The following is a 115343-nucleotide window of genomic DNA, read 5'->3' as shown; positions in this document are numbered from 1 at the left end:
CATTATGCGATTGGCTTTAAAGAAATCTGGGATGTGCCGGCCGAACAGCATCATGCCGGTTTGGTGGTGCACTCTGCCGGTTGGCCGCTGAGCGACGCCAGCGGCGGTGGCTATCTGTATCATGCTGAAGGTCAGCAGGTCGTGGTCGGTTTAATTATTGACCTGAACTACAGCAACCCTTACCTGAATCCCTTTGAGGAGTTTCAGCGCTATAAGCAGCATCCGACTTTAAAACAGTATTTAAAAGGCGGCAAACGCGTGTCCTATGGTGCCCGCGCCATAGCCAAAGGTGGCCTGAACAGCCTGCCGAAAATGAGTTTTAATGGTGGTTTATTAATTGGCTGTGATGCCGGCACCCTGAACTTTGCCAAGATTAAAGGCAACCATACCGCAATGAAATCCGGCATGCTGGCTGCCGAAGTGGTAGCCCAAGCCTTATTGAGTGGCGATACCGGTGGTCAGGATCTGACCGGCTTTGCCAATGCCTTTGAAAACAGCTGGTTGTACGATGAGCTGTACCGCTCGCGTAATTTCGGCCCGGCGATCCATAAGTTCGGCACCTTCTGGGGCGGCGCCTTTAATACCCTGGATCAAAACTGGTTTGGTGGTCGCTTACCGCTGACCTTAAAAGACGAACAACACGATTATGCCCAGCTAAAACCGGCTGCCAGTTACAGCCCTATTGTTTATCCGAAGCCGGATAATCAAATCAGTTTCGATCGCTTAAGCTCGGTTTACCTGTCGAATACCAACCATGAAGAAGAACAACCCTGCCATCTGAAGCTGAAAGATGCCAGCATTCCGATCCAGGTGAACCTGGCTAAGTATGCAGAGCCGGCGCAGCGCTACTGTCCGGCTGGCGTGTATGAGATAGTTGAAGAGCAGGATAAAGGGCCGCGACTGCAGATCAATGCCCAAAACTGCATTCACTGTAAAACCTGTGATATTAAAGATCCGAGCCAGAATATTACCTGGGTGACACCAGAGGGCGGCGGCGGTCCTAACTATCCGAATATGTAAACTACCCCGATAGCTAAGTTCAGCACGGGCGCCAGCAGGCGCCCGTTTTATTTTATACCTGCTCAGTCTGTTGCCGGGTCAGACGCTCACTGATATCGGCGCTGGCAATAGCGCTAAAGGCACCCGACTGTAACATTTGCGCAACTTCGCGCTGCAGCCAATCACCGGCATTCAGAGCTTTAGCCTGCGGCCTCAGCATTAACCAACCCGCCTTGCCCTGGCTTTTCACCTGATACAGGGCTTTATCGGCCAGCGCCAGCGCCTGGGTCCAACTCCAGCCACTATTATCCGGTAACGGGTACTGCACCGCCCCCACTGAGCAACTAAGCTTAAACGGCAATTCCGAGGCAATGACCCAGGGTTCATCGGCCACTGCCTGCAGCAAGCGGTTTAAAAAGGCGATGGGGTCGTCCTGCTGCTCCTGAATAATTAAAAACTCCTCACCGCCCCAGCGGATCAGATGATCTGATTGCCTCAGCAGACGTTTTAACAGCGCCGCCATTTGCCGCAGTACCGCATCACCGGCCTGATGCCCCAACAGATCATTAACCTTTTTAAAATTGTCCAAATCCAGCAATACACACAACAGCGGCTTCTGCTGGCGGCGGGCGCGTGCCAGTATCGCCTCCTGTGTTTGCTGTAAATAGTGCCGGTTGTGCAAACCGGTGAGTGCATCGGTAACACTGAGCAGCTGTAAGCGCTGATTAAGCAGTTCCAACTGCTGGTTGGCGTTATTCAGCTCCCGGGTCCGTTCGCTGACCATCAGCTCTAGTTTAGACTGCTGTCTGGCCAAATGACTTAAACGGTAGCGATGCAATGCAAATAACCCACTTAACAACAGCAGCAGTAACACCACATAAAACCAATATTGTTCATACCAATGCGCCTGAATGCTGAAGGTCTGGCTGACTACCTCACTCCATTCGCCCTCACCGCGAAACCGCGCCTGAACTTCAAACGTCAGCTCGCCTGGCGGCAGATTGGTATAAAAGGCCTGGCGTCTGTCGCTGACTTCTGTCCAATCCTGTTCATAACCGAGTAAGCGGTAGCGGAAAATCAGGGTTCGCGGCCGGTAATAGGCCGGCGCAGTAAACTGGATTTCCAGATCGCGCTGGGCGGCGCCCAGCTTGATTGTCTGCCCTGAGGGGTAATACAGCTGCTCGGCGAGCAGTTGCTCAATCAGCACCTCAGGTACCGGACGTTGCTCCGTCAGTGCATCCAGTTCAATGGCCACCAGCCCGTTCAGGCTGGGCAGGTAGATCCCCCGCCGCCATTTGGCGCCTTTGCTGTTACCGGCACCATTACAACAACGTAAGCCGTCGACCCCGGCCTCAGGACCAATATCATCAATAATAATGCTGGCGACGAGCTCACCGCCGGTCAGCAGTTCTGAGGCCAGGCGATAGACGCCATTAAAGTTTGAAATCACTAAGCCTTTATCGGTTTCGGCCAGATAAATCACATCCGCATTGGGCAGTCCTTGCTGTGGCAGGATCTTCTGCCAGCCGCCCCGCGGGTCCTCGATGGCAAAGCCGTGCTGCAAGGTTCCCAGCACGATCCGGCCGTCACTCAGTTGTGTGATATAGCTGATATAAATATCGCTAAGCAACGGATCCTCGATGGCAGTCAATTGCTTACCATCCCAGACATAGGCACCGCGTGGCGTCCCCAGCCACAGCCGATCCTGACTGTCGCGCAGGATCACCCGAAAACGTGTCACCGGCAATCCAAGCTGCTCGGCCATAGATTCGGGCTCATTACTGCCCGGTAGCAGCCGGTACAGGCCATCAAAACTGGCGATCCAGATACTGCCGTCATTACGCTCTACGATACCGTTGATTTGAATATGATCCAGCGCCGGATAACGCTGTACCTGCTGGTAATCGGCACTGATACGGTTTAAGCCGCGGCGGGTGCCGGCCCACAAGGTGCCGTCCGCCTGTCGGTACAGTGAGTATACTACCGGGTGCGATAGCCGCTCTGGGGCAATTTTGCGCTCAAACCGCTGCCCATCAAAGCCAGCCAGGCCACCATTGTGGCCGACCAATAACTCATGCTCTGTGGGCCAGAGCGCCCAGACATAGGGATCTGAGCTGGCAGGATCAACCTGATAGTTAGTTGTAGCATCCGATCGAAAGCGCAGCAAGCCATGCGTTTTGCTACCAAACCACAACAAACCGTCCCGGCTTTGGTAGGCACTAACCAGCCAACCAATATTCGGCAGTTGCCGTAAATCAGTACGGGAAATGAGCTGATCACCATGGAACTGCAGCAGTTCATGATAGGTTGCCACCCACAGTTGTTGTTGCTGCCGGAACAGTAGCAACACCTCGTCCTGTACCTGATGTTGTGTCAGACTTACCTTACCATCAGCATAGCGCCACAAGCCTTGAGGGGTGGCGAGCAGAATGCCGTCACCATCAGTCAGCATCCGGGTAACTAACCAACCTGGCTCAGAGTGCTGATAACGCTCCTGCCAGCCCTGCTCAGTCCAGAGCGCCAAATAGCCCGGGCCAGCTATCCATAACTGCTCACCGTCAACCAACAAACTGGAAACCGGCCGCGGTGGCACTGCCAGTACACTCAGCTGCCCCTGCTCCAACAACAGTAGTTGCTCGGCGGCAATAAAGACCCGGCCAGAGGCTGTTTCGGCCATAGCCTCGACACTGCCGACACTTTGGCCATTTAGGGTGAGTTCGGCAAACTGCTGCTGACGGTAACGGATAAGTTTGTCAGAGCTGCCAATCAGTACGTCACCGCCAGCAGTGGTGTGCAGGGTGCGTAATAACGGATTGCGAAACAGCGGTGAATGGCTGGCATTAAATACCTGAAAACGGTTGCCATCAAAGCGGGCCAGCCCGCCTTCGGTTGCCAGCCACATATAGCCTTGCTGATCCTGGGTAATCGCCACGACCGACACCTGTGGCAGGCCATGTTCTGTATTCCAGATTCGCTGGTGTAGCTGAGAAAACGGTTTAACCTCGGTTCCGGCCTGTGCTGTCGAGCCGGCAAGCCATAACATCATGCCTGATAGCAACACCAAGAGTAGTTTCTGCCATAACTGCATCGCACAGACTCCGGATTTAGGGCAAGGCGCCGCCACGGGCCGCAATATAGAGTTGATACCAGTGGATCCGACTCAGGTCAAGCTGTTCTGCGCGCACCGCCGCAGCTAAGCGTGCCGGCTGACTGGTACCCAGCACCGGCTGGATCCTGACCGGATGCCGTAACAGCCACGCCAGCACTATCGCTTCCGGCGTACTCTGATACTCCGCAGCCAACTTCGCCACTAACTGACGCGTCGCCTGTTCAGCCGCGGTTTCATCGGCGCGGGCACTAAAATAGCGACCTTGAGCCAGGCTGCCCCAACTTTGCAGTTGAATTTGCTCGCGCTGGCAATATTCGACGGTACCATAGCCAAAATAACAGCCAGCGCCCTCCGGCATGCCGGTCAGCAGGCTTTCCTCCAGCCAGTGATGACGATATAAACTCATCTCCAGCTGATTAACCACTAATGGTACCGTCAGGCTGCGTTGTAACAGCTGCAGCTGCGGCCAGCCCATATTCGACACACCAAAGTGACGCACCTTACCTTGCTGTTGTAACTGCTCAAAAGCGGCAGCAATCTCGTCAGGCTCCATAAGCGGATCCGGCCGGTGCAACAGTAACAGATCGAGATAGTCAGTATTTAGCCGTTCAAGACTTTGCTCCACCGCGGCCAGAATAGCGGTTTTACTCAGATCGTAATGGCCGGGCTGTTGCGCATTGCCAAGTTTAATACCGCATTTTGACTGCAGTAATAATTGCTGCCGCTGCGCCGGAAAGGCTTGCAGATAGCGGCCAAATACCGCTTCCGCTTTGCCAAAGGTGTAGATATCAGCGTGGTCAAATAGGTTAATACCGCAGTCAAGCGCCGCTTCAATCAGTGCAAAAGCTTGCTGTTCGTCTTGCTGTGTTAGCGGGGTGGTATTCCAGCCACCGCCGAGCCCCATACAGCCCAGTACCAGGCGGCTGGCGCCAGGCAGGGTATGATTAATTGGTAATGTCATGCCAGTTCCCTGTTAGTTGCGCGTATTTTAGCCGTAACCTGACCGATAACCCAAGCGCTATTCGCAGCGCAGCGGCAAAACCTTGCTCTGCCGGGCGCCGCCCCTTACACTGTGCACCTTGCCAATCTATTAAGCCAATACCGAGAGCTATGTCTGAGCAGAGTCTTACCCGATTAAATAAATTTATCAGTGATACCGGTTATTGTTCACGGCGCGAGGCCGATGCCCTGATTGCCGCCGGCAAAGTCAGCGTCAATGACCAGATCGCGGGCATGGGGGTCAAGGTCGCGGCAACTGACAGGGTACTGGTTGAGGGTAAACCGCTAAAAGCCAAGCCGCAGCGCGTCTATATTGCCTATCACAAGCCGGTAGGCATAACCTGCACCACCGAGCGTAAAGTCGCCGGTAATATTGTCGATGCCTTAAAATATCCGGAGCGGATTTTCCCGATTGGCCGGCTGGATAAGCCCTCTGAAGGCCTGATTTTTCTGACCAACGACGGCGATATCGTCAATAAAATTCTGCGCGCCGGTAATGCACACGAAAAAGAGTACGTGGTCACGGTAAATAAACCTATTACTGAGCAATTTATTAAACGCATGAGCCAGGGCGTGCCCATTCTGGATACTGTTACCCTGCCCTGTAAAGTCAGGCAGGTGTCGCGTAATACCTTTAATATTATTCTGACTCAGGGCTTAAACCGGCAGATCCGGCGCATGGCTGAATTTCTCGGTTACGAAGTGGTAAAGCTAAAACGCACCCGTATTATGCACGTACGGCTGGCAGAGTTAAAAACCGGCCAGTGGCGCTTACTGGATAAATATGAGATTGCCGAGCTGGAGCAACTGCTGCAGGACTCCAGCAAAACACCACTACCACACACTAAAACGGACGATTTTGACGAGTAAGCCAACAATCAGGTCAGCAACACTCACCAATCGCTACAAATGATAATGATTATCATTGACTATCGCATTTAAAGATCATAGCATGCCGCTGTTTTTAACTAACAGGAGCCTGCTATGTTTACCCCTCGCCTTAGCCTGCTGGCCAGCGCTATTGCCGTTACCTTTAGCCCACTTACTCTGGCTGACCACGCAGCAGAAGCTGCAGCGATAGAAGTTATGGTCGTCAGTGGCAGTCGGATTGAACAACCGCTGCAGGATGTTGCGGGCAGTATTTCGATTCAAACGGCCGATGAGCTCGAACTACAACAAGTTAACGATTACAGTCAGTTATTCCGCTATGACCCTTCCATTCAGGTCACTGGTAGTGTTGGGGGCGCGCAGAACTTTTTGGTCCGGGGCATGGGCGGTAATCGGGTATTAATGATTAAGGATGGGATGCGCATTAACGAGGGTTATGGTGCTAACGGCCTGAACGATATTATTGGTCGTGGCTTTCTGGATACCTCTACGCTAAAACAAGTCGAAGTGGCCAAAGGGGCGAGCTCCTCGCTGTATGGGTCTGATGCACTTGCCGGTATAGTAGTATTTACAACAAAAGACCCGTTAGATTATCTGACAGAACAGGCCGAATTCGGTGGTAATGTCAGTCTTGGCTATGCTGATCTCTCCAGCCAATATCATGGCGGTACTACACTGGCCCAACGAATTGGTAACCACTTCAGCCACATGCTCAGTGGCACCTTGCGGCGGGGCGAAGAGCAACAAAACCATGCCAGCAATCTGGAGCCCTTTTCTATCGACTCAGATAGCATGCTTTACAAAGCTATTTACCAACTCAATAGCACTGACAGCTTAGGTTTTAGTATCGACTTTTACCAGCAGGATGCATCTGGCGATCGGGCTAATGGCCTACTCGCTTACTTCCGCAGCCTGGCCCAATTTGGTTATCAGATTGCGGCAGAATCGAATGAAAGTAACAAGAAAACTCAGGCATTACGCTTACATTACCGCTCTGAAGCCGATACGGCACTGTATAACTATTTAGATCTCAGTCTGTATAGCAACAAAAGCAAACAAACGGATTTGGAATATGCCAAGCTGGACATCAATGCCCCAAGATTTAATCTGTTTCAAATCCGCCATATGTGGCAAAACAATTTATATGAGCAAAATACCCAGGGCGTGTTGCTGAGCGCCGCTAAGACGCTAAATCCCCGGCACGCCCTGGCCTATGGGCTGGATCTTGAGAAAACCGATACTCAACGTAGCCAGTATGAATATCGTACCGCAGAGGGGGTAACGGAGCCGCTGCGGGATCTGCTGACCAATAAATTTCCGAAGAATGATATCGCCCGCTATGGCTTGTACCTGAACGATACCATCAAGCTGGCAGACGGCCGTTGGCGGCTAACGCCAGGCGTACGTTACGACCGCTTTGCGATGGATCCTAACGGCGCATTAAAGCTAGATGGTACCGCCTTTGAGAAAATCAGCGATGATAAGATCTCGTTAAACTTAGGTAGCTTGTATCAGTTGACCGACACGCTAAACCTTTACGCGCAGTATGGTCAGGGTTTTAAAGTACCCGCCTATGATCTGGCCTATATTGAACACGATTTACAACCAACCTCAACTTATCGCTACACACTGGTGCCGAATACCGATTTAAAGCCGGAGACCAGTCACACTTATGAGTTGGGTCTGCGCGGCCAGCTAAACCAGCTTAGCTTTAGCTCAGCAGTATTTTATAACCGCTTTACCGACTTCTTAGAAACCGCACTGATTGACAGCAAAACGGTACTAAACGCCCAAGGACAGTTTCAATATCAACACGATACCTTCCACTACCAAAACGTGGATAAAGTGACAATTAAAGGCGCGGAGTTAAGTCTGGATTATGCGATTAATGACCAGTGGAGTCTGCTGGCAGCGGTGTCCTATCAGGATGGCAAGAACGACCAAACCCAGGCCTACATTACCTCTATCAGTCCACTTTCAGGCAGTACCGGCATCAGTTTTGGCGGCGAAAAGCTGCAGTCTCAGCTGATGGCAAGCTGGGCAAAACGGATGACGAAAGTCAACGAAGGAGCCAGACAAAGTCCTGGTTTTGTCACGCTGGACTGGTTAAACAGCTATCAATTAACTGCTACCTGGCAGCTTAATCTGGCGGTTAATAACCTGCTGGATAAAGACTATGTGCGTTATAACAGCATTGCCGGTCATGCTGTAGACAGCGACTTACGCGCCTATACTCAGCCTGGGCGCAATATCAGTATAACGACCCGCTATACGTTTTAAGCCTCCAGCGCTGCAGCTTGTGGCAAGACAAAGCACTAAAACAACAGGCTGCCTGAGGGCAGCCTGTTTACTTGTAACAACACACTTAACACACCAACTGACAGTGACTCAGCTCTTTACTGAGATTTACTGAGATCATTTACCCATTAACTGCGCACAATAATCCACAGCAGGAAGCGCTGGCACAAACCAAATCAGATCTGCGATAGCCGATGCGGGTGTATCTGCCGTTATAGCTTGCGGCAAATAGTCTTTAGGATCGGTACTCTCTGCGACACTGACCATTAAGATACTGACCACAGGCTGCTCGCCTAGCCAGATCGGTATCCCAACATCTTTGCGTGCATGCTGAGCACCGGCAATCAGCACATTGACTTTGTCTGCTTGGCTATTGGCTAACATTTGTTTGGCCATCTGTTGATCACGACCAATTTGCATTCTGGCGGTGGGTTTCGCCCGTTCTGTCGTAAACATACCGCAATGGCTCTTTACCATTAATTCCGCCAAATAGTCGGTATGCGCCACCGAATGTTCCTTTACCGCGTCGGTATTTTGCCGTAGCGCTGTTTTCTCTGCATCACTTAAATCTGCCGCCACCAGCCGACTGGCCTGATCAAGCGCCAATTGCACTTGCCCTTGATAACGAGCAAAAGGCCAAGCCTTTTCAGGCCAGTTTAAGGCTTGAGGCGTGCTCAGTGTCCCCTGCTTTAACTGTGCATCTAAAGCCGGTTGTTGCGCGGTATTTAGCATTTCCATGGCGACAGCACCTAAGCGCTGCTCAGCGGCTAATTGCTGTAATACCCAAAGTTGTAACTGATGATGATCGGGATGATCATGCTGCTCGCCCAGCAATAACCAGGTGCCTGCCGGCAATTGCCTCAACAGCGTTTTAGGGGCAATCGGCTGGTTTGAATCAAGCTGAAACAGAGTGCCAACCAATGGATGCTGCTGACGCTCTGGGGCTTGCCATGTAGGCAGTGTAACACTGGCAGTACTGACCGCTTCTGCTGCTGGTGTTTGGCTGCAACCCGCCGTTGTCAGTAACATAAGGCCGCCCAGCATGCCTAACGAAAGGCGTGACAGGCTAAGCCGCACTCGACTGGGTCGCACTGGACTGGGGCGCGCCAGCTTAACACCAGATAATGAATTGAACATGTGTTGTTCCTCACAGTAATCACAATAATGAGCGTTGCAAAACGGCTGTCAGCATAGATTGCACAACATAATATTGCAAATAGGAATTATTACTATTACTATCCTCATAAATTTTCATTGTATCGGTATTAGCATGTTTAGCTCATTATTACGCTGTTTTCCTAAACTCTTACTAGGCGTGTGTTTACTCAGTCAGTTACCCCCTTATGCGCACGCCAATAACGATGTATCAACAAGTAATCCCCCTGCCAACGCCAAGATTGCCAGTGCTGGTGGTACGCTAACGGATATTATTTTTGCTTTAGGCGCTGGCGATCAGCTACTGGCGGTGGATACGTCCAGTACCAGCCCAGCGGCGGCGGCCAATAAAGCCAGTATTGGTTATTACCGCAGCTTATCGGCAGAGTCACTTATTGCCACTGGGGCAACCGAATTATGGGCGCTGGAAGGCACCGGCCCTGCCGCGACGCTAAGCCAACTGCGTAATACCGGCATCAAGGTAGAGCACTTTGCCAAACCGCGTGATTTAGCTGAACTCTATGAGTTTATTGGGTTGCTCGGCGCTAAATTGCAGAAAGAAGCGGCAGCCACGGCGCTAATTAACCAGATTAAACAGAGCTTACCCGTGCTGCCTGCCACCAAGACTGAAGTAAAACCTTTATCGGCTCTGTTTGTCCTGCAGGCCTCTAGCCGCGGGGTGATAGTTGCCGGTAGCGAAACCGTGCCAGATCTGTTGTTTCACTACAGCGCTATGCAAAATTTAGCCACGCATAATGGCTTTAAACCGATTTCTGCTGAGTTTTTGATGCTGCAACAACCCGATTTATTGGTCGTGCCGGAGCATGTGGCACAAAGTGCGGGTGGGCTTAACGCCTTTTGTCAGTTACCGGAATTACGGATGCTGGCTGCCGCCAAAGACTGCCGCGTATTGGTTATGGATTCCTTGCTGTCGATGGGCATGACCAGCCGCATTGGCGAGGCTATTCAGCAACTGTACCAGTTTGGCCAGCAAACGGCTTTAACGCCAGCAACAAGTCAGTCAAGGCTCGCTCAGCCCAGCGCAACGCGAGTTAACTTAAAGGACACGGCTGGCGTGAACTCAGGCACTGACACTGGTCTGCAAAAAACCGCAAAACACGCTTTAGGTCAATAATGCTACGTTTTCCGTTAATTATTACGCTGTTAGTGCTGGCTATTTTCGCTTGTGCTGTACTGGCACTGAGCAGTGGTGCGGTACTCACCGATTGGCGCCTAGCCTTTGCTTGGTGGTGGCCAGGTTTTAGTGAGGACTTTTCTGCACTGCAATTAAATGTGGTCACCGAATTACGCCTACCGCGCTTATTGTTAGGGTTGATAGTCGGTGCGGTATTGGCGCAGGCCGGCTGCGCCATGCAAACACTCTGTCGCAATCCTCTGGCCGATCCCTCATTAATCGGTATTGCCGCCGGCGCAGCGATGCTGGCGTTATTGGTGATTGCACTTGGCCCACAACTGGGACTAACCGGGCATTACTGGGTCAGTACCGCGGCATTTAGCGGCGCCTTAATCACGTCGTTACTGGTGTATCAGCTGTCCCGCAGCAGCAGTGGTGTTAACGTTGCTACCCTATTGCTTTGTGGCGTAGCCATTAATGCCTTAGCCGCCGCCGTCATAGGTTTACTCAGCTTTTATGCCTCGGACGATGCCTTGCGTTTAATGAGCTTTTGGCAGATGGGTTCACTTGCAGCCGTAACCTGGCAACCGCTGCCGCTGGCATTTCTTAGCTTGGGCTTATGCAGTGCTTTGCTCTGGTATCGGCGCAAAGCCCTTAATCTACTGTTGCTCGGCGAGCAGCAAGCCCGTTATTTAGGCGTAAATGTGCGGCGTTTAAAGCGCGAACTTATTGTGCTGGTGGCGCTGGGCGTCGGTGCCGCTGTGGCACTAACCGGGATTATCGGCTTTATTGGTTTGGTGATCCCCCATATCGCCCGCTTGTTAGTCGGTGCAGCCATTCCACGCCTGATGCCGGTTGCGATGTTACTGGGCGCACTGGTACTGGCACTCGCCGATTGGTTGGCGCGCATGGCCGTACCGCCGGCAGAATTGCCGATTGGCATTATTACTGCGTTACTGGGTGCGCCGTTCTTTATTTACCTTTTATTGCAACAAAAACAGAGGTTGTATGCTTAAAATACAACAGCTGTCGGTCAAACGAGGCAATAGCCTGGTTATTGAGGCGCTGAGCGCGGACTTTGCGCCGGGCCAATTTGTCGCCTTACTGGGCGAAAATGGTGCCGGTAAATCGACCTTATTAAGTGCGCTTTGCTTGGATCTGCCTTTTCAGGGACAGATCAGCTTGTTTGAGCAACCGCTTAATCAATGGTCGGCAGCAGCTTTAGCGCAACAACGGGCGGTATTAAGCCAGCAACCGATTTCACCAGCGGGCTTAACTGTGCAAGAGCTGGTTTGTTTAAGCCGTTTTGGCTATCAAGAAAGCACCGAGCAGTCGGCCGAGATTGCCCAAAAATGGCTGAAAAAGCTTAACCTTATTGATTTACAAGGGCGGGATCTAAGCAGATTGTCTGGTGGCCAATTACAACGTAGCCATATTGCTCGCTGTTTGGCGCAAGTAGATAACACACTAGCGACACCCAAATTGCTGCTGTTGGATGAACCCACCGCGGCTTTAGATGTGCACCAACAGCATCGCTGTTTACAGCAAATCAGTGCCTTTGCCAAAGCCGGTAACTTAGTGATCGCGGTGCTGCACGATTTAAATTTAGCGGCGCTCTACGCTGATCAGGTGCTGTTACTAGACCAAGGGCATATTCGAGCCCTTGGCACGCCAGAGCAGGTGCTGGCTGAACAACCGTTAACCGAGCTTTACCAAACCAAGATGCATGTTTGTCGCCACCCGCGGCTTGCCTGCCCGATGATTTTTTCCGAACCTCATACCGAATTACTCTAACCACACCGTTTTTCAGGAGTCATGATGCAAGAACGTATTAACGCCGCGAAAGCCGCCCGTCAGTTAGCACTGCAATGCCAAAGTGCGGTATTTTCCACCCTGTCCCATAAACTGCAAGGCGCTCCCTTTGGTTCTGTTTCAACAGTGATGCTGACCGATACCGGTGACGTGATCTTCTATGTCTCCGATATTGCCCAACATGCTCGCAATCTGGAGCACGATAACCGTTTAAGCATCACACTGTATCATCAGGCCAGTGCCGGCGATCAGAATACGGAAGCCCGCTTAACCTTAAATGGCCACGCGCAAAAACTCACATACGAGCAAGCGGCAGAGTACGAAGGGCGTTACTTTCGCTTATTTCCGGCTGCAGAGGCCTACAAGCAAGCCCATGATTTCTACTTTTGGAAAATGCCGGTAGAACACATCCGCTTTATCGGTGGTTTTGGCGAGATTTTCTGGCTAACCGAGCAAGAATGGCAACAGGCCGCGCCGGCCTGGCAAGCGCGGGATGAGCTGGCGATGGTCGTGCATATGAATGAAGATCATGCCGATGCCTGCGAGCTGATTACCCTGCAGCACAGTGGCCAGCGGGGTGTCGCCAGGATGCTGACTGTTTATCCGGATGGTTGCCATTTTATGCAGGCAGAACGGCTGTTCTTTGTGCCTTTTGCTGCGCCTTGCTTTACCGCGCAAGAGGTGCGTAAAGCCTTGGTACAATTAACCCAGCAAGCCAGACAAGTGGCAGCTTGAGTTCAAAAACGTCACCTAATAACCATGCTGCTCTTAGGGTGGCATGGTTGCCCGGTTTCTGCTTAATACTGAAACAAACGCAATATCCCCAAAAACTAAAAAAAACTTTGAGTGATTACTTTAAACGCCGACTGACGCTTGTTAAAACTTACTGGCCTTTCAGCCCTACTTTTGGCAGTAGATAGCTGCCATCACGATTTATCGTGCTGCAAAATTCAAACACCCATCCAGAGTAATATTGCTGATATTAACAACTTTACCTAAATCCGCCTGTTGCATTATTTAATTGATAATTTAAGGTAAAACAAGCCTGACATGGTGGTAAGTTCAGGTATAAGGTAGCAGATCAGGGGCACACCCAATTGTTGAGTAGGGTAATCCCTTGCAAACAAGAACAAGAATATCAACAAAAGGATCCTTTATGACCAGGTTTAAAAAGCTGTTAGGTGCAGCGTTTTTTTCCAGCTTAGTTAGCGTTTCAGCCCAGGCAGCCGTTGGCGGTTACCCGGTTGTGTTAGTTCATGGCTTTCAGCCGGATAATTTGGCAAGTCGCCCTAATGCCAATCAGGTGGCAGCCAATGGCCTGGCCTATTGGAGCGAGTTCTGGGCTAATCATGCCGAGATGCGGATAGACTGGCCGTCACAAGAGCGAATTACCGGTCGCATTGCCACCGACTATATCTGGCCGAAGCTACAGCAACTTTCGCGGCAGAATATCTGTAACCCTGGCTGTATTTTTGTTACCCACTCAACTGGCGACTTAGTAACACGCTATATTCTGGATAACCAGGCCCTGTGGCTACAAAACGCCGGCCTACGCCCGTTAAATATTGTAGCAACGCTGGATTTCGCCGGTGCCGGGGGTGGCTCAGAGCTGGCGGATTTAGCGGTGAATGTGGCCACGGGCAGCGGCTTATTTGACCGCACTTTGCAACTCGCTTTGTCGTTATGGCTGGGACAAATACCCAATGCGAATAATGTTGGAGTATTAAACGATTTACGCGTTAATACAGCGCGGCAACTTTCAGCATTTCCAGATAGCCGGGTGCCAAGGTTACGCTTTGTCGGTGCGGCTTCTGATTTCTTAGGGACAACCGGGCTGTTCTTACCAGGTACTGATGACGGTGTGGTAGCCAGTCATTCCAGCTGTGGGGCTTCCAGTGCTGGCAATTTTGAAAGTTGCTCCAGAGCTGTCGCCTTTGACGGTAAAATCACCAGCCAGAACCTTGGGGTGACTAATTTTATGCCGCTGCATTATCCGATGTTAATGAGCGATGCTTACAGTCACAACGCCGTGATCGGCCAGCAGCGAAAAGGCGATATTACCGTTGCCCGCAATAGCGTGAGCCTCACCACACAAAGTGCGGTGCGCTTTAGCAGTACCGATCAAACCCGAGGCTGGTGGATTTTTGCCTCGAGCTACCGAGTAGTCAATGGTTCAGAGCGGCATGCTATGTCACCTTTGGTTTATCAAGCAGTTCAATAACGGAAGTTTGGCTAAGCGATGAAAAAACGCCTTGGCTTTATTACAGCCCTCGTGATCCTTGGCTTGGTTGCAGTGCTTTGGCCTGCAGCTAAGCCCACTCATTCTGTCGATACGCCAGCGCGTAACGTTAGAATGGATGAGCAACAGCAAAGCTCAAACACGGCTGCGACACCCGCTGGCGCCCAGAGCATTTCCGTGACCGAGCATATCGCTGAGGCTTTGCCACAACAATTTGCATATATTGCAGCGGCTTATGAACAAGAGCTTAGCTACCCACCCTACTCGCGTCCATTAACCCGGGACGATGTACAATTGCTCACGCCAAATCAGTATGTGGTGCAGCAAGTGCCGTTAGAAAATGGCGCCCAAGCGGCCATTGTTTTGCCGCAATATCGCTTTATTTATCCCGAAGATATTGAGGTAGTGCTAACCGTGGCAGGTGTTGATGCCAGCCAGGTTACGGTTAGCCTGTATTCCGAAGACACCGGGCAAAGGTTAACCGAAAGCACCATGCAGGCTAACGAGCAAGGTTTCAGCACCATCCTCAGTGCAGAGCAGGATTGGCAAGGCGAATTAAGGCTTGAAGTTGCGTTTCGCGCCAATGGTCAGCCGCATCGCTTACAAACCGGTGTCGATTATCAACAACCGAGCGCGGAAATCATCGGTGTAAAAGATGGTTATGCTGAGGGCTCTGATTTAGTGATCCCACTGCAATTAGAAGTTAGTGCCGCCGGGACCTATCGCGTAAGGGCCAATCTGTTTAGCAGTAAGGGCGAGCCGCTGGCTCATTTAGTCAGCAGTGCCGATTTAGCCGAAGGCGAAGCCACACTGTTACTGCGCGCTTATAAAGCCGTATTGGCCGGTATAGAAGGCCCCTATTTATTGAATACCTTTACCGTCGAACGCCGTTCGCCCGCGCCAGGTGAGCGCAGCCGATTTGGCAAAAGTGTGCAAGCTGAATATCAGGTTGCATTTTATGGCTTAGGTTTGTTGTCAGACGAACCCTGGCGACCCGACGCCAGTGAGTTGCAGCGACTGGAGTTTTTAAAACTGATGGCTGAGGCGCAATAATAAGTTCTAAGTACTGCGACACAAGCCTTTTTCCCAATCTTTCCACACCGGCTGTAAGCCCCGCTGCTGCATTGCTTCGGCCACGGTAGCGGCAGAGCGCTGATCATCGGTGCTAAACTGCTCCAGACTAGCCGTTACATCGGCATAAGCGCCGGGGGCAGTACGGGAGCCGGCACTGATACTGGTAATGGCCAGCGGCACCACATGATCCCGAAAATGCGCCGATTCCCGGGTGGATAAACTGAGTTCAAGTTCAGGATCAAATAAGCGCCAGGCGCAGATCAGTTGTACCAATTGTTTATCGCTGATCAGGGTATCGGATTGATGTTGCTGTAACACCTGATCGGCCAAGCCACCGGCGCAAGGTCGCAGTCGTGGAAACGACATACTGTAGCGGCTGCGCCAATATTGCTGCTGCAGGTAACGCAGATGCAAAGCCAGATATAACGAGTCCAGCCGCCAATCGCCTAACCCTAGCAAAGCGCCAAGGCCTATTTTATCAACCCCGGCCTGCCCCAGTCGCTCTGGCGTTGCAAGGCGCCAGTCAAAATCCATTTTTTTCCCTTTTATATGGTGTTTGGCATAGCCGTGGCGATCATAGGTTTCCTGATACACCAACACGCCATCCAGTCCATACTGCCTGAGCTCAGCATAATCACGGCTGGCCAGCGGCTGCACCTCTAGCAGTACATAGCTAAAGTAGCGCTTTACCACCGGCAGCACCTGCTTAAAGTACGACAGCCCCACTTTTTTTTCATGCTCGCCGGCGACCAGTAATACCGTTGCAAAGCCCTGTGCCTTAATCGCCTGACATTCTTGCTCGACCTCAGCCAGAGTCAGGGTACGCCTTTTTAGCGCATTACTCATCGAGAAACCGCAATAACTGCAATCATTCGCGCATAAATTGGATAAATACAGCGGAATATAAAACTGCAGCGCATGGCCAAAACGCTGGCGGGTAAGCAGCTGTGCCTGGCTAGCCATCTGCGCTAAAAAAGGCGTTGCCGCCGGTGAAATTAACGCTGCAAAATCATCCAGATCACGGCGATTTTTCGCTAAAGCGCGCTGCACCGCAGCTGCATCGGCCTGCATAATTTTTTGTTGCCACTGCTGGCTATCTTGCCTGGCCAGCAGCAAACTAAAGCCGCAGGGCTCAAGCTGCAGCGCTTGCGCATCATTCGCCATGGTTGCATCGGCTAAGGCATTGCTTGTCATAGGCTCTCCAAAAAGGCCGTTAACGGGCTGCTGGCTACGGCTTGTTGCTGACGGGCAGCTAAACCAGCTTGCTGGGCTAACTCCCCGGCCTGGCACGCCAGTTTAAAGGCTTGCGCCATAGCAATAGGATCCGCTGCACTGGCAATGGCGGTATTAACTAATACCGCGGTAGCGCCTAACTCCAGCGCCTCGCTGGCATGACTTGGTGCACCAATACCGGCGTCAACTATTACTGGTACTCGGCTTTGCTCAACAATAATGCGCAAGAAATCGCGGGTTTGCAGGCCCTGATTTGAGCCAATGGGCGCGCCCAGTGGCATCACCGCTGCGCAGCCAACTTCTTCTAAACGTTTACACAGCACCGGATCGGCGCCGCAATACGGCAACACCACAAAGCCTTTGGCCACCAACAATTCAGCGGCTTTAAGCGTTTCAATGGGATCGGGCAATAAATAGCGCGGATCAGGGTGAATTTCTAATTTTAGCCAGTGCGTTTGCAGTGCTTCACGCGCCAGCTCAGCCACAAACACTGCTTCTTCGGCGGTGCAAGCACCAGAGGTATTTGGCAGTAGCTTAACGCCCAGTGCGCTAAGCACCGGTAAAATTTCATCCTGACGTGTCATCAAATCGACCCGCCTAAGCGCCATGGTGACCAGCTCGGTACCACTGGCTGCTAAACTTTGCTGCATTAAACCAGCACTTTGAAATTTACCGGTGCCGGTTAGTAAACGTGATTGAAAAGTGTGTCCTGCTATTTGATAGGCCATATTTACCCTCCAGCTATGGCAGTAAACAGCATAATCGTATCGCCATCGTTAAGCGGCTGAGTATCCCAGCAACTACACGGGATCACCTGCTGGTTAATGGCAACCGCGATACCGGGGCGTAGTTGTTGTTGCCCGGCCAAAAACTCTGCCACAGTGCAAGGCGGCGTTAATGAAAAAGGTTGTTGATTAAAATAAATCAGCATCGTGTTTGCTCTCTTTAATCGAATTAGGGCGAAAAAGGTCAGCTGTCGCCGGCGGCACAGATCGGACATGCCGGATCCTGTTGCAGCTTTAACTGACTACTCTGGCCGTGCAGACCATCAAAACAGTGCAAGCGGCCAAAGGACACATCGCCTATTTGCAAGAGGTGTTTAAGCGCCAGCAGCGCTTGCTGGCAGGCCACCATGCCAACTAATGGCCCCAAGATGCCGCTTTGTAAACAGCTGGGGCTATCCTGCCAATCGGGGTATAAGCATTGATAGCAGCCCTGCCCCAGCCAGGGTTGAAGCGCCAATAGCTGCCCCTGCCAACCACTGGCGGCACCGCTAATCAGCGGCACCTGCCGTAAATAACTGGCCTGATTAATCGCTAAGCGGCTGCTGGCGTTATCAGTGCAATCCAATACCAGATTAACCTCAGGTAACAGCGCCAGCAGATCAGACAAGGTTAAGCGTGCAGCCAGAGGGGTAATGACCAGCTCCGGGTTTTGCGCCTGTAACCGCGCTTTGGCAGCATCGACCTTTAACTGGCCAACCTCGGCACTGCTATACAATAATTGCCTGGGTAAATTGCTTAAGCTGACGCGATCATCATCGGCCAGCAGTAAATGCCCCACGCCAGCTCCGGCTAAATAGGACGCTACCACGCTGCCTAAACCGCCTAAACCAATAATCAACACCTTGCTATGCAACAATCGCAATTGCTGGCTCTCATCCATTTCCGGGAGCAGCAGTTGCGCGCTATAGCGCAGCTGCTGGGCTGGCGTTAGTCCAGGCATATGGCGTCTACCTCATCTTTTACATCGGCCGGCTTTTTGCTTACCGTCAAGGCTGACGCAGGCATCACTTGCTGAGCTTGCATCCTATTTTTAGCTTGCGCCAGGCACGCCATTAGCTGTTGGGTTGCCTGTTCAGGATCGGCTGCTTCGGTAATAGCCGTTACCACCGCAATACTATTTACCCCGGTAGCCGACACCGCCGCTACACGATCATGATTAATGCCGCCAATCGCTACCGTTGGATAAGGTGCTGCCAAGGGTACATACTGCGCCAGTCTGGCCACGCCTTGTGGCTGCGAGGGCATTTGCTTGGTTTTGGTTGGGAAAATATGCCCAAGCGCAATATAAGACGGCTGTAGCGCTTTGGCGCGTAGCAACTCGGCATAGCCATGGGTCGACACGCCCAGCCGGATCCCCGCTTGCTGTAAGGCAGGCAGATCGGCAGTAGCTAAATCTTCCTGCCCCAGATGCACGCCATAGGCGCCAAGCTGCAAGGCCAGCTGCCAGTGATCATTTATAAACAAGTGCGCCTGATACTGCTTAGCCAGTGCAATGGCTGCCGCGATTTCAGCGCTAAGCAGTTGCTGATCAGCTGTTTTAATTCGCAGTTGGATGATGTTAACCCCAAGCGGTAATAACCGCTTTAACCAGGCTACGGAATCAACCACCGGGTACAGCCCCATTTCCGGTTGCGCTAAAGATGCAAAAGCGGCGGATGGTGGCGTTAAATCCGCTAAGCTCGCCCCCTGATACAGCGCCTGTACCTGCGCCGTATTAAGCCAAAGTGGAAAATGTTCGACGGCAATAGGCAATGGCAAGTGGCTTAAGGTGCCGGCTCCCCGGCCAGTTGCATAGGCCGCCGCAAGAGCACGGTTAAGATAGGCTTTAGCCAGCACTATAGCATCATGTAGTGGATAATCCAGCGCCAGCGCACTGGCAATAGCACTAGATAAACTGCACCCAGTACCATGGTTATGCGGCGTTGTGATGCGCGGACTGGCCAGCCAGGCTTGCTCTGTCGCCGTCACCAGATAATCCAGTGCCAGATGTTGGCAGCCACTGGCATGACCGCCTTTAACCAAGACCGCGGCAACGCCCTGCGTTAACAATGTTTGGGCGGCAGCGAGGATTTGTGCTGGCGACGCCACAGGCAAGCCGGTTAAGGCGGCTAACTCGGGCAAATTAGGCGTGAGCAAACTGGCATAGCGGTAAAGTTCGGGTAAGCAAGTGCCGGGTTGCTGTTGTTCGGGCAATAAACTGTCACCGCAGCTGGCAATAAGTACCGGATCGATAATGATCGGTATCGTTTTGGGTAGAGTTGAGAACAACTCGGCCAGTTGCCGCTGTTGCGCCTGACTCGCAACCAAACCCACTTTAATCGCCACTGGCGGTAAATCGGCCAGTAAAGTTTGCCACTGCGCGGCCAGCATCTGTTCAGATACCAGCTCCACCCGCGCCACTTCTACCGAGCTTTGCGCCGTGATTGCAGTGATAAGGCTACAGCCATGCACACCAAAGGCGCGCATGGTCAGTAAATCCGCCTGAATGCCGGCACCGCCACCCGAGTCAGAGCCGGCAATAGACCAGACAATCGCTTTAGCTGCCGCGGTTTTATTGCCGCTCATCTTAGCCGCCTGCGGCATCAACTCAGAGTGTGGCTGCATAATCACGTACATCCTGAGTAATTTTCATTGAGCAGAACTTCGGGCCACACATTGAGCAAAAATGCGCGCTCTTGTTCGACGCTTGCGGTAAGGTTTCATCGTGATACTGACGGGCAGTTGCCGGATCCAGCGCCAGATTAAACTGATCTTCCCAGCGAAACTCAAAGCGCGCCTTCGACATCGCATTATCACGAATTTGTGCACCCGGATGCCCTTTGGCCAGATCCGCAGCATGGGCAGCTATTTTGTAGGCAATCAGCCCCTGTTTCACGTCCTCTTTATTGGGCAGGCCTAAATGCTCTTTCGGTGTCACGTAGCAGAGCATGGCGCAGCCAAACCAACCGATAAAGGCGGCGCCAATGCCCGAGGTGAAATGATCATAACCCGGAGCAATATCGGTCGTCAGTGGTCCCAGGGTGTAGAATGGCGCTTCATGGCAGTGTTTCAGCTGCTCATCCATATTCTGCTTAATCAAATGCATCGGCACATGGCCCGGGCCTTCAATCATCACCTGTACATCGTACTCCCAGGCGATTTTGGTCAGCTCTCCCAGGGTCGCCAGCTCAGAGAACTGCGCCTCATCGTTGGCGTCATAAATCGAGCCCGGGCGCAGGCCATCGCCTAACGACAGCGACACATCATAAGCAGCACAAATTTCGCAAATTTCCCGAAAATGCTCATATAAGAAATTTTCGCGCTGATGCGTTAAACACCACTTCGCCATGATCGAGCCACCTCGGGATACAATGCCGGTCAGGCGCTTGGCGGTCATTGGCACATAAGCCAATAACACCCCGGCATGAATAGTAAAATAATCAACGCCCTGTTCGGCTTGCTCTAACAGCGTATCGCGAAAAATCGGCCAGGTCAGATCTTCGGCCACGCCTTTGACTTTTTCCAGCGCCTGATAAATTGGCACTGTACCAATAGGTACCGGGCTATTGCGGATGATCCAGCTGCGGGTCTGATGAATATCGCGCCCGGTAGACAGATCCATTACCGTATCGGCGCCCCAGCGCGTGGCCCACACCAGCTTTTCCACCTCTTCTTCAATGCTGGAGGTGACGGCCGAGTTACCGATATTGGCGTTCACTTTTACCAGAAAGTTGCGGCCGATAATCATCGGTTCGGCTTCAGGGTGGTTAATATTGGCCGGAATAATGGCCCGGCCAGCGGCCACTTCGGCGCGGACAAACTCCGCTGTGATTTGCGCAGGCAAGGCCGCGGCATAGGGCTGCCCCGGATGTTGATGCGTTAACAAGGCACTTTTAACCTGATCGCGGCCCATATTCTCGCGAATGGCGATATATTCCATCTCCGGGGTGATAATACCGGCGCGGGCATAATGCAATTGCGTAACCCTTTTACCCGGCTTGGCTTTCAAAGGTTGCCGGTTTAACCGATGCGGCACTGGCGCTTCCAACTGTTGCTGCTGACTAAAACGCGAACTTAGCCCGTTCAGTTGTTCAGTATCCTGTCGCTCTAAAATCCACGGCAGGCGCAGCGGCGCTAAGCCATCTTCAACACTGATACTGGCGCCCGGATCGCCATAAGGGCCTGAGGTATCATATACCGGCACCGCTTCATTCGGCTCAGTAATGGGCGCCTCGGGCGTGCCACCAACCACCGTATCAGCCAGCATAATCTGGCGCATTGCCACCTGAATATCTGGCCGGCTGCCCGATAAATAAAGGCGCTTCGAATTGGGATAGGCCTCGCCTTGCAGCTGAGCAATAAAATCGCGTGCCGCCTGGCGCTGTGCGCGACGTGACGATATGCCCGACTCAACAAGGTTAGATGTCGCCTGAGTTGGGGCTGTTTGTGATTCTGGGGTAAATAATTCTGTGGTTGACATAGCAATCTCACCAAAAAGTTAAGGGAAAATGCTTGTCAGGAGTGTTGGATAGGATTAAGTGTCAGCAGCAAAATCAAACTGCTATTCAGCAGCTCTTGCGTTACTTATCAGATGACACAACTCAGAATAGAGATTTGTAAGCCTCGGTATTCGTCGCTGGTCAGCTGGTACATAATCACTACTTGTTCCCTTCGCAGGTATTAGCCTGATCAGGTTCAACGGATCCCGCAATGCGGTCTCAGCTTCAGGGCAATATCGCCCTGATGCACTCCGACAAGTTTGTATCTTGGTCTTGCCTTTTTAATTAACCATAAATTTACCGAAAAGAAAAGCCCGACTTGCGGCCAGGCCGGCAACAATACGCACCGGTTGGCTTCGCCGGCATAACCCCGTATCATGGCGGCGAATTTGGACAGAGTAAGAATCTATGCTGCAAAATAACCCGCTGTTAGCCCAGCTGAAACAGCAACTGCGTGAATCGCTGCCCGTTAAAGAGGGGGTGGTCAGAGCCACCGCCAAGAACTTTGGTTTTCTGGAAGTCAGTGATAAAGAAAGTCACTTTATCAGCCCGCCACTGATGAAAAAGCTGCTGCATGGCGATCGCATTACGGCTGTGATCCGTGAAACCGATGATAAAACGCAGGCCGAGCCGGAAGCGCTGTTAGAGAGTGGTCTGAGCCACTTTGTCGGTCGGGTAAAACGCTTTAAAAATCGTCTGCAAGTACTTCCCGACCTACCGTTATTTAAAGAGGCCTTAAAAGCCAAGGCGGTAAATGGCCTGGAAGATAAAGCACTCAGTGAAGGCGATTGGGTTAAAGCCAGCCTGGTGCAGCATGCCTTAAAAGACGAGCAGTTTCTGGTCGAGGTGACTGAGCTGATTGCCAAAGCCGACGATGCCAACGCGCCCTGGTTAGTGGTACTGGCCCGGCATAATTTACCTAAAGCCGCGCCTGAACTTAGCGGCGAATTAGCCCAGCTTGAGCTGGAACGCGCCGATCTTAGCGCCACGCCGTTTTTTACCATCGACAGCAGTAGCACCCAGGATATGGATGATGCCATTGCAATCAGCGAAACGGCCGAGGGCTGGTTATTGCAGGTGGCGGTCGCCGATCCGGATGCCTATATCCATGCTGGCTCAGCGCTGGATAGCATTGCCGCCGAGCGGCTATTTACGACCTATCTGCCAGGTCGCAATGTACCGATGTTACCACGGCAACTGGCCGACGAGCTCTGTTCATTGCACCCCGGCCAGTTGCGACCGGCACTGGTGTTACGCCTGCAGATCCTAAAAGATGGCAGCGTCGGCTCGGCGCCAGAGTTTCAGCTGGCCACCATTTGCTCACAGGCACGCTTTGATTATCAGCTGGTGTCTGATTATCTGAGCGGCACTGGTGACTGGCAACCTGACTCTGAAGTAATGGCCAGCCAACTGCATAGTCTCTGTGCGATGGCAAAAGCCCGCCAGCACTGGCGTAAAACCCATGCCATCGTTTTTCAGGATAAGCCGGACTACCGCTTTGCATTAAATGAGCAAGGTCAGGTGATCGCCATTCACGCCGAACACCGCCGTATTGCCAATGTGATGGTCGAAGAAGCGATGATCGCCGCCAACCAGGCTTGTGGCCGTTATCTGGCAGAGCAGCTGGGATTTGGTGTCTTTAATAGCCACAGCGGCTTTGAAAGCAGCAAACTTAACCCACTCAATGAGCTGCTAGCCAGCTTTGCTGCACCAGTGCAGGGTGAAGCGTTGACGCAACTCTCCGGGTTCTGTCAGCTGCGTCGCTGGCTGGATCAGCTACCCACGCCTTATCTGGATAACCGGATCCGCCGCTACCAGGCTTATGCCGGCGTCAGTATCACTCCGGCGCCGCACTTCGGCCTGGGCGCTGAACACTATGCCACCTGGACCTCGCCGATCCGTAAATACAGTGATTTGGTCAATCAGCGCTTACTCAAAGCCATACTGCTGCAACGCCCGGCAGAGGCGCCATCAGAAGAACTCGCCAAACGCCTGGCAGAGCAGCGCAAAATTCAGCGCCGGGCCGAGCGTGATATCGCCGACTGGCTATATTGCCAGTTTTTAAGCAGCGCCATCGACAGCGGCCAAACCTTTACCGGTGAAATTCAGGATATCAACCGCGCCGGGATCCGGCTACGGTTACTGGAAAACGGCGCTCAGGGCTTTATCGCCCTGGCCAGCATCAACGACGAGCAAAACCCGCTTACGGCTAACTGGGAAGAAGGCCGCTGCTATCAGGGTGATACAGTACGGTTTGAGCTGGGACAACAGGTACAGGTAAAAATCAGCGACATTAATCAGGAAACGCAAAGTATTAGTCTGACGTTAGTCTCGCCTGATCCACTCTAAGCAAAGTTACCTCTGCGTTAAGGTTCAGTAAAGATTCAGTTTCGCCGGTGCATTATGGCCGGCGATAGCTGCGTTGCAGTCCAAGGTACTTCTGGATTTTAAGTTCCCAAAACGCAGGCAAGGAGCTGAGTGTTGTTATTACGTATTTTAAATAGACTGGCATCCTGGCAACAGCAGGACACCGGTGCTGTTAATCTGGCAGGTATTGCCTGGCAGCCGCAACCACAAATGGCCGCCACTGTCGATCAGATCCTCGATACCCCGACATTGGACAATAATCAATTACAATGGGACAGACCTGAGGTACCAACCGCAGCAGGCTTATTATCAGCCAAAGCGGCTCATGTTATCGCCATTAAACCGCGCGGCGAGCATTTTGCGGCACAAGACCCCCATGCCAGACAAATTTATGCCTTATCCCGCCGCGGCGTAACCCTACCACATGGCCGGCGTAAGGGGTTCTGGGGTAAATTTTTACGCGGCCGCATGCGTGAAGTATCGCTGACACCACAGCAACTGACTGGTCGCTCGCTCTTACTGGGTGCCTATTACGACGACTGCAATAACTACTATCATTTCTGGGCTGACGTGATGGCCGACCTCTGGTTTGCTCAGCGTGCCGGCGTCGAGCTAGCGCAGCTTGATCACATCCTGCTGCCCTATAGTGGTTGTCGCTGGCAACAGCAAATACTGGAGCTATGTGGGATCGATTTAAACAAGGTCGTCCCCTTGTCAGCATACAGCCACCTGCGTTGTGCTGAATTGATCCTGCCGCTGCGCGCCAAAGGCAGTTACCGCACGCCGGTATGGCTTAATCATGCGTTACGTGAGCTAAGCCATTTTAATCCGGCAAAATCGGCACGACGTCGCTTATATATTGCCCGACTGGACGCCTCGAAACGTCAGTTAAGCAATGAAGCTGAGATCATCAGCCTGCTACAGCAGCATCATTTTGAGATTATCAGTTGCTCAGCATTCAATGTCGCAGAGCAACAGCAGCTGTTCAGCGAGGCCGCGGTGGTAATAGCACCACATGGCGCAGCCCTGACTAACCTGCTTTGGTGTGCTCCGGGTACCCGGATCCTGGAGTTTGTACCTGAAGGTCATCATAACCCGGGATTTCGGGATCTGGCGACCCTGGGTAAGCTGGACTATGCCGTCCTGCAAAGTTACCGGGCAGATCAGGAGAGTACGGCACTCCAACTGGAGCTGGCACCGTTACAACAATACCTGGCCGAATTGTAATCATCTGGTTAATTTAAGCGAAATATCTGGTGGTTTTTCATCGAAATGTCACCTTATTGGCTTAAGCTTGCTTTACACGCTAATCAGCATTGCAATCTCTTATGTTCGGATCATCAATTTTTATCTTTACCCTGGCGGCGGCCGAGTTAGGCCCCCGCCCCGGCTATTTAACCGACTTACTGCCTGAAGGTGACCTTAAACAGCAGCTTAGTGCCTGTTTACAGCAACCGGCGAAACGCCACCCCTTTTCAATTGGTCACCGCGGTGCACCCTTGCAGTTTCCTGAGCACAGCAAAGCCTCATACCTGGCGGCGATCCGCATGGGCGCCGGCATTGTGGAATGTGATGTCACCTTTACTGCGGATAAACAGTTGGTTTGCCGGCATGCGCAGTGTGACCTGCACCAGACGACGGATATCCTGCTGCGCCCAGAGCTGGCCGCTAAATGCAGCACACCTTTTACCCCGGCAAGCGACGGCCAAACCGCCAGTGCCAAATGTTGCACCTCTGATATCAGCCTCGCTGAATACAAAAGCCTTTGTGCAAAAATGGATGGTGTTAATCTTCAGGCTGATAACGTAACCGATTACCTGAACGGCAGCCCGGACTGGCGTACTACCCTGTATCAGCAATGCAGCGCGCCACTGACCCATCAGGAAAGTATCGCGCTGTTTCAGCAACACGGCGTAATGATGACGCCAGAGCTAAAAGCACCGGAAGTCGCTATGCCATATCAAGGCGACTACAGTCAGCAAGACTATGCTCAGCAACTGATTAACGAATATAAAGCAGCCGGCGTGAAACCTTCCGAAGTATGGCCGCAATCCTTTCAACTGGCGGATATCCGTTACTGGCTTAAACATGAACCGGAGTTTGCCAAACAAGCCGTGTTTCTGGATGATCGCGTTGACGCTGAGCACTATGATCCCGCGCATCCGGAACAACTCAGCCCAAGCTTTAGCGAGTTAAAGGCCGAGGGCCTGAATATCATAGCGCCACCGCTATGGGTGCTGGTTAGTGTCGAAAATGGCAAACTGGTCCCCTCCGCCTATGCCAAAGCAGCACGCGCCGCCGGCTTACAGCTCATTACCTGGTCATTGGAGCGCTCAGGCCCACTGGCTGCCGGTGGCGGCTGGTACTATCAATCTATCAGCAGCATTACCAGTGACGATAGCATGACATTGCAACTGCTCGACGTGCTGGCACAACAGGTCGGGGTGATTGGCGTGTTTTCAGATTGGCCTGCCACCACCACCTTTTATGCTAACTGCATGTTATAACATTGCATATTTAGTAAATATTTCATCAAACTGAAATTCAATTTAAACTTTTCTGTAACATTCCAGCGGCACACTTAGCCTCCGTCATACTGGGCTGACCAGTATGACGGAACCTATAACCATAAAGCGCTTCTGGAGAATACCGTGCGACATTTTAACGTCAATTTGCTCACCCTGGCGGTGATCAGCGCCCTCAGCTTTCAAGCCCTGGCCGACCAAACCACGACACAAGCAGCATCACAGGATGCCGGACTGGCCGATGAAAAAGCCGTAGAAGTGATTTCTGTATTGGGTAAGCGCGTTAGCTATGCCAATAACACTACGGATGAAAATATGAAGCTGTTACAGGCGCCAATTGGCAACGTAATGGATCTGATTAATAATTTACCCGGCATTAACGTTGGTCAGGGTGATGCCTTTGGTAGCGATGATTACACCACTACCATCAGCATGCGTGGCTTTGTCATTGACCGCGCCGACCAGCAACTGGGCATTACTATAGACGGTATCCCGAATGGCGGCTCGGCCTACGCAGGTGGTAGCAAAGCCAACCGCTATCTGGATGTTGAGAACACCCGTCTGGTTGAAGTTGGTCAGGGCAGCGCCGATATTGCGTCCGCCTCACTGGATGCCTTGGGCGGTACCCTAAACTTTGTCTCTGATAATCCACAAACCGAAGCCGGTGCCCGCTTTGCTTATACCAGCGGCAGCCATAATGCCCGTCGCTACTTTGCCCGCTATGATACAGGCCAGATCGGCAACACCACGGCCTATTTCAGCGTGTCAGACAGCTTTAATAATCGCTGGATGGGCACCGGCAGTAATGGCCACGCAGATCGCCTGCACGTAGAACTAAAAACCGTCACAGAACTGGATAAAGCGCGCATCACGACCCGTTTATCCTATGACGATGCACATGAAGACAACTATCAGCCGGTTTCTCTGGCGCACTTTAAACGCACGCCTCGCTGGGATGGCTTAACCACCGTTTGGACCGGTGATCCGGAAATCGATCAAAACTTTGCTGAAGCCTGGTCTACACTGCGTGAAAATACGCTGTTTTATGTGAAAACCGAGTGGTATCTGTCGGATAATCTGGAGCTGGATATTACCCCTTACCTGCACCTGCAAAATGGTCGCGGTGACTGGTTACCACCGTTTCAGGTGTATGCCACTGACGCCAACGGCAACCGCCTGAATAAAGGCGCTGGTGTCCGTCGTCAAAACTATACCCATGTTACCGCCGCCGGCATTCCGATCCTGGATGGTAATAATAACCAGCCGGGTGCCAAGCGCGTGTCATCATACCGGCACACCCACTATGATAAAACCCGCTACGGTACTACTGCTAACCTGACCTGGGATCTGGATAACCACCGTTTGCGCAGTGGTGTCTGGCTGGAATCACAGCAACGTAACCAAACCCGCGACTGGCATGATGTGATCGATCCGCGGGTTTCCTACGAGTTTAATGCTCAGCCATACTGGGTACATTTTGACGACGACTATAAACACAACGTCGCCAAATTCTATCTGCAGGATCAAATCACTCTGGGTGATCTGCAGCTAACCCTTGGGGTGCAAAAATACCTGGTCGATATCAGCCGTACCGACAACTTAAATGGTAAGGGCAAGGACAAAATTGACAGTAACTCATCCGTGTTACCCAGTGCCGGTGTGGTTTATGCCCTGAACAACAATCTGGAGCTATTTGCCGGCTATTCGAAGAACTTTAAAGCCATTGCCGACAGTATCCTCGAAGGCAAGGCGGCAGCCGAGCTGCAAAACCTGAAGCCGGAAACGGCGACCAATATGGATCTGGGGATCCGCTATTTCGGCCAGCAGTTTAGCTTCTCCACCGCTATCTATAATGTCAAATTTAACGATCGGGTGGTATTACTGCGTTATGCCACCGCAGCCGATGGTACGCCTAACTATCTGGCCGCCGGTGATGGTAACTTTGACAACGTCGGTGGTGTTAATGCCCGCGGTATGGAAAGCAGCCTCGACTGGCGTCTTAGCCAAAACCTGAGCCTGACCAGTTCTTTAACGCTTAACCGTGCCGAGTACTCGCAAGATGTACTGGCCAGTAAAACCACGCCGGCCGGTGCTCCGGTACTGGTAAGGGATTACCGTAAAGGCGATAAACTGGCGGGTATTCCGGAGAAAATGTTGTCATTAGCGCTGAACTATCACGATGGCAACTACCGTGCTGGTGTAAGTGCTAAGTATGTCGATAGCTATTTTGGTGCCGCAAAACACACCTTTGCCAGCGACGGCAGCGAAGTGTGGAACCGCGACAAACTGCCTACCCACACCCTGCTAAATGCCTATCTGGGTTACGAAAAGGACCTGGATAACAGCAGCTTCTTTAGCGGTATCGATTTAGCTTTTGTGATCAATAACCTGACCGACAAAGACTACATTACCGGTGGCAGCGAAGGCGCTTATCTGATTGGTGCCGGCCGCACTGCCAGCTTTACTGTAAGTTTAAACTTCTAGTAAAAACCCACCTCTTATGGAGGTGGTTTAAGATTAGCTACCAGATAACGGCCTGCTCTGCAGGCCGTTTTTCTTTTCAGCCCTGATCTGCGGCAAACTGTGCAAATACTTCAGCGCCGGTCAGAGTCGGCGTTTGATTGGCAAACTCGTAGTAATCAGGCTTTTGTTCAATAAAAATCTGGCTGTGCATTTGAAAAGCCTGCTCAAACAAGCCAGCGGGTAAAATATACTCATCTGCCGGCAACAGATGATAGAACAAATGGCTGCCACATTGCGGACAAAAGCCCCGCTCTGCCCAATCTGAGGACTGATAAACCGCCGGTTTTATGCTGCCACTAAAGGTCACCGCCGAGCCACAGTGCACCGCTAACATTGGACCACCGCTCCATCTGCGACACATTTGGCAATGGCAGACATCGATCTGTTGCTGCTCAGGCGCGCTAACAGTAATGGCTCCACATAGACATTTTCCTTGCATAGTCTGATCCTTAGATTGTGGTTAAAAAAATAGCTATTTTAAGGCCTTAACCAAAGCCTTGGTGTCCTGGCTCAGCCCAAATAGCCCTGCTGCTGATAATACGCCAAACCAGCCGCTGTTAAGGTGGCCAGTTCTGCAAATAACTCAGGCTCGACGGTTTTAAAATTAAAACAGGATTTGCCCTGCATCCGCGCCCGCAACGCCGCTGAAATACCATCTAACAGTTCGGGCGCCAGATAAATCGGCATCAAATGGTAGCTGACATAGTTTTTCTTTAGTTGCACCGCACCGAAAAACAGTGGCTTTTTGTTCTGTTGCAAAAAGGCAGTATCCAGATATAACTGCTCTGGCTCATCATGCGTTACTACCAGAACAGCAGCATGCTGCGCCAGCAGCGGCCGTAACGCCTGATACACCTGTTCTAAATTTGCCATAGCGCCTTCTTCTATTCGAGGAAAAATACCAGCAACACAATAACAGCATTGTTAATCATATGAATAGCACTCGTTATCCCGAACGCTCGCCAAGATGAGAGTGGTCTCCAGATCAGATAAGCTATCGAATAAACAAAAAAACTAAAGAAATTGATTATGCCCTGAATTGGGAAAGATATGCCGTGCAACAAAGCCCAAACTAGTGCACTAATAAGTGCCGTTGTTAACAGATTTTTGGTAAACCAGCCGATAATCCAAAAGATAACCACCATCATCAGCGTTTCAAAAAAAGGACCAAACAGAACAACAGTATAAACCTCAGCAACCAAATCGACTTCATCAGTCAACATGGGCACCTCTGGTAGCAACCATAGCAGCAACTGCAACAGCAGCAAACCATTTAGCAGTACTAACATCGATGCTTTAACGATGTATCGTAATACCGATTGTTGTGTGGTGAACAAAAAGCCCACTACGCCTGATAATCCGATATTATCCGTAACCAGACCACTGTATTGTTTCATGGAGATTGTCAGTTCTCACTTAAAGATGTGGTTAGCCTGGCCTTGCTAAGTAAATACTGCAGATGGGCGCGCACCTCTGGCCACTCTGCCTGATGCAGGCTATACATGACGGTGTCGCGGATAGTACCGTCACGCCGCAATGCATGGCCGCGGATCACGCCGTCCTTTTTCGCGCCCAGCCGTTCAATAGCGCGCTGGCTGGCAAAGTTAAAGTTATCCGTCCGCCAACCGACCACATTACAACCCAGCGTATCAAAAGCATGACTAAGCAACAGCAGCTTACAACAGGTATTAACGTGGCTGCGCTGCACACTTTTGGCATACCAGGTATAGCCAATTTCTAATCGTTTCACCTCGGGTAAGATGTCATGGTAACTGGTGGTTCCCAGCACCTTACCGCTGCTGGCCTCAATTACAGCAAAGGCAAAGCGCTGCCCGGCCGCCCGGCTTTGCAGGGCGCGCTCGATATAGCCGCGAGTATCTTCTGCGGTCGGCACCGAGGTGACCCGCAGTTGCCATAACTCACCATCAGCCGCTGCCGCTTGCAAGCCGGCTTCGTGTTCAAGTGCCAGCGGCTCCAGGCGCACATCGTCCCGCTGTAATATTACCGGCTCGACAAACATCTTTACTCCTTAATTATCGGTAACTGCCAGCGGCTTGGGTTCAGCTCTGGAAAAGAGCCACAGCATGGCCTGGCGGTAACTTTCTGTACTACTGGCAGCATGAGTGCCATTTTCAATAGTGATAACCTTTAACTGCCATGGCGTACCGGCTGCGTCCTGCCAGTGCTGTTGCCACCTTACAGCGGCCTGGCGCAGTTTTGGCCAATCCCTTGAGCCAGTGGTAACAACCAAGCCAAGATCCGTTTTAGTTGCCGCAGCCGGCGGCGCAAAGAACAGCTCCTCACCCGGCTCAAAGGTCGGGTTACTGGCTATCCGCCCCCAAAATAAATCCGGCTCGGTAAAGGCTGAATACAGCACCAAATAACCGCCGCGGCTCTGGCCAAATAAAATTTGTCTGCTGCGATCAATTCGATAGCGCTGGGCAATTTCCGGTAATAGTTCCTGCTCCAGAAAACGATTAAATGCCGGAGCACCGCCCTGTTCTGCTGATGCATCAGGTGCTGGAGCAGAAAAATCGTAACTACGTTTATTCACCTTACTCTCAAAAGCGCCATAGGCAATACCAACGATAATGGCTTCTGGTAAAGACTCGTCGTAAGTCAGAAACAAATGGTTAGCCGCAAGAATTGGAAACAGTGAATCACCATCCAGTAGGTATACCACCGGATAATTTCTGGCCGAAGTATAATAATCAGCGGGCAACCTTACATAAATATGAAAAGGCCGGCTCACTGCAGTAGATTCAAGTTTGAAATAATCGCCACTTAACGCCGGCAAATAATCTAACGGCGTGCCAATGGGTGTTGTAAGGCTTTTCATTACCGACCAAAGAATAGCACCACCAAGCAAAATAGCAGCCATGCCGATCATACCCAGATAGCGACGGCAGCCATTGACGGCTTTACTAGCAAAACGGCGATGCCATTGCCAGGGTAACAAAAGTAACGGTAATGACGTCAGCAGCAGCAACCAGCCAAAGCCCGAGAATGCAGCAGGATAAAAGGCATATCTGGCACTGTGAATAAAAGCCATCCCGACAACTAAGCGGATAGCGATTTCCAGATAATGCAATCGCGCCGAGGCAGCAAAGCCAAGCAAAAATGGCATCACCTGTTGCGGCTGCAGCAGTGCCCAAAGGCCCAGAGCCAGTAAATAGCTGCCCGATAACACTACCAGTGTTAATGCCAGAAATTCCGCCATCTGTTCGTTGCCTTTGGTAACTATTAGCTGCTGTTATTAAACCATGTTTTTTACTATCGGCGGCAAATAACGCAGTCCGGGATTCAGGTTAGAACTGATACCCCAGAAATCACAGCCTTTGCACTGATTTGCATCTATAGCGCTATACAAAACCTGCTCAGGCTTGAACGGCTTTATCGCCACGTACCAAAAAGTATAAACACCCAGCCAGCAGCAGATAACGCGGTAGCATAACCAGCAGATTATCTAAAATGATGGGCTGAGCTTGTAGCGTAAAGTACAACTGCGTTAACACCAAAGGAGCTAACAGCAACAAATAACAGCTAACATCAGGCTTTTTAATCAATAACTTAACCACAAAAGCCAGGATTAAGAAGGCGGCAGTCAAAGGTACTGCGATGGTCAGTACATCAACCAGGGTAAAAGCAAGCACCGTTGATACCTGCGCCAGGGGTTTAAGCAGCTCAGCCGGGAGCGCGATAGCTGCGCCAACGCCAATAATCCAAAGCGCTGCATACGCCAGCACCAACCCCAGAATAAGGGCGATAGCCCGGTTTTTTAGTTGTTCCATACAATGTTTCCTTGTGATCCAGTGAACGTTTAAATAGCACTAACCACGCTTCTGCAGCACGGCTTTGTCTAACGCTAATACTGCCAGCTTTAGCTGGCTCAGGTCTGCCTGTTCACCAACATATAAACTTAAGGCTTTGGCGAAACTTGCTTCTGCTTCAACGTAATTACCGGATTTTTCGTATAACAACCCAAGTCGCAAATACGTAAAAGAGAGGTTGTTGCTACCGACCTCAGCGTTCAGAGCAGATGCGTTGTCTAACTCCAGAATTCTGGCCAGAGCTTTCAAAGCGTAGCGCCCGCTTTCCGGCGAGCCTTGCAGGTACTCAGAATGGGCAATAGCGATTTCATTTTTCAGGAAGTCCGCAGAGAGATTGTTGGCAGCTGCGCTGGCTGACACTAAGATCCCCAGCAAAAGCAGGTTGAATTTTATAACACTCTTCATTCTCAATTCCTTTTTAAGATGGCTTTTTTTATTTTCAATTAGCAGAGCTTTGCTGGCAAGGCCAGTTTTATCTTCTACAGACTACGTAATACTGCAAAAACAATAAACCCCATTAAAGTAACAGCAACGCAACAAATAAACCAGCCAAAGGCGATTAATAAAGCACCAATGCTATTATTCATAGCCGCGGTTTTGATCTTAGCCAGGCTGGTTAGCTGCACCACTGCCGAGGTTGAGAACAGCGCACCAATCGCCATCAGTGGCGCCAATACACTAAGGATAAAGAAGCCGACAGCACCGGCCTGAGCGGCCGCTTCATCAGGTGCAACGGCCTTTAACAGCAAGATCGCAGGGACGGCGCCAGCCAAAAACAGTGTATTGCCCCAAATGAGTCTCGATTTATACATTAGTTATCGCCAGTTGCTACGCCGATAGCTGGTGCGTAGCGAATGCTTATAGGGTTAATAAGGCCAAAACGCTGCTCCGCTTTAAATTCTGAGCCATCAAGTTTGGTATTGATCAAAAGCTCTTGATTTGACAGCCAGGTTAGCTCGGTGGCATGGGTTTCGGGATGACCTTTGATCACAAAGATATTGCCGCTGTCGTTTGGTAGCGCTTTGTCAGCTTTTACAATAGAAATTTGCGTACTAAAACCTGAAGTAGCGCCACAGTCACGCTGAAAAATCACGGCTTTATACTTATTATCCGGCGAAGGCAATTCAGCGTGAATCACATTGCTACACAAATCACCACCACTGACATAAAACAAAAAGGCAAAAAACAGTACTGGTAGCACTACCGTGATGCCAAAGATATAGAGCAACCATTTTAAAACTTTTAGCATCAGCGTCCTTTCTCTGTATTTATATGTTTTTGCGGCTTAGCCAACAGGCTAACGGTATTTTCGCTCTGCCTGCAAGCTTAGAGCCCGATAAAACGCGATCTTAGCTCGGCTGTTGGCTGCATACAGGCCGTGGCTTTACCGAACAAGCGGTAACGATGGCGGGCTAATAGTTTGTAACAAGCATCGCGTAGGAACTTGGGGATCAGGCGCAGCACCCGGCAGTAAGGCCAAAAACCGCTCAGATCACGGGCTATTTCCAAGGCGGCGTCGGAGTAACTGTAACAATGCTGATTTTTTAGCAACAGTACCGAGTCGGTGTCGGGGCTAAGCTGTGGGTATTGCCTCAGTAGCTGCTGTGCCAGCTCACTTTGTAGCGGAGCAAACACAAAACGCGCCTGCGGATCGCGTTTAATAATAAAGTGCACCGCGCCCTGGCATAAATGACAAACGCCATCGAAGATCACAATATGCTGCTGGCTAGTGGCTGTAGTCTTCTGATTCTTCATAAAAAATGGTAATAATCAGTTTTTCAGCGTCACCGAGAAAAGTGCCGCCAGTGACCACTTGTTCGATTTTAAAAATCTTGATCTGCGGATTAGCGGCAAACCAGTTATTCATATCCTGTTCCAGGGCATTAAAAATTGGCTCCGTAAGCTTACCGCTAAAGCTCATGCGTGTTCTACTGAGGTCACTGAAAATCTTAACTTTCATACGTTTTTCCCTGTCTTTTAAATCCCTAGTTTTTACCTTAGATTGTTTGCAGCAACTAGCAGAGGGCTGTGCTTTGCGTCTTTACGGCACAACCATCTCTGCTATTGGATGTTTAGTTTTTCTCTTCGATAGCCTTTACTCTGGCCCGGATATCGTTGATCACTAAAAAGGCGCCAAAGAACACGGCACCAAAGATCGCAGCAGCGAAAAGTCCAAAGATGGCGCCGAAAAAGCCGCCGCTTTGCCAGCCGGCAACCAGACCAACCAACAAAAATAGCCACAGACCAATTTCCAGCAGCACGGTATAAAGGTTAATAACGATTTTAGATAACATAGTATTTCCTTCTTTCCCCCGGTTATTGTTTTCCGTATAAGTATCAGCGGGGTTACTGATCTTATTACTTATTAGCGATACTGCAGCTGAGCATGCGTTGCTTAGTAATTTGCGCCTTCAAAGAGCGCTCGACGCCCGGAGAATTCTTATACTTTTAGCCTTTGCTATAACCTTTTCTCCATTCTTAGCAACGGCCAGACATCGTGGTTGGGAATACAGGTTAAAAAACCAATCTGCCAATAAAACCGGCGACGACTAACAGCACGCCAATAAGTAAAAGCCTTTCTGAAAATATTTCTCTGCTGTTTTGCATGGTTAGTTTGAAAGCCTCAGAGAGTTTTAAAAACGCAAACTCAGGAATTAAAGCGAATGAGACCAGCAGTAAAACACTACCGAAACCTGAAACCGTTTCGAATGAAACAGCGCCATACTCATATACATTGATAACCGAGCCGGCAAAAACCACAGCAGCCGTAAGTAATACGACGCCGGAAAAAATTTTATGCTTTCGTTCCTTGCCAAACATTTAAATCACCTTAATAACTGCAAAACCAATCAGCTGTTCTGATTGCGCTCGTATTCCTGCCAGACCAGGTGTGTGCTTTCTTCTTTTCGCACACACTTAACTTTGCGTCCGGCTTGCTCCATGATTGAGCCCAAAGAGTATTCAACATCTGCGTAATAGCAATATTTAGAATAATCTTCTGCCTTTGCATCAGTGCTCTCGTTGCTCGTTTCTGCGTGCACAGTTGTTACGGCAACTAAGGCCGCAAACCCGAATAATAATCCTTTCATTTGGTTGTCTCCTTTTATCATCATCTTCAACTGTATGTCGCTAGCTAAGGTATTTTGTCCTGCGCCGGCGATTGGTTGATACTCAGGTTCACCTCATCACCGTCAACCTCTAACTGCAGAGTACCAACAGTAATAACCCGGTTATCACCATCGGGTGCGTAGCCCTGTATTATCGCTTGTAAGCTGTGTGGGCCAAGCCACTGTGCACTGTGAACGCCGTATTCTGCGGATTGATGATCCAGCAATAACTTTGGCTTGCTGTCGGATAAGCGATACAACTTCAGGATATTGTGGCTAAAGGTATCGGCCAGCCGACTGTCCAGATATTCAAGTACTAACTCACTATCAAGGGAAAACACCGGGTGTCCGATCAACTCGGTGGCTAATTTTGTTTTGCGATCAATTAGTAAATAGCGCCACTGCTCCCAACCCCATTTAACGATCACACAATACCGCTTAGTGTTATTACAACCCCAAAGTTCAAAACGCTGAAAACGCTCGGGGTTGTCTTCGATAATATCGTGCAGCACCAGTGTAGTATCGTCGAGGTAAGCCAAGCTGACTTGACCCTCAGTTTTTTGATAGATGTCAGCGAAATAAGTGGCCAAACGCGCGGGCCCATCTTGTTTAGTGCACTGCTCAAACATCTCAAATTGTGCGGTCGTGTAGTGCACAGGTAAAGGTGTGCATTGCTGCAATAACGTCATATGCGCCGGCACGGTTGCTGCCAACAAGGGGCTTAGGGCACCAAGAGCACTGTATAATCCAACGATTAAAAGAAAATAGTGAAGCGTCATAGTCAGCAATTCCCTGCTTATAGCCGCGTGTTAGGCGTCGTTGTTAAGTCTCGTTTCAAAGCGAGAACAGCTTTTTCGTCAGGCGGACTACCTGTAGCTATGCGATATTAAACAAAAAATAGAAAAAGCCAACAAAGAAAATCACGCCAACAATAACCATTACGGTAAGTGTTTTTGAGCGCTTCATAGATTGGAACAAGGCGTATTCTGTTAATAACCCGGTTGCAATAAGCGCTGTGGTTTTTAGGTTGTCTTTATCTTCAGTTTTCACTGTAAATCCTTATTTTTTTAGTCCCTACCTTAATGGCTCCACGAGTCGGCACTTAGCGCGTAATTCACGACCGAGCTTTGTTCGCTGCAATTTCTTCCAATCTTTCAGCCAGCCAAACCTTGATAATTGACTGACGGGTAACGCCGATCCGATTGGCTTCTTGATCAAGTGACTCAATCATCCAGGCAGGAAAGTCTACATTCACACGCCGCTGTGCCTGATTTGGACGCTTAATTGTCGACAGATCAAGATCATCAATAATGTCGACCGCATTATCATCAAACTTTTTATCGAATACTTTAGCTTTCATAAATTGCCATCTCCGCTTTACGCGACCGCCTGACCGAGATTATTCACGTAGGTATAGAAACTATACCTTAATGGCGAACTTTATAAATGTAAGCCAACAGATTACGTTTGCAAGTTGGAGAAAACATTTAAGGTTCTGCTAAATCCTTAGCCACTACTGTCTCTAACACCGACTGCTTAATTTCCGTTAACAGCGGATAGGGATAATTGTCGATATCATTCGAAGCGGTAAAAATAAATAAGCCAACTTCCGGATAGTAATCGAAGGTTGCATAGGAGTAACCGTTTGAGCCGGTGTGATTAATCCTGTTAAAGCCATGCTGTTTGTCGATAGCCCAGCCATAGCCATAATAGGAACCTTTTTCAGTATTCTCGGCAATATGCGGTGTAAACATCAGCTGCCAGGAGGCTGCGGTTAAGATCTGGCCTGCCTGCATTGCCAGGTACCAGGCCTGCATATCTTGCGCGGTAGAGACAAAGCCACCAGCACCTTCGAACCAGCGTTTGCCGGGTTGTTGGCGCAGGTGCTGCAACGAGTCACCAACACTGCGGCTCTTGGCTTGTAACCGAAACGCCCGTTGTAACCAGTTGGGATCAGCACCGTAATTTATCGCCAACCTGTGTTGCGGTATATCCGCCAAACGATAGCCGGTTGCTGTTAAACCCGCCGGTAACAGGATGTGCTGTTGAATGTAGGCTTCCCAATTCTGGCCTGATGCCATTTCAATTAGCTGCGCCAGCAAGTAATAACCCAGGTTCGAATAGTGATAGCGCTCGCCAGGGGCGGCGACTAATGGCAGCTGCAGCACCTGCCGCGTGTAACTCTCGCTATCGATAACGTCGTAAAAACTGATGCTGGGCGGGTTAGTCGGCAAGCCTGACGAGTTACTTAACAAATGATGGATGGTGATCTGTTTTTTGTCGGCAGGAACATCCGCCAGGTAGTTATCGATAGTTGCCGTAAGTGATAACTTGCCCTGCTCTACCAGCTGCATGACTGCTGTCGCGGTAAATTGCTTGGTCAGTGAGCCGATATCAAATACCGTAGTATTATCAAAGGCGCGCTGGTTTTCCCGATCGGCCAGGCCAAAGCTTTGCTGAAAGATTAGAGTATCGGATTTAGCAATTAATACGGTGCCGGAAAACGCCGATTGCTCAAGTTTTTGCTGCCACGGCAGCAGCGGTTCGCTGGCGGATACCGCTAAGGTGGCAACTAGCGTAAGTGCGCCGGCAATAATAGAGCGGAGTTTTGGCTTGGTCCTTGTTGGTTGCAAAATTGTCTTTCCTTGTTGTGGGCAGTGCCGCTCTAACTTTAGCAACTTGCTAGTCTGCAACTACTGCCATTACTTTCTTAGCAAAAAGTTTATAGCCCGGAGTCAGGTGGTCAACAACGTATATTGTTGCGCCAGTCGAATCAATTAACTGCAATAATTGCGCTCTTTGATGATTCTTTACTGACGCAATTTCAGACCAGGCATAAGAGCTTTTTGAGCCATTTATCTCGACTGTAAACTGAGACTCGTCAAAAACAACTTTCGCAGAAACGAACTTTGCATACAGCAAACCGAAATAAGAGATATATGCTACCCCCGCTCCCAGAAAAAGAAAGATGACTGCGCCACTTAAACTTGATTTAGCAAATGCCTCATAAGCCAGATAAAACATGCAACCTGACAGAAAAGGAAAGCCCAAAATTGCTATGTAAAGAATAATCTGAAGCCATGCTGGGTTATATACGACCATGTTTGTCCTTAAACAACTGCGAGCTAATGTTTAGCAATAGTTGAATGGTGCATAACCCAATAAACCAATGCAACCAATACTCCGCCAACTAACACCGCCAAACACCACAACCAGGAATTAACAAATGCCAGCGAGCCCTGCTCTCTTTGCAATCTGTTGGCATCGTTAAATACTGCCGCACTGAAAGCAAGATGCACTAAGATGGCACCTATCATCGGCAAAATATTCCACATTAGGCCAAAAGCCATCAGTTGATCTGAGTTTAAATGATTAAAATGAAAATCCATTTAGATATCTCCTTTATTAAATACTGGCACGATGCTGCGAGCGCCTAACGCCAAGCAAGGCGCGGCTGGTCAGGAACGGCCGCCGACCGCAAACTGCTGCGCATTATTAGCTGTACATACCCATTTTTTTCAACCTGTTTTCGTAATAATCAAAGTAACCTTTTATGGCAGGGTAGCTATGCAAAGCAATTTTAACTGCATCCACAGTTCCAGCCTTTTCAGCCGCGCTTCGCACACCAGCATCCAGAATCCCCCACGTAAGTTCGTAGCTGACAAACTCTTTCAGAGGATATGAATGGGTTTTCCCATCCCGCGGGTGTTTTAGTGGGTAACCAGCACTGATTCCGATCACTGCTTCATCAAAAGGCATCTCAACAAGAAAGGTTGATTTCACTACCCTATAACCTCTGACCAAATTCAACTCAGACAGCGGTTTCTGATCCGTTGAAAATTCTTCCGCTTTGTATATTGCTATAGCGCATCCATGCAGAGCTAAAGGGTAACCGTGATAAGTAGCATTCCGCAGGGCTTTCAGTAGATCTGTGTATACATTCCAACCAGAATAGTCCTTAGCGGTCCAGCCCTCCCCGGTTAAACGCTTAAATTCCTTTCTCATAGTTTCTGTAAGCTGTTGGCTTTTATATATGTACTGCTCGAACGCGTGGCGAAATTCAACAGGAAACCGTCTTGCCCGGATTAAATTTAGGTATAGCCGTCTCAAGTCTTCAGCAACTACCTCAGTTCCTCTTAACTCTCTCACTTGATTTCCCTTGATAACACCTATAGTTCGAATGCAATACCGGCAGATTGAAAGACGTCGCATCCGATACCGTAAATTTTATGGATGATGGCTACCTAAAACCGACCACTGCTGCCAAGTGCCAACCGCAAACAGGCTACCAATAAATAAACATATACCCGAACTCACTAACCAAAACGTCAGGCTGTTTTCCGGAAACACTGGCATTAAGCCAACAAAGGCGACACCGCGCAGTAAAAATATACTGCTAATCAGCGTTAGCGCTATCTTTGTCAGCGGCAAAGGTTTAATAACACCGGCACCCGACAGGCCATAAAGCGCCCATACCAACAGTACCAGTACGATAACTGAGGTAACGATTGTCGGATACCACAGCCCTTGCTCTGCCATGCGGGCCATTTGCTCACCTGCACCGAAGAAGCGATACCAATCGCCGCCGAAAACAATGCAGCCAAGATGAGCCAGTGCGGCCGCAAAGCAACAGATTGCGGCAACGAGAAGAGATTTGTTAATGGTTGACTGCATCTTTTCTTCCTTGAATGTTAACGCTTAGCACACGGCCGACGAGCCACGCAGCGGATTGAGGTCCAGCCGCCAACGGAAGCGTTGCTGACTGGCCTTGTTAAAATTTCATTACGCATCACTCACTTTTATTGAAAGAAAAGAGCCACTAAGACATTCAATAAACATTCCAAGCACCGCAAAGTAAGCTCCTGAGCGATGACAGAGTATGCTTGAACCATCAACTTTCATCGCAAAACTCATTTTTTGTAAATCATGCTCCGTTATCACCCAAGTATCTTTATCCTTGTGGCTTTTGAACTCTCTGCAGAAGCCTACAATAAACTCCTCCAGCTGAGTTTCGGTTGCTGATTCAACGATAATTTTTTGAGCTAGCCCCATGAGCTCTCCAAAATTTAACGTTTGGTTAAGGGGCGGGCTTTAGCCCGTCCCAGTGAGCGAAGCGAACGATTTGAACCAATTGTTATAACACGGACTCGACATTCGGGAGGTAACCATTAAGAGCAGAAATAATTTCTTCGCTTTTTTTACCTTTTGATATCCTCATAATAAGGCTTACGTATTCACCTTTTTTAAGACCCAACACCTCGCCGATAAATGTGAGTAAAGATTTTCTGTTGTATAGTCGGAGCATGTCGAGGTAGTTATTGCTAGCTATTACATTGTCAAATTCCTTAGCAACCTCAGTGTAAATGCTATCAACATCAATACTGCTTAATACACTTGTATATGATGACTTTATTTTATCTAGCCCGTTGCTTTTATCGTTAAAGGACAGAAGCTTATGGCGAATCTCTCCGGATGCACGCTTGGATATCTGTACATCTAAATCACTTTTTAGTAATTCGAGAATTTTTGATGTGATTTCACTCTGCTTTTCTTCGTGGTTATACTCCAGCGATTCACATGCAAGCTTTATGACTTCAGGGAGAATGAATAGGTTTTCGACTTCAGCAACATCTAGAACAAGGATGCCATGACTTTTTAAGTTATTTATTTCTGCGTTAACTCTTCTGTCTCTATCAATGATCCCGTAGATTTTTTTATCATTAATTAGGCTGGACTCATTTAGCCCCTTAACTATTTGAATGACATTTTCGCAACTGCCTTTTGGAAGAACAAGATAGTTTTTATAAAATAAGCTATATAGCTGGAAGTCAAAGCTGTTGGGTGTTCCTTCGACAAATATTACCGATGTTCTAGCACCAAGAACTTCAAGCACCAAGTCTTCAGGGAGGTCTGCGAACTCTGGCAGAATTGACCAATCCCAGTTTTCGCCGTCATAAGACCTTACCCAGATCTTTTCTGCGCTAGATTTTTGTGCAGCAAAATCCAGATCGTGAGTTATATATACAAATACACAATCATTTCTTTCACTTTCTAAAATTGACCAAAGTTTAGAGTGTATTGATTTGTGCAAATGAAGCTCTGGCTCATCAATGACCAAGATTGAGTTCTTTTCAGTGGTTAGACATTGTCCAATTAAGTAAAAGACAACCCGCTCGCCATCACTCATGTCTGATGCATTGTATAATCCACTGTCATTTCCAGATATTTTGGTCTTAATTCTCCCCGCTTCTATAACTAGTTTTCTATGTGGTAAAACAGACTCCCAGATAGATTTTATCTTGTGCAGAATTGAGTTATTTTCTGAAGCCCGACCTTCCGAGTGGTCTAGCGTCTTCTGGAATAGCTCTGTAAATAAATACACCATGAGCTTTTCATAATCATTCAGGAGGAACGTAAAAGGCTTTTGACCCCATCTTTGGTTTTTTTTCCATTGGGATGGGTTGGATTTAACTTGCTTAACATCCGCGTAGCCGTACTTTAAATCGCATTCTGCTTCTTCAATGGCTGATGTATGGCTAAAATCCGGCATTGATAAAGATTTTTGAGCTGAAATCCTGCGGACTATATCTTTTTGGCTGCTCTCTAACTCTAGCCAGGCACCTAATCTTGTCTTGCCAGAGCCATTTGCTCCGGTAATTACTACTGAAGAACTGACAGACAGGTCAAAAGTTTCAGTAGTATTCCCGCTTTTGGGTAAGCTAATAAAATCTACCACATGACCCTCGCTGTTTTTGATTAGTGTTATAACGCCCGCCACAAACGCGAGCAACTTGTTGCGAGTCGAGCGCCCAACGGGCGCGTTTTTGATGGCGCTTGTTAGAGGCTTTGAACATAATTCAAAATTCGTTTTGCTTTATTTGTCGCCAAAGTTTCAAGCTCTGGGTCGGAAGTTATATCTAGCCTGTATTGCAGCCAAGACCACATAAATCTTTTAACTAATTCACCCGCATTAATAAAAATTACATCTAAAGATTTGTTGTCGCTACATTTAGCTGAACCAGTTGTATAAAAAATTTTCTTTGCTTTAGCCGTTGCTTTTAAATTGTGTCGTGACTCAGCAGTTGCTGTATGCACCAGCCCACATCTTGCTGCCCATAAATCTTCAGCAGTGCAGCCCAGCGAAGTCTCTGGATCTATATATTTTTTAACCCAAGCTCGAAAGTCTGCGCCATTTGATTCATCAGCAGTTACTGTTAACCATGCCATCTGATCAATACCAGAAAAGGTGAGCATGAGCATCGCTTCTATATATCCATGTTCTTGGAGAAGGCCGATTGCTTCAACGGTTTTTTTCTGAAATGAATCCAAAAGTTGCACACATCCTCCTGAGCCTCTAACAGCTTTATAGTTTGGAACGCACCTGCTTTCACGCAGTGTAAACGCCCCTTTATCTCCATTTATGACACTACGCTAGCGAATAACTAACGTTAAATCAATTGTTTTGATATCTGGTAATTTCTAAGCTGTGGAAAGCGGGGTCAAACGTTGCGATTTACCGGTTTACAGTATGCTTACGATTACTGGTGGTTTGGACAGTATCTGGCGCTCTAGGCTGACCTGGAAATGTGGTTGGGGTTGGGATAGTCGCACATTTTAGCATCGCAGGACCGACTCCGGTACGCAAGCATACCGGAGTCGTAGTGCGGCTTTGGTGTTGGGGTTGGTGTGGGTTTTGAGATCGCAGGATCGACTCCGGTACGCATGCATACCGGAGTCGTAGTGCGGTTTGGGTGTTGGGGTTGGTGTGCTTTTTGAGATCGCAGGACCGACTCCGGTACGGCTAGCGTACCGGAGTCGTAAAGCGGATCGGAGTCGTAGTGTGGAGCTGTGTAGTGTTGGTTTTTGGTTTTGGAATGCAAAAAGCCGCTTTGGCAGCGGCTTTTTTGGAATTTGGAGCGAGTTACGAGGTTCGAACTCGTGACCTCGACCTTGGCAAGGTCGCGCTCTACCAGCTGAGCTAAACTCGCATTTTGAAGCTTTTATACTGCTGGTCAGTATAAAATGGTGCCCGGGGCCGGACTTGAACCGGCACGGGGTTTCCCCCGAGGGATTTTAAATCCCTTGTGTCTACCGATTTCACCACCCGGGCAAACACGCTGCTTAACCTGGCAGTCAGGGTGTTAATGGAGGCGGGTCCCGGAGTCGAACCGAGGTGGACGGATTTGCAATCCGCTGCATGGCCACTCTGCCAACCCGCCACTAAGCTTTCCGACTCTGAGAGTTGGAGCGAGTTACGAGGTTCGAACTCGTGACCTCGACCTTGGCAAGGTCGCGCTCTACCAGCTGAGCTAAACTCGCGTTGCTATGGCCATCTGCCTTAACACGAGACGCATTCTACTGTTTTATACTGAGTCGTCAATAACAAATTTTTAGTTTTATGACCGTTTGCTTAAAAAGTAGCAGCATCGGCGGTAAAAACAGCAACTTGCTTTGTTCTGCCCCCTTGCCGCGGCAGAAGCTGTAACAACGGCTGGCGGCAATAGCGGTAAAATACGCCGGCCAGGCCGTTTTTTGTGTGGTTCGCTGGCGGCTAGTTGGCGGCCAAATCAGCCCAGGCGGCGCGCAGGTATTCGTACATCGACCATACCGTTAAAATCGTAGCGATATACAGTAGCGCCCAGCCGGCCGGGGTAAACCAGGCTAACAGCGGAATTTGTGGCTGCCAGATCAGGCCAATTAACGCCAGCATCTGGGCAATGGTTTTGTATTTGCCCAGGTTTGATACGGCGACATTAGCACGTTTACCCAGGGCCGCCATCCATTCGCGCAGCGCCGAGACAAAGATCTCGCGGCTGATAATAATGATGGCAGGTACTACGGCCCAGAGGTTATGGATGTCAGCGGCAATCAGCACCAGTGCGGTGGCCACCATAACCTTGTCGGCGACCGGATCGAGAAAGGCGCCAAAGGGTGTAGATTGCTGCAGTTTACGCGCCAGATAGCCGTCAAGCGCATCGGTTACCGCAGCCAGGCAAAACACCAGTGCCGACCAGAACCGGGCGTGCTCTAAACCGGAATAGAAGCAAACAATAAATACCGGGATCAGCAGCAAACGAAAAAGGGTCAACAGGTTTGGAATATTCCACATCTTAGGTTCTCACAGTCGTCCTGGTTGTCATGCTACTTGTTCTGGCAGGCCTGGTAAATCTTTTCTGCCTGTTGTTTGGAAATGCCCGGCACTTTGCAAAGCTCAGCGACACTGGCTTTTAACACGCCCTGCAAGCCGCCCAGATACTGCAGCAGCGCCTGACGGCGTTTCTCGCCAATACCGGCAATATTTTCCAGCGGGCTTTTCAGCAGCGCCTTGCCACGTTTATTTCGATGCCCGGTTATCGCAAAGCGGTGTGCTTCGTCGCGGATCTGCTGGATCAGGTGCAGTGCCGGCGAGTCTTCCGGTAAATGAATACTGCGACCACTATCCCACAAAATCAGCGTTTCCAGGCCGGCTTTACGGCTTACGCCCTTGGCAACACCGATTAACAGCGGCTTTTTGGCATGCGGCCAGTTGGCAAACTGCTCCAGCGCAATATTCAGCTGGCCCTGGCCACCATCGATAAACACGATATCCGGAATTTTGGTTTCATCACTCAGTTTGCTGTAACGCTTATCCAGCGCAAAACGCATTGCTGCATAGTCATCGCCGGCGGTAATTCCAGTCACATTATAGCGGCGGTACTCCTGCTTGTAGGGCCCCTCACCGTCAAACACCACGCAGGAGGCAATAGTCGCCTGCCCCATGGTATGGCTGATATCAAAACACTCCATCCGGCCGATGGCGCTATCCAGGGCCAGCTGTTGTTGCAGCGCCTGATAACGGGCGCGCATTTTCTGCGCCAGCGACTGCCGGCTATCCAGTGCGATAGCGGCATTCTTTTGCGCCAGCGCCAGATACTGGGCTTTTTCGCCGCGTTTGGCATAGGTAAAACGCACCTTATGCTCTGCCAGTTTGCTAATGGCTTCGGCCAGCGCTGCTGCGTCCGGCGTTTCCAGCGGTAGTACGATTTCTTTTGGAATTTGCTGCTCGCTGTGGCCGCTTAAATAAAACTGCAGTAAAAAGGCCGACAGTACTTCGGCGGCATCGGTATCGGCCGGCACTTTCGGGTAGTACGACTTCGACCCCAGTATTTTGCGATCCCGCACAAAGAGCACATGCACCACGGCAGTTTGCCCCTGCAGGCTAAAACCTATCGCATCCAGCTCTTCGTGTTCGCCGCTGACATGCTGCTGCTCCTGTACCCGGCGCAGCGCACTGATCTGATCGCGATAGGCGGCCGCAGCTTCAAATTGCAGTTGTTCGCTGGCGCTGTTCATCTTCTGCACCAGATCGTCAATTACCTGCTGATTCTTGCCACTTAAAAACAATGCTGCCAACCGCACCTGTTCGCTATAGTCCTGATCGGAAATTTTCCCGACGCAGGGCGCGCTGCACAGCTTTAACTGATACTGCAAACAAGGCCGGGTGCGGGCACGGTAAAAACCGTCTTCACACTGGCGAATGGGGAAAATTTTCTGCAGGGTTTTCAGGCTGTGCCACACCGCACCGGCATTAGGATAAGGGCCAAAATACTGCCCCGCTACCTTGCGCGGGCCGCGGTGGGAGCTAATTCTCGGGTGCTGATGTGCCGACAGCAGAATATAGGGGTAAGATTTATCATCGCGCAGCAGTACGTTGTACTTCGGCAGGTATTCTTTGATCAGGTTGTTTTCCAGGATCAGCGCTTCAGTTTCGCTATGCGTCAGGGTGTATTCAACCTGGGCTATCTGGCTAACCAGGGCGCGGGTTTTAATGCTGTCGACTTCTTTGCGAAAATAACTGCTGAGGCGCTTTTTCAGATCCTTGGCTTTACCAACATAGATCACGGTGCCAGCGGCGTTTAACATGCGATAAACGCCGGGCTGTTGTGGTACGGTCGCCAGAAAGGCTTTGGCGTCAAACATAAGGCTTAGTGGGCAATTTTGGCGATATCAATCATACCGTGGCGCAGCGCCAGGTGGGTCAGCTCGACATCGCCGCTGATCGCCAGCTTTTCAAACATCCGGTAGCGGTACGAATTCACCGTCTTGGCACTGACATTTAACTGCTCGGCGATGTCGGTTACCTTCTGGCCCTGGGTAATCATCATCATGATCTGCAATTCACGATCCGACAGGCCATCAAAAGGATTAGGCTGCTGGTTATTGACCTTGGCCAATGCCATCTTCTGCGCCACCTCATCCGAAATATGCCGCGCCCCGGAATAGACCTTTTTAATGGCCATAATCATTTCTTTCGGCGGAGTATTTTTCGAGATAAAGCCGGCAGCACCCAGCTGCATAACCTTGGTCGGCACCGGCTCTTCGCAGGAAATCGATAAACCGATAATTTTAATATCCGGGCAATAATGCAGAATACGCTTGGTGGCGGTCATGCCGCCCATTCCCGGCATATTCATGTCCATCAATACCACATCGGGTTCATGTTGCCGGCAAAATTGCAGGGCTTCTTCGCCGGTACTGGCCTCGCCTATCACCTTGATACCGCGCTCATCCATTAGTATGCGACTGATCCCAGTTCTTACCAGCTCGTGATCATCAACTAACAGCACGTTAATCAACTTGGCTCTCCGTTATACTGGCTTACCTGTTTTCGCCTTCACAACAACCACAGGCAGTTCAGGTATAGAATTATTCTGTTGCTTAGCATAGCCCAGCAGCACGTTTTTTACTAATACTTCTTAGTACAGTTCGCAGTGGACCTGATTTTGCCACAAATGCAAAAAACAGCCAACTAAGCCAATGATTTTTCTGATAAAGGTTTGGGTAATTTAAAAAGATAAGCGGTGTGGGCTATGCTGAAGTCGCGGATGAGCTGAAGTGGCGGAGGGAGAGAGATTCGAACTCTCGGTAGGCTACTAACCTACGCCGGTTTTCAAGACCGGTGCATTAAACCGCTCTGCCATCCCTCCGCGTTGGCCGGCATATTAAAAAGGCCGGGCTGTTTTGTAAAGCACAAATATGGCCACTTTTAACTGTTTGCCGAGATTTTCAGCAACAAGCAGGTATTTTCTGCGGTTTTTAGCCTTTGCCCTGCCAGAAAGCAAAAAACCACCGCTAGGGTGGTTTTTCAGGAATAAGTGGCGGAGGGAGAGAGATTCGAACTCTCGGTAGGCTACTAACCTACGCCGGTTTTCAAGACCGGTGCATTAAACCGCTCTGCCATCCCTCCAGCGCTGCGTATATTAATCAGATCGTTACGGAAAAGAAAGTAAAACCATGAAAAATTTTTTAGTTGTTGTATTTTCAAGCGGCTAAGGCTGGAGATAGTGGAACTTTAACAGTATGATGCGGTCATACACATCAAACTTGGTCCAGAGGAGACAGCACTATGTCATACAGAGAAACCAGTAATATCGGCTCCCTCAGTCAGGGCGTCGAAATCAACAAGGTCCTGCGTAATACTTATTTTCTGCTTGGTTTAACCCTGGCGTTCAGCGCTGTGGCAGCCGGCATTTCAATGGCAATGGGTATGCCAGCGATCGGCGCCATCGTCTGTATGATCGCCGGTTTTATTATGCTGTTTGTCGTTCACAAGAAAGCTGACAGCGCCAGCGGTATTTTCTGGGTATTTGGTTTTGCCGGTTTAATGGGCGCCTCTTTAGGCCCAATGCTGCTGGCCTATGCCGGTTTACCGAATGGCCCGTCATTAATTATGCAAGCTCTGGCAGGTACAGCACTGATTTTCTTCGGTTTATCAGCCTATGCCCTGACCAGCCGTAAAGATTTCTCCTTTATGGGTGGCTTCCTGATGATTGGTTTGCTGGTAATTGTGGTTGCCGCCATTGCCAATATCTTCCTGAGCATTCCGGCGTTAAGCCTGACCATCAGTGCAGTAGCGGTGCTGGTGATGTCGGGTCTGATCCTGTTCGATACCAGCCGCATTATTCACGGCGGTGAAACCAACTATATCCGTGCCACTGTTGCCCTGTATCTGAACATCTTTAACCTGTTCGTACACCTGCTGCAGCTGTTAGGCATTTTTGGTGGCGATGACTAAGATCGCAACCTAAACTAGCCGGCAACGGTTGAGTTCGCTAAAATGCCCCGCCTGTGCGGGGCTTTTTTATTGGCCCTCTCCAACTGCAGGGAATCTAACATGACCACCCGCTTTAGCTTGCTGCTACAACAAAGCCCCTTTGCTGGCCAAAGCTTCGCCAGTGCCTGCCAGTTTGCCCGCGCGGCGCTGGCCAACGGCTATCAGTTGGAGCAAGTATTCTTATATGAAGATGCGGTGCTGGCGGTGCAGCCTGGCATTGATTTGCCTGCCGATGAGCCAGATCTGGCGGCGCAACTGGCCCAGCTGTGCCAGCAACAGCAGATCCCGTTGTTATATTGTGTCACCGCGGCCGAGAAGCGCGGTATTTACGCGGCAGAGCACAGCCCTTTTCTTGCCGCTGGTCTGGCAGAGTTTGCCATGCGGTTAACCGGCACTAAGGTGGTACAGTTCTGATGCAAGCGATTCTGTTAATTCAAACCGCCTCGCCTTTTAATCAGGCCAAAGCCCGGGAAGCGCTGGATCTGGCACTGGCGTTAGCCGCGGTGGAGCATCAGGTTAGTATGCTGTTTCAGGATGATGCAGTGTATCAGTTGCTGCCTCCTGCCGATAACCCCACTGATAAGCCGGCGCCGTTAAAAGCCTTTCAGAAAAGCTTTGGCTTATTTGCGCTGTACGGCATTGGCCCCTGCCTGGTGTGTCAGCAATCCCTGAACAGCCGTGGTCTGGCGGAGCTTGTGCTACCAGAGGGTTTTCAGCGGGCCGATAGTGCGCAGATCCGCACCGCGATGCAACAGGCCGATCAGCTGATCCGCTGCTAACAGCGGCTTAGCGCAGTAAAGCCTGTGATTGAAAAGGAGCTGTGATGAAACTGATTACCCTGACCCAACCCCGCTTCGAGTTGCAGACGCTTAGCGCCTGCTGTGCGCCGGAAGATCGGATCCTGTTACGCCAGGATGCGGTTTATCTGTGCTTGCAAGCCGATCTAACCCTCCCGGTGCCGGTATTGGCGCTGGCGTCAGATGTAAACTGGCGCCAAATCACCCCGCTGGCGCAGGTGGAACTGATTGATGATGCGCGCTGGGTCGCGCTTAGCGCCCAGGCCAAACAGAATTTATTATGGAATTAAGCCGATGACACAGGCCTTTATAACGGTTGGCGAGCAGTCGCTGCCACTGGATAAACATGGCTATCTGCAGCAGCTGTCGGACTGGACGCCAGAAGTGGCCTTAGCCTTTGCCAGGCTGGAACAGCTGAGCCTGACCGACGCGCACTGGGAAGTGATTTATTTTGTGCGGGAGTTTTATCAGCAGTTTAATACCTCACCGGCAATTCGGCTGCTGGTTAAAGCGATGGCAGAAAAACTGGGGCCAGATAAAGGCAATAGTAAGTATTTGTTTTTATTGTTTCCGGAAGGCCCGGCGAAACAGGCTACCCGGCTGGCGGGGTTGCCAAAGCCGGCGAAATGCCTTTGAGTTTTGAAAACTGAAACGCAATTAACAGCAAGATTCAGATAATAATTGCTCTTTGCGGAGTTAGCCGCAAAGAGCAAAGACATTGAGCTTATGCTAGCTTAGTTTGGCCGCCCATATAAGGCTGTAACACCTCGGGAATAGCCACTGAGCCATCGGCTTGCTGATAGTTCTCCAGGATCGCTACCAGGGTGCGGCCCACCGCCAGGCCAGAGCCATTTAGCGTATGCAGCAACTCTGGCTTTTTGCCCTCCTCCGGTCGGAACCGCGCCTGCATCCGCCGTGCCTGGAAATCGCCCATATTCGAGCAAGAAGAGATTTCACGGTAGGCATTTTGCCCCGGTAACCAAACTTCCAGATCGTACGTCTTGCATGAGCCAAAGCCCATATCTCCGGTACACAGCAGCATTACCCGGTATGGCAGGCCTAATAACTGCAGAATTTTCTCGGCATGGCCGGTCAGCTCTTCCAGTGCCTGCATTGACAGTGCCGGATTCACCAGCTGTACCAGTTCCACTTTATCAAACTGATGCTGGCGGATCAGACCACGGGTGTCGCGGCCATAAGAGCCGGCTTCACTGCGAAAACAAGGCGTATGCGCGGTATATTTAAACGGCAGTTCGCTGGCATCAAAGATGCTGTCGCGCGCCAGGTTAGTCACCGGCACTTCAGCGGTTGGGATCAGTGCCATGCCCTGACCTTCTTCGGTTGCGGGCTGGGTGTGAAACAAATCAGCACTGAATTTTGGCAGCTGGCCGGTGCCGTATAAGCTGGCATGGTTAACCAGATAAGGCACATAAACCTCAGTGTAACCATGCTGCTGGGTATGCACATCCAGCATAAACTGGGTTAACGCCCGGTGCAGCCGCGCCATCTGGCCCTTCATTACCACAAAACGTGAGCCGGATAACTTGACCGCACTTTCAAAATCCAGCCCTTCGGCATAGGCTTCACCAAGCGCAACATGATCTTGCACCGGGAAATCAAACTGGCGTGGCGCGCCAACGCGGCGTACTTCCAGATTTTCGGTTTCATCTTTACCGACCGGCACGGACAGATCCGGTAAGTTAGGAATGCTTAACGCAATTTTGTCCAGTTCGGCCAGTACCGCATCCAAGCGGATCTTTGCCGCATCCAGCTGGGCGCCTAAGCCATCCACTTCGGCCAGCAAGGGGGCAATATCTTCACCGCGGGCTTTGGCCTGACCAATGGCTTTTGATTTGGTATTACGCTGATTCTGCAGCTCCTGGGTTTCTACCTGCAGCACCCGGCGCTGCTCTTCCAGGGCACTGATGGCCGCAACATCCAGCGTCATACCACGGGTTGCCAGTCGCTCAGCGGTTTGCGCCAGTTCTGCGCGTAAAAATTTCGGATCTAACATAGAATTCGCTTCAGTTCGCTAAATTAGGCCAGCAGCTTGCCGGCGGGTGATCATAACAGGGCTGAATATTACTAAGCTGCCACTTAAATTGAAATGCCTAAGGCAGATTTTCTCTGTTCTGCCGGTGTTATACCCAGAGCCAAGCGCCAGATCAGCCGCAACAGCGCACTATAATGCCGGGAGTCAGTGCTAAAACACAGTACGGCTTTACTACAGCTATTCAGCTTTAAGATTTGGGTTCAGTGCTGCGCTGTTTCGGGCTTTGCGCATCCAGCGCGCGCAAATAGCGCAGTTTTTCCGCCAGTTGCTTTTCCATGCCGCGCTCACTGGGCTGATACAACTGCTGTTGCCATAGCTCAGGTGGTAAATACCGCTCGCCGGCGGCATAGGCACCGGGTTCATCATGGGCATAACGATAACCGGCACCATGCCCCAGTTGCTGCTGCAGTGCCGTTGGCGCATTGCGCAGATGCAGCGGCACCGGATAATCCGGACGCTCTGCCACCAGCGCCTTTGCCTGGTTAAACGCCAGATAGACGGCATTACTTTTTGGCGCCAGCGCCAGATACACCAGCGCCTGGGCAATAGCGCGCTCGCCTTCGGCCGGGCCGACCCGGCTAAAGGTATCCCAGGCATTAAGTGCCAGCGTCAGCGCCCGCGGATCGGCATTGCCAATATCTTCACTGGCAATGGCCAGTAAGCGCCGTGCCACATAAAGCGGATCGCCGCCCCCGGCCAGAATGCGGGCAAACCAGTACAAGGCGGCATCCGGATCCGAGCCGCGCACCGATTTATGTAACGCCGAAATCAGGTCGTAAAACAGATCGCCATCGCGGTCAAAGCCGGGTAGCTGTTGCGGCACAATTTGCTGTACCTGCGCTACCGTCAGTTCAGACTGCGGCGCAGCCAGCTCTGCCAGTTGTTCCAGTAAATTCAGTAAGCGCCGGGCATCGCCATTAGCCAAACGCAATAAAAGCTGCTCAGCCGCCGGCTCCAGCGTTAATTGCTGTGCGCCCAACCCCAGTTCCGCATCAGTCAGCGCACGCGCCAGCACCTGTTGTAAATCTGCTTCGGTCAGCGGCTTCAGCACACAAACGCGGGCACGGGATAAAATGGCGTTATTTAGCGCAAAGGCCGGGTTTTCGGTAGTGGCGCCAATAAAAATAATGGTGCCATCTTCAATATGCGGTAAAAAGGCATCCTGCTGCGCTTTATTAAAGCGGTGCACCTCATCGACAAACAGCAGTGTACGTTGCTGATATTGCTGCTGGTGTAATTTGGCCTGCTGAATGCTGTCGCGAATTTCTTTAATGCCGGCGGTGACCGCCGATAAGCGCTGCATTTGCGCCTGGGCATGGCTGGCAATCAGTTCTGCCAGCGTGGTTTTGCCGGTACCCGGCGGGCCCCACAAGATTAACGAATGGACACGGCCGGCAAGAATGGCTTGTTGCAACGGTGAGCCTGCGGCCAGCAGATGTTGCTGGCCGACATAATCAGCAAGTTGCCGCGGTCTTAACCGGGCGGCCAGTGGCCGGAAGTCGCTGCCAAACGCCAGCGGTAAGGTGACCATTAGCGTTGCCGCTGATCATCAACGTCCAGATTAGACGTGACCTTAAAGCTGAACTGCGCATTGGCGATCTTGTTGTTCAGCTTAATATCGCTAAACAGAAACACGCTTTGCTGCTGGTTAATATCAATCACCTGCATTTCAATCAGCTGATCTTCGCTAAAGGTAAGTAGCAGCTGCTGCACCGGATTATCGCTGCTTTGCGGGTGAATAAAGAAACTCTGCTGTTGTTTAGTCACGCGGTATTGCTGCCAGAGCGCCGGATCGGTCGAAGTCAGCAAGGCAAAGGGCGTTTGCCCCACTTCACTTTGCGCATCATAGATACTGACCTGCTCTAACGGCTCATTGTAGATCCACAGGGTTTTACCATCACTGACCAGTAACGATGGCTCCGGCTCAGTGCTTTCAAAGCGAAAACGCGCGCCCTGCTGCAGCGCCAGCTGGCCTTTACCTTCCTGCAGCAGTTGCTGCTGAATATCGTAAACCTTTTGCCGGTAACTGGCGGTGTAGCTTTTAATGCGCGCCAATTGCTGCATCAGTTCGGCACTGGCATCCTCAGCACTTAACCGCTGCTGCCGTGCCGCCTGCATATGGGGGGCAAAATCAGGTCTGGGTACTACTTCTACCGTTTGTGCCCATACCGGGCTGGCCACTGTGGCGGCTGCTCCTGCCGCGGCTACCAACATCATGAACGACAATTTACGCATTGACGCCAACTTACCCATTAACCACCTCTGTTCGGAACCAAGACTTCACGGTTACCATTGTGCCCCGGTGGGCTGACTAAACCGCTGTGCTCCATCTGTTCAACCAGACGGGCGGCGCGATTATAGCCGATCCGGAATTTACGTTGCACGCCTGACACTGAAGCGCGGCGTGATTCAATGACGAAGGCCACGGCCTGATCATACAGCGGATCAGCCTCACCCTCTTCCCCTTCGAGTACTTCGCCGGGTAACAAGTTCTCTTCCGTGGTTTCGCCACTTAAAATTTCTGGTAAGTACTGTGGTTTGCCACGCCGTTTCCAGTCGGCAACCACCGCATGCACTTCGTGGTCATCAACAAAGGCACCATGCACCCGGGTAGGCACCCCTGAACCAGGTGGTAAATACAGCATATCACCCTGCCCCAACAGGCTTTCTGCACCCTGCTGATCCAGGATGGTACGCGAGTCAATTTTCGACGATACCTGAAAGGCGATCCGGGTTGGGATATTGGCTTTAATTAAACCGGTGATCACATCAACCGATGGCCGCTGCGTCGCCAGTACCAGGTGAATACCGGCCGCCCGCGCTTTTTGCGCGATCCGGGCAATCAGCTCTTCAACTTTTTTACCAACGATCATCATCATGTCGGCAAATTCGTCGATCACCACGACGATCGCCGGTAGTTTTTCCAGATAAGGCGCGCTATCGCGCATATCATCCGATGGCTTCCACAGTGGATCTTTCAGTGGCTGACCGTCCGCGATGGCTTCTTTGATCTTGGCGTTGTAGCCCTTCAGGTTACGCACGCCCATCGCTGACATCAGCTTGTAACGGCGCTCCATTTCGCCGACACACCAGCGCAGCGCATTGGCCGCGTCTTTCATATCGGTAACCACTTCGGTTAACAGATGCGGAATGCCTTCGTAGATGGACAGCTCCAGCATCTTGGGGTCGATCATAATAAAGCGCACATCGTCTGGCGTAGATTTATAAAGCAGACTACAAATCATGACGTTAACGCCAACCGATTTACCTGAGCCCGTAGTACCGGCGACCAGTAAGTGCGGCATCTTGGCCAGATCGGCGACCACTGATTTGCCGGCAATATCTTTGCCCAGTACCATGGTCAATGCAGATTTAGACTCGTTAAACACCTCATCGCCAATGACTTCGGATAAACGCACGATTTCACGATGCTGATTTGGCAGCTCTAAACCGATAAAGCTCTTACCTGGGATCACTTCCACTACCCGTACGCTAATGGCCGATAACGAGCGGGCTAAATCTTTGGCCAGGCCGGTAATTTTGCTGACTTTGACGCCCGGCGCCAAATCCAGTTCAAAGCGGGTGACAACAGGCCCCGGATGGACGCCGACAACCTTGGCTTCGACATTAAAATCGAGCAGTTTGGCTTCAACCAGCCGCGATACCCGCTCTAAATCAGCCGGATCAATCGGGTTGGTGGCTTTATCCGGCCGATCTAACAGCGCCAGTGATGGCAGCTCTTCCAGCGAATGCGCGACCTCTTCGCTGTCGTCTTCTTCTACTACGACAGCGTCATCTTCCGGATAGCGCAACAGTGGGTGCAGCTCTTCCTGCTCTTCCAACTCGCGCAGGGTGCGGCCGATATGCACTGACTCGTTCGGATCGTCGACGGCACTAAACGACAGCTGATCATCGGCAAGACTATCCACACTGTAGAAAGCCCGGGCTTCGGTGCGCTCATCCAGCGGCCGGATCGGTAACGGCTCTTTGCGTTTTGGCTCCGGCTCTGCCGCCGGTGGCCAGCTAAATTGCGGCTCTAAATCATCCTCATCCGCAGCAGCAGACCAGGCCGGTTCAGTGGCATCGAGGTTGCTACGCTGGGCTTTTTTCGCTTTTGGCTGTGGCAGCTCTGCCGTTGCTGTTTCGTTAAATACCGGGTTGGCTGGCGCTTTGCCGCTAAAACGCTGCGGTAATTCCAGCAAACGGGTAAACAGATAAAAACAGCCGGCACCGAGGTAATCGGCGACGGTCAGCCAGGAGATACCGGTTAACAGCGTCAGACCGGTGGCAAAGGCACAGAGTAATAACAGACTGGTACCGATAAAATTAAAGTACGGCAGTAAGCTGCTGCTGATCATATCGCCCAGCACACCGCCGGACGAGAAATAATAGATATCGTTGAAATTCATACTGCTGATCGCGGTTGCCGCACACAGCGTCAGGATCAGGCCAAATACCCGAGAGCCTAAAATCAGGTAATCGAGGCTGAGTAAATCTTTAAAGCGTTTAAAGAGCAGATAGCCCATCAGGGCAACAAAAAACGGCAGTAAATAGGCAATCCAGCCGAAGCTGAATAGCAGCAGATCGGCAACAAAGGCACCGCCACGGCCGGCATAGTTATTGACCTGTTGTTGATAACCGGTTTGCGACCAGCTGGGATCGGCCGGGTCAAAGGAAATTAATGCTAACAGCATAAAGACGGCCAACGAGGAGAATAGGATCAGGCCGACTTCAAGCAGTCGTTGCACACCGTTTAATGAAAATAATACTTTGCTTTGCAAATGAAAGGCCTCTAATTTCATTTTTTGCTCCGCTCCTTAAAAAAACTGCGCGCAAGTCGCGCTAATAACCGCTGTGCGGAGTGCTGAGTCTGTCTTCACTGACCTGCTAAGGTTACCAGAGCAGCGCTAAAAGTGCATCTTTCTGGCATAGCAGCGGCGCAGTGGCCAGTTTAATCCGCCCAAGCTGAACGCGAGCTTATACCAAAGTGGCTGATACCAAACTACCTTATACTAAAATGACTTAAGGTATCGCCACAAAGCTACTTTGCTTTACTTCTTCCATCACCACATAGGTCCGGCTTTCCCGCACGCTCGGTAACCTGAGCAGGGTTTCCCCCAGCAGTTCGCGATAGGCGGCCATATTGGCTACCCGGGTTTTCAGTAAAAAGTCGAAGCTGCCGGATACCAGATGGCATTCCTGAATTTCCGACAGCTTCTGTACTGCCTTGCTAAATTCGTCAAAGTCTTCCGGTGAGGTTTTGCTTAGCGTAATTTCCACGAATACCAGCAACGCCGCACCGACTTTATGCGGATCGACCTGGGCGTTGTAGCCGAGGATAAAGCCTTCGGCTTCCAGCTTGCGCACCCGCTCAAGACAGGGTGTGGGGCTCAGCCCTACCCGCCTGGCCAATTCGACATTCGCCAGACGGCCATCCTTTTGTAATTCCACCAGAATTTTGCGGTCAATCCGATCTAACTTCTTGACACTCTTATTTAAAGAGTACATTTCAGCATAAAACTCCAAGCCAAATTCATAAACAGGATTTTCTGCTATTTCAGCGTTTAAAAACAAGCATTAATTCTGGTTTTTTATCGCTATACTGCGCAAAAATTTTACCCAACCCAACCAAGGTGAAACCTATGATCATCGGTGTACCAAAAGAAATAAAAAACCATGAATACCGTGTCGGCATGACACCTGCCAGCGTCCGTGAAGTGATTGGCCACGGTCACAGCGTCTTTGTTGAACACAATGCCGGTATTGGCATCGGTTTTACCGATGAAGATTATCAGGCTGCCGGTGCCACAGTACTGGGCACCGCCGCTGAAGTCTTCGCCAAAGCCGAGATGATTGTTAAGGTAAAAGAGCCACAAGCCGTTGAGCGCGCCATGCTGCGCGATGGCCAGATCCTGTTTACTTACCTGCACTTAGCGCCGGACCCGGAGCAAACTGCCGATCTGATTAAATCAGGCGCTGTCTGTATCGCCTATGAAACAGTTACCGACAGCAAAGGCGGTTTACCACTGTTAGCGCCAATGTCAGAAGTGGCGGGCCGGATGTCCATTCAGGCCGGTGCCCGGGCACTGGAAAAATCCTGTGGTGGTCGCGGTATGCTGTTAGGTGGTGTACCAGGCGTAGCGCCAGCCAAGGTCGTGGTGATCGGTGGTGGTATGGTCGGTACTAACGCCGCGCAAATGGCGGTAGGTTTAGGCGCTGATGTTACCGTACTGGATCGCAGTGTTGATGTACTGCGTCGTATCAATGCGCAGTTTAACGGTGCCGTTAAAGCGGTTTACTCTACTGCTGATGCGCTGGAGCAGGAAGTACTGGCGGCTGACTTAGTGATCGGTGGCGTGCTGGTACCGGGCGCTGCTGCACCTAAGCTGGTGACCAAAGAGCATATCAAGCGGATGAAGCCAGGTTCAGCTATTGTTGACGTGGCAATCGATCAGGGTGGCTGTGTTGAAACCTCTAAGCCAACCACGCACGCTGAACCCACCTATATCGTTGATGATGTGGTGCATTACTGCGTGGCAAACATGCCAGGTGCGGTACCACGCACTTCTACCTTCGCCCTGAATAACGCTACCCTGCCGTTTATTCTGCGCTTAGCCAACAAAGGCTATAAGCAAGCGCTGCGGGATGACCAGCATCTGCTGGCTGGCCTGAACGTCTACCGTGGCAAAGTGACCAACGAGGGCGTAGCCCAGGCACTGAACCTGCCATTCGTGGCACCGGCTGCTGCGATCGCCGGCTAAGTTCACCTTGCTTTAATTAAGGCCGGTTATCCGGCCTTTTTTTATGCCGACGCTGCGGCTTTTCGTGAAAAACCAGGCCGCCAACTGCGGTGAAAATAGCACCAGTTGCTGTAGTGTGTGATTTCGCTAAATTATTCACCGATAAAGCTATACATTCCTGCAATACCTGTTATAGTGGTGTCCGGCCTGTAGTACAGACCTATGTAACAACTTGTTTTTGAAAACTTCGCTACACAGCTTCGCTTGTAAGTCATGTCCTGAAGATTCACGCACGTTTGGCCACATAAGTAACAGTCAGGCTAACAGCGCATTTTGCGTTATTACATTTATCAAAATTTTTAGGAGTCTCTCATGGCTAAAGTAACTGGTGTAGTTAAGTGGTTCAACGCTGACAAAGGTTTCGGTTTCATCACTCAAGATAACGGCGGCGCTGACGCTTTCGTTCACTTCCGTGCAATCCAAACTGAAGGCTACAAAACTCTGAACGAAGGTCAGAAAGTTGCTTTCGAAATCGAACAAGGTCAAAAAGGCCCACAAGCTGCTAACGTAACTGTTATCGGCTAATTCGATACCGAATTCCAAGAAGCCAGCCTAGCGCTGGCTTTTTTTATTCCAAAACTTATCCACAGCACTCCGGTACCGGTCTGACCTCTGAGCTCCTACCGGTACCGGAGTGCTGTGGATAAAAAAACCCGCTGCGAGGCGGGTTTTTTAGTGGTGGGTTAAGCTTATTTGGCGACAGGCAGTGTCGGATAGGTAATGCCGGCCATTTCGTTCATCACCCGGGTAACCTGCACGCTGTAACCGAACTCGTTATCGTACCAAACGTATAACACGCAGCGGTCGCCATCAACGATGGTCGCCTGTGAGTCAACCACACCGGCGTAGCGCGAGCCAACCAGATCGGATGACACGATTTCGGTTGAGCTGGTAAAGTCGATCTGATCCTGCAGTTCAGAGAACAAAGAGGTGTTTTGCAGGAAGTTGTTCAGCTCGTCTTTGCTAGTTTCGCGATTCAGGTTCAGCGACAGAATCGCCATCGACACATTAGGAGTCGGTACCCGGATCGCATTACCGGTTAACTTGCCTTTCAGCTCCGGTAACGCTTTAGCAACGGCACTGGCAGCGCCCGTTGAGGTCAGTACCATATTTAATGGTGCCGCCCGGCCACGACGCTCGGCTTTGTGGAAGTTATCAATCAGGTTCTGATCGTTGGTATAAGAGTGTACCGTTTCCACATGACCATTACGGATACCGTACTCATCGTTCAGTGCTTTTAATACCGGTGTAATAGCATTGGTGGTGCAACTGGCTGCTGATACGATAGTGCGATCCGGGGTAATCATATGCTGGTTTACGCCATACACTATGTTTGGCACATCGCCTTTGGCCGGTGCCGTCAGCAGCACCTTGGCCGCACCCTTGCTCTTCAGATGTACCGACAAACCGACGTCATCTTTAAAGATACCGGTATTATCAACCACCAGCGCATTGTCGATACCATAGGCTGTGTAATCGACTTCTTCCGGCGAATTGGCATAGATCACTTTGATAAAGGTACCGTTGGCTTTAATGCCCTGGTTTTCTTCATCGACTGTAATGCTGCCGTTAAAAGGACCATGGATGGAATCGCGACGCAATAGGCTAGCACGTTTTTCCAGATCGCCCTGCTTACCGCCACGCACAACAATGGCTTTTAAGCGTAATTTAACGCTTGGACCAGAGCGCTCTAACATCAGACGGGCTAACAGCCGGCCGATCCGGCCAAAACCATACAGCACCACGTCAACCGGCTTCACTTTATCTTCATGATCCAGAATTTGTGACAACTCACGGGCCAGATACTGCTCCAGCGTTAAACCTTCCGCGACGTTTTTGTACAGGAAAGCATAAGCCAGCTTACCGATATCAACGCGGCCCGGGGCCAGATTCATCTTGCTGATTGCTTCCAGTACCGGGAAGCTTTCACGTAACCGCAGTTTTTGCCCCTCGAAACGCTGCACAGTTTTGTGCGCTTTGATGATATCGATGATGGTAGCATTGACCAGCGGACGGCCGTAAATCACGACTTCGATGCCTTTGTTACGGTACAGACGGCCAATAATTGGCAACATGTTTTCGGCGTATTCCTGGCGCTCCTGCCAGCTCTTCTGGTACTGCTCTGCGTGTGATAGGGTCATGTTCAGGCCTTTTACTTCAATAAGATGAATTAATCGGAGTTGCCTTGGCCGCTTTTATGTAGGGTACAGCGGTTTTGAAAGGCGGCCTATTGTAATGGATTATGAAAGCCTACCACAACAATTACAGAATTTTTTAGACCTTGGTAGTATGTTGAAAGCGCAGCGACACCGAGTTGACACAGTAGCGCTGCCCGGTTGGCAAGGGCCCATCGTCAAACACATGCCCCAAATGGGCATCGCAGGCGGCACAGAGAATTTCAATCCGGTGCATGCCATGGCTGTGATCCGGTTTATAGCTGACCTTACCCTCTATCGCCTGATAGAAACTCGGCCAGCCGCAGCCGGCATCAAACTTAGTCGCCGAATCAAACAACACGGTACCACAGCAGATGCAGTGGTAGGTGCCATCAGCCGTATGGTGCAACAATTCTCCACTGAACGGATACTCGGTGCCCTTTAAACGGGTGATCCGATACTGTTCGTCAGTCAGGCGTTCCCGCCATTGCTGTTCTGTTAGTTTCATCTGTACCTCAGCACATCACAGAAATTCTCACTTAAACTATTATACGCGGAAGCCGGCTAACAGATTATTTAATTCCCGTGCCATTTGCCGTAACTGGCTACTGGCGCCCGCCAACTGTGCTGCCTGTTCATGGGTTTGCTGCACTGCCTGGGCAATTTGCTCCATATTCTGGTTAATACCACCGGCAACCATCGCCAGCTCTTCGGTAGCACTGGCCAGTTGGTCATTGACGTCGGTGATCTGAGCAACAGCGCCATTGATACGCTGCAAGGCGCTACTGGCTTCAGAAGAACGGGCGATGGTCAGGCTGGTTTCCTGCTGGCTTTGTTGCATTGAACTGACGGCGCGGGCGGCATCCTGCTGAATTTCCTGCACCTTGCTGTTGATATCCTGAGTAGAGCTGGCCGAACGGCTGGCCAGGGTGCGGACTTCGTCGGCAACCACCGCAAAGCCCCGTCCCTGTTCACCGGCACGGGCGGCCTCGATGGCGGCATTTAGTGCCAACAAGTTGGTTTGCTCTGCAATGCTGCCAATCACCTCCGTCACGGCACCGATTTGCTGACTGCTGTCGGAGAGCTCCGATAACACCGCTGCCACCTGCTCCACTTTGCTTTGTAACTGATTAATAGCCTGTAAGGTTTGACCAACAGCCGCAGTACCGGCAGCCGCCTCACGATCGGCATCCCGTGCCGAATGTGCCGCCGTAGTCGCATTACGCGCCATATCATCACAGGTGGTGCTCATTTCGTGCACTGCAGTCGCAACCTGGGTGGTTTGCTCCATAACCTGTTGCAGTAAGGTCTGACTTTGCTGGCTGGAACTATCCAGCGCCTCAGATTGCTGATTCAGCCCGCTCACCAGAGCCCGCTGCTGACCGATGAGTTCACGCAAGCGGCCAACCAGGGCAGCAACGGCGGCTAGCAAACTATCCTGATCACCTGCTTTCAGGCTAATGCTGGCACTAAAATCACCGGCCGCTACCTGTTGCACCAATTGCCGGGTATAGGCAACCTCACCACCCAGCTGGCGCAACAACCAACGGCGGATATACAGCGAAACGGCAACGGTCAGTAACATCACCAGCACTATTACCAATGCCAGCCGTAACCCGGTTTGCCAGAACATCTTTTGCACATCATCAATATAGATGCCGGAGCCCAATACCCAGCCCCACTCCTGATCCGCAATCACATAGGACAGCTTGGTATAACGCTCCTCGGTAACACCACCACCGGGTAGCGGCTTGGTCCATTGATATTCAACAAAACCACTGCCATAACGGCCAATGGTATCAACAAAGGTCACAAAGAGGTTTTGGTTATTCAGTTTTTGCTGCTGACGACCGTCGGGGCTACGCATTAACGTCGCGTAATTAAAACTTGCCCGGTCCAGTACTGTGCCTTCCAAAGCAGGCACGGTAGGATGCATCACCATTTTCGGAAAGGGCCGCCCCAGATCATTGATCCAGATATACTCGACCTTGTCATAACGAATGGCACGGATCGCCGATAATGCGGCCTGTTGTGCCTGCTCACGGCTCAGGGCGCCGCTTTTTTCCAATTGCTGGTAGTGCTTAACCAGGGTCATCCCCACATCAATCACCGCCACCACCCGTTGTTCGCGTCCTTCCGTCAGCCGTTGCTGCAGCGCATCCAGCGCCACGGCAGCAATCACCAGAAAACCGGCTAACGCCAGTAATGGAAGAATCAGTAAGCGGCCTGCCGCTGTTGACCAGAATCCCATAGCCCTGCTCCTGTCGTATTTTTTGTATTTTTGTTAAGCATAGCTGCATCTGGCAAAAGCGCGTATAAGTTTTGCTATTACAGTAAGTTGTTGCATAAATACCGACAATAAACTGTAGCGCATAGAGCCGTCAGCGCATTTCAGGTATAGTACGGCGGCAGATACCTTGTGCGGACAGCCGGCTGGCTCTCCCCCTGATTGAGTGTGTTATGCCAAGTCGATTAAAAACCCCGCTTAGCCTCCTGCTGGTACTGCTGCTATTTACCTTGCTAAGCTACCAACTGCTGTTTAACCGCTTGCTGAGTCAGGCCCAGCAAACTGCGCTTCGGCATGGTGCTGAATTCAATCTCTACATCGAGCAGCAACTGGCTCGCTTTTCGCTGCTTAATCAGAGTCTGGCCGCCCGCCCTGAGCTTAAACAGGCGCTCTCAGCCGCGGTGGATTCCGATAAAAGTGCCTTAAGTCAATTACTGGCCGATTTTAATCTGGCCAGTGGCAGCGCTTCTATCTATCTGATGGACCATAGCGGTCTGGTGCTGGCAAGCAGTAACTTTGCACAGGAAGTCAGTTTTCTCGATTACAACTTTGGCTTTCGGCCGTACTTCACTGAAACCATCCGCACCGGGCAAAGTTACATAGACTATGGTCTGGGTTGGATCTCAAAAGAGCGTGGCATCTATTTCTCTAATCTGGTGCAACAACAGCCCAGCGAGCGTTATGGTGTGCTGACCAGCAAACTGAATATTGATCAGTTAGAGTTGGCGTATCAGAGTATCGCCGGTCAGAGTCCCTGGTTGTTTATGCTGGTCGATGAAGAAAATACCGTGCTTGCCAGCAATAATCCGGCCTGGCGTTTAACGCAGCTGGGTGAACAAAGCCTGACCCTGCCCCGTCATCCGGGGGTGTTACTGCCGGCCCTGGCGGTAAAACAGCAAGGCAGCTTATGGCAGCTGCTGCAGCAGCCTGGTCAGAGTCAGTTGCCGCGTACCGAGTACACGGTAGCCCAGAAAGCCCATCAAGCCCTACCCTGGCAACTGGTGATGCTGCATCCAACCCGGCCGTTAAAGATTCAGGCGTTGCAATACAGTATCAGCCTGGCGCTGCTGTTAACACTGCTGCTGTTAACGGCACAATACTGGCGAAACCGCCGCCAGCAACAATTACAGCGCACCCAGCTCTACCAAAAGCTGGAACAGGCTGTGGCCGAGCGCACCGCTTCGCTGCAACAGAGCAACCAGCAACTGCAACTGGAGATCCGCCAGCGCAGTGAGGCAGAACAAGAGCTCAGACAAACTCAGGAACAACTGCTGCAAGCCGCCAAGCTGGCAACCATTGGCCAGTTAAGTGCGTCCATTAACCATGAGTTAAACCAACCGCTGACCGCCATGCACAGTTATTTACAGAACAGTCAGCTGCTATTAGCCCGCGGCCAGCATACCGAACTGGCGGGCAATCTGGATAAACTTAGTCAGCTGTTACTACGCTTAAATCATATCGTGCAGCAGTTTAAAGGCTTTAGCCGCAAGGCCGCCAATACCCCCCGGGTAGTGACACTGCAGAGCCTGGTGCATAATGCGCTGGATCTGCTGCAGCCGCTACTGCGCCAGCAAGCGGTCAGCATTAGCTTTGAGGAACAGGCCGCACCACACGTTAAGGTGGATCCGCTTCAGCTGGAGCAGGTGCTGGTGAATTTGCTTGGTAACGCCGTTCAGGCCTGCGAAGGTTTACCCCAGTGCCAGCTCAGTATTCGCCTGAGCGTACAAGAGCAGCAGGCTTGCCTGCAGATCCATGACAATGGCCCCGGTATCCAACCGCATGTGATGGTACATTTGTTTGAGCCCTTTTTTACCACTAAACAAGGCTCGGGACTCGGCCTTGGCCTGTCTATCTCACGGCAAATCGTACAGAGCTATCATGGCAGTTTACAGATAGCGAATCATCCAGATGGCGGCGCCGTGGTGACCTTATTTTTACCGCTTTACCGCACGGAGTAACGCATGAAAAACCCGCAGCAAGTCTGGCTTTTGGATGATGACAGCAGCATTCTGGATGCTTTAGCACAGGGCCTGAGTCTGGAAGGTTGGCAATGCCGGACTTTTACCGATCCAGCCAGCCTGCTAAGCCAACTGACGCCCGATTTCGCCGGCGTTATTGTCACCGATCTGAATATGCCGCAGCAGGACGGTTTAAGTGTGCTGGCCGCGATTTTAAAGCGCGACGCCGAACTGCCGGTTATTTTGCTAACCGGCTATGGCGATGTCAGTATTGCGGTTACGGCGATGCAGGCTGGTGCCTGTAGTTTTATTGAGAAGCCGGTCAATCACAGCCTGTTGCTAAAAACCCTGCAACAAGCTGTCGCCAGCCGCCAGCTGACACTGCAAAACCGGCGCTTGCAAGCCCAGCTCCAGCAAAGCCGGCGTGGCCGGGTGCAATTAATTGGCGATAGCCCGGGTATGGATCAGATGCGCCAGTTACTGGACCTGATCCTGGATACGCCAGCCGATGTGCTGATTGAAGGTGAGACCGGCAGCGGCAAAGAACTGGTCGCCCGCTATTTGCACGATAATTCAGCGCGCAGTGAGCAACAGTTTGTGGCGCTGAATTGTGGCGCTATTCCGGAACAGCTGATTGAAAGTGAACTCTTCGGCTGTGAAGCCGGCGCTTTTACCGGCGCCGATAAAAAGCGCATTGGCAAATTTGAATTTGCCAATGGCGGCACCCTGTTTCTGGATGAAATTGAAAGCACACCGCTCAGTGTTCAGGTACGCCTACTGCGAGTTTTAGAAGAGCGCAAGGTGACACCGCTGGGTAGCAATCAGGCAAAAAGTCTGGATCTGCGGGTTATCGCCGCCACCAAGACCAATCTGGCCGAGTTAAGTGCCACCGGCGATTTCAGACTGGATTTGTATTACCGCCTTAATCTGGTGCATGTCACTATTCCACCGCTGCGGCAAAGACGGCAGGATATTCCGCTGCTGTTTAAACACTTCGCCATGTTGGCCAGCGCCCGTTATCACAAGCCGGTACTGGCGCTGACGCAAGCCCAGCTCGACCGGCTACTGGCCCATCCGTGGCCGGGTAATGTACGCGAGCTACGCAATCTGGCAGAGCGCTTTGTGTTACTGGGACCTGAGGCAGCATTCGCGCAGCAAGGCCTGACCTTACCCGATACCTTTGGCAGCGCCATGGGACTGAGCGAGCGGGTCGCGTTTTTCGAACAAATGCTAATCGAAGAAGCACTGAATGCCACCAAGGGCAGCATTAAAGACACTATGCAGGCGCTGAATTTGCCTCGTAAAACCTTGTACGACAAGATGCGCAAGTATGGTCTGCTGCGTAGTCAGCTGCCTGACGAGGATAGCGAAAGCTAAGCTGGGTGGTTTTCCACCCAAGGCCGCAGATTACAGGGTCAAATTTGACCCCAAAACTGACCTCTACAATCCCAAGGCACTGTATTTATTGGCTTTTAATCTTGGCAGCATAGTTGCTAAAGCCCTGTTGCAATTAATTATAACGACAGAGCAAGAGGTAGCTATGCAACAGGACAACATCTTTCAATTAATCCGCCCCCGTACCCTGGCCGCACTGGCCGCCTGTACCCTGCCAATCAGCATGGTTCAGGCCAGTAACCTGCCCGCCCCTGCGATCCAGTTTTATGGTAAGGCTGAAGTGCAGCTGGCGCATACCGATAAGGGCTTTATGCGCTATGCCGAGCAAGGTACCCAACTGGATATGCCTTTTAGCCGCTTTGGTTTACGCGGCGAGCAGCAACTGAACGACTATCTGACCGCTTTTTTTACCTATGAAGTCGATGTGCGAGGCTTTGATGAGGCCAATACCCAAACGCCATTTTCTGCCCGTAATACTTTTGTTGGCATCAAAGGTAGCTTTGGCCAGTTGATCGCCGGGCGTAATGACACCCGGCTGAAAACCAGTGAGGGCTTAGTTGATTTATACAACGAGACCAGCGGTGACATCGCCCAAATCCTGCCCGGCCAGGATCGGCTCGGTGATAGTCTGACCTATATCTCACCTAAACTGGCGGGCTTTGAACTTTCTGTTACCTATGTGCTGGGACAGGACAATGAACTGCAGCAAGGTAAAGACGGTGTAGCCGTCAGTCTGGCCTATGGCGATCGTAACCTGAACAGCCAGCCTTACTACATCACCCTGACCCGGGCACAGAGTTTAAACGGCCTGGATGCCAGCCGTTTGGTCTGGCAACAAAAGTTGTCCGACTTTACGCTGGGGGTGTTACTGCAATATAGTGAAGAAGCAGAAGGCGAACGCAGTGGCAGCGGTGGTTATATCAGTGTGCAGTATCCGTTTGGTAACTGGGTACCTAAACTGCAGCTGGGGCGGGATACATCCAGCCTGCGGCAACGCAGCGCCGCAAATCACTACACCACGGGCGTCGACTATCTGTTTAACAGCCAGAGCAAAGCCTATGTTTATCTGACACAGCTGGTGTTAACCGACGCGACGGACACCTCAGTCGTGGCTGGCTTACAGTATCGCTTCTAGGAAGGTTACCATGACAACGATTACCAAAACTCCGTGGTTTGCGCTACTGCTTGGCCCGGCTTTTATGCTGCTCACGCTGCTCAGCACAGCACCCTTTGGCATGAATCAGGAAAGCTGGCTGGTACTGGGCCTGACATTCTGGATGGCCAGCTGGTGGATCAGTGAGGCGGTGCCAATCCCGGTAACCTCTTTTTTACCCTTGGTTATTGCACCATTACTTAATCTGAATAGCCTGGCGGCAACGGCGCAGCCTTACGCTCATCCGCTGATTTTCCTGTTTCTCGGTGGCTTTATTATTTCCATTGCGATGGAGCGCTGGTCACTGCATAAACGCATTGCGCTGCATACCATGTTGCTGGTGGGCAGCAAGCCCAGCCAGCAGATCGGCGGCATTATGATGGTCACCGCCTTTTTGTCGATGTGGATGTCAAATACCGCGACGGCGGTGATGATGCTGCCAATTGCGCTGTCGATTATGCAGCTGTTACATCAGGATCAGGAAGACAGCGCCTTTGGCAAAGCTATGCTACTTGCCATTGCTTACGCCGCCTCTATCGGTGGTTTGGCAACCTTAATTGGTACGCCACCCAATGCACTGATGGCGGCCTTTCTTGCCGATAACTACCAGATCCAGATTGGTTTTGCCGAGTGGATGCTGGTAGGTTTGCCGCTAAGTATTATTTTACTGGCGATCAGCTGGCTCTGGCTGACGCGGGCCGCTTATCAGGTTGATAAGGTAGCTGCAGTTGAAACTAAGGGCTTATTCCGGCAACAACTGGCAACGCTGGGCCGGATGCAACGTGGTGAAAAAGCGGTGCTGACCATCTTTGTGCTGACCGCGCTGTGTTGGACCTTCCGGCCGTTACTGGCCAGCTGGAGTGGCTTACCACTGGATGATACTACTATCGCCATGACTGCCGCCCTGTTGCTGCTGGTATTGCCACTGGATCGCAAGAATACTCGCATCCTGACCTGGGATGAAACCAAAAAACTGCCCTGGGGGATTCTGATGTTGTTTGGTGGTGGTCTGAGTTTAGCCGCCTTGATCACCAAAAGCGGGCTGGCGGCCTTTATTGCCGATCAGGTGATCCTGCTGGGTGATGTGCCATTCTGGGTGATGATCGTGGTGGTCACTGCAGTGATCGTATTCCTGACCGAAATCACCAGCAATACCGCTACCGCAGCCGGCTTTTTACCGCTGCTGGCACCGGTGGCGCTGGCAATGTCTGGTACCCCGTTAACGCTGGTGATCCCGGCGGCCATTGCGGCCAGTTGTGCCTTTATGATGCCGGTGGCAACTCCACCTAATGCTATCGTTTTCTCGTCCGGTCAGCTTAGAATTGCCGATATGGTTAAAGCCGGCTTTGCGCTGAATATCTTCTCGGTAGTGGTGGTCAGCGTCCTGACGTTAACCCTGGCGCGCTGGGTGTTTGGCTTTTAATCCAGCCTAAGCTTCCAATACAACCTAATATGCAAAAGCCCCGAGATTCGGGGCTTTTTTATGTGGTCAACTAAGCCGTGGTAAACTAAGCTATGGCGCTTTACAGCAAGCTTACCTTTAGCTGCTTTACTACCGCCAACGCTTTCGCCGTTGCCGCTTCAGTGCTTTCTGCCAGCGCCAGCGCCACGCCCATTCGCCGCTCGCCCTGCACTTCCGGCTTACCAAAGAGCCGCAACTCCGTATCAGGTTCACGCAGCGCATCGGCTAAGCCGGCATACTGAATATTCTGGCTTTGCCCCGGCACCAGCAATACGGCTGATGCGGCCGGGCCGTACTGCTTGATCTGTGGAATAGGTAAACCCAGAATGGCGCGCGCATGCAGTGCAAACTCGCTCAGTTGCTGCGAGATCAGCGTCACCATACCGGTATCATGTGGCCGGGGTGAGACTTCGCTAAACCAAACCTCGTCGCCTTTGATAAAGAGCTCAACACCGAATAAGCCTTTACCGCCCAGCGCCTGTACTACGGCAGTCGCGTAAGCTTCCGCTTTTTGCCGTGCCACAGCTGACATCTGCTGTGGCTGCCAGCTTTCGCGGTAATCGCCTTTTTCCTGGCGATGCCCAATAGGCGCACAAAATTGGATCCCGGACACCGAATTCACCGTTAACAGGGTAATTTCATAGTCAAAATCGATAAAGCCTTCCACGATGATCCGGCCCTTACCGGCACGGCCACCCTCCTGCGCATAGGCCCAGGCCTGCTCCAGATCGGCATCCGAGCGCAGCACGCTCTGGCCTTTGCCTGAGGAAGACATAATAGGTTTAACCACACAGGGATAACCAATAGCCGCGACTGCGGCCAGAAAGCCGGCTTTATCTTCCGCAAACTGATAGGGTGAAGTCGGTAATTGCAGCTGCTCGGCGGCTAAACGGCGGATCCCCTCGCGGTTCATCGTCAGATTAACGGCTTTGGCACTGGGCACCACGTTAAATCCGGCCTGCTCCAGCTCGAGCAGTACCGAGGTGGCGATGGCTTCCAGCTCCGGCACAATCAGGCTTGGCTTTTCGCTGATCACCAGCTGGCGCAGTGCGGCGTTATCCAGCATCGAGATCACCACGGCTTTATCAGCCACCTGCATCGCCGGCGCATTCGGATAGCGGTCAACCGCAATCACTTCACAACCGTAGCGCTTTAATTCAATACACAGCTCTTTTCCAAGCTCACCGGCACCTAATAACAGCACCTTGGTGCTACTGCTGGTACCCGGGGTTCCGATTATCGTCGTCATTTAATTTTCACCATTGGCCGCTCTGGGTGGCTCCAATCTACGTGATAAGTCTTACCTTTAGCCTTGTCGGTACGTTCAAAGGTATGGGCACCAAAATAATCGCGCTGCCCTTGCAGCAGGTTGGCTGGCAATACTGCAGTACGATACGCATCGTAGTAACTCAGTGCTGAGCTCAGCGCCGCTACCGGAATACCGGCCAGCGAGGCATTAGCAACCGCTTTACGCCAGTTTTGCTGATAGACCGAAATTTGCTTGGAGAAAAACGGATCCAGCAGCAGGTTCTCCAGCTCGTCGTTGCGCTCATAGGCTTCACTGATCGACTGCAGGAATACCGCGCGGATAATACAGCCGGCACGCCAGATTTTCGCAATTTCGGCGAAATTCAGCTGCCAGCCCTGCTCTTCCGCCGCCGTTTTCATTAAATGGAAGCCCTGGGCATAAACGCAAATCTTGGCGCAGTACAGGGCATCGTGCAGCATCTGAATCAGCTCCGCCTGCTGCGCTTCGCTATACAGGTTTTGCGCCGGACCCGCCAGCACTGTCGCAGCCTTGACCCGCTCGGTTTTAAGGGCCGAGATAGAACGGGCGTACACCGCTTCGGCAATGGTCGGCGCCGGGCTACCCAGCTGCAGGCTACTGACCGCAGTCCACAGGCCGGTGCCCTTTTGGCCGGCTTTATCGACAATCACATCGACCAGCGGCAAGCCGGTTTCACTGTCTTTGGTGGCCAGCACCTCGGCACTGATGCCAATTAAATAGCTATGCAGCGGGCCTTCATTCCAGCGCCGGAAAATGTCGGCAATCGCCAGCGCCGACATGCCCAGCACATCGCGCATCACCTGATACACTTCACAAATCAACTGCATATCGGCATATTCAATGCCGTTATGCACCATCTTCACATAGTGGCCTGAGCCGCTGGGGCCAATATAGCTGGCGCATGGCTCACCTTCGGTAACCGGATTACCCGGCTCAAAGCGTTCGATAGCTTTGCCGGTGGCCGGATCAACCTTGGCCGCAATGGCCTGCCATAAGGGTTTAATCCGGGTCCAGGCATAGGGATCGCCACTTGGCATCAAGGAAGGGCCAAAACGGGCACCGACTTCACCGCCGGAAACGGCGGTTGAGAAAAAGATAAACTTGCCTTCAAAGCTCTTTTCCCGCGCGACAGTATCGGTCCACAGGCTGTTACCGGTATCGACCACGATATCATCGGCCTGAATGCCGGCATCAATCAACTTGTGGCAGACATCGTCTACGGCTTTACCGGCGGGAACAGAGAGAACAATCAGATGGGGGGCAGAAAGGCGGGATAATAATTCGGTGTAGGAGCTACAGCCAATTACCCGCGGCGGCTGGTCACCGCGCTCTGCGGTATCCTGCGCCAGCACGGCTTCGAGCTTTTGCAGATCGAGGTCAAAGGCCGCCACCCGGTAACCATGGTCTGCCAGGTTTAAGATCAGGTTTTTGCCCATTACGCCGGCTCCAACGAAGCCGATATCACACAGTGGTGTGTTGTCTGTCATTTGACGATCCTTTAAACAGCAGAGAAATGCGCCTTGGCGCGGCTCGAAAAATGGCCGGCATTATAGCCGAATAACCGGCATAAGCCTACTGCCAGACTGACAGGCTGTGCGCCGTTTGTAGCCATTGGCTGGCTTGCAGTGGTTTAACCGGTTGTAAGCCATCATCCAGCGCGGTATCAAACACCAGTTGCCGGCTGTTGCCCGGAAATAACACGGCTTCATTGCGGGCTGAACCATTAATCAGCACCAGCAGGCTTTGCCGGCTGTTGGTATTGATAATCTCCAGCATACAGCAGTTAAGTTCGGCCTGATGCCAGTGTTGTTCCTGCATCGGCGTGGCATCGAGTAAATACCAGTGCACCTGATGCTTGTCACCATGCAGCTGATACTGATCGTCCAGTAAACTCAGCTGCTGCAGGCAGCTAAACTGGCTACGCAGTGCCATCATCTGGCGCACAAACTGCAAAAACTTCGTACTATGGCCATCCAATTGCCAGTTAAGCCAGGAAATCGGATTATCCTGGCAGTAGGCGTTATTGTTGCCATGTTGGCTATGGCTCAGCTCATCACCGCCCAGCCAGTGGATAATGCCCTGACTGAGCAGCAAGGTCGCTACCAGATTACGCTTATGTTGATACCGGGCGGCGACGATTGCCGGATCTGAGCTTGGGCCTTCTACGCCATGATTGCTACTCAGGTTATGACTATGGCCGTCCCGGTTTTCTTCACCGTTCAGCCAGTTATGTTTGTGCTGGTAACTGACCAGATCCTGCAGCGTAAAGCCATCGTGATAACACAGATAATTGACGCTGCAACTGGCTGGTTTATGGTGCTTTTGGAAAATATCGCGCGAGCCCAGTAAGCGGGTGGCAAATTCCGGTAAGGTGCCGCTGTCGCCGCGCCAGAACGCACGGCAGGTATCGCGGAACTTGTCGTTAAGCTCAGACCAATGCGCCGGAAACTGCCCCAGATGGTAGCCAAAGGGCCCGACATCCCAGGGCTCGGCAATCAGCTTGGCCTGCGACAGCACCGGATCCTGGGCAATAATTTGAAAAAAGGCCGCATAGGGATTAAAGCGTTTATGCTCACGGCCCAGCGTTACCGCCAAATCAAAGCGGAAGCCATCGACCTGCATCTCGGTCAGCCAGTACCGCAGCGCATCCAGCACCATTTTTTGCAGCGCCGGATGTGACAGGTTTAACGTATTACCACAGCCGGTAAAGTTGCAGTAATTCTGATAATCAATCATTTCACCATGGCTGTGAAACAGATAATACTGGCGGTTGGCCAGACCGCGGAAACTGAGCACCGGGCCATCTTCGCCGGCTTCAGCGGTGTGGTTAAAGACGACATCCAGAATCACTTCCAGCCCATGCTGATGCAGGGTGCGCACCAGGGTTTTAAACTCCTGTACCGCATCTTCTACCTGATAGCGTGGCTCGGGTGCAAAAAATGCCAGCGGGTTGTAACCCCAGTAGTTGGTAAGCTTCAGACTGCTTAAGCGTGGCTCTGCCATAAAGGCCGCCACCGGCAGTAACTGCACCGTAGTAATACCCAGTGCCTTTAAATGGGCGATCACCTCTGGCTGACACAGACCAAGATAGGTACCGCGCAGCGCTTCCGGTACCGCCGGATGCTGCATGGTCAGGCCCTTGATATGCGCCTCATACAGCACGGTTTTTTCGCGTGGGATCTGTGGTTTAGTGGTGCCCTGCCAATCAAACTCAGTGCTGCTGAGTACGCCTTTGGCCAATGAATAGTGACTACGGCTTAAATATTGCTGTTCATGCCAGTACTGTGGCCGGTTTAACTGCCGGCAATAGGGGTCCAGTAACAACCTGTTACTGTCAAACAATAAGCCGCGATCCGGCTGGTTCGGGCCTGCGGCTTTTAGCGCATAGAGGGTGCCCTCAGCGACGCCCTGCACTTGCAAATGCCAGATCTCACCGGTGCGGCCACTAAAAGGAATTTCTGCCAGCAGCTCTTCCGTATCCGGGCGGAATAAACACAGTTGCAGCCCGGTTGCATCCGGGGCATAGACGGCGAAGTTCCAGCTGTCGGCACTCAGTTGTGTTGGCCCGAGTGGCGCCGGCTTGCCAGGACTCATTTTTAACAGTGCAATCTGATCGGCCATCGCGCGGATCCTAAGGTTTAACTCTTAAATAGAGGGTTGCCAGCGGCGGTAAATTTAAGCTCAGCCGCCGTGGTTGGCCCTGCCAGGCTTCAGCAATACTGACCAGTGCCTGCTGCTGCACCGGATAATTACTGCCCCAGAAATGCTCACTATCGGTATTGAGGATCACTTCAAACTCGCCCTCTTCCGCCACGCCGAGCGCAAAATGCTGGCGCGGCACCGGCGTAAAATTACTGACCACGTAAATACGCTGGCCGGCCGCATCCTGGCGGAAAAAGCTCACCGTACTGTGGCTTGCATCCTGATGCTCCAGCCAGCCAAAGCCCGCTGGCTCATAGTCTAGCTGATACAGCGGCGCACAGCGCCGATAAGTCAGGTTCAGATCGCGGAACAGCTGCTGTACCCCACGGTGCTTATCATAGCTTAGCAGCTGCCAGTCCAGACTCTGGGTATGATTCCATTCGCGGCTTTGCGCCAGCTCATTCCCCATAAAATTCATTTTCTTACCCGGGTGCGCGTACATAAAGGCAATATAGGCACGTAAGTTCGCCGCCTGCTGCCACTCATCGCCCGGCATTTTTTGCAGTAAGCTGCCTTTACCATGCACCACTTCGTCGTGCGATAACGGCAGAATAAAATTCTCGTTATAGGCATACACCATCGAAAAGGTCAGATCATTATGATGGTACTGCCGGTAAGCCGGATCCTTACTGATATAGCGCAGACTATCGTTCATCCAGCCCATATTCCATTTAAAGCCAAAACCGAGGCCACCACCGTCGGTCGGCCGTGACACCATCGGGAAAGACGTCGATTCTTCGGCAATGGTCATGGCATTAGGGAACTTGCTATACACTTCGCGGTTAAGCCAGCGAAACAGACTAATGGCTTCATAGTTATGATTGCCGCCGTCGATATTGGGGATCCATTCCCCGGCCTGACGTGAGTAATCCCAATACAGCATCGAGGCCACCGCATCAACGCGGATACCATCGATATGAAAGTGCTCCAGCCAATACAGCGCACTGGCCACCAGGAACTGGCGCACATAATCCTTACCAAAATCATAGATGCAGGAATTCCAGTCCGGGTGCCAGCCTCGGCGCGGATCGGCGTATTCATAAAGATGCGAGCCGTCAAAACGGGCTAAACCATGGCCATCTTCCGGAAAATGCGCCGGTACCCAGTCCAGAATAACGCCGATACCGGCCTGATGGCAGGCATCGACAAAGGCTTTAAAATCATCCGGATGACCAAAACGCGAGGTGGGGGCAAATAGCCCCAGTGGCTGATAGCCCCAGGAACCATCAAACGGATGCTCCATCACTGGTAACAGTTCGATATGGGTATAGCCCAGATCCAATACATAAGGGATCAGCTGCGCTGCCAGCTCACGATAACTCAATGGTTGATTGTCCGGCCCGCGGCGCCAGGAGCCCAGATGCACTTCATAAATACTCATCGGGCTCTGATACGGATTGGGCGCAGTGCGGTTTTGCCAGGCCTGATCCTGCCACTGATACTGCTGATGATCGTAAACCAGCGAGGCATGCGACGGATATTGCTCAGCATAAAAGGCCAGTGGATCGGCTTTGTGTGGCAACAGATGACCATGCTGATCTTTAATTTCAAACTTATAGCGCACGCCGGCGGCAATTTCCGGCAGCACCAGCACGAAATGGCCACAGTCGGTGCGTTGCATTGGATGGCAACGGCCATCCCACTGGTTAAAGTCTCCGACCAGACTGACGCTGCTGGCATGAGGGGCATAGACGGCAAAACGGGTTGCCGGCAGCCGTTTGCCGGCAAGATCCAATTCAATCAGCTGGGCACCAAGTTGCCGGTACAGATTTTCCGGCTGATGCTGTACAAAGTGCACCGCATAATAGGCTTGCTCAGTAAACTGATAAGGGTCAAACAACTGGTGCTGATAGCGCCCCTGGGTAACCTGTAACCGATAGGGCACCGCCTTACGCTTAGTTGGCAACTCCAGTACAAATAAGCCGGGACAACTGCGATCAGGCGTTAACTCACCTAACAGTTTATTGGTTTTGCTATCGAAAGCACTGACCGCACTGGCATGCGGCAGATAGCAGCGCAGCAACAGGCCACGCGCTTTCCCGTCCTGCATTCGCGGCTGCCAACCTAAAAAGCCAAACGGCTGATTTAAACGGGCTTCGGTTAACAGCTGTGCAGTCATGATTCTGTCCTTAATATAATGTCTGAGAGTTACCTGAATGGACCTTACACCGGCTTATTTATTGGCGTCGCAGTGCCGTTAATTGCTGCAATAAGGCGGCAATATGCGGCTCTTGCGTCCACTGCTCCAGCGGCTGACTCAATTTGCGCCGCCAGTTTGGATATTCATTGCTGGTGCCAGGCACATTCACCGGCTGGGTCATTTCCAGCCAGTCTTCAATTTGCAGGCATAACAGCTGCTGGGCGCCGGCGGCCAGATGCTGCTGCATGGCGAAATTCAAAGTGCGGTCCATAGCAAGCTGGTCGACACTGCGCGGGTAATCAGCCGGTAAGCGGCCATGACCGTGCAGCGAATCTAAAATACGCTGTTTATTGGCATGGCGCTGCTGATAAAGTTGCTGCAGTTGGCCTTCGTCGCGATACAAGCCCAGTTGCTGGCCCAGTTTTAAGTCTTCACAATGCCAGAAACCGATTAAGGTTGGCAAATCGTGGGTACTTAAGGTCGCCATCGCCTGCAGCGGATAATGTGCCGGCGAAATATAGCCGCCATCCGGCGCGGTTTCGAAGAAGAAGACCCGGTAGGAATAGATACCGAATTGCTGCAGTAACTCGCGGATGCCCTCTGGTACTGTGCCCAGATCCTCGCCAATAACCACCACCTGCTGGCGCTGACTTTCCAGCGCCAGAATGCCCAGCAAATCCATAATAGGGTAATAAACATAAGCACCCGAGCCGGCATTGGCCGCCGTTTTTGGTACCCACCATAGCCGCAGCAGCGCCATCACATGGTCAATCCGCAGCGCACCGGCATGCTGCATATTGGCACGCAACAGCTCAATAAAGGGTTGATAGCCCTGCTGGTACAGCTGAAACGGCTTCATCGGCGGCAAGCCCCAGTTTTGACCGGTTGGTCCCAATGGATCCGGCGGCGCACCGACACTGGCGTCACGGCAATACAGCTCAGGATTACCCCAGATCTCAGTAGACGCTTCACTGACGCCAACCGCTAAATCACGATACAAACCTAATAACATGCCCTGCGCTGTTGCCAGTTGCTGGGCCTCTGCCAGCTGCCGCTGCGCCAGGAATTGCAGATAAACGTAAAAATCCAGCTCAGCTGCGTGCTCAGCGGCAAATTGCTGCACGGCGTCGCTGTCCGGATCACGGTATTGCTCTGGCCAATTTGGCCAGCCCCAGTATTGGCTGTCTTGCTGATACAGCCAGGCATGCAGCGCATCATATAGCGCCAGCTGCGCTAAACTGTTGCCGCCGGCGGCTTTAAAGGCATCAAAGGCGGCAGCCAGTTCAGGCTGCGAAGCTTTGTTGTCTATAAACCACTGATAACACAGCTTTAATGCTGGCAGCTTTAGTGCCATCACGGCCGGGTAATCGACCCAGTCCTGCTGCCGCGCTGCAACTATTGCCTGTTGCACCGCAGGTTGCTTTAGATGAGCCTGTAGGGCCGCGTTTTCGTTAAAGCCAGGTGTGGCGGTCACATCAAGGTAAATAATATTGAGCCAGCGCCGCGACGACGGGCTATAAGGGCTGGCATTATCCGCTAAGGCCGGATAGAGCGCATGAATGGGGTTAAGGCCAATAAAATCTGCCCCCTGCTTCGCCAGATAGCGGATCAGCGTTTGCAGATCGCTAAAATCACCGATCCCCCAGTTGCGCTCCGAGCGCAGCGCATAAAGCTGGATCGCGCTACCCCACTGTTTGCGCTGGCTAAACGCTGCCGGTTGATAACAATGACCAGGGCTGATAATCAGTTGCTGGTTAACCAATAAATCGGTACCGCTGCAGCGCAGCTCCAGCTGGTGGTAACCGGCTGTTAATGGGTAAGCGATATGATGCAGATACTGCTGATACTCCTCGCCCTCTAACACCACCACCTGTGTCAGCTCGCCATCTACCGGCACCAGTGGCCACTGCTGTGTTACGCCCTGCTCAGTAGTCAGCGTCAGCGTAAAATCGGTATTCGCCAGCGCCAGTGGCACCATCACCTCCAGCTGCCAGCCCTGCTCGTCTTGCTGCTGCACCGATACCGGCGCGATCAGTTGTTGCCAGTAATCCAGTTGCCGCTGTAACAGCTCCTGGCGGCAGGCGGCTTCATCTTGTACCGGATATCCCATGGCACTGAGCAGCGCTAACTGATCCGGCTCGCTGACCTGACACGGCTGCCCCCAGGCATCATTAAAGGTGGTTTCAATGCCGTTAAAGGCAATCAGTTCGGCGAGTAAGGCGGCGTCCATTGGAAATCCTTAATTAAATGTGCCTAAAATAGAACCTGCATTATATTGATGCGACTCAGCAGTCTATTCTAAAGAGCGGTTTGCTGCTTGTCATGGTCATTTATGTCATTAAATTACAAAATCAGCAACAAAAATGCTTTTAAGCTTGAAAATTGCCATGAATAATGTAATTTTACTACAAAATGCCTGATGAATACGTTTTCAAACAGTTTAACACTTTAACAGCGGGGTTCTTATGACTATTCGTGTTGCGATTAATGGTTTTGGCCGGATCGGCCGTAACGTGCTGCGGGCACTGTATGAAAGCAGCAAAAGCTATGACATTAAGATCGTAGCCATCAACGATCTCGGCGATGCGGCGATTAACGCCCACCTGTTAAAGTATGACACCGCGCACGGTATTTTTGCTGCTAACGTCAGCCACGATGACAAAGCCATCTATGTTAACAATGACGAAATCCGCACCCTCAGCGTGCGTAATCCGGCCGAGCTGCCGTGGGCAGAGCTGAAAGTCGATGTGGTACTGGAATGTACCGGCCTGTTCACCGATCGTAAAACCGCAGGCGCCCATTTAACTGCCGGCGCGAAGAAAGTCATCATCTCGGCACCGGGTAAAGATGTCGATGCCACTGTGGTCTATGGCGTGAACCATCAGATCCTGACGCCGGAGATGAACATTATCTCTAATGCGTCCTGCACCACCAACTGTCTGGCGCCGGTAGCCAAGCCATTGTATGAAGCCTTGGGTATTGAATCCGGTTTAATGACCACTATCCACGCCTACACTAACGATCAGCGCTTAAGTGATGTTTATCATACTGATGTGCGCCGGGCCCGCGCCGCGGCAATGTCGATGATCCCGACCAAGACCGGCGCCGCCGCCGCTGTCGGTTTAGTGGTACCTGAGCTAAAAGGTAAATTTGATGGCCTGGCCGTACGGGTGCCAACGATTAACGTATCTTTAGTCGACCTGACCTTTATTGCTGGCCGCGATACCACAGCGGAAGAAGTGAACGACATTATCCGTAAGGCCGCCAGCAGCGGCCCAATGAGCGAAGTGCTGGCGGTGAACGATCTGCCGCTGGTATCAATCGACTTTAACCACAACCCAATGTCGTCGGTATTTGATGCCACTGAAACCCGGGTACTGGGCCGGCTGGTCAAAGTGATGAGCTGGTACGATAATGAGTGGGGCTTTAGTAACCGTATGCTGGATAACACGGTAGAGCTTATGAAGTTCTAATTGTTTCCTGCTAATCACTACAGCCAGCTTTTGCTGGCTGTATGCATTTTAAGGCAGTGGATTTAGCACGTTATTTTACCACGCGTTGAGCGAGTAATAAGGAATCAAGATGTCGCAGACACTATCGCAAATCAGTACTCAGACCGGCTTTGCCCATTTAACTGACCTGCCCTGCCTGAAATTAGTCTGCGGCCAGGCCTCGGCCGTGATCTCGCTGTATGGCGCTCAGTTGTTATCCTATCAGCCAGCGCCCGGACGGGAGCTGCTGTGGCTATCCCCGAAAGCGGTCTGGCAACAGCAACAAGCGATCCGCGGCGGCGTGCCGGTATGTTGGCCCTGGTTTGGCCCAGCGGGTAAGCCCTTTAATACCAGCGCGGCTAAACTGCCCAACCATGGTTTAGTACGTAACCGACTGTGGCGTCAGCTGCAGGCGGAGCCGTCGGCACAGCAAGCTTTAGTTACTTTAAGCATCGATGTCGATGATATCCCGACACTGAATAACAGCGTGACGCTAAACCTAGCGCTGAAGCTGACCGCGGAGGCTCTGACTTTACAGCTGGACTGTACCGAGCCGATGCTGCAACAAGCTGCGTTACACAGCTATTTTGCGGTACCGTCACTGTCAGACACCAGTGTCAGTCCTTTACCCGGCGCCTATCTGGATAAAACGCTGGGCGGCGAGCGGGTGCAAAGCACTGCGCCGCTTCGCTTTGAGCGGGAAATTGATCGGGTGTATCCAGAGCCTGCCGCAGAGCTGCTGTTACAAAGCGGCGCACAGCAGTTAAACATCAGCCAACAGGGCCAGGATGCCACTGTGGTCTGGAATCCGTGGCGGGAACGCAGCCAGGCCATCTTTGATCTTGAAGCAGACGGCTATCAGCAATTTGTCTGTGTTGAGACAGCACGGCTGGATCTGACCTGCGCAGCATCATTACAGCTGTGCCAGCGCCTTACCAGCTTGACGTAAATTCCTGCATAATCAGCTGCTCACTACCATCGGCCAGCGTCAGCGTTAGTATCAGCTGCCAGCGCATCTGCGGATCAGTACAGGCACCGAGTAAAAACTCGGCTTGCCATCGGCTGCCGGTTGTTACGTCAAGCTTACGCCAGTGTAGCGGGATCCGGCCCATGTACATGGATACGCCGCTGACTTCTGCGCTAACTGCCTGAATATCAAGGGAGGACTCCAGAACTAACCGCAACGGCGTTTCTACCGGGATCGGCGCCGGGCTCACCGTCAGGCTGAGCGCGTCGGTTTGCAGCAACAGCGCTTGGCTGTTATCATTAGCCACAGGGCGACAGCCACTTACCAGTAACAAAAACAGCAACAAACACACTGGCTTAACAATAAACTTCATACTAAGCTCGGGCTGTATCGCAAAACAGGGTCTATTATCTTAACGCTAATACTTGGCGAAAAACTAGGGCGTGTTGACGTTTGCTGCTTAGATTTTGTTCATACTGGCGGCGCTTTGATCGCGAAACGAGGAGCGCAGTTTAGTTATTCTAAATAAGTGACGAGTGACAAAGAGCAAAGCGCCGCCAGCATGAACCCTTCGGGCAGCGTTTGGCTGCAAAAACAAGCAGCAAACGTCAACACGCCCTTGCACCGCCCCCGCTTGGCGATAAATTGCACAGCAACTTTGTTCTACATCATAAAATAGGCGGCTTCGCCTATCTTTTATGGGGTAAAGGCCTTATCATTCGGGCCAAATAAAGTGGGTACAACCAACTGTATCAGCTCTTGCAGCGGACGTAGCCACTTATAATAAGAAGGGCCACCCTCAGGTGGTATTTTAGTAACCAGCAAAACTGCAGCGGAACTCAACATGAGCCAGACCAAACCGTTAAATGTTGAATACAACTATAGCGTTGTCCGCCTCTTTGCCATCACTACCGTTCTTTGGGGTATTGTTGGCATGGTGGTGGGTGTGTTAATTGCAGCCCAGTTATACTGGCCGGCGCTTAACTTTGATACACCTTGGCTGACCTACAGCCGTCTTCGTCCTCTTCATACCAACGCGGTGATCTTCGCCTTTGGTACCAGTGCTTTATTCGCCACCTGTTACTATGTGGTGCAGCGTACCTGTCAGGTACGATTGTTCGCGGAAAAGCTGGCCATGTTTACTTTCTGGGGCTGGCAAGCTGTTATTGTGGCTGCGGCCATTACGCTGCCGATGGGTCTGAGCCAAAGTAAAGAATACGCGGAACTGGAATGGCCAATTGATATTCTGATTACCATCGTTTGGGTCAGCTTTGCTATCGTGTTCTTCGGCACCCTGATTAAGCGTAAAACCAGCCATATCTACGTGGCAAACTGGTTCTATGGTGGCTTTATTATCACTGTTGCCGCGCTGCATATCGTCAACAGCATGGTTATCCCGCTGCATTTAGGTAAGTCTTATTCGATCTATGCCGGTGCCGTCGATGCGATGGTACAGTGGTGGTATGGTCATAACGCCGTAGGCTTCCTGTTAACTGCAGGTTTCCTGGGTATGATGTATTACTTCGTGCCAAAACAAGCAGGTCGTCCTGTCTACTCTTACCGTTTATCGATCGTCCACTTCTGGGCGCTGATTGCGCTGTATATCTGGGCGGGTCCACACCACCTGCACTACACTGCCCTGCCTGACTGGACTCAGTCCTTGGGTATGGTGATGTCAGTGGTGCTGTTCGTACCAAGCTGGGGCGGTATGATCAACGGTATTATGACGCTGTCAGGCGCCTGGCATAAGCTGAAAACCGATCCAATCTTACGTTTCCTGATTGTGTCACTGTCTTTCTATGGTATGTCGACCTTCGAAGGTCCGATGATGGCCATCAAGTCAGTGAATGCACTGTCACACTACACTGACTGGACCGTAGGTCACGTGCACTCGGGTGCGCTTGGCTGGGTTGCCATGATCTCTATCGGTGCCATGTATCACCTGATCCCGGCTGTATACAACAAAGACGGCATGTATAGCTTAAAACTGATCAACACCCACTTCTGGCTGCACACCATCGGTGTGGTGCTGTACATCGTAGCAATGTGGATCAGCGGTATTATGCAAGGCATGATGTGGCGCGCAGTTAACACTGACGGTACTTTGACTTACAGCTTTGTACAAAGCCTGGAAGCCTCAATGCCGTTCTATCTGATGCGCTTTATTGGTGGTGTTTTTGTCGTCGCCGGTATGTTGCTGATGGCTTACAACGTCTACAAGACAGTAAGCAGTAAAACACCAGCAGCCCAACCTGCTGCAGCAGCCGCCTAAGGAGAGCGAAATGTCAAAAAATCATCACGAAAAAGTCGAAAAAAGCGTTGGTTTACTGGGCATTTTCACCATTATCGCCATCAGCTTTGGTACCTTAGTGCAAATCACCCCGCTGATGTTTCTGGATGAAACCACCCAGCCGGTCGATGGCCTGAAACCTTACACTGCCCTGCAGATGGAAGGCCGGGATATTTTTATCCGTGAAGGTTGTACCAACTGCCACAGTCAGATGATCCGCCCGTTCCGTGCCGAAGTGGAACGTTATGGCCACTATTCGGTTGCCGGTGAGAGCGTGTGGGAGCACCCGTTCCTGTGGGGCTCGAAGCGCACTGGTCCTGACCTGGCTCGGGTTGGCGGTCGCTATAGCGATGACTGGCACCATGCGCACCTGATGGATCCCCGTTCAGTTGTACCCCAATCCAATATGCCGGCCTATCCCTGGTTAGACCGTAATATTCTGGATGGTAAATACACGGCCCGTAAGCTGGAAATCTTCCGTGGCTTTGGTGTGCCTTATACCGACGAAGATATCGCCGGTGCTGCAGATGCAGTGAAAGGTAAAACCGAAATGGAAGCCCTGATTGCCTATCTGCAATCACTGGGCACAGCCCTGAAGTAAGCGCTATGGAATTTGCAACAGTTCACAGCATTTTGACCGTGATCCTGTTCGTTGGCTTTGTCGCCTTTGTTATCTGGGCTTACAGCAAGAAGCGTAAGCCAGATTTTGATGAGGCCGCTAACCTGGTGTTTGACGACGAACCGGATTCAGAAAAACAACATTCAAAACGGGAGAAGGAGCATGAGTAGCTTCTGGAATCTTTGGATTTGGGTACTGACTATCCCAGTATTAGTACTTTGTGTAGTGCTGCTGGTGTGGAACCTGAAAAACTATGTCGGTGTGCCGGAAGACGAAACCACCGATCATGAAGTGGATGGCTTAAAAGAACTGAATAACCCCCTGCCAAAGTGGTGGACCTATATGTTCTTCGCCACCCTGATTTGGTCGGTTTTCTATCTGGCTGCTTATCCGGGCCTGGGTAACTATAAGGGTTTCCTGAACTGGACCAGCTCTAACCAGGGAATTAAGTCTCTGGAGGAATCACGCCAGGCGGTGGAGTTAGCCCGCGCTGAAGGCCGCCATGTGCAGCTGGATGTGGAAAATGCCCGTGCCGATGAGGTATTTGGCCCGGTGTTCCAGGCGTTCGCCAAACGTGATGTGCTGGATCTGGCCTATGATACCGAAGCCCTGAAGATCGGTCAGCGCTTGTTCCTGCAGAACTGCGCCCTGTGTCACGGCTCAGATGCCCGCGGTCAGCGTGGCTATCCTAACCTGACCGACAACGACTGGTTGTATGGCGGCACACCGGAGAAAATCAAAGAAACCCTGCTATACGGTCGTAAAGCGGCCATGCCAGGTTGGGAAGCTGCGCTGGGCGATCAGGGTATCCGCGAGATGACGGCCTATGTACTGCAACTGTCTGGCCGTGCGGTAAATGAAAAAGACGCCGAAGCCGGTAAAGCCAAGTTTGGTATGTGTGCCGCCTGTCACGGTGCAGATGGTCGCGGTAGCGTGGCGCATAATCTGCCGTTTGGCGCGCCAAACCTGACCAACAATATCTGGTTATACGGTGGCTCTGCCAAGGATATCGAAGAAACGCTGCGTCATGGCCGTTTTGGTGTGATGCCAGCCTTCAAAGAGACACTGGGCGAAGATAAGGTACATATCCTGACGGCCTACGTCTATCGTCTGGCAAATCCGGAAGACCTGCGCTGACACTCAGCCTGACATTCTGTTAGAATCTAAGCCCCGTTCCGGGGCTTAGTTTTATAAAAGAGGTAACTGATGCAACTGGACACCAAACCCTGGTATAAACAACTCTGGCCCTGGATCCTGATTGCCATTCCGGTGATTACGGCATTAAAAGCTGTGCACACCATAGTGGTGATGCAACAGCATAAACCCGAAGTGGTGATCGACGATTATTATGCTGCGGGCAGAAGTATAAATCTGCAGCTGGCCAAATATCGCGAAGCTGCCCTGCGTAATCTGGACGCGCATATACTGGTGGCAGGTAACCGTGCTGTGGTGCGTTTTGCCGAAAATGCCGTCTTGGGTGACAAGATCCACCTTGATTTTTACCATCCGACCCTCGGCGCGCAGGATTTTGCTGTCGACGCTGAGCGTAGTGGCGAATTGCTGTACGTGGCCACCCTGCCGCTGACACCGAATGGCCGCTGGCGCCTGACCGTCTCAGATGACTCTAATGAATGGCGCTTAAAAGCCAATCTAACCCTGCCGGCAGAGCAGGAAATTAAACTCGGTTATAACTAACCTTAAGTACGAAGGAATAGGCGTCTTGGGCGACCTGAAATGTTTTCACTGCCATGAGCCGGTACTCACCGGTGACCGTTTTACCCTGCAGATTGATGGCACAGCGCAGCCCTTTTGTTGCGCTGGTTGTCAGGCTGTGGCCGATACCATTATCCAGAATGGTTTAGCCGACTATTACCGCTTTCGTACTGAGTCAGCGACCAAGGTTGCTGCCATGCCGGCGCAACTGGCGGCAGAGCTGGAAAACTTTGATCAGCCCGAGGTACTGGCCGATATCAGCCGGCAGCAGGGCGAGCTGACCGAGCTGGAATTGTCCATCTCCGGCATGAGCTGCGCCGCCTGTGCCTGGTTAATTGAAAAGCAGCTAAAAAAACAGCCGCAGATCGCCAGCGTGACTATTAATTCCTCCACTCAGCGCGCCTTATTGCGCTGGGATAGCAAGGCGTTGCCGCTAAGCCAGATCTTAAGCCGCATCGCCGCTCTTGGTTATCAGGCCAGCCCCTTTGTCGCCGATCAGGAAGAACAAACCTTTAAGCAGGAACTGAACCGCTACCTGAAACGACTGGCGGTGTCTGGTATTCTGACCATGCAGGTGATGATGCTGGCTTTTGGCCTGTATTTTGGTGAGTTCACCGGCATTGAAAAATCGCACGAAGGCTACCTACGCTGGATCAGTTTGTTATTAACGCTACCGGTGTTGTTGTATGCCGGTAAGCCCTTTACGGTTAGCGCCTGGCGCAGCATTAAGGCCCGGCAGATGAATATGGATGTGCCGGTCAGCCTGGCACTGTGGTATACCTATCTTGCGTCGTCCTATGCCACCGTCTTTCATACCGGTGAAGTCTATTTTGAGTCGGTATGTATGTTTATTTTCCTGCTGCAACTGGGCAAGTTTTTTGAATACCGGGCCCGGGCACAGGCGCGCGAAGCCACCAGCAACTTGCTGAAAATTATGCCGGTAACCGCCACCCAGCTAACAGATAACGGGCCGCAAGCGACGTCGGCGCGGCGCCTGCAACCAGGTGATCGGATCCTGGTGAAGGCCGGTGAGACCCTGCCCGCTGATGGTCTGGTGCTGGAAGGTCAAAGCTCGGTTGACGAGTCGATGCTGACCGGTGAATACCGGCCGATCAGCAAAATGGCCGGTGAGCAGGTGTTGGCCGGCAGTATTAATCACGATGGCTTACTGACCATTCAGGTCACTGAAGTACTGGCACACTCCCGGCTGGGGCAAATTATCCAGCTGCAACAACAAACACTGAGTCAAAAGCCCAAGCTAGTCGAAAAAACCGATCAGTTGGCGAAATACTTCGTCGAACGGCTACTGGTGATTGCGGTGCTGACTTTCGGCCTTTGGTATTTCTGGTGGAATCCGGATCGGGCGTTTTGGGTTACGCTCTCGGTGTTGGTGGCAACCTGCCCTTGTGCGCTTAGCCTGGCGACGCCGACCGCCATTACCTGTGCCCTCGCCCGCCTCAATCGTCAGGGCATACTGATCAAAAACGCTCAGGCGTTAGAGGCCTTGCCACAGATCACCCATATCGTACTGGATAAAACCGGCACCCTGACCGAAGGTAAGTTTAGTGTCGAAAGCGTCGAGATGCTAAGCGCGGCTTACACTGAGCAACAGGCCCTGAATCTGATTGCAAATCTGGAACGTTATTCAGAACATCCGATAGCCCGAGCCTTCTCGCCCTATCAGACCGCGGCCGAGGAGCTGCAACAGGTAACAGTCAGTGTCGGTGCCGGCATTAGCGGTTACTGGCAACAGCAAGCGGTGCGGGTCGGCAGTGCCGGTTTTTGTCAGCTAAGCCGCACTGTCAGCGGCGCCATGGTCTATCTGACGATTAACCAACAACCGATAGCCGCTGTAACCCTGAGTGACAGAGTGCGGCCGGAAGTTCCGGCGCTGCTGGCCAGCTTGCAACAACAGGGCTACCAATTGGGGATGTTAACCGGCGACAGCTCGTCACAGGCCGAGCAACTGGCCAGCGAATTACAGCTTAACTTTATGCATAAAGGCTGTACACCGGAACAAAAGGTGGCGCATATTCAACAGCTGATTAGCGAAGGCAAACAGGTACTGATGCTGGGCGATGGTATTAACGACAGCCCAGGCTTTAACGCTGCGCATATTTCGGTTGCGGTGCACTCTGGTGCCGATCTGTCTAAAAATCAGGCTGATGTCGTGTTGTTAAAACCCGATGTGAGTCTGTTAGCCGCACTGCTCAAAGGTGGCAAAACCACCGCCAGCGTGATAAAGCAAAATCTCGGATGGTCTGTCGGTTATAATTTGATTATTATTCCGCTGGCCGTAGCCGGCTTTGTCTCGCCCTATATTGCAGTGATCGGTATGTCGTTCAGCTCGTTATTGGTGGTATCGAATTCATTGAGGTTACTAAAGAAATGAGCATCATTTACGTACTTATCCCGATAGCCATCTTCTTTGTTGCGATGGGGATCTGGATTTTCTTCTGGGCGGTGCGCTCGAAACAGTTTGAAGATCTGGAAAAAGAAGGGTTGAGCATCCTGTTTGACGAGGACGATAAGCCAAAACCACCCGCGGACAAAGATGAGCCCTGATTATCTGGCCGCGCTGCTGATCGGCCTGCTGGGCAGCAGTCACTGCCTGGTGATGTGCGGCGGCATTGCCAGTGCCTTGCAACTGAGCGTGCCGGCTGAGCGCCGCCACTCCGGTTATACTTACCCCCTGTTACTCAGTGCCGGCCGCTTAACCACCTACAGCCTGTTTGGTGCCCTGGTCGGCTACTTTGGCCTGACCGCGATGCAGCTGGCCGGTGCCTCCATGCTCTGGTTGCGGTTACTGGCAGGCGTCTTACTGGTTGCTATGGCGCTCTATATCGCCCGGCTCTGGTTTGGTCTGACGCAGCTGGAACGGCTCGGGCAAAAGCTCTGGCAGCGCGTCCAGCCCTGTACCAAGGCACTGTTACCACTTGACTCAGCGACGAAAGCCTATCGGTATGGCCTGCTGTGGGGTTTTTTGCCCTGCGGCTTGGTTTATTCGACCCTTAGCTGGAGTCTGGCCAGCGGCAGCCCCTGGCATGGTGCCCTGCTGATGCTGAGCTTTGGCTTGGGCACCTTGCCGGCGATCCTGGCCGTTGGTGGCGCCGCACAGCTACTGCGCCAGCTGAAAAGCGCCTTGTGGTTTCGCTATAGCACCGCCGCTATACTGGCTATCTACGGCATTTATACGATATGGCTTGCTTTGCAGAGGTTAGTTTTTTAAGCTAGCTACTATATTAGGGAATTCAGGGTTTATTCGATGCAACGCTCGGCGATTAATTGTCAGGATTGTGGTTTTAGTCAGTTGTGCCTGCCGTTTTCACTCAACGATCAGGAAATGACCAAGCTGGATGACATTATTCAGCGCAAACGACCGTTACATAAAGGCGATATCCTGTTTGAAAGCGGCACCGCCCTGAAAGCACTGTATGCGGTACGCACCGGTTCCTTTAAAACCTTTACCCTGACCGAGCAAGGTGAGCAGCAAATTACCGGCTTCCATTTACCCGGCGATATTATCGGTTTTGATGCGATTAATACCCAGCAGCATATGAGCTACGCCGAAGCGCTGGAAACCGGCATGATTTGCGAGATCCCCTTTAACAACCTGGAAATGTTACTGGACCAGCTACCCAAGTTACGGCAGCAGATGATGCGGCTGATGAGTCAGGATATCCAGGCTGATCAGCAGATGTTGTTGCTGTTAAACCGCAAAACTGCCGAACAAAAACTGGCCACCTTTTTAAACCATCTGGCCTCGCGCTACGGTAACCGTGGTTTTTCCTCCAAAGCCTTCCGCCTGACCATGACCCGCAGTGATATCGGCAATTACCTGGGTTTAACCGTTGAAACCATTAGCAGGCTGCTGAGTAAATTACATAAAGATCAGATCATCGAAGTGGATGGCAAACTGATAACCATTTTAGATGCCCCTGCCTTAAGTAACCTCGCCGGTCAGTGTTAATCGGTATTTTGTTGATTTAACACAAAGGCCAGCCTACCAACTCCGGTTATGTTGACTACACTTAATCTAACAGATTGCGTGCATCAACCTGGTAACCGGAGTCATTATGTCGATTTATAACAATGTTTTAGTGGTATTAGATCCCACGACTGAACAACAGAAAGCCCTCGACCGCGCCCTGGAGCTAAGCCGCAAACAAGGCGGTAAACTGACCGCGTTTTTATCGGTATACGAATTCTCCTATGAGATGACCACCATGCTATCCGGTGACGAACGCGAAGCAATGAAGCAGGCGGTGATTAAAGATCGCGAAATCTGGGTCAGTGGCTTACTGCAGCAGGCTCAGGCGCAAGGACTGGAGATCAGTATTCAGGTGGTCTGGCATAACAGACCGTTCGAAGCCGTCGTCAAAGCTGTGCTGGAGCATAACTTTGATCTGGTGATCAAAGGCACCCATGACCACGATGTGCTGAAATCGATGATTTTCACCCCAACTGACTGGCATATTTTGCGCAAATGCCCCTGCCCGGTGCTGCTGGTAAAAGAGCATGCCTGGCCGGCGCAAGGTAATATTATCGCCGCTGTTAATGCCGGCAGTGAGCAGGAGCATCATAAATCCCTGAATAACAGGGTGATTGATAAAGCTAAACAAATGGCTGCCATGCTAAATGCCAGGGTGCATCTGGTGAATGCCTACCCCGGTACTCCGGTTAATATCGCCATCGAGATCCCGGAATTTAATCCGCAGGAATATAACAGCACCATGCAGCGACATCATAAGGATGCCGTGAAGCAACTGGCAGCCGAACATCAGATCCCGGCAGAGCAATGTCATGTGCTGGAAGGGATGCCGGAAGATGTGATCCCGAAATTGGCACGGCAGCTTGATGCCGAGATGGTATTAATTGGCACTATCGGCCGCACCGGCTTATCGGCGGCCATTATCGGTAATACCGCTGAGCATGTGATTGACCGTCTGGATTGTGATGTGCTGGCCTTAAAACCGGCCAATTTTGTCTGTCCGCTGGAGAAATCCTAGCCTTCCAGCCTCTGCCTCTTTTGAACAGGCGCACCCTTGGGTATAATGTGCGCCTTTTTTCTGTCTGGTAGTTAATGATGTCTCACGCGGCACAAGCGAAAGCCCAATATAATCTGAACAAGCTGCATAAACGGCTGCGCCGTAATGTCGGCCAGGCCATTGCTGATTTTGGCATGATCAGCGAAGGTGACAAGATCATGGTCTGTTTATCCGGCGGCAAAGACTCCTATACGCTGTTAGATATCCTGCTTAATCTGCAGCAATCTGCGCCGGTGAATTTCAGCATCGTTGCAGTTAACCTGGATCAGAAACAACCCGGCTTCCCGGCGCATGTGTTACCGGAATATTTAAGCAGCATCGGCGTCGATTTTAAAATTGTTACTGAAGACACCTACTCGATCGTCAAAGAGAAGATCCCGGAAGGTAAAACCACCTGCTCACTGTGCTCACGGCTGCGCCGCGGTATTTTATATCGTACGGCAAAGGAGCTGGGCGCGACCAAGATTGCGCTGGGTCATCATCGCGATGATATGCTGGAAACCTTGTTTTTAAATATGTTCTACGGCGGCAAGATGAAGTCGATGCCGCCCAAGCTGATCAGCGACAATGGTGAACATATCGTGATCCGGCCACTGGCCTACTGCAAAGAAAAAGATATTGAAAAATACTCAGTGGCGAAAGGCTTCCCCATCATCCCCTGCAACCTCTGTGGCTCACAGGATGGTTTACAGCGGCAGGTGGTAAAAGAAATGCTGCAGGATTGGGATAAGTGCTTCCCCGGCCGCATTGAAACCATGTTCCAGGCGATGCAAAATATTATACCTTCGCATCTGGCCGATAACAGTTTGTTCGATTTTAAAGCCATCAGCAAAGACAGCCCGTTAAACGGCGATGGTGATACTGCCTTTGATAAACCGGCCGTACCATCAGTGCCGGTAGGTTTTGAGCAGGATGATGAAGAGCTGAGCGTGCATCAGACAGTAGAACTAAGCTAGTTTAGCCGCAATCTACCTTAAGTATTTTGCTTTAGAAAAGCCTGGTTAAAACCGGGCTTTTTAATTCTAGCTTGCTTACTCTTCCAGCAGACGGCGATTAAAACGGATCATGGCAGTGATTTCTTCAATATACTCATGACCGCGTTCAGAATACGCGCTTAAACCGTGCGCCAGGGCTTCACCACGCAGCGGCTTATTCTCAGCGCGGTGCTCAGCCCGGATATGCCGCAGCTTCTCATAAGTATGAAAGGTATTCAGGTTGTAGAAGTAACTACGGATACTGGCCGCCGGGCTATCGAAGCGGGCAACTTCATGAAACTGATCTTCGGCACGATTTTGTGGGATCAGGCCACAGCCCTCCCGGAAACACCATTGCCCAAAGAAATTATAACCCTCGACCGCAAAGCGGCTGGTACCCCAGGCTGATTCATTGGCAGCCTGCATCAACACCAGACTTTCCGGCAGAATATCCACCCGCTTTAACAGCTCCTGCAACGCCTGGGGATCGGTTTCGGCCACATCCAGTTTAAACTCTTCATACAGGCTGTATAAAAAAGCGTATTCTTCCAGCGAGATACGCAGGTTTTTCTGCTTCTTTTCCGCAATATCTAATAGCTGCTCGCGCAACCAGAGTAAACGCTGGTTCTCGCGTTTTACATGTGGCCGCAGGTAATCAAAAAAGGCCTGTTTTTTGCGGTTAATGTCGCGGATCGCATTAAAGTCCGGTAATGGCTGTTTTGGAATATCTGCTTTCGGATACGCCAGGCGCTGCAGTAGCTTTTTCTGATCCGCTTCTGATAACGCAGTCAGCCGGCTTGGGATCTGCCATTCTTCCAAGGCTTCCGGCTCTTTAATTGGTTCCAGCTGACTAAAAGGGCTGGCGATAGCAATAACTACCCAAAGCCAAAACAGTAGCAGAATCAATTTACGAATTAAGAGCATTCACCACCTTTAATACTGGATTTGTACAAATAACGACCAAAACGGCCGCATATTCTACCGCCAATGAGGCCAGGATTCGATGAAAAAGTTCGAACTGCGCTTTTTTTCTGTTTTATTGCCTGAAAATATTGCAAATTTTTCTGTACTGAGAAACACTGCCATAGGCAGTTTTAGCTGTCTGGATGGATATTTTACTGAAGCAGGCAAACAAGATGAAAGCGGTAGAACGGTCAAATAAACTGGATGGGGTCTGTTACGATATTCGTGGCCCGGTGGCACGTGAAGCGAAACGGATGGAAGAGGAAGGCCACCGCATTCTGAAACTGAATATTGGTAACCCGGCGCCCTTTGGCTTTGAAGCGCCGGATGAAATTCTTAAGCATGTGATCCACAATCTGCCAACAGCACAGGGCTACTCAGACTCACAGGGTATCTATCCGGCCCGGGTGGCGGTAGCACAGTACTACCAGCAACGTGGTATTCTCGGTGCTGATGCAGATGATGTCTATATCGGTAATGGCGTCTCGGAGCTGATCCTGATGTCGCTGCAGGCACTGTTGAATAATGGAGATGAAGTGCTGGTGCCGATGCCGGATTATCCGCTGTGGACCGCCGCGGTGAATCTGGCTGGTGGTAAGGCGGTACATTACCTGTGTGATGAGCAACAGGACTGGCTGCCGGCACTGGATGATATCAAAGCGAAAATCAGCAAAAAAACCCGGGCCCTGGTCCTGATTAACCCGAATAATCCGACCGGCGCTGTCTATAGTGCGGATTTTCTGCGTCAGTTACTGCAGGTTGCACGCGAGCATAAGCTAGTGGTTCTTAGCGACGAGATCTACGACAAGGTGCTGTACGATGGCACTGAGCATGTTAGCACTGCCGCGCTGGCCGACGATCTGGTGATGCTGACCTTTGGTGGCTTATCAAAAAATTACCGCATCGCCGGTTTTCGCATTGGCTGGTTATTTATTTCCGGCGCCAAGCAGGCGGCACGCCAATATATTGAAGGCTTGAATATTCTGGCCTCGATGCGACTTTGTGCCAATGTGCCCTGCCAGCATGCAGTGCAAACCGCACTGGGTGGCTATCAGAGTATTAATGAGCTGGTGGTACCGGGTGGGCGCTTATACGACCAGATGGATCTGGCGCACAAACTGGTGACCGAGATTGATGGCATCAGCTGTATGCGCCCCAAGGGAGCGATGTATCTGTTTCCGAAGATCGATCTTAAAAAATACCGGATTCAGGACGACGAGCTGTTTGTGCTGGATTTTCTGCGCCAGCACAAGGTATTACTGGTGCATGGCCGGGCTTTTAACTGGCCAGAACCGGATCATTTCCGTATTGTCACGCTACCGCACAAAGAACAACTGACCCAGGCCATTAGCCGCCTGGGCCAGTTCTTACAAAGCTACAGTCAATATTAAGCTGCAGATGGCTGCGGCCTGACAACAGGCCGCAGCCGATCTTAACCTGACGCTTAGTTCAGCTTACGGTCGACCCAGAACTTCGTTCCTTTGATGGTAGCCTGTAACGCCAGGCCTGCTTCAGTAAACTGATAGATAGTCACCTCATCAACACTGGCTTCAGCCCCGACGGCAGCTCCTTTGTCACCGGCTTTGGCGGCGGCGTCCGCCTGAGCACCAAAGGCCCAGCCCTGTTCAATAAAACGGTTCATCGCCTGCTCAGTGTGAAACACCATCACTAAGCGAAAGTCTTTCACACCGGCGCCCAAGCCGACACCGACCTCGCCCATGCGCATATAGGTATCGGCGCCGCTACGGTTGTTACGCACCACGCCATAACCACCACCAAAGCTGGCCAGCAGCAGATTGACATTGGCATTGCTAAATACCGCATAGCCCGGTGCGCTGGCGACTTCAGGCCGGGCACTGGCTTTCTCGCGATACAACTCAGTTAGCACCTGCTGCCGCATCTCATTAATAGCAGTGCGCTGCTCAGCCGGGGTAGCATTTAAACCGGCGGCGCAGCCTTGCAGCATAAATAATAGTACCGCCAGCAAAGCTGTTTTTATCCACATAGTCCCTCTCCTCTTTGACTGTCTTAGCGACCTTAACAGCATAGAGCTTAGCTCAACTATCTGAATCCGCGGTTAATCGCATTCAGGGTACTGTCAGTGCCTGCTGTATTGTCAGCGCCACAGTTAGCAGGTATGCTCCGACAGTCAATAGCCATCCGGATAGCAATATGTCTGCGGAGTTCTCGTTCCAGGCCAGCTTTGAAGCCTTTACCAATCAGCTGGCCGCTGTGGTGTTTTATGCCTTTTCCTTTAATGGGGTACCAATCCCGCTGGTGATGATCTGGCTGATCAGTGGCGCCCTGATTTTTACCTTTTATCTCGGGTTTATTAATATCCGCGGCTTTGGCTACGCTATCCGGCGCTTATTTGCCAAGCCGGAAGCCGGCAGCAGCGGCGAGATTTCGCCCTATAAAGCCCTGACCACAGCCTTATCCGGTACCGTTGGTACCGGTAATATTGCCGGGGTGGCAGTAGCCATTAGTTTGGGTGGTCCCGGCGCGACCTTCTGGATGATTATGGCCGGCCTGCTTGGCATGTCGACCAAATTTGTGGAATGTACGCTGGCGGTGAAGTACCGCCAGCTTAATGCGGATGGCAGCGTCTCCGGCGGGCCGATGTACTATATTAAGGCGGCGCTGGATAAATATCAGTTACCCTGGCTTGGCAGCGCGCTGGCAGTATTCTTCTCCATTGCCGTGATCTTTGGCTCAGCTGGCTTTGTGCACGTGAATCAGGGCTTTGTGCAGGTACAAAGCGTCACTGGCTTTGATAATGCCTGGTTGTTTGGCGCGATCTACGCTGCGTTGATTGGCGCTGTGATTATCGGCGGCATTAAAAGTATCGCCAATGTCACCAGCAAGCTGGTGCCGCTAATGTGCGCCATCTACCTGCTGGCAGCGCTGATCGTGATTGGCAGCCATCTCTCTGCGGTACCGGCTGCACTTTGGCTGATTGTCCAAAGCGCCTTTGCTCCCGACGCCGCCTACGGTGGTTTTATTGGTGTGTTAATTCAGGGTTTTCGCCGTGCCGCTTACTCCAATGAAGCCGGCATCGGCTCGTCACCGATCGCCCATGCCGCCGCAAAAACCAAGGATCCGGTATCCCAGGGTTTTGTTGGCCTGCTAGAGCCCTTTATTGATACGGTGGTGATCTGCACTATTACTGCACTGGTGATTATTCTGACCGGAGCCTATCAGATGCAGGGGCTGGACGGCGTACAAATTACCTCCAGTGCTTTTGCCTCGGTATTCGATTGGTTCCCACTGGTCTTGATGGTGGCCTTGCTGCTGTTTGGCTTTTCGACGGTACTCAGCTGGTCTTACTATGGCCTGACCGGCTGGCGTTATATCGTCGGCACCCACCCCCGACTCACTACGCTATACAAACTGCTGTTCTGTGGCATGGTATCGATGGGAGCGGTGCCAAGCATTATGGCGGTGTTTGATTTTATCGATTCGATGATTTTTCTGATGGCAGTACCGAATATCCTGGCGCTGTACTTATTATTGCCGGAAGTAAAACGCGATCTGCAGCATTACTGGCAGCAAAAAATCACGGCGCGAGCCACAGCCGGTAAACAGGCTTAGCACAAGGCAATCGCTAAGCCGCCGCATAAAGCGGATGGCTTAGCGTTGTCCTAGGGGATCCTGGCGTGATGCGATGCCAAATCAGGCGGCGTGGCCGGCAGCAACAGCTTTCAGCCCTTTGCTGCTGGTATCATCCTGCTTTGCTGTGGTCTGCTCCTCGCTGTCCTGCTTGCCGGCTTTGGCCGCTTTTTTAACGCCCAGCGCCACCAGCAAGGGCTCTTTTTGCTGCGCCAGATACAATGCCAGCGCCTCTGCCTGAGCTTCATCTGTCAGCTGACCAGACGCAGACAACAACACCTGTAGCGCATCAGCCGTATCCAGCATTTTATCGTAGGCATCGGCTTCCGCTTTACTGGTAAAGGTCATTTTTTCTACTCCACTGCGTTCCACGACATATTTGGTGATCACTGCCATTTTTGACTCCTCAGTACGCTGACTGCGTTATTATCCGAAACTGTTTATTTATACAGTATAAATTTGTGGAAGTCTAGAGCACCATTTAGTTTAAAAAACCGACACCAGCGAAGTTTAAACTAGATAGTGCTTTAGCATCGCTTCTGGATCGCATTTACTTTATGATAAGTTACTGAATCGTTATTAATTGGTGGACTAGGATGACGGAAAAATGGCAAGCCCGGCGCTCTGATGCGCCGGATAACAGACCCAGAGATCACCGTACGCCCTGGCAGCGCGATCGGGCCAGAGTATTGCACTCGGCAGCATTTCGCCGTCTGCAGTCGAAAACCCAGATCCTCGGCATCGGTCAGAACGATTTTTACCGCACCCGCCTGACTCACTCGCTGGAAGCCGCGCAAATAGGCACCGGCCTGGTTAACCAACTAAGGTTAAATTGTCCACCGGCGCTGCAAGGCTTATTACCCGATGATAGCCTGATGGAAGCACTCTGTCTGGCGCATGATTTGGGGCATCCGCCCTTTGGTCATGGCGGTGAAACCGCACTGAACTTTAAAATGTTAGCCTATGGTGGCTTTGAGGGTAATGGCCAAACGTTAAGGATCGTTGCCAAGCTTGAACCCTATACCGAGTTTCATGGTATGGACCTTACCCGCCGCACCCTCCTTGGCTTGCTGAAGTACCCGGTATTACAACCCGAAATCCCACTGCTGCCCAGCGTCGATAATCCACTTAGTCTGGCCGATTGGAAACCTGCTAAGGCCATTTTCGCCGCCGACAGTGATATTCTGGACTGGGTGCTGGCGCCGCTCAGTGCAGCCGATCGGCAAAGCTTTCAGCAGGTACAACAGCTGACACAGTCGCCGTGGCAAAAGTCCTGCCACAAGTCTCTGGATGCCTCCATTATGGAACTGGCCGACGATATCGCTTATGGCGTGCATGATCTGGAAGATGCGATAGTGCTTGGCAACCTGCGCTATCAACAATGGCAGGATTTTACTGCCGCACCTTTTGCCCAGTTGGATCAAGCATATCAGCGACAGCTGGCCGAACTGGCCACTAAGTTATTTAGTCCCAAACATCATTTACGCAAAGATGCCATTGGCTCACTGGTTAATCAGTTAATTACCTCGGTTAGCCTCTATCAAAGCCTGCCGTCTTGCCAAGAACCGCTGATCCGCTACAATGCCCGGCTGGCAGATGCTGAACAGCATATGTTACAGACCCTGAAAAATCTGGTTTACCGCTGCGTGATCCAGCTGCCGGAGATCCAGCAGTCGCGTTTTCGCTGTCAGAATATGCTGTTAAAGTTGTTCGATGCCTTTAGCTCAGATCCACAGCGCTTGTTACCGCTAAATACCCAGGCCCGCTGGCAGGCTGCGGTTGATAACACTGCCAAACAGCGGGTTATTTGCGATTATCTTTCCGGAATGACTGACGATTACGCCGAACGGATGCATCAGACATTGTTTGGAAACTAGCAGTCAGAAGAGGAGTGACAGTGCAGTCACCACTACGCGTATTAGCCGGTGCTACCGCCTGGCGCCATATCCAGCAGGCTGGCCTGAAGGCGGATGATATTGAGGTGATGGTCGGCGCCAGCGGCGGTCCGAAATGGTTTTGCCTCTATGGTTTAGATCAGTATCTGTTATCTGAGTTTTTTGCCGGCCGTCAGAAACCATTACATTTATTAGGCAGCTCCGCCGGAGCCTGGCGTTTTAGCTGCTATGCCCAGCAGGATGCCGTCGCCGCATCAGCCCGCTTTGCCAAAGCCTATTCGGAGATCTGCTATCCGAAGGATGCCGATCTGAAGCTGATTACCCGGATCTCGCATGCCATTATCGACCAGGTCCTGCCAACAGCCAGCCATTGTCGCGAAGTGCTGGATAATCCGGTGATGAAGCTACATCTGATTGTTGATCGGGCGAAAGGTCTGACCCGCTCCCGCAACAGCCTGTTACAGGGAGCAGCGCTCGGCCTGACCGCTACTGCCAACCTGCTTAACCGCTCTTTACTGCAGTTTTTTTATCAGCGGGTACATTTTTATGCGCCTGGAGCCTGTGCCTCTCTGATGCACAGTGCGGAACTGCCGACCGAGCATGTCGCCCTAAGCGATGACAATCTGAAAGCAGCGATTCTTGCCAGTGGCTCCATCCCGATGGTACTGGAACCTATTGAGAATATTAGCCACGCCAAACCGGGCCGCTATTTTGACGGCGGCATTACCGACTATCATTTTAATCAGTCCTTTACTGAACAGGGACTGGTGCTCTACCCACATTTTTACCCCAGCCTGACGCCGGGCTGGTTTGATAAAGCCCTGCCTTGGCGCCGGGTGAAGCCGGCGCTGTTGCATAATGTGGTGATCCTCTGTCCCAGCGACGCCTGGGTGCGCAGCCTGCCCTATGCCAAGATACCGGATCGCAAAGACTTTAAACTGCCCGATGCTGAGCGTATCGCCTATTGGCAGGAAGTCCTGCAGCGCTCACATGAGCTGGCCGCCGCCTTTGCCAGCGGCGATTATCAACTTGAGTTACTTTAATAACGTTAGCAAGGAATGCCACCAATGAAAAAATTCAGTCAACAGCTTAGCCTGGTGATTTTCGCTACGACTCTGACCGGTTGTACTGTGCTGGGAATGCTGGCAGACAGCAAGCTTGATAGCAAACAAGACCGCAGTATCGATCCAGCCAGGCCACAGGCACAACAGCATAGTCCGGCATTAATAAGCGAACTGGGGATGGAGATCGATAGTGCCATCATTAAAGGCCTGAAAAAGGCGCTACGCGGTAACAGCGATCAACAAAAAGAAATTTGCCGCAAAAATGGCAATATTACCGAGTGCTGGCCGGTTCACGAACGCCGTTAATCGCGATAAATCTCCAACTGCTGACACAAGGTCGCTGCAGCATCCAGGATCCGTGGCGTCGCGCGGTATAGCTGATTAGCATCCAGCGTGATAAAGGCGTGCTGCTGTACCGCCGGTAGCTGCGTAAAGCGCTGCCAGAACGCATTATGTTCAGTTTTCGCCTCGCGGCTGGCCTGCACTATTACTGCTGGCTGGCGGGCTAATAACTGCTCCAGCGCTACCTGCGGATAATCGGTTTTCGCATCGGCAAAGATATTTTGTGCCGCACACAGCGATAATACCTGCGCTGGCCAGGCTTGATTGGCAACCGTCATTAAAGGCTCAGTCCCGAGCGCAAAGAATACCGGCACTGCTGATTTGGCCTGATACTGGGCCGCCAGTTGCTGTTGTCGTTGCCGGAAAGCAGCGGCCTGCTGCTGTCCTTGCTCTACCTGACCTAGTAGCAGCCCTAACTCAACAAGCTCGCTGGCAATATCATCCAGTAATACTGGCTCAGAATAAAACACCCGAATGCCGAATTGCTGCAGGCGCTGTAAATCGGCCTCCGGATTACCGCCACGCCAGGCCAGCACCAGATCTGGCTTCAGCGCCAGGATCGCCTCGACATTTAAGGCACCGAAGGTATTAAAGGACGGCAAGGATTTGGCCGCCTCCGGATAATCGGAATAATCGCTTACCGCCACCAGCCTCTCACCGGCGTCGAGCAAATACACCCATTCGGTCAGATGCGGGGTCAGGCTGATCAGCCGTTGCGGTACTGCGCTGGTCGCGGCCTGGCTACTTAAAGGCAGCCACAGTAGCAGGCAAAGCAGCAGATATGGGCGCATCTTACCAATCCAGACCGCGCTGTGCTTTGACACCAGCATCGAAAGCATGTTTCACCACCTGTACCTCACTGACCGTGTCAGCTAACTCAATTAAACGACGATGACAGGCGCGGCCGGTGATCACCACATGTTGTTTTGCTGGCCGATTTAATAGCGCCCGTTCAATTCGCTCCAGCGGCAGATAATGGAAGGTCAGCATATAGGTCAGTTCATCCAGCAGCACCAGATCGATGCTGTCGTCAGCCAAAAAGCGCTCCGCTTCCTGCCACACCAACTCTGCCGCGGCAATATCACCGGCCCGATCCTGCGTATCCCAGGTAAAGCCGGTGGCCATTACCGCAAACTCCACGCCATGTTGCTGCAGTAAATTACGCTCACCACAGTCCCAGCTACCTTTAATAAACTGCACCACCGCTGCCGTTAAGCCATGTCCGACGGCACGGGCCACAGTACCAAAACCGGCTGTGGACTTCCCCTTACCATTGCCGGTTAACACCAATAGCAGCCCTTTCTCAATATTGGCACGGGCTACCGCCGCATCAACCTGAGCTTTTAGCCGTTGCTGTCTGGCCTGATGCTGCTGTTGTTTAAGCTGCTCTGACATCTGTACTCCCCATTACACCCGTCGCCGTAGCAACAATAAGAAAAAGAGACTTCCCAGCACTGAGGTAATGACCCCTAGCGGGATTTCCTGCTGTGCCAACAAGGTCCGCGATAGATTATCGACCCATAACATAAAGACCGCGCCCAATAAGGCCGATCCCAGCAGCAAGGGCACAGCGGTGACACCAAACAAATAACGCACCATATGTGGCACCAACAGACCGACAAAGGCGATACCGCCGCATTGTGACACAATCACCGCACTGACCAGCGCCGTGGCAATCAGCAACACCAGGCGCAGACGCTCGGGCCGGATGCCGAGGCTGCGGGCGCTACTGTCTGATAATAACAGTGCATCCAGTTGCCGTCGCAGTGCCAGCGCCAGCAGCAGCAGCAAGACGACCGGAGGGCCAATTAACATTAAGCTTTGCCAGCTGCTGCGGCTTAAACTGCCCATTAACCAGAAGATCACCCGATTGGCGGCAAAGGGCTCGGCAAAATACAAAATAAAGCTGCTGATGGCGCTGAGCATAAAGGATACCGCCACCCCGGCTAACAGCGTGATCTCAATACGTTGTCGTTGCTGACGCATGGCTACCGCCAGCACCAGCACAATCGCCAGCATAGCCCCGACAAAGGCACCCAGCGCCATACTCAGTTGCTGCTCTGGCAACACGATGCTGACAATAGTCGCGCCCAGTGCTGCACCGGCCATCAAACCAAATAAATAAGGATCGGCCAGTGGATTACGGCTGGCATTTTGTAACACAGCGCCGCTGACCGCTAAGCCAGCCCCAACCAGTAAGGCAGTCAGTACCCGTGGCAACCGCAATTGCCAGATAATGGTTTCGGCCAGCGGCTCAGTCCCGTTGAACTGCATTGCCGCCGCCAGCGTCGACAACGGAAACGAAACACTGCCAAGCAACAGGCTCATCACGACACTTACCAGCAACACCAGTGCGAGCGCAGATAACGCCAACGGGTAATAACGGGTCCAGCGGCTCATAATGCGACCTGCGGGCTGATAAACTGTACCTGCCACCAACCATATTGCGGATGCTGACTGACTGCTACCGGTAACTCAAATACCTCGCTCAGTAATGCCGGTTGCAACACCTGATCCGGACGGCCAAAGGCACGCACCTTGCCCTGGTCCAACAGCAATAATTTGTGACAATAGCGCGCAGCGAGATCCAGATCATGGATAGCGCAAATGACGGTTTTTTTCAGCTGCAATAGCAGTTGTAACAACTGATGCTGATGTTTCACATCCAGATGGTTAGTCGGCTCATCCAGCAATAGCACACTGGCTTGTTGCACCAGCGCCCGGGCCAACGTCAGGCGTTGCCATTCACCACCCGACAGGCTCTCGACCGGCTGCTGTTGTTTCTCCAGCAAACCGGTTTGCCTGAGCGCCAGCAACACTTGTTGCCGGTCATAATCGTTATCCGGTTCAAACCAACTTTTGTGCGGCAAGAGCCCAAGTGCAGCCACCTGATAACAGCTCAAACCGGTTAAAGGTGGATTATGCTGCGGTAAGAATGCCAGCTGCCTGGCTAATTGCCGTAGTGGGATGCTGGCCAGAGATTTACCGGCAAACAACAGCTTGCCACTGTCCGGCGCCGGACAACCACTTAACAGCGACAGCAACGAGCTTTTGCCGGCACCATTCGGGCCAATAATTCCCACCAGCTCACCGGGTGCCAGCTCCAAGCTAATATCCTGCAGCACCTGAGTGCGCTGGCGCTGCTGCGGATAGCTCAGACTAATTTGCTGTAATGAATAAATGGCGCTCACGCGATTGTCCAGTTAGTTAATGGGCAGCAACCAAGGACAACCGGCAGTGCAAGCTGCAGGCCGGGCAAAGGCGCTACCGTGTATTCCCGCACGGGCGTATCAAAGGCATAATTCGTGTTCTGGCAGGTCTCCTGACTTAACGCGATAACCCACAGCCACCTTCCCGTTATCAATACTGACACAGTGGTATTAGCTGCAGCGCGTTTCACAGTTGCGGGTACAGTTCAGGTATTCCACCTGATTCCCTTTTCAAGCACGTTGCTCACCAGACTGCGGCATTCTAGCAGCTAAGACCGCCAACTGCCAGAGAGTCGAACTGCAGTAAAAATCCATGGGCGTAGTGATGTTTTCGGCCTGAAGAGTCCGCGCTAGCGAACAAAATCTAAGCAGCAAACGTCAACACACCCTAAATTCAGCTAAGCTGTTAAGGGTATTTAGCTATGATGAGGATAAGTTATGACAATTAAGGTGCTTGCGATCTGTGGTAGTTTACGCGCCCGCTCGACTAACCGCGGTTTATTGCGTTTTGCCCAGGCAAACGCCCCCACCGGTATGAAGATCCATATTGCCGATTTGCTGGATGTGCCTTTCTATAATGCCGATCTGGCAGAGAAACCCGCGGCCGTAAGCACCCTGCTGCAAGAGTTTGCCGAGGCGGATGCCCTGCTACTGGCCTGTCCGGAGTACAATTACTCACTGGCGCCAGCGTTGAAAAATGCGCTGGATTGGGCCTCACGGGAGCCGGATAACCACTTGTTACGCGGCAAACCGGTGGCGATCCTCGGCTCTGCCGGTGGTATGGGCAGCTCGCGCTCACAATACCATTTACGCCAGGTCTGTGTTTATCTGGACTTACACCCCCTGAATAAGCCGGAAGTCTTTGCTAATGCCTTTAGCGGCGCCTTTGACCACGAGGGTAACTTGCTGGACCAAAAGATCCAGGACAATATCCGGCAATTGCTGCAAGCATTGTCCCTTTGGCAGAAACAATTAAGCCTGCCTGTTGGCTGACGTAAGCGAAAATAGTGTTATAATATCGCGTGTTTAAGGGCGCAATGCCTGGTCTTTGCCTGCAAGGCGTCAGCTATAGCTATGTTGGGTGAGTGCCAGGTGAGTGTTGGGTGATAAAAGGATTTATAAATAGCTGATGCGGATTCTGGGATTGTTATTAGCTTTGAGTGTTATGCTGCCGGTTTATGCCACCGCGCCGGCTGAGTCTGTGCTGGAGTTTCGCCAGGCGCTGGGCTCACCGGCTTCCCGCTATAGCCAAAGCCTGCTAACAGAAGCTTATCAACGGCTTGGTGTCGAAGCCCGGTTTATCGAGGTGCCGCTGGGTCGCAGTTTAATCGAATCCGATAAAGGTAATCTGGCCGGTGAGCTGGCGCGCGTGCTGCATATTAACCAACAGTATAAGAATCTGTGGCCAGTGCCTTATGTGCTGTTTGATACCCATGTTTACCTCTATGTTAACCAGCAACGCTGTGCCGGTTGTCAGCTGTCACAAGTCCAAAGCCTGGCCTATGTTCGCGGCACCTTAATTGTCGAAGAGTTACTGCGGAAGTTACCCGCCTCGCGTCAGGTGATTGGCAGCGGTAGTCTGGATGCCGCCAAACAAATGTTTTTGACTGGCAAAGTCGATGGCGTACTGTTTCCGGCATACAAACTCAATGCCACTAGCACATTCCCGATCAGTGAGCAAATTCTACAAAGCCTGCCGGATTATCATTTTCTACACCGACAACATCAGGAGCTGATCCCGAGGCTAACGCAGATGTTGTTTCAGCTGGAGCGTGAAGGTTTTGCCGAGCGTCTGCGGTTAAAATACGGCGTACCGGCACCGCGACGCCAGCTTTCGCGCAATGAAAAGCCTTTTGCCGAGTACTAGGGCGTGTTGACGTTTGCTGCTTGTTTTTGCAGCAAACGTCAACACGCCCTAACTCCCTGTTACGTCATTTCGTATCACGCTTTGGCAAATAAAAAACCCCGCCAAACAGCGCGGGGTTTTTCACAACGACCTAGCATTCTAACGGGTATATTTTTCCAGCCACTGGAACACTTCGTTATACCAGCGCACCCGGTTATCCGGCTTTAAGATCCAGTGGTTTTCATCCGGGAAGATCACCAGGCGCGATTCAATGCCCTTGCGCTGCAGGTTAGTAAAGGCGCCTAAGCCCTGCGCATAAGGTACCCGATAGTCTTTCAGGCCATGGATCACCAGCATCGGCGTTTGCCATTTATCGGCATGCGCCGCCGGGTTAAATTTCTGATAGTCTGACTCCGGGTTCCAGGCCGTGCCACCTAAATCAAACTCCGGAAACCAAAGCTCTTCGGTGCTGCCGTAGAAACTTGGCATATCATATAAACCGGCATGATTGACCAGACACTTAAAGCCATCCGGCCAGTTACCGGCGATCCAGTTCATCATAAAGCCGCCATAAGAGGCGCCCAGCGCACAGGCACGGTTGCCATCGATCCACGGATAGGCCTGCACCACATGCGCAAAGCCTTTTTGCAGATCAACCAGCGGCTTACCACCCCAATCACGGCTGATCGAGTCGGTAAAGGCCTGACCATAGCCGGTAGAGCCATGGAAATCGACCATCACCACCGCATAGCCTTTGGCGGCATAAAGCTGGGCATTCCAACGCTCGTTAAACATATTGCCAAAGCTACCCTGTGGGCCGCCATGCACTAAAAAGGCCATCGGGTATTTTTTGTTTGGCTCAAAGTTCCAGGGTTTAACCAGATAACCATAGACGGTCGCATCTTCCGCGCCTTTAAAGCTAAACTGCTCAAAGTCACCAAACTGAATGCCTTCAGCCCATTTGGCATTAACCTGAGTTAACTGCTGTGGCTGTGAACCATCCGCATTGGTCTGGAAAATTTCGGCTGGCATATTCAGCCGGTGATTGGTAAATACCAGCTTATCCGCCGCAACTTGCAGATTACCGGCATAGCCATCACCATACAGTTTAATCACATCGCCAAAACTGGTGTTAATGGCGTAGATGCTGTACTGCCCGACATCCTGAGTGGTGACATAGATGGTTCTGTTATCACGGCCAAAATAGAAATCAGAAATCGAGCGATCCCAGTTCGGCGCCACTTCTTTGCGCTCGCCGGTAATCAAATCCAGCAACATCAGGCCAAAACGATCTGCCTCAGCGCCCGGCTTTTGCATCGCCAGATAGGCCAGAAAACGGCCATCATTGGAGAACTTGGGTTTGGCATCCCAGGCCGGATTGTCGGCCGTCAGATTGACCTTCTCACCACCATTAATCGACACCTGAAACAAATCAAAGTTAGTGTGCCAGGCCTGATCAACCGCCGGGATCTTGGCACTGAACACCAGTTGCTGATTATCCGGCGTAAAGGCCACTTCGCTGATACCGGCGATATTGGTATTCCAGTCGGCCATCAGGTTTTTCGCATCAGTAACAGGGGCATCGCCGAGCACCGCCACGTGCAGATGTTCACGATACTGATCCAGCCAGTGATCCCAGTGCCGTACCATCAACTGGTCATAGGCCAGCGCAGTATCTTTGCGCTCCGCTTCTTTGGCTTTGGCATCCAGCGTACATTGCAGCGTCTGACAACCGGGTTTCACTGTTAAACTCAGCGCCAGGGTTTTGCCATCGCTGGCCAGTTTAAAGCCGTTAATTGGTAAGGGTAGCCGGGTCACCTGCCGGGCTTCACCGCCTTCCAGCGACAGTTGCCACAGCTGGGTGCTGCCAGTGCGATTAGCTAAAAAGAAAATACTCTTGCCATCCGGGTGCCACTGCACCGCTGTTTCGCGGCTGCTGTTTTCGGTTAAACGGCGAACTTGCCGATTTTCACCCAGTTGCATTAAATAGAGATCATGGCTGGTATCAGCCGGCGCAAAACCGCCGTTAGTCTGGCTATAAACCAGCGAACGGCCATCCGGCGACAAAGCCAGATTACCAACTTTATTATGTTGATTCAGATGTTCGACCGTCAGTGGTCCTTTGGCCAGCGCACCAGCACTAAAGAGTGCTAACGCCACTAAACTCTGATGTTTCATGGTTCCCCCAGTTAGTAAAAAGCCGCAGTCATCGCTGCGGCCTTGTTAGAATCAGGCTTTCAGTTTGGCATCCAGCTCAGCAATATTGGCTTTCCAAATTGCCGGCCCCTGCTTATGCACGTTATTACCGTTGCTGTCCACTGCTACAGTTACCGGCATATCTTCGACTTCAAACTCATAGATCGCTTCCATACCCAGATCGGCAAAGGCCACGACCCGGGCTTTCTTAATGGCTTTCGACACCAGATAAGCGGCGCCGCCCACGGCCATCAGATAAACAGCTTTATGCTGTTTGATACTCTCAACCGTTTGATCACCGCGCTCGGATTTACCAATCATGCCCAGCAGACCAGTTTGCGACAACATCATATCGGTAAACTTATCCATCCGGGTCGCGGTTGTCGGGCCGGCCGGGCCTACTACTTCATCACGTACGGCATCAACCGGGCCAACGTAATAGATAAATTTATTTTTCAGATCCACACCTTGTGGTAAACCTTCGCCTTTATTCAGCATATCGGCAATGCGTTTGTGTGCCGCATCACGGCCGGTTAACATCTTACCGCTTAACAGCACAGTTTCACCGGCTTGCCAGCTTTGTACATCCTCTGGCGTCACGGTATCCAGATTGACCCGGCGCACATTGCTACCAAGCTCCCAGGTCACCTGCGGCCAGTCTTCCAGTTTCGGCGGCGTAATATCGGCCGGGCCAGAACCATCTAAATGGAAATGCACATGGCGGGTGGCGGCACAGTTCGGGATCATCACCACCGGCAATGAGGCCGCATGGGTGGGTACTGATTTGATTTTGACATCTACGACCGTGGTTAAGCCACCCAAGCCCTGGGCGCCAATGCCCAGTTTGTTCACTTTTTCATACAACTCTAACCGCAGTTTTTCTTCCGCGTTTTGCGGCCCTCTGGCCAGCAACTCCTGAATATCCACCGGCTCCATCAGCGATTCTTTCGCCAGCACCGCGGCTTTTTCCGCCGTACCGCCAATACCGATGCCAAGCATGCCTGGCGGACACCAGCCAGCACCCATTTTGGGCAGGGTTTCCAGCACCCAATCGACAATAGAATCGGACGGATTCAGCATTGCCATCTTGGTTTTATTTTCTGAACCACCGCCTTTAGCGGCGATCATCACTTCGACATGATGACCAGGCACCAGATCGATATGCACTACCGCTGGCGTATTATCCTTGGTGTTTTTACGTAAACCGGCCGGATCGGCAACAATAGAGGCCCGCAGCGGGTTATCCGGATTCATATAAGCACGGCGGGTGCCTTCATCCACCATTTGCTGCACCGTCAGGTCTGTTTTATCCCATTTCACATCCATGCCAATCTTAACGAAGCAGGTAACAATGCCGGTATCCTGACAGATCGGACGATGGCCTTCGGCTGACATCCGCGAATTAATCAGAATTTGTGCAATGGCATCTTTCGCGGCCTGGTTTTGCTCTTTGTGATAAGCCACTTCCAGTGCCTGAATAAAATCCAGCGGGTGATAATAGGAGATGTACTGCAGCGCATCTTCGATGCTTTCAATAAAATCTTGTTGGCGAATAACCGTCATGCTTGCCCTTCCTCTGTCGCCCAAGCGGCGAGACATTTAACTATTAGTGTGGGTGCTGGTATGATAGCGCGCATCCCCAACAGCGGCTAGTCCAAATCATGCAGCAGTATCTGATATACGACGCCAAATCTGAACCCGAATTTTCTCTGCTGGAGATTTTTGCTCATTTTGCCAGCGAGCCCTGGTCAATGTTGCTCGATTCCGCGGATGCCAGTCACCCGAATAGCCGTTACCAGATTATGGTGGCACAGCCGGTGGCAACCCTGCATAGCCAGCACGGTAACACCATCCTGACCGACGAGCACGGCAGCCATCATTACACAACCGATCCGTTCAAGGTATTAGACTGTGCGCTAAAGCGTTACTTTGCGACGCCCTGTCACAGTGAGCTGCCCTTTGTCGGCGGCGCCCTTGGTTATTTTGGTTATGATCTGGGCCGCTATCTGGAACGCCTGCCGGAACAGGCGCAAGCTGATTTGCAGCTACCGGATATGGCGCTGGGTCTGTATCAATGGGCGCTGATTTATGATCAACAACAAAAGCAGCTCTGGTACACCGATTACCGGCAGGATGCGGAACAACACTGGCATAAATTGCAGCAAAGATTAAGCACGCAACCGCCGCTAAGCCGCCCCTTTAGTTTGCAAAGTGACTGGCAAGCCAATATGACCCAGGCTGAGTATCAGCATAAATTCGCCCGGGTACAGCAAGAGCTAAGTAGCGGTAACTGTTATCAGATTAATCTGGCACAACGTTTTAGCGCCGCTTATCAGGGCGACGAATGGCAGGCGTATCTGAAGCTACGGCAAAAAAATGCAGCGCCCTTTTCGGCCTTTATCCGCTTGCCAGCCGCTGCGGTGCTCAGTATCTCGCCGGAACGCTTTTTGCTGCTGCAGGATGGTCAGATTGAAACCAAGCCAATTAAAGGTACCCGGCCGCGTGGTTTCTGTGCGCAAACCGACCAGATAGAAGCTGAAAATCTGCAAACCTCGCCAAAAGATCGCGCTGAAAATGTGATGATTGTCGATTTGCTGCGCAACGATCTGGGTAAAGTATGTCAGCCGGGGTCGGTCGAGGTGCCGGCCTTGTTTGCCATTGAGAGCTTTCCGGCCGTACATCATCTGGTCAGTACCGTTACCGGCACTCTGGCAGCGCCGAATAGCGCCTGTGATTTGCTGCGGGCGGCTTTTCCCGGCGGCTCTATTACCGGCGCCCCGAAAATCAGTGCCATGCAATTAATTGAACAGCTGGAACCCCACCGGCGCAGCGTCTATTGCGGCGCTATCGGCTATATCAGCAGTACCGGCCGTATGGATACCAATATCGCGATCCGCACCCTGGTTTGCGAACAGGGGCAGATCCATTGCTGGGCCGGTGGTGGTCTGGTGGCGGATTCGAAAGCTGACAGCGAATATCAGGAAACGCTGGATAAGGTGGCAAAAATTCTGCCGGTATTAACTGCGATACAGCGAGCTTAAAGGAATAAACAGCAGGTGCAAGCCGAACAATTTTTGAACCGCTATCTACTCAGACCATTGCCTGCAACCACGCCACAGCCGCTAGTTGCAGAGCTAAGGCGCAGCGCTGTGTTGGTACCGCTGCTGCACTACGCAGACGAGCTACACCTGCTGTTGACACGCCGCGCTCTGACACTGGCCCATCATCCGGGGCAAATCAGCTTCCCCGGTGGCATGCTGGAAACAGGTGAGACGGCTATTCAGGCGGCCTGCCGCGAAGCCGAAGAAGAGATAGGCTTGCCAGCAACAACTATCCGGGTACTGGGTGAGTTACAGCCACTGCAAACATTAACCGGCTTTCATATCAGTCCGGTGGTTGCCCTGGTAACGCCAGGTCAGGCCTATCGTTTGAATAAGCAGGAAGTCAGTGAAATCTTTGAAGTGCCGCTTAGCTTTTTTCTGAACCCTGCCAGTCAGCAGGGATGGCCAGTCTGGTGGCGCGGTAAACAGCAACACCTGACCGTAATACCTTATCAGGACAAGCTGATTTGGGGCGCCACAGCCGGCATTATTCAGCAATTATTAACCCAGATCCGCTGAGCGCAGCCTGCAATATGCGAATTTTGTAAAGAAAACTGCACTCTCGCGCGAAAAAAGACACTGAATAGAGCTGTTGCAGATACTGAACAGACCTCTGGCGCCCTGACAGCCATGGCATCCATCAGTTAGAATACCGACTATCAGGCTCCCTACTCTAACTATAATAAGTCGTATTTATGATCATTAGTGCATTTGATATGTTTAGCATCGGCATTGGCCCCTCCAGCTCCCATACGGTGGGCCCAATGCGTGCAGCAAAGAAATTTACTGAGCAGCTGCAACAACAGCAACTGTTAAGCCGTTGTGATAGCGTAAAAGTGGAATTATTCGGCTCGCTGGGCCAAACCGGTATTGGCCATGGCACTGGCAAGGCGGTGATCCTGGGGTTGTCTGGCTACTTGCCGGAAAGCGTCGACCCGGATGCAGTAGAAGGTATTCTGCGCCAGGTGCATGACAGCCAAAAGTTACAACTGGCACAGCAACACGCGGTGAATTTCCCACGCGACGGCGCCATTGTGTTCCACCGCCGTAAAACGCTGAAAGAGCACTCCAATGGCATGGAGCTGATTGCTTATGACAGCGAGAAAAATGTGCTGCTAAGCGAAGTCTACTTTTCCATTGGTGGCGGTTTTATCGTGAAAGCCGAAGATTTTGCCAAAGAAAAAGAAGCAGCCAGTCAGTTCGTCGCGGCTAACCCACCACCCTACCCATTTGAGTCAGGCGCAGAGTTATTAGCACTGTGTAAAGAGCATGGCCTGTCGATTTCGGGCTTGATGCATGAAAACGAAAGAGTGCTGCGTAGCAGTGCGCAAATTGAAAGTGAGCTGAATAATATCTGGCTGACCATGCGCGCCTGTATTGAACGCGGTATTCGCACCGAGGGTATTTTACCCGGTGGCTTAAAAGTGAAACGCCGCGCCCCCGCCTTACATAAAAAGCTGATGGCAGAGAAAAGTGCCGATCCACTGCAGGTAATGGACTGGGTCAATCTGTTTGCGCTGGCGGTAAACGAGGAAAACGCCGCCGGTGGTCGGGTCGTTACTGCACCGACTAACGGTGCTGCCGGTATTATTCCGGCGGTGTTAATGTACTACGACAAATTTATTCAGCCGGTCAGCCCGGAAATCGCCAGTCGCTATCTGTTAACCGCGGCCGCCATTGGTATTTTGTATAAGAAAAATGCCTCGATATCCGGCGCCGAAGTCGGTTGTCAGGGTGAAGTTGGCGTAGCCTGCTCAATGGCCGCAGCGGCACTAACCGAAATTCTAGGTGGCAGCCCGCAGCATGTTGAGAACGCGGCTGAGATCGGCATGGAGCATAATCTGGGCTTAACCTGTGATCCGGTTGGCGGTTTAGTGCAGGTGCCCTGTATTGAACGCAATGCGATGGGGTCAATTAAAGCCATTAACGCTTCGCGACTGGCGCTACGTGGCAGTGGCGATCACAAGGTATCGCTGGATAAGGTGATCAAAACCATGTGGGATACCGGTAAGGATATGCAGACCAAGTACAAAGAAACCTCACGCGGTGGTCTGGCGGTAAATATTATCGAGTGTTAAAGCGCTGTGGTGCTATTTGTGCCGGCTAGCCGGCCGGTGCCAGGCCATCTTCATCAGTAAGCGGAAAATCAACCAGTTCCGCTTGCTGATAATCCTGCAATAATTGTTCAGCCTGCTCCGCCTGCTCGTCGGCGACAAACACATTAGCAAAACCCAGCGCGGCCAAATCCCCTACCGCACCCTGCAAATAATGACCACCGACGTAGGTGTCAATCCCCTCGCTATTAAGCATCCCGGCGATAATATGGGCTTCCAATATATCGTTGGCACGAAAGATAATTTTCATAAATGTCCCTGTTTTAGGGCGTTAAGACACCCTTGACAGCTTAGCTGAAAAACCAGTACGCCACCAGTGCCGCCCCGCTGCAATAAAATAGCATCGGCCACAGCGTATAACGGATAATCTCTCCCTCGCGACCATGTAAATTCACTACGCTGGCCGCTGCTACCACATTGACCACACAAATCATATTGCCGGCGTTGGCGCCAAGCATTTGCAGCGCCAGCACCAGAGACTGCGGCAATTCCGCCTGCAGTGCCATCTGCTGCTGAAAGCTGCCAAACATCAGATTAGAGAAGGTGGCAGAGCCAGCAATAAAAGAGCCTAAGGCACCAACAATGGCAGCAAAACCCAGCCAATAGTCTGCCAGGTGGGCCGCCGCCAGTTCAGCCAGCGCCAGCGGCATCGCCGGTAAACCGGCGCTGTTAACATCAGAATGCAAGAAAATCCGCACCATCGGCACCGCCGCACCGAGCGCAATACAGGACGGTAACAGCATCTTACTACTCTGGGTTAACGCCTGCTGCAGCATACTGAACTTAGCCTTAAACAGCCACAGTGCCAGCAAGGCCGTCAGCAGGAATACCGTACCCGGTAAATACAGCGGCGCCACCGTAACACTGAGTTCAGAGCCTAAGATCTGCTGCCATTGCCAATTTAGCCCCTGCAGCATCGCTCTAAAGGGCAGCGCCGGCACCCGGGTTAACACCAATAATGTGGCCACCAGCGCATAGGGCAACCAGGCTTGCCAAAGCGGTATCTGGCTGCTGTGCGCTGTATTCTCAGGCGTGTTTTCTGCAGCAGGCAGACTGTTGTCGGCTGTCACAGGTTTTGGCACTAACCAGCCCCGACTTGCAGCCGTCGCGGTTAGCGCCAGCCCCAATAACGCACCCAGGACAGAGGGAAACTCCGGACCAAGCAACCAGGTCACCAGCCAGGCCGGTAAGGTAAAGGCAAAGCCAGCGAATAACGCAAAGGGCGTGGCAGCCAGGCCGTAACGCCAGTTAGCCTGAGTGCTAAAATAACGGCTGTATAGCAGCACCATCAGCAGAGGTAAAAAACTGGCGACAAAGATATCGATACTGATTGCCAGCAGTGCCGTTTGCTGCAGCTCTGATGCGCTGATCCCAGGTACGCCTTGTGCCAGCCCCACCAATACCGGAGTACCGACAGCACCAAAGGACACCGCCGCCGAATCCGCCACCAGTGCCAGCACTACGGCAGAGAGCGGACTAAAGCCCAGCGCCACTAACAAGGGCGCCACGATAGCCGCCGGGGTACCAAAACCGGCCGCGCCTTCCAGAAAGCCAACAAAGAGCCAACCAATAATCAACAGCTGGACTCTTTTGTCGGCAGAAAGCCGCGCAAAGCCTTGTTTAATCACCTCCATGGCGCCGGATAACAGCAACACCTTTAACAACACCAAAGCACCGAAGATAATCCACAGAATAGTGGCAGCGATCACCAGGCCTTCCAGGGTGGCGGCCGTTAAGTGTAATAACGGTACCTGCCATACCAGCAGGGCTAATAACGCGGATAACAGTAAACTCAATGGCATCGCCTGCCGTGCCGGCAGGCGCAATAAAACCAGTAGGATAAAAACGCTGAACAGCGGCATCGCCGCTGTCAGCAGTTGCAGCAAGGTCACTCAACCTCCGCTTATGCCAGTTGCAGATGTTATTTAGAGAAGCCCTGCTCGGAGGTCGCCGCTATGGCTTTCTTACCACGGAACAGTCTTTTTACATCTTCCAGCATAACATAAAGTGCCGGGATCAAGACCAGGGTAATTACGGTTGCAAACAGAATACCGAATGCCAGCGACACTGCCATCGGGATCACGATTTGCGCTTGTAAACTGCGCTCCAGTACTATCGGTGCCAGACCAACAAAGGTAGTTAATGAAGTCAGTAAAATGGCCCTAAAGCGCTGCGTTCCTGCATCGACTACGGCTTGCTTAATCGCCACACCCTGTGCCCGGGCGCGGTTAACAAAGTCCACCATAATCAGACTGTCGTTTACCACCACCCCGGCCAGTGCCACTAAGCCGAACACCGACATAATGCTCATCGATAAGCCCAGCAGCATATGGCCAATCACCGCCCCGATCAGGCCAAAGGGGATCACGCTCATAATAATCAGCGGCTGGGAGTAGGATTTCAGCGGGATCGCCATTAAGGCATAGATACAGAACATAGCAAACACAGCAGCCTTCATTAGATCTCGCTGGGCATCCATTTCATCCTGGCTGGCACCATCCAACTGGCCACTGACGCCGGGATATTTTTGTTCCAGTTCTTTCAGGATGCCGCGACGCACTTCAGACACCACCTTGCCAGGCTCCACCAGACTCTTATCTGCCGCCGCGGTAATGGTCACCGACCGTTCACCATTGACCCGGTTAATGGCGCTAAAGCTTGGTTGCAAGGTATAGCTGGCCACCTGTGAAAACGGCACCTCACCACCATTGGCAGTACGGATCCGCATATTCTCCAAATCACCCAAGGAACGGCGTTCTTCCCGCGGGTAGCGCACCATTACTTTTACTTCTTCACCGCCGCGTTGCACGCGCTGTGCTTCGGCACCATAGAAACCATTTCTGACCTGCCGCGCCAAATCAGCCAGAGTCAAACCTAACAGATCGGCTTCCGGTTTTAACGCCAGCACAATTTCATCATTGCCCCCACGCAGGTTATCTTCAATATCAAATACGCCCTCGTAACCCGCCAGCGCCGCCTTTAACTCTTCTGTTGCGGCTTGCAACTGCGCCAAGTCACGGCCACGTAATTGCAGCGCGATATCCGCGCCGCTGCCCATGGTC

110 protein-coding genes, 6 tRNA genes, 1 pseudogene and 2 riboswitches (2 of these 119 cut by a window edge) are annotated in these 115343 nt (G+C 51.7%); of the genes and pseudogenes, 48 read left to right on the top strand and 69 right to left on the bottom strand.

Annotation, left to right across the window (positions count from 1 at the left end):
- On the top strand, nucleotides 1-1020 hold the 3' portion of the coding sequence (locus tag H1D31_RS07570) for an electron transfer flavoprotein-ubiquinone oxidoreductase (RefSeq protein ID WP_261257430.1). Its footprint begins 627 nt before the window's first position; 1020 of the gene's 1647 nt are visible here — the last part of the coding sequence; its start codon lies off the left edge, out of view; the stop codon is at nucleotides 1018-1020.
- 52 nt (nucleotides 1021-1072) lie between these two features.
- Here H1D31_RS07570 and H1D31_RS07565 read toward each other — a convergent pair whose 3' ends face one another.
- Together H1D31_RS07565 and H1D31_RS07560 are read right to left on the bottom strand one after the other, a co-directional pair.
- Entirely contained in the window at nucleotides 1073-4087 is a 3015-nt protein-coding gene (locus H1D31_RS07565; RefSeq protein WP_261257428.1) for a ligand-binding sensor domain-containing diguanylate cyclase, read from the bottom strand.
- Between the two features lie 16 nt (nucleotides 4088-4103).
- A complete protein-coding gene (locus tag H1D31_RS07560; RefSeq protein WP_261257425.1) occupies nucleotides 4104-5069 on the bottom strand; it encodes an aldo/keto reductase family oxidoreductase in 966 nt (321 codons plus the stop codon).
- Nucleotides 5070-5218: 149 nt separating this feature from the next.
- On the opposite strand from H1D31_RS07560, the pseudogene H1D31_RS07555 reads away from it, so the two are divergent.
- A pseudogene (locus H1D31_RS07555) lies at nucleotides 5219-5938 on the top strand (pseudouridine synthase); the annotation flags it as partial.
- A gap of 153 nt (nucleotides 5939-6091) precedes the next feature.
- Nucleotides 6092-8275 (top strand): TonB-dependent hemoglobin/transferrin/lactoferrin family receptor, encoded by a 2184-nt coding sequence (locus tag H1D31_RS07550; RefSeq protein ID WP_261257423.1) that lies wholly within the window; start codon nucleotides 6092-6094, stop codon nucleotides 8273-8275.
- Nucleotides 8276-8410: 135 nt separating this feature from the next.
- Here H1D31_RS07550 and H1D31_RS07545 read toward each other — a convergent pair whose 3' ends face one another.
- Entirely contained in the window at nucleotides 8411-9430 is a 1020-nt protein-coding gene (locus H1D31_RS07545; RefSeq protein WP_261257422.1) for a ChaN family lipoprotein, read from the bottom strand.
- A 133-nt stretch (nucleotides 9431-9563) separates the two neighbouring features.
- Between H1D31_RS07545 and H1D31_RS07540 the strand changes: the two genes are divergently transcribed.
- The 6 genes from H1D31_RS07540 (at nucleotide 9564) to H1D31_RS07515 (ending at nucleotide 15687) form a co-directional block, all read left to right on the top strand.
- Entirely contained in the window at nucleotides 9564-10583 is a 1020-nt protein-coding gene (locus H1D31_RS07540; RefSeq protein WP_261257420.1) for a hemin ABC transporter substrate-binding protein, read from the top strand.
- Entirely contained in the window at nucleotides 10583-11599 is a 1017-nt protein-coding gene (locus tag H1D31_RS07535) for a FecCD family ABC transporter permease (RefSeq protein WP_261257418.1), read from the top strand. The genes H1D31_RS07540 and H1D31_RS07535 overlap by 1 nt, the downstream gene beginning before the upstream one ends.
- Nucleotides 11592-12377 carry a heme ABC transporter ATP-binding protein gene (locus H1D31_RS07530; RefSeq protein WP_261257416.1) on the top strand — a complete coding sequence of 262 codons (786 nt, stop codon included), beginning with the start codon at nucleotides 11592-11594 and terminating at the stop codon, nucleotides 12375-12377. Before H1D31_RS07535 ends, H1D31_RS07530 begins: the two co-directional genes overlap by 8 nt.
- Nucleotides 12378-12401: 24 nt before the next feature.
- Nucleotides 12402-13130 (top strand): HugZ family protein, encoded by a 729-nt coding sequence (locus H1D31_RS07525; protein ID WP_261257414.1) that lies wholly within the window; start codon nucleotides 12402-12404, stop codon nucleotides 13128-13130.
- Nucleotides 13131-13551: 421 nt separating this feature from the next.
- Nucleotides 13552-14616, top strand: a complete 1065-nt coding sequence (locus tag H1D31_RS07520) for a hypothetical protein (RefSeq protein WP_008610352.1) — start codon at nucleotides 13552-13554, stop codon at nucleotides 14614-14616.
- Nucleotides 14617-14634: 18 nt separating this feature from the next.
- A complete protein-coding gene (locus H1D31_RS07515; protein WP_261257412.1) occupies nucleotides 14635-15687 on the top strand; it encodes a hypothetical protein in 1053 nt (350 codons plus the stop codon).
- Between the two features lie 6 nt (nucleotides 15688-15693).
- Here H1D31_RS07515 and thiH read toward each other — a convergent pair whose 3' ends face one another.
- From thiH to thiC, 6 genes are read right to left on the bottom strand one after another with little or no spacing between them, the layout of a single operon-like run.
- Complete coding sequence (gene thiH, locus H1D31_RS07510; RefSeq protein WP_261257410.1) at nucleotides 15694-16902, bottom strand: 2-iminoacetate synthase ThiH; 1209 nt, start codon at nucleotides 16900-16902, stop codon at nucleotides 15694-15696.
- A complete protein-coding gene (locus H1D31_RS07505) occupies nucleotides 16899-17669 on the bottom strand; it encodes a thiazole synthase (protein ID WP_261257408.1) in 771 nt (256 codons plus the stop codon). The genes thiH and H1D31_RS07505 overlap by 4 nt, the downstream gene beginning before the upstream one ends.
- 2 nt (nucleotides 17670-17671) lie before the next feature.
- Nucleotides 17672-17872 (bottom strand): sulfur carrier protein ThiS, encoded by a 201-nt coding sequence (thiS, locus tag H1D31_RS07500; RefSeq protein ID WP_261257406.1) that lies wholly within the window; start codon nucleotides 17870-17872, stop codon nucleotides 17672-17674.
- 38 nt (nucleotides 17873-17910) lie between these two features.
- Complete coding sequence (locus tag H1D31_RS07495) at nucleotides 17911-18666, bottom strand: HesA/MoeB/ThiF family protein (protein ID WP_261257405.1); 756 nt, start codon at nucleotides 18664-18666, stop codon at nucleotides 17911-17913.
- Nucleotides 18654-20330: a thiamine phosphate synthase gene (gene thiE / locus H1D31_RS07490; RefSeq protein WP_261257403.1), complete on the bottom strand. Its 1677-nt coding sequence runs from the start codon at nucleotides 20328-20330 to the stop codon at nucleotides 18654-18656. The genes H1D31_RS07495 and thiE overlap by 13 nt, the downstream gene beginning before the upstream one ends.
- On the bottom strand, nucleotides 20314-22107 hold the full coding sequence (thiC, locus tag H1D31_RS07485) for a phosphomethylpyrimidine synthase ThiC (protein ID WP_409976789.1): 1794 nt from the start codon (nucleotides 22105-22107) through the stop codon (nucleotides 20314-20316). Before thiC ends, thiE begins: the two co-directional genes overlap by 17 nt.
- A gap of 247 nt (nucleotides 22108-22354) precedes the next feature.
- Nucleotides 22355-22468: riboswitch (TPP riboswitch) on the bottom strand.
- A 144-nt stretch (nucleotides 22469-22612) separates the two neighbouring features.
- Between thiC and H1D31_RS07480 the strand changes: the two genes are divergently transcribed.
- The 4 genes from H1D31_RS07480 to H1D31_RS07465 all read left to right on the top strand — a co-directional run bounded on the left by H1D31_RS07480 (nucleotide 22613) and on the right by H1D31_RS07465 (nucleotide 29580).
- Nucleotides 22613-24553, top strand: coding sequence for an exoribonuclease II (locus tag H1D31_RS07480; protein ID WP_261257397.1), 1941 nt, complete (start codon nucleotides 22613-22615; stop codon nucleotides 24551-24553).
- 129 nt (nucleotides 24554-24682) lie between these two features.
- Entirely contained in the window at nucleotides 24683-25798 is a 1116-nt protein-coding gene (locus H1D31_RS07475) for a glycosyltransferase family 61 protein (RefSeq protein WP_261257394.1), read from the top strand.
- A 101-nt stretch (nucleotides 25799-25899) separates the two neighbouring features.
- Nucleotides 25900-27078 carry a glycerophosphodiester phosphodiesterase family protein gene (locus H1D31_RS07470; RefSeq protein ID WP_261257392.1) on the top strand — a complete coding sequence of 393 codons (1179 nt, stop codon included), beginning with the start codon at nucleotides 25900-25902 and terminating at the stop codon, nucleotides 27076-27078.
- Between the two features lie 144 nt (nucleotides 27079-27222).
- Complete coding sequence (locus tag H1D31_RS07465) at nucleotides 27223-29580, top strand: TonB-dependent receptor (RefSeq protein WP_261257390.1); 2358 nt, start codon at nucleotides 27223-27225, stop codon at nucleotides 29578-29580.
- Between the two features lie 76 nt (nucleotides 29581-29656).
- Here the strand turns inward: H1D31_RS07465 and H1D31_RS07460 are convergent, their stop codons facing one another.
- The 34 genes from H1D31_RS07460 to H1D31_RS07295 all read right to left on the bottom strand — a co-directional run bounded on the left by H1D31_RS07460 (nucleotide 29657) and on the right by H1D31_RS07295 (nucleotide 48782).
- Nucleotides 29657-30058, bottom strand: a complete 402-nt coding sequence (locus tag H1D31_RS07460) for a GFA family protein (protein ID WP_261257388.1) — start codon at nucleotides 30056-30058, stop codon at nucleotides 29657-29659.
- A gap of 71 nt (nucleotides 30059-30129) precedes the next feature.
- Nucleotides 30130-30492: a hypothetical protein gene (locus H1D31_RS07455; protein ID WP_261257386.1), complete on the bottom strand. Its 363-nt coding sequence runs from the start codon at nucleotides 30490-30492 to the stop codon at nucleotides 30130-30132.
- 11 nt (nucleotides 30493-30503) lie between these two features.
- Nucleotides 30504-31016, bottom strand: coding sequence for a hypothetical protein (locus tag H1D31_RS07450; protein ID WP_261257384.1), 513 nt, complete (start codon nucleotides 31014-31016; stop codon nucleotides 30504-30506).
- An 8-nt stretch (nucleotides 31017-31024) separates the two neighbouring features.
- The gene (locus H1D31_RS07445) at nucleotides 31025-31639 is read right to left on the bottom strand and encodes a GNAT family N-acetyltransferase (protein ID WP_261257381.1); all 615 of its coding nucleotides are present in this window, start codon (nucleotides 31637-31639) and stop codon (nucleotides 31025-31027) included.
- Nucleotides 31640-31648: 9 nt separating this feature from the next.
- Complete coding sequence (locus tag H1D31_RS07440; protein WP_261257379.1) at nucleotides 31649-32839, bottom strand: alpha/beta hydrolase; 1191 nt, start codon at nucleotides 32837-32839, stop codon at nucleotides 31649-31651.
- A 157-nt stretch (nucleotides 32840-32996) separates the two neighbouring features.
- Nucleotides 32997-33410: a hypothetical protein gene (locus H1D31_RS07435; RefSeq protein WP_261257377.1), complete on the bottom strand. Its 414-nt coding sequence runs from the start codon at nucleotides 33408-33410 to the stop codon at nucleotides 32997-32999.
- 39 nt (nucleotides 33411-33449) lie between these two features.
- Nucleotides 33450-33854 (bottom strand): hypothetical protein, encoded by a 405-nt coding sequence (locus H1D31_RS07430; protein ID WP_261257376.1) that lies wholly within the window; start codon nucleotides 33852-33854, stop codon nucleotides 33450-33452.
- Between the two features lie 74 nt (nucleotides 33855-33928).
- On the bottom strand, nucleotides 33929-34261 hold the full coding sequence (locus H1D31_RS07425) for a hypothetical protein (protein ID WP_261257374.1): 333 nt from the start codon (nucleotides 34259-34261) through the stop codon (nucleotides 33929-33931).
- Nucleotides 34261-34698 carry a DUF5412 domain-containing protein gene (locus H1D31_RS07420; protein WP_261257372.1) on the bottom strand — a complete coding sequence of 146 codons (438 nt, stop codon included), beginning with the start codon at nucleotides 34696-34698 and terminating at the stop codon, nucleotides 34261-34263. The genes H1D31_RS07425 and H1D31_RS07420 overlap by 1 nt, the downstream gene beginning before the upstream one ends.
- A gap of 77 nt (nucleotides 34699-34775) precedes the next feature.
- Nucleotides 34776-35204, bottom strand: coding sequence for a thiol-disulfide oxidoreductase DCC family protein (locus H1D31_RS07415; protein WP_261257370.1), 429 nt, complete (start codon nucleotides 35202-35204; stop codon nucleotides 34776-34778).
- A complete protein-coding gene (locus H1D31_RS07410) occupies nucleotides 35176-35409 on the bottom strand; it encodes a hypothetical protein (protein ID WP_261257368.1) in 234 nt (77 codons plus the stop codon). The genes H1D31_RS07415 and H1D31_RS07410 overlap by 29 nt, the downstream gene beginning before the upstream one ends.
- Nucleotides 35410-35521: 112 nt before the next feature.
- A complete protein-coding gene (locus H1D31_RS07405) occupies nucleotides 35522-35743 on the bottom strand; it encodes a hypothetical protein (protein ID WP_008610328.1) in 222 nt (73 codons plus the stop codon).
- A 220-nt stretch (nucleotides 35744-35963) separates the two neighbouring features.
- Nucleotides 35964-36269, bottom strand: a complete 306-nt coding sequence (locus H1D31_RS07400; RefSeq protein ID WP_261257365.1) for a hypothetical protein — start codon at nucleotides 36267-36269, stop codon at nucleotides 35964-35966.
- 29 nt (nucleotides 36270-36298) lie between these two features.
- Complete coding sequence (locus tag H1D31_RS07395; protein WP_261257364.1) at nucleotides 36299-36538, bottom strand: YnjH family protein; 240 nt, start codon at nucleotides 36536-36538, stop codon at nucleotides 36299-36301.
- 44 nt (nucleotides 36539-36582) lie between these two features.
- The gene (locus H1D31_RS07390) at nucleotides 36583-37335 is read right to left on the bottom strand and encodes a hypothetical protein (protein ID WP_261257362.1); all 753 of its coding nucleotides are present in this window, start codon (nucleotides 37333-37335) and stop codon (nucleotides 36583-36585) included.
- Between the two features lie 97 nt (nucleotides 37336-37432).
- Nucleotides 37433-37606 (bottom strand): hypothetical protein, encoded by a 174-nt coding sequence (locus H1D31_RS07385; protein ID WP_008610320.1) that lies wholly within the window; start codon nucleotides 37604-37606, stop codon nucleotides 37433-37435.
- Between the two features lie 64 nt (nucleotides 37607-37670).
- A complete protein-coding gene (gene brnA, locus H1D31_RS07380; protein ID WP_008610319.1) occupies nucleotides 37671-37916 on the bottom strand; it encodes a type II toxin-antitoxin system BrnA family antitoxin in 246 nt (81 codons plus the stop codon).
- A 127-nt stretch (nucleotides 37917-38043) separates the two neighbouring features.
- Nucleotides 38044-39189 (bottom strand): serine hydrolase domain-containing protein, encoded by a 1146-nt coding sequence (locus H1D31_RS07375; RefSeq protein WP_261257357.1) that lies wholly within the window; start codon nucleotides 39187-39189, stop codon nucleotides 38044-38046.
- Nucleotides 39190-39238: 49 nt separating this feature from the next.
- A complete protein-coding gene (locus H1D31_RS07370) occupies nucleotides 39239-39658 on the bottom strand; it encodes a hypothetical protein (RefSeq protein ID WP_261257355.1) in 420 nt (139 codons plus the stop codon).
- Between the two features lie 23 nt (nucleotides 39659-39681).
- Nucleotides 39682-39945, bottom strand: a complete 264-nt coding sequence (locus H1D31_RS07365; RefSeq protein WP_261257353.1) for a hypothetical protein — start codon at nucleotides 39943-39945, stop codon at nucleotides 39682-39684.
- A gap of 106 nt (nucleotides 39946-40051) precedes the next feature.
- Nucleotides 40052-40705 (bottom strand): hypothetical protein, encoded by a 654-nt coding sequence (locus H1D31_RS07360; protein ID WP_261257351.1) that lies wholly within the window; start codon nucleotides 40703-40705, stop codon nucleotides 40052-40054.
- Between the two features lie 78 nt (nucleotides 40706-40783).
- Complete coding sequence (locus tag H1D31_RS07355; protein WP_261257349.1) at nucleotides 40784-41230, bottom strand: hypothetical protein; 447 nt, start codon at nucleotides 41228-41230, stop codon at nucleotides 40784-40786.
- 108 nt (nucleotides 41231-41338) lie between these two features.
- Nucleotides 41339-41608: a hypothetical protein gene (locus tag H1D31_RS07350; RefSeq protein WP_261257348.1), complete on the bottom strand. Its 270-nt coding sequence runs from the start codon at nucleotides 41606-41608 to the stop codon at nucleotides 41339-41341.
- An 82-nt stretch (nucleotides 41609-41690) separates the two neighbouring features.
- Nucleotides 41691-43292, bottom strand: coding sequence for a DUF4435 domain-containing protein (locus H1D31_RS07345; protein WP_261257346.1), 1602 nt, complete (start codon nucleotides 43290-43292; stop codon nucleotides 41691-41693).
- Between the two features lie 101 nt (nucleotides 43293-43393).
- Nucleotides 43394-43894: a hypothetical protein gene (locus H1D31_RS07340; RefSeq protein ID WP_261257344.1), complete on the bottom strand. Its 501-nt coding sequence runs from the start codon at nucleotides 43892-43894 to the stop codon at nucleotides 43394-43396.
- Nucleotides 43895-44468: 574 nt separating this feature from the next.
- Nucleotides 44469-44544 (bottom strand) — tRNA-Gly (locus H1D31_RS07335).
- Between the two features lie 35 nt (nucleotides 44545-44579).
- Nucleotides 44580-44666: transfer RNA gene (locus H1D31_RS07330), tRNA-Leu, on the bottom strand.
- A 35-nt stretch (nucleotides 44667-44701) separates the two neighbouring features.
- A tRNA-Cys gene (locus tag H1D31_RS07325) sits at nucleotides 44702-44775 on the bottom strand.
- A gap of 24 nt (nucleotides 44776-44799) precedes the next feature.
- Nucleotides 44800-44875, bottom strand: a tRNA-Gly gene (locus tag H1D31_RS07320).
- Nucleotides 44876-45107: 232 nt separating this feature from the next.
- Nucleotides 45108-45665, bottom strand: coding sequence for a CDP-diacylglycerol--glycerol-3-phosphate 3-phosphatidyltransferase (pgsA, locus tag H1D31_RS07315; protein WP_008610312.1), 558 nt, complete (start codon nucleotides 45663-45665; stop codon nucleotides 45108-45110).
- A 32-nt stretch (nucleotides 45666-45697) separates the two neighbouring features.
- Nucleotides 45698-47515 carry an excinuclease ABC subunit UvrC gene (gene uvrC, locus H1D31_RS07310; protein ID WP_261257342.1) on the bottom strand — a complete coding sequence of 606 codons (1818 nt, stop codon included), beginning with the start codon at nucleotides 47513-47515 and terminating at the stop codon, nucleotides 45698-45700.
- A 5-nt stretch (nucleotides 47516-47520) separates the two neighbouring features.
- On the bottom strand, nucleotides 47521-48171 hold the full coding sequence (uvrY, locus tag H1D31_RS07305; protein WP_008610310.1) for a UvrY/SirA/GacA family response regulator transcription factor: 651 nt from the start codon (nucleotides 48169-48171) through the stop codon (nucleotides 47521-47523).
- Nucleotides 48172-48431: 260 nt separating this feature from the next.
- Nucleotides 48432-48522, bottom strand: a tRNA-Ser gene (locus tag H1D31_RS07300).
- Nucleotides 48523-48691: 169 nt separating this feature from the next.
- A tRNA-Ser gene (locus H1D31_RS07295) sits at nucleotides 48692-48782 on the bottom strand.
- Between the two features lie 159 nt (nucleotides 48783-48941).
- Here H1D31_RS07295 and H1D31_RS07290 point away from each other — a divergent pair.
- From H1D31_RS07290 to H1D31_RS07270, 5 genes are all read left to right on the top strand, one after another.
- Entirely contained in the window at nucleotides 48942-49610 is a 669-nt protein-coding gene (locus H1D31_RS07290) for a Bax inhibitor-1/YccA family protein (RefSeq protein ID WP_261257339.1), read from the top strand.
- A 99-nt stretch (nucleotides 49611-49709) separates the two neighbouring features.
- Nucleotides 49710-50063, top strand: a complete 354-nt coding sequence (locus H1D31_RS07285; RefSeq protein WP_261257337.1) for a DsrE/DsrF/TusD sulfur relay family protein — start codon at nucleotides 49710-49712, stop codon at nucleotides 50061-50063.
- On the top strand, nucleotides 50063-50428 hold the full coding sequence (tusC, locus tag H1D31_RS07280; protein ID WP_261257336.1) for a sulfurtransferase complex subunit TusC: 366 nt from the start codon (nucleotides 50063-50065) through the stop codon (nucleotides 50426-50428). Before H1D31_RS07285 ends, tusC begins: the two co-directional genes overlap by 1 nt.
- Before the next feature lie 44 nt (nucleotides 50429-50472).
- Nucleotides 50473-50736: a DsrH/TusB family sulfur metabolism protein gene (locus H1D31_RS07275; protein ID WP_008610302.1), complete on the top strand. Its 264-nt coding sequence runs from the start codon at nucleotides 50473-50475 to the stop codon at nucleotides 50734-50736.
- A gap of 4 nt (nucleotides 50737-50740) precedes the next feature.
- Nucleotides 50741-51082, top strand: a complete 342-nt coding sequence (locus H1D31_RS07270) for a TusE/DsrC/DsvC family sulfur relay protein (protein ID WP_008610301.1) — start codon at nucleotides 50741-50743, stop codon at nucleotides 51080-51082.
- 88 nt (nucleotides 51083-51170) lie between these two features.
- Here H1D31_RS07270 and serS read toward each other — a convergent pair whose 3' ends face one another.
- From serS to lrp, 5 genes are all read right to left on the bottom strand, one after another.
- The gene (serS, locus tag H1D31_RS07265; RefSeq protein ID WP_008610300.1) at nucleotides 51171-52460 is read right to left on the bottom strand and encodes a serine--tRNA ligase; all 1290 of its coding nucleotides are present in this window, start codon (nucleotides 52458-52460) and stop codon (nucleotides 51171-51173) included.
- 226 nt (nucleotides 52461-52686) lie between these two features.
- Nucleotides 52687-54030: a replication-associated recombination protein A gene (locus H1D31_RS07260; protein ID WP_261257331.1), complete on the bottom strand. Its 1344-nt coding sequence runs from the start codon at nucleotides 54028-54030 to the stop codon at nucleotides 52687-52689.
- Nucleotides 54030-54752: an outer membrane lipoprotein chaperone LolA gene (gene lolA, locus H1D31_RS07255; protein WP_008949370.1), complete on the bottom strand. Its 723-nt coding sequence runs from the start codon at nucleotides 54750-54752 to the stop codon at nucleotides 54030-54032. Before lolA ends, H1D31_RS07260 begins: the two co-directional genes overlap by 1 nt.
- Entirely contained in the window at nucleotides 54752-57301 is a 2550-nt protein-coding gene (locus tag H1D31_RS07250; protein WP_261257328.1) for a DNA translocase FtsK, read from the bottom strand. The genes lolA and H1D31_RS07250 overlap by 1 nt, the downstream gene beginning before the upstream one ends.
- A 220-nt stretch (nucleotides 57302-57521) precedes the next feature.
- On the bottom strand, nucleotides 57522-58007 hold the full coding sequence (gene lrp / locus H1D31_RS07245) for a leucine-responsive transcriptional regulator Lrp (protein WP_008610290.1): 486 nt from the start codon (nucleotides 58005-58007) through the stop codon (nucleotides 57522-57524).
- Nucleotides 58008-58141: 134 nt separating this feature from the next.
- Here lrp and ald point away from each other — a divergent pair, with 134 nt between their 5' ends.
- Nucleotides 58142-59260: an alanine dehydrogenase gene (gene ald / locus H1D31_RS07240; RefSeq protein ID WP_261257326.1), complete on the top strand. Its 1119-nt coding sequence runs from the start codon at nucleotides 58142-58144 to the stop codon at nucleotides 59258-59260.
- A 351-nt stretch (nucleotides 59261-59611) separates the two neighbouring features.
- Nucleotides 59612-59824, top strand: a complete 213-nt coding sequence (locus tag H1D31_RS07235; protein WP_008949373.1) for a cold-shock protein — start codon at nucleotides 59612-59614, stop codon at nucleotides 59822-59824.
- Between the two features lie 164 nt (nucleotides 59825-59988).
- Here the strand turns inward: H1D31_RS07235 and H1D31_RS07230 are convergent, their stop codons facing one another.
- The 3 genes from H1D31_RS07230 to H1D31_RS07220 all read right to left on the bottom strand — a co-directional run bounded on the left by H1D31_RS07230 (nucleotide 59989) and on the right by H1D31_RS07220 (nucleotide 63706).
- Complete coding sequence (locus tag H1D31_RS07230; protein WP_008610286.1) at nucleotides 59989-61440, bottom strand: glyceraldehyde-3-phosphate dehydrogenase; 1452 nt, start codon at nucleotides 61438-61440, stop codon at nucleotides 59989-59991.
- Nucleotides 61441-61573: 133 nt separating this feature from the next.
- The gene (gene msrB, locus H1D31_RS07225; protein ID WP_008610285.1) at nucleotides 61574-61963 is read right to left on the bottom strand and encodes a peptide-methionine (R)-S-oxide reductase MsrB; all 390 of its coding nucleotides are present in this window, start codon (nucleotides 61961-61963) and stop codon (nucleotides 61574-61576) included.
- A gap of 39 nt (nucleotides 61964-62002) precedes the next feature.
- Entirely contained in the window at nucleotides 62003-63706 is a 1704-nt protein-coding gene (locus H1D31_RS07220; RefSeq protein ID WP_261257322.1) for a methyl-accepting chemotaxis protein, read from the bottom strand.
- A 209-nt stretch (nucleotides 63707-63915) separates the two neighbouring features.
- Between H1D31_RS07220 and H1D31_RS07215 the strand changes: the two genes are divergently transcribed.
- The 4 genes from H1D31_RS07215 (at nucleotide 63916) to H1D31_RS07200 (ending at nucleotide 69671) form a co-directional block, all read left to right on the top strand.
- Nucleotides 63916-65700: an ATP-binding protein gene (locus H1D31_RS07215; protein ID WP_261257321.1), complete on the top strand. Its 1785-nt coding sequence runs from the start codon at nucleotides 63916-63918 to the stop codon at nucleotides 65698-65700.
- A 3-nt stretch (nucleotides 65701-65703) separates the two neighbouring features.
- Complete coding sequence (locus tag H1D31_RS07210) at nucleotides 65704-67077, top strand: sigma-54-dependent transcriptional regulator (protein WP_261257320.1); 1374 nt, start codon at nucleotides 65704-65706, stop codon at nucleotides 67075-67077.
- Between the two features lie 163 nt (nucleotides 67078-67240).
- Complete coding sequence (locus tag H1D31_RS07205) at nucleotides 67241-68230, top strand: porin (protein ID WP_261257318.1); 990 nt, start codon at nucleotides 67241-67243, stop codon at nucleotides 68228-68230.
- 10 nt (nucleotides 68231-68240) lie between these two features.
- Nucleotides 68241-69671, top strand: a complete 1431-nt coding sequence (locus tag H1D31_RS07200; protein ID WP_261257317.1) for an SLC13 family permease — start codon at nucleotides 68241-68243, stop codon at nucleotides 69669-69671.
- A 100-nt stretch (nucleotides 69672-69771) separates the two neighbouring features.
- Here the strand turns inward: H1D31_RS07200 and purT are convergent, their stop codons facing one another.
- The 5 genes from purT to malQ all read right to left on the bottom strand — a co-directional run bounded on the left by purT (nucleotide 69772) and on the right by malQ (nucleotide 79070).
- A complete protein-coding gene (gene purT, locus H1D31_RS07195; RefSeq protein WP_218060729.1) occupies nucleotides 69772-70950 on the bottom strand; it encodes a formate-dependent phosphoribosylglycinamide formyltransferase in 1179 nt (392 codons plus the stop codon).
- 5 nt (nucleotides 70951-70955) lie between these two features.
- Nucleotides 70956-72485 carry an NADP-dependent phosphogluconate dehydrogenase gene (gene gndA / locus H1D31_RS07190; protein WP_008949381.1) on the bottom strand — a complete coding sequence of 510 codons (1530 nt, stop codon included), beginning with the start codon at nucleotides 72483-72485 and terminating at the stop codon, nucleotides 70956-70958.
- Nucleotides 72486-72570: 85 nt separating this feature from the next.
- Nucleotides 72571-74619 (bottom strand): glycogen debranching protein GlgX, encoded by a 2049-nt coding sequence (gene glgX / locus H1D31_RS07185; RefSeq protein ID WP_261257315.1) that lies wholly within the window; start codon nucleotides 74617-74619, stop codon nucleotides 72571-72573.
- 10 nt (nucleotides 74620-74629) lie between these two features.
- Nucleotides 74630-76822 (bottom strand): 1,4-alpha-glucan branching protein GlgB, encoded by a 2193-nt coding sequence (gene glgB, locus H1D31_RS07180; protein ID WP_409976788.1) that lies wholly within the window; start codon nucleotides 76820-76822, stop codon nucleotides 74630-74632.
- A 55-nt stretch (nucleotides 76823-76877) separates the two neighbouring features.
- A complete protein-coding gene (malQ, locus tag H1D31_RS07175) occupies nucleotides 76878-79070 on the bottom strand; it encodes a 4-alpha-glucanotransferase (RefSeq protein ID WP_261257313.1) in 2193 nt (730 codons plus the stop codon).
- A 235-nt stretch (nucleotides 79071-79305) separates the two neighbouring features.
- Between malQ and gap the strand changes: the two genes are divergently transcribed.
- On the top strand, nucleotides 79306-80313 hold the full coding sequence (gene gap / locus H1D31_RS07170) for a type I glyceraldehyde-3-phosphate dehydrogenase (protein WP_008610273.1): 1008 nt from the start codon (nucleotides 79306-79308) through the stop codon (nucleotides 80311-80313).
- A 109-nt stretch (nucleotides 80314-80422) separates the two neighbouring features.
- Nucleotides 80423-81280 (top strand): D-hexose-6-phosphate mutarotase, encoded by an 858-nt coding sequence (locus H1D31_RS07165; RefSeq protein ID WP_261257309.1) that lies wholly within the window; start codon nucleotides 80423-80425, stop codon nucleotides 81278-81280.
- Here the strand turns inward: H1D31_RS07165 and H1D31_RS07160 are convergent.
- Entirely contained in the window at nucleotides 81264-81671 is a 408-nt protein-coding gene (locus H1D31_RS07160; protein ID WP_261257306.1) for a hypothetical protein, read from the bottom strand. The two genes, H1D31_RS07165 and H1D31_RS07160, sit on opposite strands and share 17 nt — an antisense overlap.
- Before the next feature lie 471 nt (nucleotides 81672-82142).
- Here H1D31_RS07160 and ccoN point away from each other — a divergent pair, with 471 nt between their 5' ends.
- The 11 genes from ccoN to ttcA all read left to right on the top strand — a co-directional run bounded on the left by ccoN (nucleotide 82143) and on the right by ttcA (nucleotide 91924).
- The gene (ccoN, locus tag H1D31_RS07155) at nucleotides 82143-83570 is read left to right on the top strand and encodes a cytochrome-c oxidase, cbb3-type subunit I (protein ID WP_008610270.1); all 1428 of its coding nucleotides are present in this window, start codon (nucleotides 82143-82145) and stop codon (nucleotides 83568-83570) included.
- A 10-nt stretch (nucleotides 83571-83580) separates the two neighbouring features.
- Nucleotides 83581-84189, top strand: a complete 609-nt coding sequence (ccoO, locus tag H1D31_RS07150) for a cytochrome-c oxidase, cbb3-type subunit II (protein ID WP_065955047.1) — start codon at nucleotides 83581-83583, stop codon at nucleotides 84187-84189.
- A gap of 5 nt (nucleotides 84190-84194) precedes the next feature.
- The gene (locus tag H1D31_RS07145; protein WP_008610266.1) at nucleotides 84195-84377 is read left to right on the top strand and encodes a cbb3-type cytochrome oxidase subunit 3; all 183 of its coding nucleotides are present in this window, start codon (nucleotides 84195-84197) and stop codon (nucleotides 84375-84377) included.
- Nucleotides 84370-85344 (top strand): cytochrome-c oxidase, cbb3-type subunit III, encoded by a 975-nt coding sequence (ccoP, locus tag H1D31_RS07140; protein WP_261257301.1) that lies wholly within the window; start codon nucleotides 84370-84372, stop codon nucleotides 85342-85344. The genes H1D31_RS07145 and ccoP overlap by 8 nt, the downstream gene beginning before the upstream one ends.
- A gap of 69 nt (nucleotides 85345-85413) precedes the next feature.
- Nucleotides 85414-85902 (top strand): FixH family protein, encoded by a 489-nt coding sequence (locus H1D31_RS07135; RefSeq protein WP_008610261.1) that lies wholly within the window; start codon nucleotides 85414-85416, stop codon nucleotides 85900-85902.
- Between the two features lie 25 nt (nucleotides 85903-85927).
- Nucleotides 85928-88312, top strand: coding sequence for a heavy metal translocating P-type ATPase (locus tag H1D31_RS07130; protein ID WP_261257299.1), 2385 nt, complete (start codon nucleotides 85928-85930; stop codon nucleotides 88310-88312).
- Nucleotides 88309-88485 carry a cbb3-type cytochrome oxidase assembly protein CcoS gene (gene ccoS / locus H1D31_RS07125; RefSeq protein WP_008610259.1) on the top strand — a complete coding sequence of 59 codons (177 nt, stop codon included), beginning with the start codon at nucleotides 88309-88311 and terminating at the stop codon, nucleotides 88483-88485. Before H1D31_RS07130 ends, ccoS begins: the two co-directional genes overlap by 4 nt.
- The gene (locus tag H1D31_RS07120) at nucleotides 88475-89149 is read left to right on the top strand and encodes a sulfite exporter TauE/SafE family protein (protein WP_261257295.1); all 675 of its coding nucleotides are present in this window, start codon (nucleotides 88475-88477) and stop codon (nucleotides 89147-89149) included. The genes ccoS and H1D31_RS07120 overlap by 11 nt, the downstream gene beginning before the upstream one ends.
- Before the next feature lie 36 nt (nucleotides 89150-89185).
- Complete coding sequence (fnr, locus tag H1D31_RS07115) at nucleotides 89186-89890, top strand: fumarate/nitrate reduction transcriptional regulator Fnr (RefSeq protein WP_008949391.1); 705 nt, start codon at nucleotides 89186-89188, stop codon at nucleotides 89888-89890.
- Between the two features lie 106 nt (nucleotides 89891-89996).
- The gene (uspE, locus tag H1D31_RS07110) at nucleotides 89997-90929 is read left to right on the top strand and encodes a universal stress protein UspE (RefSeq protein WP_008610256.1); all 933 of its coding nucleotides are present in this window, start codon (nucleotides 89997-89999) and stop codon (nucleotides 90927-90929) included.
- A gap of 77 nt (nucleotides 90930-91006) precedes the next feature.
- Nucleotides 91007-91924 carry a tRNA 2-thiocytidine(32) synthetase TtcA gene (ttcA, locus tag H1D31_RS07105; RefSeq protein ID WP_261260077.1) on the top strand — a complete coding sequence of 306 codons (918 nt, stop codon included), beginning with the start codon at nucleotides 91007-91009 and terminating at the stop codon, nucleotides 91922-91924.
- A gap of 75 nt (nucleotides 91925-91999) precedes the next feature.
- Here ttcA and H1D31_RS07100 read toward each other — a convergent pair whose 3' ends face one another.
- Nucleotides 92000-92866, bottom strand: a complete 867-nt coding sequence (locus H1D31_RS07100) for a glucosaminidase domain-containing protein (protein ID WP_008610254.1) — start codon at nucleotides 92864-92866, stop codon at nucleotides 92000-92002.
- Between the two features lie 79 nt (nucleotides 92867-92945).
- On the opposite strand from H1D31_RS07100, the gene H1D31_RS07095 reads away from it, so the two are divergent.
- Together H1D31_RS07095 and H1D31_RS07090 are read left to right on the top strand one after the other, a co-directional pair.
- Entirely contained in the window at nucleotides 92946-93104 is a 159-nt protein-coding gene (locus tag H1D31_RS07095; protein WP_008610253.1) for a hypothetical protein, read from the top strand.
- The gene (locus H1D31_RS07090) at nucleotides 93079-94296 is read left to right on the top strand and encodes a pyridoxal phosphate-dependent aminotransferase (RefSeq protein ID WP_008949394.1); all 1218 of its coding nucleotides are present in this window, start codon (nucleotides 93079-93081) and stop codon (nucleotides 94294-94296) included. Before H1D31_RS07095 ends, H1D31_RS07090 begins: the two co-directional genes overlap by 26 nt.
- 53 nt (nucleotides 94297-94349) lie before the next feature.
- Here H1D31_RS07090 and H1D31_RS07085 read toward each other — a convergent pair whose 3' ends face one another.
- On the bottom strand, nucleotides 94350-94910 hold the full coding sequence (locus H1D31_RS07085) for a YSC84-related protein (protein WP_261257287.1): 561 nt from the start codon (nucleotides 94908-94910) through the stop codon (nucleotides 94350-94352).
- A gap of 167 nt (nucleotides 94911-95077) precedes the next feature.
- On the opposite strand from H1D31_RS07085, the gene H1D31_RS07080 reads away from it, so the two are divergent.
- Nucleotides 95078-96496, top strand: coding sequence for an alanine/glycine:cation symporter family protein (locus tag H1D31_RS07080; RefSeq protein WP_008949396.1), 1419 nt, complete (start codon nucleotides 95078-95080; stop codon nucleotides 96494-96496).
- 81 nt (nucleotides 96497-96577) lie between these two features.
- Here the strand turns inward: H1D31_RS07080 and H1D31_RS07075 are convergent, their stop codons facing one another.
- Entirely contained in the window at nucleotides 96578-96910 is a 333-nt protein-coding gene (locus H1D31_RS07075; protein WP_261257284.1) for a YebG family protein, read from the bottom strand.
- Nucleotides 96911-97110: 200 nt separating this feature from the next.
- Between H1D31_RS07075 and H1D31_RS07070 the strand changes: the two genes are divergently transcribed.
- The 3 genes from H1D31_RS07070 to H1D31_RS07060 are packed head-to-tail and all read left to right on the top strand — an operon-like array spanning nucleotide 97111 to nucleotide 99779.
- Entirely contained in the window at nucleotides 97111-98391 is a 1281-nt protein-coding gene (locus H1D31_RS07070) for an anti-phage deoxyguanosine triphosphatase (RefSeq protein ID WP_008610248.1), read from the top strand.
- 20 nt (nucleotides 98392-98411) lie between these two features.
- Nucleotides 98412-99452: a patatin-like phospholipase family protein gene (locus H1D31_RS07065; RefSeq protein ID WP_261257282.1), complete on the top strand. Its 1041-nt coding sequence runs from the start codon at nucleotides 98412-98414 to the stop codon at nucleotides 99450-99452.
- Nucleotides 99453-99476: 24 nt separating this feature from the next.
- Nucleotides 99477-99779 (top strand): hypothetical protein, encoded by a 303-nt coding sequence (locus H1D31_RS07060; RefSeq protein ID WP_261257280.1) that lies wholly within the window; start codon nucleotides 99477-99479, stop codon nucleotides 99777-99779.
- Here H1D31_RS07060 and H1D31_RS07055 read toward each other — a convergent pair.
- From H1D31_RS07055 to H1D31_RS07040, 4 genes are read right to left on the bottom strand one after another with little or no spacing between them, the layout of a single operon-like run.
- Nucleotides 99776-100606: a cobalamin-binding protein gene (locus tag H1D31_RS07055; RefSeq protein ID WP_261257278.1), complete on the bottom strand. Its 831-nt coding sequence runs from the start codon at nucleotides 100604-100606 to the stop codon at nucleotides 99776-99778. The two genes, H1D31_RS07060 and H1D31_RS07055, sit on opposite strands and share 4 nt — an antisense overlap.
- A gap of 1 nt (nucleotide 100607) precedes the next feature.
- On the bottom strand, nucleotides 100608-101210 hold the full coding sequence (cobO, locus tag H1D31_RS07050) for a cob(I)yrinic acid a,c-diamide adenosyltransferase (RefSeq protein ID WP_008610244.1): 603 nt from the start codon (nucleotides 101208-101210) through the stop codon (nucleotides 100608-100610).
- 12 nt (nucleotides 101211-101222) lie between these two features.
- Nucleotides 101223-102215, bottom strand: coding sequence for a FecCD family ABC transporter permease (locus H1D31_RS07045; protein WP_261257275.1), 993 nt, complete (start codon nucleotides 102213-102215; stop codon nucleotides 101223-101225).
- Nucleotides 102212-103006 (bottom strand): ABC transporter ATP-binding protein, encoded by a 795-nt coding sequence (locus tag H1D31_RS07040; protein ID WP_261257274.1) that lies wholly within the window; start codon nucleotides 103004-103006, stop codon nucleotides 102212-102214. Before H1D31_RS07040 ends, H1D31_RS07045 begins: the two co-directional genes overlap by 4 nt.
- A 103-nt stretch (nucleotides 103007-103109) precedes the next feature.
- Nucleotides 103110-103291, bottom strand: a riboswitch (cobalamin riboswitch).
- Between the two features lie 171 nt (nucleotides 103292-103462).
- Here H1D31_RS07040 and H1D31_RS07035 point away from each other — a divergent pair.
- Nucleotides 103463-104017: an NADPH-dependent FMN reductase gene (locus tag H1D31_RS07035; RefSeq protein ID WP_008610241.1), complete on the top strand. Its 555-nt coding sequence runs from the start codon at nucleotides 103463-103465 to the stop codon at nucleotides 104015-104017.
- Nucleotides 104018-104153: 136 nt separating this feature from the next.
- A complete protein-coding gene (locus H1D31_RS07030) occupies nucleotides 104154-104891 on the top strand; it encodes an ABC transporter substrate-binding protein (protein ID WP_261257273.1) in 738 nt (245 codons plus the stop codon).
- Between the two features lie 138 nt (nucleotides 104892-105029).
- Here the strand turns inward: H1D31_RS07030 and H1D31_RS07025 are convergent, their stop codons facing one another.
- Nucleotides 105030-107048 carry an alpha/beta hydrolase family protein gene (locus H1D31_RS07025; RefSeq protein WP_008610239.1) on the bottom strand — a complete coding sequence of 673 codons (2019 nt, stop codon included), beginning with the start codon at nucleotides 107046-107048 and terminating at the stop codon, nucleotides 105030-105032.
- Nucleotides 107049-107099: 51 nt separating this feature from the next.
- Nucleotides 107100-108629, bottom strand: coding sequence for a fumarate hydratase (locus tag H1D31_RS07020; RefSeq protein ID WP_008610238.1), 1530 nt, complete (start codon nucleotides 108627-108629; stop codon nucleotides 107100-107102).
- Nucleotides 108630-108727: 98 nt separating this feature from the next.
- On the opposite strand from H1D31_RS07020, the gene pabB reads away from it, so the two are divergent.
- From pabB to H1D31_RS07005, 3 genes are all read left to right on the top strand, one after another.
- Entirely contained in the window at nucleotides 108728-110107 is a 1380-nt protein-coding gene (gene pabB, locus H1D31_RS07015; RefSeq protein ID WP_261257268.1) for an aminodeoxychorismate synthase component I, read from the top strand.
- Between the two features lie 15 nt (nucleotides 110108-110122).
- Nucleotides 110123-110686 carry a CoA pyrophosphatase gene (locus tag H1D31_RS07010; RefSeq protein WP_008949406.1) on the top strand — a complete coding sequence of 188 codons (564 nt, stop codon included), beginning with the start codon at nucleotides 110123-110125 and terminating at the stop codon, nucleotides 110684-110686.
- Between the two features lie 179 nt (nucleotides 110687-110865).
- Nucleotides 110866-112245, top strand: a complete 1380-nt coding sequence (locus H1D31_RS07005) for an L-serine ammonia-lyase (protein ID WP_039925683.1) — start codon at nucleotides 110866-110868, stop codon at nucleotides 112243-112245.
- Nucleotides 112246-112270: 25 nt separating this feature from the next.
- On the opposite strand, the gene H1D31_RS07000 is transcribed toward H1D31_RS07005, so the two are convergent.
- The 3 genes in view from H1D31_RS07000 to H1D31_RS06990 are tightly spaced (at most 40 nt apart) and all read right to left on the bottom strand, a layout consistent with a single transcriptional unit that may run on beyond the window.
- The gene (locus H1D31_RS07000) at nucleotides 112271-112531 is read right to left on the bottom strand and encodes a DUF2007 domain-containing protein (RefSeq protein ID WP_261257265.1); all 261 of its coding nucleotides are present in this window, start codon (nucleotides 112529-112531) and stop codon (nucleotides 112271-112273) included.
- Between the two features lie 40 nt (nucleotides 112532-112571).
- On the bottom strand, nucleotides 112572-114173 hold the full coding sequence (locus tag H1D31_RS06995) for an L-lactate permease (protein ID WP_261257264.1): 1602 nt from the start codon (nucleotides 114171-114173) through the stop codon (nucleotides 112572-112574).
- Between the two features lie 29 nt (nucleotides 114174-114202).
- Nucleotides 114203-115343, bottom strand: the final stretch of a protein-coding gene (locus tag H1D31_RS06990; protein ID WP_008949409.1) for an efflux RND transporter permease subunit. Its footprint extends 2024 nt past the window's final position; only the last 1141 of its 3165 coding nucleotides appear in the window; its start codon lies beyond the right edge, outside the window — the gene reads right to left on this strand; its stop codon occupies nucleotides 114203-114205.

Source organism: Alishewanella sp. BS5-314, from assembly GCF_025377695.1.
GTDB lineage: Bacteria > Pseudomonadota > Gammaproteobacteria > Enterobacterales > Alteromonadaceae > Alishewanella > Alishewanella aestuarii.
This window is presented reverse-complemented; position numbering and strand designations above follow the sequence as displayed.

Excerpts from the sequence above, each read along its gene's own strand:
- H1D31_RS07045 (WP_261257275.1), bottom strand. The coding sequence starts at position 102,215 with ATGAGCCGCTGGACCCGTTATTACCCGTTGGCGTTATCTGCGCTCGCA.
- H1D31_RS07410 (WP_261257368.1), bottom strand. The coding sequence starts at position 35,409 with ATGAAAGTTAAGATTTTCAGTGACCTCAGTAGAACACGCATGAGCTTT.
- brnA (WP_008610319.1), bottom strand. The coding sequence starts at position 37,916 with ATGAAAGCTAAAGTATTCGATAAAAAGTTTGATGATAATGCGGTCGAC.
- H1D31_RS07055 (WP_261257278.1), bottom strand. The coding sequence starts at position 100,606 with ATGCGCCCATATCTGCTGCTTTGCCTGCTACTGTGGCTGCCTTTAAGT.
- H1D31_RS07020 (WP_008610238.1), bottom strand. The coding sequence starts at position 108,629 with ATGACGGTTATTCGCCAACAAGATTTTATTGAAAGCATCGAAGATGCG.
- H1D31_RS07470 (WP_261257392.1), top strand. The coding sequence starts at position 25,900 with ATGTTCGGATCATCAATTTTTATCTTTACCCTGGCGGCGGCCGAGTTA.
- H1D31_RS07135 (WP_008610261.1), top strand. The coding sequence starts at position 85,414 with ATGCAACTGGACACCAAACCCTGGTATAAACAACTCTGGCCCTGGATC.
- fnr (WP_008949391.1), top strand. The coding sequence starts at position 89,186 with ATGCAACGCTCGGCGATTAATTGTCAGGATTGTGGTTTTAGTCAGTTG.
- ccoO (WP_065955047.1), top strand. The coding sequence starts at position 83,581 with ATGTCAAAAAATCATCACGAAAAAGTCGAAAAAAGCGTTGGTTTACTG.
- uspE (WP_008610256.1), top strand. The coding sequence starts at position 89,997 with ATGTCGATTTATAACAATGTTTTAGTGGTATTAGATCCCACGACTGAA.
- pabB (WP_261257268.1), top strand. The coding sequence starts at position 108,728 with ATGCAGCAGTATCTGATATACGACGCCAAATCTGAACCCGAATTTTCT.
- ald (WP_261257326.1), top strand. The coding sequence starts at position 58,142 with ATGATCATCGGTGTACCAAAAGAAATAAAAAACCATGAATACCGTGTC.
- H1D31_RS07395 (WP_261257364.1), bottom strand. The coding sequence starts at position 36,538 with ATGAAAGGATTATTATTCGGGTTTGCGGCCTTAGTTGCCGTAACAACT.
- H1D31_RS07270 (WP_008610301.1), top strand. The coding sequence starts at position 50,741 with ATGACACAGGCCTTTATAACGGTTGGCGAGCAGTCGCTGCCACTGGAT.
- H1D31_RS07000 (WP_261257265.1), bottom strand. The coding sequence starts at position 112,531 with ATGAAAATTATCTTTCGTGCCAACGATATATTGGAAGCCCATATTATC.
- H1D31_RS07145 (WP_008610266.1), top strand. The coding sequence starts at position 84,195 with ATGGAATTTGCAACAGTTCACAGCATTTTGACCGTGATCCTGTTCGTT.
- H1D31_RS07235 (WP_008949373.1), top strand. The coding sequence starts at position 59,612 with ATGGCTAAAGTAACTGGTGTAGTTAAGTGGTTCAACGCTGACAAAGGT.
- H1D31_RS07200 (WP_261257317.1), top strand. The coding sequence starts at position 68,241 with ATGACAACGATTACCAAAACTCCGTGGTTTGCGCTACTGCTTGGCCCG.
- H1D31_RS07525 (WP_261257414.1), top strand. The coding sequence starts at position 12,402 with ATGCAAGAACGTATTAACGCCGCGAAAGCCGCCCGTCAGTTAGCACTG.
- H1D31_RS07275 (WP_008610302.1), top strand. The coding sequence starts at position 50,473 with ATGAAACTGATTACCCTGACCCAACCCCGCTTCGAGTTGCAGACGCTT.
- H1D31_RS07445 (WP_261257381.1), bottom strand. The coding sequence starts at position 31,639 with ATGTTTGTCGAGCCGGTAATATTACAGCGGGACGATGTGCGCCTGGAG.
- H1D31_RS07520 (WP_008610352.1), top strand. The coding sequence starts at position 13,552 with ATGACCAGGTTTAAAAAGCTGTTAGGTGCAGCGTTTTTTTCCAGCTTA.
- H1D31_RS07100 (WP_008610254.1), bottom strand. The coding sequence starts at position 92,866 with ATGCTCTTAATTCGTAAATTGATTCTGCTACTGTTTTGGCTTTGGGTA.
- H1D31_RS07440 (WP_261257379.1), bottom strand. The coding sequence starts at position 32,839 with ATGGCGGAATTTCTGGCATTAACACTGGTAGTGTTATCGGGCAGCTAT.
- lolA (WP_008949370.1), bottom strand. The coding sequence starts at position 54,752 with ATGGGTAAGTTGGCGTCAATGCGTAAATTGTCGTTCATGATGTTGGTA.
- gndA (WP_008949381.1), bottom strand. The coding sequence starts at position 72,485 with ATGACAGACAACACACCACTGTGTGATATCGGCTTCGTTGGAGCCGGC.
- H1D31_RS07505 (WP_261257408.1), bottom strand. The coding sequence starts at position 17,669 with ATGGCCTATCAAATAGCAGGACACACTTTTCAATCACGTTTACTAACC.
- thiE (WP_261257403.1), bottom strand. The coding sequence starts at position 20,330 with ATGCAGCCACACTCTGAGTTGATGCCGCAGGCGGCTAAGATGAGCGGC.
- H1D31_RS07405 (WP_008610328.1), bottom strand. The coding sequence starts at position 35,743 with ATGTTATCTAAAATCGTTATTAACCTTTATACCGTGCTGCTGGAAATT.
- H1D31_RS07430 (WP_261257376.1), bottom strand. The coding sequence starts at position 33,854 with ATGAAGAGTGTTATAAAATTCAACCTGCTTTTGCTGGGGATCTTAGTG.
- gap (WP_008610273.1), top strand. The coding sequence starts at position 79,306 with ATGACTATTCGTGTTGCGATTAATGGTTTTGGCCGGATCGGCCGTAAC.
- H1D31_RS07080 (WP_008949396.1), top strand. The coding sequence starts at position 95,078 with ATGTCTGCGGAGTTCTCGTTCCAGGCCAGCTTTGAAGCCTTTACCAAT.
- ccoS (WP_008610259.1), top strand. The coding sequence starts at position 88,309 with ATGAGCATCATTTACGTACTTATCCCGATAGCCATCTTCTTTGTTGCG.
- uvrC (WP_261257342.1), bottom strand. The coding sequence starts at position 47,515 with ATGTTTGACGCCAAAGCCTTTCTGGCGACCGTACCACAACAGCCCGGC.
- H1D31_RS07435 (WP_261257377.1), bottom strand. The coding sequence starts at position 33,410 with ATGGAACAACTAAAAAACCGGGCTATCGCCCTTATTCTGGGGTTGGTG.
- H1D31_RS07425 (WP_261257374.1), bottom strand. The coding sequence starts at position 34,261 with ATGTATAAATCGAGACTCATTTGGGGCAATACACTGTTTTTGGCTGGC.
- malQ (WP_261257313.1), bottom strand. The coding sequence starts at position 79,070 with ATGGACGCCGCCTTACTCGCCGAACTGATTGCCTTTAACGGCATTGAA.
- H1D31_RS07535 (WP_261257418.1), top strand. The coding sequence starts at position 10,583 with ATGCTACGTTTTCCGTTAATTATTACGCTGTTAGTGCTGGCTATTTTC.
- H1D31_RS07350 (WP_261257348.1), bottom strand. The coding sequence starts at position 41,608 with ATGGGGCTAGCTCAAAAAATTATCGTTGAATCAGCAACCGAAACTCAG.
- msrB (WP_008610285.1), bottom strand. The coding sequence starts at position 61,963 with ATGAAACTAACAGAACAGCAATGGCGGGAACGCCTGACTGACGAACAG.
- H1D31_RS07025 (WP_008610239.1), bottom strand. The coding sequence starts at position 107,048 with ATGAAACATCAGAGTTTAGTGGCGTTAGCACTCTTTAGTGCTGGTGCG.
- H1D31_RS07455 (WP_261257386.1), bottom strand. The coding sequence starts at position 30,492 with ATGGCAAATTTAGAACAGGTGTATCAGGCGTTACGGCCGCTGCTGGCG.
- cobO (WP_008610244.1), bottom strand. The coding sequence starts at position 101,210 with ATGTCAGAGCAGCTTAAACAACAGCAGCATCAGGCCAGACAGCAACGG.
- ccoN (WP_008610270.1), top strand. The coding sequence starts at position 82,143 with ATGAGCCAGACCAAACCGTTAAATGTTGAATACAACTATAGCGTTGTC.
- H1D31_RS07285 (WP_261257337.1), top strand. The coding sequence starts at position 49,710 with ATGACCACCCGCTTTAGCTTGCTGCTACAACAAAGCCCCTTTGCTGGC.
- H1D31_RS07030 (WP_261257273.1), top strand. The coding sequence starts at position 104,154 with ATGCGGATTCTGGGATTGTTATTAGCTTTGAGTGTTATGCTGCCGGTT.
- H1D31_RS07210 (WP_261257320.1), top strand. The coding sequence starts at position 65,704 with ATGAAAAACCCGCAGCAAGTCTGGCTTTTGGATGATGACAGCAGCATT.
- ccoP (WP_261257301.1), top strand. The coding sequence starts at position 84,370 with ATGAGTAGCTTCTGGAATCTTTGGATTTGGGTACTGACTATCCCAGTA.
- H1D31_RS07420 (WP_261257372.1), bottom strand. The coding sequence starts at position 34,698 with ATGCTAAAAGTTTTAAAATGGTTGCTCTATATCTTTGGCATCACGGTA.
- H1D31_RS07365 (WP_261257353.1), bottom strand. The coding sequence starts at position 39,945 with ATGGATTTTCATTTTAATCATTTAAACTCAGATCAACTGATGGCTTTT.
- H1D31_RS07515 (WP_261257412.1), top strand. The coding sequence starts at position 14,635 with ATGAAAAAACGCCTTGGCTTTATTACAGCCCTCGTGATCCTTGGCTTG.
- H1D31_RS07390 (WP_261257362.1), bottom strand. The coding sequence starts at position 37,335 with ATGACGCTTCACTATTTTCTTTTAATCGTTGGATTATACAGTGCTCTT.
- H1D31_RS07550 (WP_261257423.1), top strand. The coding sequence starts at position 6,092 with ATGTTTACCCCTCGCCTTAGCCTGCTGGCCAGCGCTATTGCCGTTACC.
- H1D31_RS07230 (WP_008610286.1), bottom strand. The coding sequence starts at position 61,440 with ATGACCCTATCACACGCAGAGCAGTACCAGAAGAGCTGGCAGGAGCGC.
- H1D31_RS07480 (WP_261257397.1), top strand. The coding sequence starts at position 22,613 with ATGCTGCAAAATAACCCGCTGTTAGCCCAGCTGAAACAGCAACTGCGT.
- serS (WP_008610300.1), bottom strand. The coding sequence starts at position 52,460 with ATGTTAGATCCGAAATTTTTACGCGCAGAACTGGCGCAAACCGCTGAG.
- H1D31_RS07565 (WP_261257428.1), bottom strand. The coding sequence starts at position 4,087 with ATGCAGTTATGGCAGAAACTACTCTTGGTGTTGCTATCAGGCATGATG.
- H1D31_RS07460 (WP_261257388.1), bottom strand. The coding sequence starts at position 30,058 with ATGCAAGGAAAATGTCTATGTGGAGCCATTACTGTTAGCGCGCCTGAG.
- H1D31_RS07035 (WP_008610241.1), top strand. The coding sequence starts at position 103,463 with ATGACAATTAAGGTGCTTGCGATCTGTGGTAGTTTACGCGCCCGCTCG.
- H1D31_RS07160 (WP_261257306.1), bottom strand. The coding sequence starts at position 81,671 with ATGAAGTTTATTGTTAAGCCAGTGTGTTTGTTGCTGTTTTTGTTACTG.
- H1D31_RS07205 (WP_261257318.1), top strand. The coding sequence starts at position 67,241 with ATGCAACAGGACAACATCTTTCAATTAATCCGCCCCCGTACCCTGGCC.
- ttcA (WP_261260077.1), top strand. The coding sequence starts at position 91,007 with ATGTCTCACGCGGCACAAGCGAAAGCCCAATATAATCTGAACAAGCTG.
- H1D31_RS07370 (WP_261257355.1), bottom strand. The coding sequence starts at position 39,658 with ATGGTCGTATATAACCCAGCATGGCTTCAGATTATTCTTTACATAGCA.
- H1D31_RS07540 (WP_261257420.1), top strand. The coding sequence starts at position 9,564 with ATGTTTAGCTCATTATTACGCTGTTTTCCTAAACTCTTACTAGGCGTG.
- H1D31_RS07215 (WP_261257321.1), top strand. The coding sequence starts at position 63,916 with ATGCCAAGTCGATTAAAAACCCCGCTTAGCCTCCTGCTGGTACTGCTG.
- H1D31_RS07075 (WP_261257284.1), bottom strand. The coding sequence starts at position 96,910 with ATGGCAGTGATCACCAAATATGTCGTGGAACGCAGTGGAGTAGAAAAA.
- thiH (WP_261257410.1), bottom strand. The coding sequence starts at position 16,902 with ATGACAAGCAATGCCTTAGCCGATGCAACCATGGCGAATGATGCGCAA.
- H1D31_RS07165 (WP_261257309.1), top strand. The coding sequence starts at position 80,423 with ATGTCGCAGACACTATCGCAAATCAGTACTCAGACCGGCTTTGCCCAT.
- H1D31_RS07560 (WP_261257425.1), bottom strand. The coding sequence starts at position 5,069 with ATGACATTACCAATTAATCATACCCTGCCTGGCGCCAGCCGCCTGGTA.
- H1D31_RS07495 (WP_261257405.1), bottom strand. The coding sequence starts at position 18,666 with ATGCCTGGACTAACGCCAGCCCAGCAGCTGCGCTATAGCGCGCAACTG.
- H1D31_RS07290 (WP_261257339.1), top strand. The coding sequence starts at position 48,942 with ATGTCATACAGAGAAACCAGTAATATCGGCTCCCTCAGTCAGGGCGTC.
- lrp (WP_008610290.1), bottom strand. The coding sequence starts at position 58,007 with ATGTACTCTTTAAATAAGAGTGTCAAGAAGTTAGATCGGATTGACCGC.
- H1D31_RS07060 (WP_261257280.1), top strand. The coding sequence starts at position 99,477 with ATGAAAAAATTCAGTCAACAGCTTAGCCTGGTGATTTTCGCTACGACT.
- H1D31_RS07450 (WP_261257384.1), bottom strand. The coding sequence starts at position 31,016 with ATGAAACAATACAGTGGTCTGGTTACGGATAATATCGGATTATCAGGC.
- H1D31_RS07250 (WP_261257328.1), bottom strand. The coding sequence starts at position 57,301 with ATGAAATTAGAGGCCTTTCATTTGCAAAGCAAAGTATTATTTTCATTA.
- H1D31_RS07545 (WP_261257422.1), bottom strand. The coding sequence starts at position 9,430 with ATGTTCAATTCATTATCTGGTGTTAAGCTGGCGCGCCCCAGTCCAGTG.
- tusC (WP_261257336.1), top strand. The coding sequence starts at position 50,063 with ATGCAAGCGATTCTGTTAATTCAAACCGCCTCGCCTTTTAATCAGGCC.
- H1D31_RS07120 (WP_261257295.1), top strand. The coding sequence starts at position 88,475 with ATGAGCCCTGATTATCTGGCCGCGCTGCTGATCGGCCTGCTGGGCAGC.
- glgX (WP_261257315.1), bottom strand. The coding sequence starts at position 74,619 with ATGGCCGATCAGATTGCACTGTTAAAAATGAGTCCTGGCAAGCCGGCG.
- H1D31_RS07355 (WP_261257349.1), bottom strand. The coding sequence starts at position 41,230 with ATGCAGTCAACCATTAACAAATCTCTTCTCGTTGCCGCAATCTGTTGC.
- H1D31_RS07415 (WP_261257370.1), bottom strand. The coding sequence starts at position 35,204 with ATGAAGAATCAGAAGACTACAGCCACTAGCCAGCAGCATATTGTGATC.
- thiS (WP_261257406.1), bottom strand. The coding sequence starts at position 17,872 with ATGCTGATTTATTTTAATCAACAACCTTTTTCATTAACGCCGCCTTGC.
- H1D31_RS07090 (WP_008949394.1), top strand. The coding sequence starts at position 93,079 with ATGAAAGCGGTAGAACGGTCAAATAAACTGGATGGGGTCTGTTACGAT.
- H1D31_RS07530 (WP_261257416.1), top strand. The coding sequence starts at position 11,592 with ATGCTTAAAATACAACAGCTGTCGGTCAAACGAGGCAATAGCCTGGTT.
- H1D31_RS07095 (WP_008610253.1), top strand. The coding sequence starts at position 92,946 with ATGAAAAAGTTCGAACTGCGCTTTTTTTCTGTTTTATTGCCTGAAAAT.
- H1D31_RS07260 (WP_261257331.1), bottom strand. The coding sequence starts at position 54,030 with ATGGTCACCTTACCGCTGGCGTTTGGCAGCGACTTCCGGCCACTGGCC.
- H1D31_RS07220 (WP_261257322.1), bottom strand. The coding sequence starts at position 63,706 with ATGGGATTCTGGTCAACAGCGGCAGGCCGCTTACTGATTCTTCCATTA.
- H1D31_RS07085 (WP_261257287.1), bottom strand. The coding sequence starts at position 94,910 with ATGTGGATAAAAACAGCTTTGCTGGCGGTACTATTATTTATGCTGCAA.
- H1D31_RS07070 (WP_008610248.1), top strand. The coding sequence starts at position 97,111 with ATGACGGAAAAATGGCAAGCCCGGCGCTCTGATGCGCCGGATAACAGA.
- pgsA (WP_008610312.1), bottom strand. The coding sequence starts at position 45,665 with ATGTGGAATATTCCAAACCTGTTGACCCTTTTTCGTTTGCTGCTGATC.
- H1D31_RS07400 (WP_261257365.1), bottom strand. The coding sequence starts at position 36,269 with ATGTTTGGCAAGGAACGAAAGCATAAAATTTTTTCCGGCGTCGTATTA.